78 protein-coding genes, 1 tRNA gene and 1 pseudogene (1 of these 80 running past the window's edge) are annotated in these 115,343 nt (G+C 57.8%); 50 read left to right on the top strand and 30 right to left on the bottom strand.

What is annotated here, in order from left to right; all coding sequences use genetic code 11:
- Positions 1 to 94: 94 nt before the first annotated feature.
- The 3 genes from ACIOU6_RS02715 to ACIOU6_RS02725 form a co-directional block, all read right to left on the bottom strand.
- Positions 95 to 2,716, bottom strand: coding sequence for an AAA family ATPase (locus ACIOU6_RS02715; protein WP_401133603.1), 2,622 nt, complete (start codon positions 2,714 to 2,716; stop codon positions 95 to 97).
- Positions 2,717 to 2,806: 90 nt separating this feature from the next.
- Entirely contained in the window at positions 2,807 to 3,484 is a 678-nt protein-coding gene (locus tag ACIOU6_RS02720) for a DUF5710 domain-containing protein (protein WP_401133606.1), read from the bottom strand.
- A 297-nt stretch (positions 3,485 to 3,781) separates the two neighbouring features.
- Positions 3,782 to 4,426, bottom strand: coding sequence for a DUF2026 family protein (locus ACIOU6_RS02725; protein WP_401133609.1), 645 nt, complete (start codon positions 4,424 to 4,426; stop codon positions 3,782 to 3,784).
- A gap of 709 nt (positions 4,427 to 5,135) precedes the next feature.
- On the opposite strand from ACIOU6_RS02725, the gene ACIOU6_RS02730 reads away from it, so the two are divergent.
- Both ACIOU6_RS02730 and ACIOU6_RS02735 read left to right on the top strand, forming a co-directional pair.
- Positions 5,136 to 6,428: an AAA family ATPase gene (locus ACIOU6_RS02730; RefSeq protein ID WP_072346006.1), complete on the top strand. Its 1,293-nt coding sequence runs from the start codon at positions 5,136 to 5,138 to the stop codon at positions 6,426 to 6,428.
- Complete coding sequence (locus ACIOU6_RS02735; protein WP_274318894.1) at positions 6,425 to 7,102, top strand: hypothetical protein; 678 nt, start codon at positions 6,425 to 6,427, stop codon at positions 7,100 to 7,102. Before ACIOU6_RS02730 ends, ACIOU6_RS02735 begins: the two co-directional genes overlap by 4 nt.
- A 387-nt stretch (positions 7,103 to 7,489) precedes the next feature.
- On the opposite strand, the gene ACIOU6_RS02740 is transcribed toward ACIOU6_RS02735, so the two are convergent.
- Entirely contained in the window at positions 7,490 to 8,404 is a 915-nt protein-coding gene (locus ACIOU6_RS02740) for a LysR family transcriptional regulator (RefSeq protein ID WP_260455809.1), read from the bottom strand.
- Between the two features lie 269 nt (positions 8,405 to 8,673).
- On the opposite strand from ACIOU6_RS02740, the gene ACIOU6_RS02745 reads away from it, so the two are divergent.
- The 4 genes from ACIOU6_RS02745 (at position 8,674) to pgm (ending at position 14,915) form a co-directional block, all read left to right on the top strand.
- Positions 8,674 to 9,696, top strand: coding sequence for a zinc-dependent alcohol dehydrogenase family protein (locus tag ACIOU6_RS02745; protein ID WP_221731807.1), 1,023 nt, complete (start codon positions 8,674 to 8,676; stop codon positions 9,694 to 9,696).
- A 551-nt stretch (positions 9,697 to 10,247) separates the two neighbouring features.
- Positions 10,248 to 11,714, top strand: coding sequence for a hypothetical protein (locus ACIOU6_RS02750; RefSeq protein ID WP_221731806.1), 1,467 nt, complete (start codon positions 10,248 to 10,250; stop codon positions 11,712 to 11,714).
- A gap of 49 nt (positions 11,715 to 11,763) precedes the next feature.
- On the top strand, positions 11,764 to 13,164 hold the full coding sequence (locus ACIOU6_RS02755) for a PLP-dependent aminotransferase family protein (RefSeq protein WP_401133614.1): 1,401 nt from the start codon (positions 11,764 to 11,766) through the stop codon (positions 13,162 to 13,164).
- 104 nt (positions 13,165 to 13,268) lie between these two features.
- Positions 13,269 to 14,915: a phosphoglucomutase (alpha-D-glucose-1,6-bisphosphate-dependent) gene (gene pgm, locus ACIOU6_RS02760; RefSeq protein WP_401133616.1), complete on the top strand. Its 1,647-nt coding sequence runs from the start codon at positions 13,269 to 13,271 to the stop codon at positions 14,913 to 14,915.
- A 74-nt stretch (positions 14,916 to 14,989) separates the two neighbouring features.
- Here pgm and ACIOU6_RS02765 read toward each other — a convergent pair whose 3' ends face one another.
- Positions 14,990 to 15,685, bottom strand: a complete 696-nt coding sequence (locus ACIOU6_RS02765) for a pirin family protein (RefSeq protein ID WP_401133619.1) — start codon at positions 15,683 to 15,685, stop codon at positions 14,990 to 14,992.
- A 280-nt stretch (positions 15,686 to 15,965) separates the two neighbouring features.
- Between ACIOU6_RS02765 and ACIOU6_RS02770 the strand changes: the two genes are divergently transcribed.
- Positions 15,966 to 18,440 carry a UvrD-helicase domain-containing protein gene (locus ACIOU6_RS02770; protein ID WP_401133621.1) on the top strand — a complete coding sequence of 825 codons (2,475 nt, stop codon included), beginning with the start codon at positions 15,966 to 15,968 and terminating at the stop codon, positions 18,438 to 18,440.
- A gap of 60 nt (positions 18,441 to 18,500) precedes the next feature.
- Here ACIOU6_RS02770 and ACIOU6_RS02775 read toward each other — a convergent pair whose 3' ends face one another.
- A complete protein-coding gene (locus tag ACIOU6_RS02775; protein ID WP_221731822.1) occupies positions 18,501 to 18,773 on the bottom strand; it encodes a DUF1652 domain-containing protein in 273 nt (90 codons plus the stop codon).
- Between the two features lie 263 nt (positions 18,774 to 19,036).
- Between ACIOU6_RS02775 and ACIOU6_RS02780 the strand changes: the two genes are divergently transcribed.
- The 14 genes from ACIOU6_RS02780 to ACIOU6_RS02845 all read left to right on the top strand — a co-directional run bounded on the left by ACIOU6_RS02780 (position 19,037) and on the right by ACIOU6_RS02845 (position 40,387).
- Positions 19,037 to 19,852, top strand: coding sequence for an AraC family transcriptional regulator (locus ACIOU6_RS02780; RefSeq protein ID WP_221731801.1), 816 nt, complete (start codon positions 19,037 to 19,039; stop codon positions 19,850 to 19,852).
- A 52-nt stretch (positions 19,853 to 19,904) separates the two neighbouring features.
- Positions 19,905 to 21,311 (top strand): NAD(P)/FAD-dependent oxidoreductase, encoded by a 1,407-nt coding sequence (locus ACIOU6_RS02785; protein ID WP_401133625.1) that lies wholly within the window; start codon positions 19,905 to 19,907, stop codon positions 21,309 to 21,311.
- A gap of 30 nt (positions 21,312 to 21,341) precedes the next feature.
- Entirely contained in the window at positions 21,342 to 21,686 is a 345-nt protein-coding gene (locus ACIOU6_RS02790; RefSeq protein WP_401133628.1) for a cupin domain-containing protein, read from the top strand.
- 55 nt (positions 21,687 to 21,741) lie between these two features.
- Positions 21,742 to 22,827 (top strand): polyamine ABC transporter substrate-binding protein, encoded by a 1,086-nt coding sequence (locus ACIOU6_RS02795; RefSeq protein ID WP_221731798.1) that lies wholly within the window; start codon positions 21,742 to 21,744, stop codon positions 22,825 to 22,827.
- Between the two features lie 460 nt (positions 22,828 to 23,287).
- A complete protein-coding gene (locus ACIOU6_RS02800; protein WP_401133632.1) occupies positions 23,288 to 24,754 on the top strand; it encodes a serralysin family metalloprotease in 1,467 nt (488 codons plus the stop codon).
- Positions 24,755 to 24,847: 93 nt separating this feature from the next.
- Entirely contained in the window at positions 24,848 to 25,270 is a 423-nt protein-coding gene (locus tag ACIOU6_RS02805; protein WP_401133858.1) for an AprI/Inh family metalloprotease inhibitor, read from the top strand.
- Between the two features lie 179 nt (positions 25,271 to 25,449).
- On the top strand, positions 25,450 to 27,228 hold the full coding sequence (locus tag ACIOU6_RS02810; protein ID WP_221731796.1) for a type I secretion system permease/ATPase: 1,779 nt from the start codon (positions 25,450 to 25,452) through the stop codon (positions 27,226 to 27,228).
- Positions 27,225 to 28,574, top strand: a complete 1,350-nt coding sequence (locus ACIOU6_RS02815; protein ID WP_221731795.1) for an HlyD family type I secretion periplasmic adaptor subunit — start codon at positions 27,225 to 27,227, stop codon at positions 28,572 to 28,574. Before ACIOU6_RS02810 ends, ACIOU6_RS02815 begins: the two co-directional genes overlap by 4 nt.
- A gap of 2 nt (positions 28,575 to 28,576) precedes the next feature.
- The gene (locus tag ACIOU6_RS02820) at positions 28,577 to 29,938 is read left to right on the top strand and encodes a TolC family outer membrane protein (protein WP_221731794.1); all 1,362 of its coding nucleotides are present in this window, start codon (positions 28,577 to 28,579) and stop codon (positions 29,936 to 29,938) included.
- 86 nt (positions 29,939 to 30,024) lie between these two features.
- Positions 30,025 to 32,976, top strand: coding sequence for an autotransporter domain-containing protein (locus ACIOU6_RS02825; protein ID WP_401133636.1), 2,952 nt, complete (start codon positions 30,025 to 30,027; stop codon positions 32,974 to 32,976).
- Positions 32,977 to 33,017: 41 nt separating this feature from the next.
- On the top strand, positions 33,018 to 36,104 hold the full coding sequence (locus ACIOU6_RS02830) for an autotransporter domain-containing protein (protein WP_401133639.1): 3,087 nt from the start codon (positions 33,018 to 33,020) through the stop codon (positions 36,102 to 36,104).
- Between the two features lie 20 nt (positions 36,105 to 36,124).
- Positions 36,125 to 37,813, top strand: a complete 1,689-nt coding sequence (locus ACIOU6_RS02835; protein WP_221731791.1) for a polyurethanase — start codon at positions 36,125 to 36,127, stop codon at positions 37,811 to 37,813.
- Between the two features lie 118 nt (positions 37,814 to 37,931).
- Positions 37,932 to 39,785, top strand: a complete 1,854-nt coding sequence (locus tag ACIOU6_RS02840) for a polyurethanase (RefSeq protein ID WP_221731820.1) — start codon at positions 37,932 to 37,934, stop codon at positions 39,783 to 39,785.
- Positions 39,786 to 40,024: 239 nt separating this feature from the next.
- Positions 40,025 to 40,387: a hypothetical protein gene (locus ACIOU6_RS02845; protein ID WP_221731790.1), complete on the top strand. Its 363-nt coding sequence runs from the start codon at positions 40,025 to 40,027 to the stop codon at positions 40,385 to 40,387.
- Between the two features lie 63 nt (positions 40,388 to 40,450).
- Here ACIOU6_RS02845 and ACIOU6_RS02850 read toward each other — a convergent pair whose 3' ends face one another.
- Positions 40,451 to 40,675 (bottom strand): YgdI/YgdR family lipoprotein, encoded by a 225-nt coding sequence (locus ACIOU6_RS02850; protein ID WP_221731789.1) that lies wholly within the window; start codon positions 40,673 to 40,675, stop codon positions 40,451 to 40,453.
- 192 nt (positions 40,676 to 40,867) lie between these two features.
- Here ACIOU6_RS02850 and ACIOU6_RS02855 point away from each other — a divergent pair, with 192 nt between their 5' ends.
- The 3 genes from ACIOU6_RS02855 (at position 40,868) to ACIOU6_RS02865 (ending at position 45,415) form a co-directional block, all read left to right on the top strand.
- Complete coding sequence (locus tag ACIOU6_RS02855; RefSeq protein WP_401133643.1) at positions 40,868 to 42,520, top strand: VRR-NUC domain-containing protein; 1,653 nt, start codon at positions 40,868 to 40,870, stop codon at positions 42,518 to 42,520.
- Positions 42,517 to 44,796 carry an ATP-dependent DNA helicase gene (locus ACIOU6_RS02860; protein WP_401133646.1) on the top strand — a complete coding sequence of 760 codons (2,280 nt, stop codon included), beginning with the start codon at positions 42,517 to 42,519 and terminating at the stop codon, positions 44,794 to 44,796. Before ACIOU6_RS02855 ends, ACIOU6_RS02860 begins: the two co-directional genes overlap by 4 nt.
- Positions 44,797 to 44,878: 82 nt before the next feature.
- Positions 44,879 to 45,415 carry a hypothetical protein gene (locus ACIOU6_RS02865; protein WP_221731786.1) on the top strand — a complete coding sequence of 179 codons (537 nt, stop codon included), beginning with the start codon at positions 44,879 to 44,881 and terminating at the stop codon, positions 45,413 to 45,415.
- A gap of 58 nt (positions 45,416 to 45,473) precedes the next feature.
- Here ACIOU6_RS02865 and ACIOU6_RS02870 read toward each other — a convergent pair whose 3' ends face one another.
- Both ACIOU6_RS02870 and ACIOU6_RS02875 read right to left on the bottom strand, forming a co-directional pair.
- Entirely contained in the window at positions 45,474 to 45,767 is a 294-nt protein-coding gene (locus ACIOU6_RS02870) for a hypothetical protein (protein WP_221731785.1), read from the bottom strand.
- Between the two features lie 236 nt (positions 45,768 to 46,003).
- Entirely contained in the window at positions 46,004 to 47,152 is a 1,149-nt protein-coding gene (locus ACIOU6_RS02875; protein WP_221731784.1) for a MalY/PatB family protein, read from the bottom strand.
- Positions 47,153 to 47,473: 321 nt separating this feature from the next.
- Between ACIOU6_RS02875 and fdnG the strand changes: the two genes are divergently transcribed.
- From fdnG to ACIOU6_RS02910, 7 genes are all read left to right on the top strand, one after another.
- Positions 47,474 to 50,539: a formate dehydrogenase-N subunit alpha gene (gene fdnG, locus ACIOU6_RS02880; protein ID WP_401133649.1), complete on the top strand. Its 3,066-nt coding sequence runs from the start codon at positions 47,474 to 47,476 to the stop codon at positions 50,537 to 50,539.
- Between the two features lie 14 nt (positions 50,540 to 50,553).
- Positions 50,554 to 51,489: a formate dehydrogenase subunit beta gene (gene fdxH / locus ACIOU6_RS02885; protein WP_401133653.1), complete on the top strand. Its 936-nt coding sequence runs from the start codon at positions 50,554 to 50,556 to the stop codon at positions 51,487 to 51,489.
- A complete protein-coding gene (locus tag ACIOU6_RS02890; protein WP_221731781.1) occupies positions 51,486 to 52,151 on the top strand; it encodes a formate dehydrogenase subunit gamma in 666 nt (221 codons plus the stop codon). Before fdxH ends, ACIOU6_RS02890 begins: the two co-directional genes overlap by 4 nt.
- Positions 52,152 to 52,154: 3 nt before the next feature.
- Complete coding sequence (gene fdhE, locus ACIOU6_RS02895) at positions 52,155 to 53,078, top strand: formate dehydrogenase accessory protein FdhE (RefSeq protein ID WP_401133656.1); 924 nt, start codon at positions 52,155 to 52,157, stop codon at positions 53,076 to 53,078.
- 49 nt (positions 53,079 to 53,127) lie between these two features.
- Entirely contained in the window at positions 53,128 to 54,540 is a 1,413-nt protein-coding gene (selA, locus tag ACIOU6_RS02900; protein WP_401133658.1) for an L-seryl-tRNA(Sec) selenium transferase, read from the top strand.
- Positions 54,537 to 56,453 (top strand): selenocysteine-specific translation elongation factor, encoded by a 1,917-nt coding sequence (gene selB, locus ACIOU6_RS02905; protein ID WP_401133861.1) that lies wholly within the window; start codon positions 54,537 to 54,539, stop codon positions 56,451 to 56,453. Before selA ends, selB begins: the two co-directional genes overlap by 4 nt.
- 6 nt (positions 56,454 to 56,459) lie before the next feature.
- Positions 56,460 to 56,555: transfer RNA gene (locus tag ACIOU6_RS02910), tRNA-Sec, on the top strand.
- Between the two features lie 591 nt (positions 56,556 to 57,146).
- Here the strand turns inward: ACIOU6_RS02910 and ACIOU6_RS02915 are convergent.
- From ACIOU6_RS02915 to ACIOU6_RS02945, 7 genes are all read right to left on the bottom strand, one after another.
- The gene (locus tag ACIOU6_RS02915) at positions 57,147 to 58,442 is read right to left on the bottom strand and encodes an OprD family porin (RefSeq protein ID WP_401133661.1); all 1,296 of its coding nucleotides are present in this window, start codon (positions 58,440 to 58,442) and stop codon (positions 57,147 to 57,149) included.
- A 148-nt stretch (positions 58,443 to 58,590) separates the two neighbouring features.
- On the bottom strand, positions 58,591 to 60,294 hold the full coding sequence (locus ACIOU6_RS02920; protein ID WP_401133664.1) for an amidase: 1,704 nt from the start codon (positions 60,292 to 60,294) through the stop codon (positions 58,591 to 58,593).
- 178 nt (positions 60,295 to 60,472) lie between these two features.
- Positions 60,473 to 61,579, bottom strand: coding sequence for a D-alanyl-D-alanine carboxypeptidase family protein (locus ACIOU6_RS02925; RefSeq protein WP_401133667.1), 1,107 nt, complete (start codon positions 61,577 to 61,579; stop codon positions 60,473 to 60,475).
- A gap of 217 nt (positions 61,580 to 61,796) precedes the next feature.
- Complete coding sequence (locus ACIOU6_RS02930) at positions 61,797 to 63,182, bottom strand: sensor histidine kinase (RefSeq protein WP_401133670.1); 1,386 nt, start codon at positions 63,180 to 63,182, stop codon at positions 61,797 to 61,799.
- Positions 63,160 to 63,840 (bottom strand): response regulator transcription factor, encoded by a 681-nt coding sequence (locus ACIOU6_RS02935; protein WP_221731774.1) that lies wholly within the window; start codon positions 63,838 to 63,840, stop codon positions 63,160 to 63,162. Before ACIOU6_RS02935 ends, ACIOU6_RS02930 begins: the two co-directional genes overlap by 23 nt.
- A 369-nt stretch (positions 63,841 to 64,209) precedes the next feature.
- Complete coding sequence (locus ACIOU6_RS02940; RefSeq protein ID WP_401133673.1) at positions 64,210 to 66,615, bottom strand: glucose/quinate/shikimate family membrane-bound PQQ-dependent dehydrogenase; 2,406 nt, start codon at positions 66,613 to 66,615, stop codon at positions 64,210 to 64,212.
- 142 nt (positions 66,616 to 66,757) lie between these two features.
- Positions 66,758 to 68,560, bottom strand: a complete 1,803-nt coding sequence (locus tag ACIOU6_RS02945; protein ID WP_401133676.1) for an EAL domain-containing protein — start codon at positions 68,558 to 68,560, stop codon at positions 66,758 to 66,760.
- 209 nt (positions 68,561 to 68,769) lie between these two features.
- Between ACIOU6_RS02945 and ACIOU6_RS02950 the strand changes: the two genes are divergently transcribed.
- The 7 genes from ACIOU6_RS02950 (at position 68,770) to ACIOU6_RS02980 (ending at position 74,763) form a co-directional block, all read left to right on the top strand.
- Complete coding sequence (locus ACIOU6_RS02950) at positions 68,770 to 69,378, top strand: dTMP kinase (RefSeq protein WP_401133678.1); 609 nt, start codon at positions 68,770 to 68,772, stop codon at positions 69,376 to 69,378.
- 198 nt (positions 69,379 to 69,576) lie between these two features.
- Positions 69,577 to 70,608 (top strand): phosphate ABC transporter substrate-binding protein PstS, encoded by a 1,032-nt coding sequence (gene pstS / locus ACIOU6_RS02955; protein ID WP_221731770.1) that lies wholly within the window; start codon positions 69,577 to 69,579, stop codon positions 70,606 to 70,608.
- A 74-nt stretch (positions 70,609 to 70,682) separates the two neighbouring features.
- Positions 70,683 to 71,648, top strand: coding sequence for a phosphate ABC transporter permease subunit PstC (pstC, locus tag ACIOU6_RS02960; protein WP_401133681.1), 966 nt, complete (start codon positions 70,683 to 70,685; stop codon positions 71,646 to 71,648).
- A complete protein-coding gene (gene pstA / locus ACIOU6_RS02965; protein WP_221731768.1) occupies positions 71,648 to 72,541 on the top strand; it encodes a phosphate ABC transporter permease PstA in 894 nt (297 codons plus the stop codon). Before pstC ends, pstA begins: the two co-directional genes overlap by 1 nt.
- A gap of 76 nt (positions 72,542 to 72,617) precedes the next feature.
- A complete protein-coding gene (gene pstB, locus ACIOU6_RS02970) occupies positions 72,618 to 73,379 on the top strand; it encodes a phosphate ABC transporter ATP-binding protein PstB (protein WP_017847588.1) in 762 nt (253 codons plus the stop codon).
- A gap of 53 nt (positions 73,380 to 73,432) precedes the next feature.
- Positions 73,433 to 74,131 (top strand): hypothetical protein, encoded by a 699-nt coding sequence (locus ACIOU6_RS02975; RefSeq protein WP_401133686.1) that lies wholly within the window; start codon positions 73,433 to 73,435, stop codon positions 74,129 to 74,131.
- Between the two features lie 77 nt (positions 74,132 to 74,208).
- On the top strand, positions 74,209 to 74,763 hold the full coding sequence (locus tag ACIOU6_RS02980; RefSeq protein WP_401133689.1) for a hypothetical protein: 555 nt from the start codon (positions 74,209 to 74,211) through the stop codon (positions 74,761 to 74,763).
- A gap of 89 nt (positions 74,764 to 74,852) precedes the next feature.
- On the opposite strand, the gene ACIOU6_RS02985 is transcribed toward ACIOU6_RS02980, so the two are convergent.
- The 6 genes from ACIOU6_RS02985 to ACIOU6_RS03010 all read right to left on the bottom strand — a co-directional run bounded on the left by ACIOU6_RS02985 (position 74,853) and on the right by ACIOU6_RS03010 (position 84,364).
- A complete protein-coding gene (locus ACIOU6_RS02985) occupies positions 74,853 to 76,088 on the bottom strand; it encodes a saccharopine dehydrogenase family protein (protein ID WP_221731765.1) in 1,236 nt (411 codons plus the stop codon).
- Positions 76,089 to 76,116: 28 nt separating this feature from the next.
- Positions 76,117 to 77,214 (bottom strand): carboxynorspermidine decarboxylase, encoded by a 1,098-nt coding sequence (locus ACIOU6_RS02990; protein WP_221731764.1) that lies wholly within the window; start codon positions 77,212 to 77,214, stop codon positions 76,117 to 76,119.
- 373 nt (positions 77,215 to 77,587) lie between these two features.
- Complete coding sequence (locus tag ACIOU6_RS02995) at positions 77,588 to 79,693, bottom strand: TonB-dependent receptor (RefSeq protein ID WP_221731763.1); 2,106 nt, start codon at positions 79,691 to 79,693, stop codon at positions 77,588 to 77,590.
- A 14-nt stretch (positions 79,694 to 79,707) separates the two neighbouring features.
- Positions 79,708 to 80,916, bottom strand: coding sequence for an MFS transporter (locus tag ACIOU6_RS03000; protein WP_401133694.1), 1,209 nt, complete (start codon positions 80,914 to 80,916; stop codon positions 79,708 to 79,710).
- On the bottom strand, positions 80,906 to 82,831 hold the full coding sequence (locus ACIOU6_RS03005; RefSeq protein WP_401133697.1) for an IucA/IucC family protein: 1,926 nt from the start codon (positions 82,829 to 82,831) through the stop codon (positions 80,906 to 80,908). The genes ACIOU6_RS03000 and ACIOU6_RS03005 overlap by 11 nt, the downstream gene beginning before the upstream one ends.
- A 693-nt stretch (positions 82,832 to 83,524) precedes the next feature.
- Positions 83,525 to 84,364, bottom strand: coding sequence for a hypothetical protein (locus ACIOU6_RS03010; RefSeq protein ID WP_401133699.1), 840 nt, complete (start codon positions 84,362 to 84,364; stop codon positions 83,525 to 83,527).
- Between the two features lie 322 nt (positions 84,365 to 84,686).
- On the opposite strand from ACIOU6_RS03010, the gene ACIOU6_RS03015 reads away from it, so the two are divergent.
- On the top strand, positions 84,687 to 85,562 hold the full coding sequence (locus ACIOU6_RS03015; protein WP_401133863.1) for a LysR substrate-binding domain-containing protein: 876 nt from the start codon (positions 84,687 to 84,689) through the stop codon (positions 85,560 to 85,562).
- 64 nt (positions 85,563 to 85,626) lie between these two features.
- Here the strand turns inward: ACIOU6_RS03015 and ACIOU6_RS03020 are convergent, their stop codons facing one another.
- From ACIOU6_RS03020 to ACIOU6_RS03030, 3 genes are all read right to left on the bottom strand, one after another.
- Positions 85,627 to 86,010 (bottom strand): nuclear transport factor 2 family protein, encoded by a 384-nt coding sequence (locus tag ACIOU6_RS03020; RefSeq protein WP_221731759.1) that lies wholly within the window; start codon positions 86,008 to 86,010, stop codon positions 85,627 to 85,629.
- Between the two features lie 74 nt (positions 86,011 to 86,084).
- Positions 86,085 to 86,315: a hypothetical protein gene (locus tag ACIOU6_RS03025; protein ID WP_401133702.1), complete on the bottom strand. Its 231-nt coding sequence runs from the start codon at positions 86,313 to 86,315 to the stop codon at positions 86,085 to 86,087.
- Between the two features lie 177 nt (positions 86,316 to 86,492).
- Positions 86,493 to 86,918, bottom strand: coding sequence for a VOC family protein (locus tag ACIOU6_RS03030; protein WP_221731758.1), 426 nt, complete (start codon positions 86,916 to 86,918; stop codon positions 86,493 to 86,495).
- A 321-nt stretch (positions 86,919 to 87,239) separates the two neighbouring features.
- On the opposite strand from ACIOU6_RS03030, the gene tpiA reads away from it, so the two are divergent.
- The 3 genes from tpiA to ACIOU6_RS03045 are packed head-to-tail and all read left to right on the top strand — an operon-like array spanning position 87,240 to position 91,557.
- Entirely contained in the window at positions 87,240 to 88,088 is an 849-nt protein-coding gene (gene tpiA / locus ACIOU6_RS03035) for a triose-phosphate isomerase (RefSeq protein WP_401133705.1), read from the top strand.
- A 2-nt stretch (positions 88,089 to 88,090) separates the two neighbouring features.
- Positions 88,091 to 90,517, top strand: a complete 2,427-nt coding sequence (locus tag ACIOU6_RS03040) for a phosphoketolase (RefSeq protein WP_401133708.1) — start codon at positions 88,091 to 88,093, stop codon at positions 90,515 to 90,517.
- Positions 90,514 to 91,557, top strand: coding sequence for a class I fructose-bisphosphate aldolase (locus tag ACIOU6_RS03045; protein ID WP_401133711.1), 1,044 nt, complete (start codon positions 90,514 to 90,516; stop codon positions 91,555 to 91,557). Before ACIOU6_RS03040 ends, ACIOU6_RS03045 begins: the two co-directional genes overlap by 4 nt.
- Here ACIOU6_RS03045 and ACIOU6_RS03050 read toward each other — a convergent pair.
- Complete coding sequence (locus ACIOU6_RS03050) at positions 91,544 to 92,236, bottom strand: HAD family hydrolase (protein ID WP_401133713.1); 693 nt, start codon at positions 92,234 to 92,236, stop codon at positions 91,544 to 91,546. The genes ACIOU6_RS03045 and ACIOU6_RS03050 overlap by 14 nt on opposite strands.
- A 205-nt stretch (positions 92,237 to 92,441) precedes the next feature.
- Between ACIOU6_RS03050 and ACIOU6_RS03055 the strand changes: the two genes are divergently transcribed.
- The 5 genes and pseudogenes from ACIOU6_RS03055 to ACIOU6_RS03075 all read left to right on the top strand — a co-directional run bounded on the left by ACIOU6_RS03055 (position 92,442) and on the right by ACIOU6_RS03075 (position 106,529).
- Positions 92,442 to 93,089: a BON domain-containing protein gene (locus ACIOU6_RS03055; RefSeq protein ID WP_221731754.1), complete on the top strand. Its 648-nt coding sequence runs from the start codon at positions 92,442 to 92,444 to the stop codon at positions 93,087 to 93,089.
- A 4,162-nt stretch (positions 93,090 to 97,251) separates the two neighbouring features.
- Positions 97,252 to 101,791: pseudogene (locus tag ACIOU6_RS03060) on the top strand (GH36-type glycosyl hydrolase domain-containing protein); the annotation flags it as partial.
- A gap of 195 nt (positions 101,792 to 101,986) precedes the next feature.
- Positions 101,987 to 103,657: a BCCT family transporter gene (locus ACIOU6_RS03065; RefSeq protein ID WP_401133716.1), complete on the top strand. Its 1,671-nt coding sequence runs from the start codon at positions 101,987 to 101,989 to the stop codon at positions 103,655 to 103,657.
- A gap of 101 nt (positions 103,658 to 103,758) precedes the next feature.
- Positions 103,759 to 104,880, top strand: coding sequence for a mechanosensitive ion channel family protein (locus ACIOU6_RS03070; RefSeq protein ID WP_401133718.1), 1,122 nt, complete (start codon positions 103,759 to 103,761; stop codon positions 104,878 to 104,880).
- Between the two features lie 161 nt (positions 104,881 to 105,041).
- Positions 105,042 to 106,529 carry a SulP family inorganic anion transporter gene (locus ACIOU6_RS03075; protein ID WP_221731750.1) on the top strand — a complete coding sequence of 496 codons (1,488 nt, stop codon included), beginning with the start codon at positions 105,042 to 105,044 and terminating at the stop codon, positions 106,527 to 106,529.
- A 96-nt stretch (positions 106,530 to 106,625) separates the two neighbouring features.
- Here the strand turns inward: ACIOU6_RS03075 and ACIOU6_RS03080 are convergent, their stop codons facing one another.
- From ACIOU6_RS03080 to ACIOU6_RS03090, 3 genes are all read right to left on the bottom strand, one after another.
- A complete protein-coding gene (locus ACIOU6_RS03080; RefSeq protein WP_221731749.1) occupies positions 106,626 to 107,348 on the bottom strand; it encodes a 3'-5' exonuclease in 723 nt (240 codons plus the stop codon).
- Entirely contained in the window at positions 107,348 to 109,222 is a 1,875-nt protein-coding gene (locus ACIOU6_RS03085) for a DUF294 nucleotidyltransferase-like domain-containing protein (RefSeq protein ID WP_401133722.1), read from the bottom strand. Before ACIOU6_RS03085 ends, ACIOU6_RS03080 begins: the two co-directional genes overlap by 1 nt.
- 162 nt (positions 109,223 to 109,384) lie before the next feature.
- Entirely contained in the window at positions 109,385 to 110,839 is a 1,455-nt protein-coding gene (locus tag ACIOU6_RS03090; protein WP_221731747.1) for a TrkH family potassium uptake protein, read from the bottom strand.
- A gap of 292 nt (positions 110,840 to 111,131) precedes the next feature.
- On the opposite strand from ACIOU6_RS03090, the gene ACIOU6_RS03095 reads away from it, so the two are divergent.
- Complete coding sequence (locus ACIOU6_RS03095) at positions 111,132 to 112,427, top strand: DUF2254 domain-containing protein (RefSeq protein WP_221731746.1); 1,296 nt, start codon at positions 111,132 to 111,134, stop codon at positions 112,425 to 112,427.
- On the opposite strand, the gene ACIOU6_RS03100 is transcribed toward ACIOU6_RS03095, so the two are convergent.
- Positions 112,421 to 113,743: a chloride channel protein gene (locus tag ACIOU6_RS03100; protein ID WP_401133725.1), complete on the bottom strand. Its 1,323-nt coding sequence runs from the start codon at positions 113,741 to 113,743 to the stop codon at positions 112,421 to 112,423. The two genes, ACIOU6_RS03095 and ACIOU6_RS03100, sit on opposite strands and share 7 nt — an antisense overlap.
- 233 nt (positions 113,744 to 113,976) lie before the next feature.
- On the opposite strand from ACIOU6_RS03100, the gene ACIOU6_RS03105 reads away from it, so the two are divergent.
- Together ACIOU6_RS03105 and ACIOU6_RS03110 are read left to right on the top strand one after the other, a co-directional pair.
- On the top strand, positions 113,977 to 114,930 hold the full coding sequence (locus tag ACIOU6_RS03105) for a TAXI family TRAP transporter solute-binding subunit (RefSeq protein WP_221731744.1): 954 nt from the start codon (positions 113,977 to 113,979) through the stop codon (positions 114,928 to 114,930).
- A gap of 82 nt (positions 114,931 to 115,012) precedes the next feature.
- On the top strand, positions 115,013 to 115,343 hold the 5' end (the start) of the coding sequence (locus tag ACIOU6_RS03110; protein WP_401133727.1) for a TRAP transporter permease. It continues 1,697 nt past the right edge of the window; 331 of the gene's 2,028 nt are visible here — the first part of the coding sequence; it begins with the start codon at positions 115,013 to 115,015; the stop codon falls past the right edge of the window.

The following is a 115,343-nucleotide window of genomic DNA, read 5'->3' on the forward strand; positions in this document are numbered from 1 at the left end:
GCCTTGAACTATCGCTCTCCGAGGGAGTTCAGGCGCTTAGCGGCAGCATCAATTTAACGGGGAGTTGGTGTCCGGTTTGGTAGGGGCAAGTCCACTAGCCTTGTTCTACAACGCTCTCTGGCGCTGTTTCGAGGTGATCACCTTCGCTGCCTTGGCTTTCTTCATTGATCTCGCCATCTTCACTGGCCTCGTCGTTCCCGTTGAACCTAAACCTTATTGGCACAGGCGCCTGGTCGTCCTCTACCGGGGAATAGAAGCCTTTGCTGATCTTTTTCGTGTAGCTTTTCGAGTAGAAAGTACCCATCGCGTTAGCGAAAATCTTTCTCCACTCGACTGAAGAAATTAATGTGAGTCTGTTGAACCGACCATGGATTTCATCCGCTAGGGCATTCACGTCCATGACCGCTCCGGGTTTGAAAGTAGCAATCCTTACCTGAGCGAAAATGAAAGCGATCAAATAGAATCTTCGCCCTTCGGGTAGTTGGACTTTGAGTACATTTGAGCGGATTTTGTTTCGTTCCGCACGGAATAGCGAGGCGGCGGCGGCAATGTTTAGTGACAGGTTCGGTTGCAGCTCACGAATACGATCTTTAGGCAGCTCACCGGACACCACTCCATCCATCAAGAGGACTTCATCTATGATAGATTTGTCCGGATATGGCGTTCTGTCTACCTCTGTTTCACACAGCTTACAAATAGGTTTGGCGATGTCAGTGTGTGGTGTTAAGTCGCCACACTCCTTGCATGCATAGAACATTAATCTTTGCGGAGAGTACGACTCCGGAGAGTCAGCGGAATCTGGCGATGACGGATTGATTTTGGCCAAATGGAAACTACTAGTTGAGTTTTTCGGCCAAAAAAAGATGGGCTGAGGTAGCTTGTGCGCCAGATAAGCGATCCACATTTTCACCAGTGACTGATCTTCGTCTGCCTCTATGAGCCAGGCTCGCCAAGATTCGGCCCAGGAAATGTTAAGGCTAGCGAGATTTAGCGGTGTTCTTTTTGTGGAGCGAGCTACTATGTTATCGATACGCAGTTTGTTTTTTTCATCCTGCAAGGTCGCTTGGTGGTTGGGGAGGCTTTTAAGTCTGGACCTAAATGCTTCCTTTTCTGACCAAGTACGACTAGCAGCATTGTAAATGGCTATACATTTTGACGTTGCCCGAGAGTAGGCGCTAAATAACTCAGCGGTATCGAGCAGCTCCGCGCCAAGGATCAAAATGACAGGTGCCTCCAATCCCCGGAATTTCGTAATTGTTTCGCAACGTGGACGCTCTTTTATCAAGTAGTCAATGTATTGTCTTGATATAAACCTGGCGATTAAAATTACAATGCCTTCAGGTAAAACTCCGCTGTCAATGAGTTTTTGTCTAATGTCAGAAGCTTCCTTGCATGGATTTGCGCTAATTATCTCTACGGCGGTCTCATACTCCAGTGTCCTTGGAGTCGAATGTTGAAGTTTAGGGGGCATGACCTCTTCGAGTATGCTCGTGACCGCTTTTGGCATTCGCAGGATGATGGTTAGTGGAAATGGATCTACGCCAAGCAGCTCGGTAAGGCCCTTCAGGGAGATGTTCCCGCGTTCGTACGGGAATACTTGCGTTTCGTCGCAGAAGAACGCTTTGGGTTTGTTATGGAACCAGCTGGTTAGAGTTTCGCACCAGGAAGGGGTGAGCGCTTGGGACTCGTCGACAAGCAAGGCGCTGTAATCGGCCATGCGCCCTTGATCAATGGCGTCTTTCAGATCGAGCTCGCATTGCTGCCTATACCACTCATCTTCCTTTCCCGCTTCACTGGTGCGGCCCAGGGCGTTGCGCGCCTGCCCACATAGGCCGTGCCAGGTCGCCACTTCGCAGCCTTTTGAGTCAGTAAGCTGGGTGCGGACGTACTCCGTGAGCTTGTTGTTGAACGAAACCACCAGCACCTTCTTTTGCTGCGCGGCCAGTCTCCGAGCGGTTTCGATTACGATCAGTGTTTTGCCGGTTCCAGGCCATCCGGTCACGAGCGACGTCTGGTTCTTTAGCACCCTTGTGACTACCGTGCTCTGTTCCTCGGTCAGTTGGAGCCAGAGCTTGTTGTCGAAGAAGATGCGACTGGCCCAGCCACGCCTGCCGTCGATTTCCGGGGTGAGAAATTCAACGACACGAGTGAAGCGGGCTTCGCCCAAATCGGAATTTCCCAGGGTGGTTTTCCAGTAGTCCATCAGGTCCACGACACGCTGCGTAACGTTCGGCATCTCTCGATAGTCGATGTATAGCGGCTGTGGGGGAGTGGAAGTCGTGTCGTACATTCCAGGCGTGGTCGCCTTTCCTGCAAAGTCGGAGTTGGGAAAAATAAACCCGTAGCCGATCCGGAATCGAAGTGACGGATCGGAACCCAACCACCGGGCGATTCCGTGGACGTTGTCGCGGGTCTGGCCGATGGGGTCGATGGTGTAATGCTTGTGGAGGTGGACAAACTGGTTGTTCCTAACGCCGTATTTGCCGCTCTTCACTTCAAGCACGAGCAGCCCTTTTTCCGGATGGACGATCAAGAAATCGATCTCTCCGGTCGGCTTTGCTTGAGGGTCAACCTTGTTCACAGCGGAGCAGAGCCAGGGAAGGCTGTGGATGACAACGTAGTCGTCCGGTAGCTCCGTCTTGAAGACAGTGTAGAGATCTCGTTCGCCCTTGCTCTCGGTGCCGAAAGGCCCGTTGTCTGGGAACATCCTTGCCATCGATGCAGCGCCTTCTACTGATTTAACTCATGCCGCAAGTGGGCCTGAGGTGCGTGGGGGCCTCGGGCAGTCCGGGATTGGATAGGGTAATTAGGGTTGCTGGCGAACCTGCATCCAGTCGAAAAAATCTTCGGATGCAAAGCCGACGCTACAGTTGGCGTCGAACCGCTCGTTGATTCTGATGAGAGTCATCCGCTGAGCTTCGTGTGGTGAGGTCGGAAAGAAAGCTCCACCGGGTTCGCTGCGCATGAAGAAATCGCCGAGCTTTGCGCCGCAGTTTTCGCAGTGGTTCATCAGGTAACGGCTACCTGCCGTTTTGCTGTAGGCCTGCTTGAACTTGTTGGTGAAGCGATGGAGTTGCTTCGTGACTTGGGGGGAAAGGCTGTCAACGTTGGAGACCGTCCTGCGATGCCCATGGCACTTCCATTCGCCGAGGTTGCTTGTGAGCGGGAAATCTTCGTCATCATCCTCGTAGTAATCTAACTCTTCGTGTTGCTCGGGCAGCTTGAACGAAAACACGCGGGTCAAATTGGAGCAGCCCCAGCAGTCGGACACTGACTCTATGACGTAGTAATACGATGCTCTGACGCTAAATTCAGGTCCGTGCTCCAGGTCTGCGTGCTCTGTTACGGGCAGCCATTGAGCCAAGGGGCCGATGTCGACACCCTCGGGGATGTACCAAGTCTTCAGGCTCGGGTCCCACCTGGCACCGAGTGATTTCGCTTCATCTTTTTCTGAGAAGGGGACTTTCAGATCAATCCTTGCCATTTCTGTATCCGTACGTATTGGCCATCAGTAAATGCCGGATCCCATGCTAGACCCTTCTGGTCTTGTTGGGGGCCCCGGAATTCTAGAAAACGAGCGACAAAGCAGGCTGATGGCGGGATGTGCTGCAAAAGCCCGCTGGTGTGTCTTGGTCAAAGGCTGGCCCTTAACCGCGCACAATGGTTGGGTCTTTCAATCAGGCGGTACACGTAGCCCGCTACGTGGAAAGTCGCCAGGGCGGTGTGGGAGGAGGCTCCTCTCAGGGGCAACCACCTTGTGAATAGCCCAACCCAGCTTCGCTTACCAAGAGCCGACTACTGACACATCCTTGAGCTTCACGGTGGTCATCTGGCCTTTTTCATCACCCACCGTGATTGTCGGAGGGATTGTTTTCGGGGGCCGCCTGTACCAGTCACAGCATCCATTTATCACATCACTGAGAAATCGGCTTTCCAGGACTTTCCGCACAAGTTTGTCGGTCAGCACTGGATTCGGATCGAAGAAAAAATCACCAGCCTGTTCGAGTTCCATAGGGGATGGATTCATGGTCTCGAATTTTCGCTGAAAGGACTTGGCTGGTGGGGTAAACGCGTGGTGGGAAGATTTAGCCGTCTCTGGAAAAATCGGGCTCATAAAATCGATTAGATAGCCGTCGCACGCGACCATCGCGTGGAAGGCGCTGGGGCTGCTATGGGCTTCGCCATCTTCAATTGTTGCGAAGCACATGACCTTCGAGTCTTCGACATCCGTCATCAGGCACATTGCGCCTGCGAGGGGATGAGCCTCTCTCCTGTAGTGTCGGCTTAGGATTGCAGCGCCCGCCATGCTGAAGTACCAGCAAGCGTGAGCAGTGTCTGCCTGACATGAGTCCAGCACGCTGCGAATGACACGATGAATCCGCAAATAGTCGAGGAGCGGTATTAGCTCAGGCGATTTCTTACTCATGGTTGTCCTTTTCAATAAGGGTAGCCCGGTCCCCCGGCCTCCATCGGTGCACAGAATCAGTGTCCAAGCTTGTTATTCAGGTAATGAAAAAGCGTTCTGACCGCGTTGACGTGTCGGCGCTGATACGATTTTTACCTCAGGCTGCTGATTTTGACTGACCCACATACTGCCTACGAAATCACCCACAAGGTCATCATTTTTTGAGTACTCGGGTGGGTCAATGAATTCCGGTAGTCTGGTTCAAAATCGCATCAGCGCCAACAGCATGCCCTTCCGGGTGCGAGCTTGGGCGCTTTCGACGAGTTTGCCTCGATGGATTACAATAGGCACATGTGCCTACGAGGCTTTCCATGTACTCTAAAGACAAGCTCCTGTGGCTTATAGACAAATCGGGCGTTACTCAAGCCCAAGCAGCTGAGCTCATTGCCCAAGAAACTAAGCGTCCATGTAGTGCACGTAGTGTGCGAGCGTGGCTGGCGGACTCAGAGAAAACCAGCGCAAGGACATGCCCAGCTTGGGCGGTCAACGCTTTGGAGACTCGCCTACGTTTCCTCAAAATGATTGCTTGATAATAGGTACAAGTGCCTTGTTGGCGGACAGCACCCAACGGTTTTGTGAACCTCACATTGCGCCTATGGGTCGGCGCCTGAATGCCTGAATGCCTGAATGCCTGAATGCCTGAATGCCTGAATGATTGGAGACACCGCCCATGCTTAAAAACCTGACGTTCGAAGGTGTTGGTCCTGCAGAGAGGCTCGCCATCGACTTCAAACCGCGTCTGAATTTCCTGACCGGCGACAATGGTTTGGGTAAAAGCTTTGTTTTAGACATCGCCTGGTGGTCACTAACGCGCACTTGGCCTAGAGACGGCATAGCCACTCCGCGTAAGGACGCCAGTCAGTCGAGTATTGCTTACTGCTACGAAGGTAGTACCGGCGAATTTGTCTACAAAAGTAATTTCGACCATGAGTCTCAGCAATGGTCGGTTAAGCAGAGCCGTCCGGCAATTCCAGGAGTAGTGATCTATGCCGGAGTCGACGGCAGCTTCTCTGTCTGGGACCCGGCCCGTAACTACTGGAAGGGGGACAAGGGAGAGGCAGCAGCACCGAACCGTCCACGTAGCTTTGACTTTTCACCTGATGAGGTCTGGAATGGTTTGCTTTCCAGCGACGGCAAAACCCAACTGTGCAACGGGCTGATCAGTGATTGGGTTCTGTGGCAAGAAGGTAGCAAGCCCGCTTTCGATGATCTGGTCAAAGTGCTGGATGCTCTTTCTCCTTCTGGTGTAGAAAAAATGAAGCCGGGGGAGCCGATGCGAGTGGGCGATAGTGTCCGATACATTCCCTCGTTACACATGCCTTACGGACAGGATGTGCCGTTGACCCAGGCTTCGGCAGGGATGCGTCGTATTGCAGCATTGGCCTATCTGCTGGTATGGACTTGGCGAGAGCATCAATTAGCTTATGAGCGTTACCGGGTCCAACCGGCAAGAGAGATCATCTTTCTAATTGATGAAATCGAGTGCCACCTGCATCCGCAATGGCAGCGCCGTATCGTCCCCGCGTTGCTCAATGTCATGAATGCACTCACTGGCAGTCGTGAGGTACCTGTGCAGCTATTGGCAGCGACTCATTCACCGTTGGTGCTGGCTTCGGTCGAACCTGATTTTGATAGTGCGCGTGATTGCATCTGGGATTTCGACTTGGTCGGTGCCGAAGTACAGGCATCGCTCTATCCCTATTCGCGTAAAGGGGACGTGAATGCTTGGCTCTCTTCTGAGGTTTTCAATCTGAAGGAGCCCAGCTCCGTGGTTGCCGAAGAAGCGCTGGGTCGTGCCCGAGCATTTTTGCGGCAAGTCAGCCTGCAAAAGGCGCCCTTAACAGCTGAGCAGAAGAGCACGCTTAGCGATATAGACTCGGCACTTCGGGGTAGCTTGAGTGATGTCGATTCTTTCTGGGTTCGCTGGAGCAACTTCCGCGAGCAGAGGTTGGGCAACATATGATTCGAGTCGAGCCGGCGAATGAGCCTGAGAGCTTTGATGAAATAGTCAGAAAGCCTGGTCATCGAGCTATTGCCGAGCTGGTAGGTGAGGAGGCCTTACCCGCGCGTAGAGGGCGGCCCAGGAAGGTCGTGGCGCAAACACGCGAAGATATTCCGGCTGACAAGTTTCCACCTGTGTGGACCCATGCTCTACCGGACTTGATGGAAGCGTACGGCCGTCTCTGCGCCTATATCTGTATCTATATCGAGCGAGTCACGGGCGGTGGTTCAGTGGACCATATGCTAGCTAAGTCTCATGCGTGGCAGGACGTATACGAATGGCAGAACTACCGCTTGGCCTGCACGCTAATGAATGCCCGCAAGAACAACTACCAGGATGTCCTAGACCCTTTCGAGGTCGAGGATGGATGGTTTCGTCTCGAACTGGTCAGCTACCAGGTTATTCCCGGCGAGGGTCTTGATCCCGCGATTGAGGCGCGGGTGCTCGCTACCATTACACGCCTGAAACTGAACGATCATGATTGTCTGAAGGTCCGTGAAGAGTACGCAACAGCATTTTTCGATGGCGACATCAAATTGGACTATTTGCGGCGGCGCGCGCCGTTTTTGGCAAGGGAGATTGAAGGGCAGGGTGCGGTTGACCCCATGGAAAGACAGGAGGAGTTGGGGGCTTAACCACGTCGACTGACGCTTCTTTTCGGTACCAGACGAACCGCATCCTTTTTCCCTTTGGAGTTCAGACATGCTGCTTTCTAAGGGACTTGAGGTCGACAGGCAAATTACCGGTTAGCTGCCCCAGAATACCTTCGCGATTTGGTGTTGCTTCGCCAAAGCGACCAGAGCGTTGACTGCTTTCCGGGTGCGCTGGATGCGATTCTGGTGGCGCTTAACTATGTCGAGGGGTAGGTCTTGTTGTGGCGTTAGACTGGGGGCATCCGTTTCAAACCATTCAAAGCATGCCCTCAGATGTGCCCCCAATGTAGCAATCCACTGGAAGTGAATGGAGCTCCATGGTCTGTGAAAAGGCAGAAATGATCAGCCGAACAGCCTGCCAGCCGACGCCTAAAGACTCTCAGGGTCGCCAAAAAACATCTGAATCCGCGACCGCAACCAACGCTCACCCGGATCGTTATCCTGCGACCCGCGCCAAGCCATGTGCAGTTCAAACGTACGGGTCGGCAACGGCGGATCTTCTGCGCGAACACCACCGGCCGCCGTCAGTGCCTCGGCGGTGTAGTCCGGCACGGTTGCGACGATGTCGGTGCCCGCCAGCAACGTGCTCAAGCCGTTGAACTGCGGCACGGCGAGTACGACATGGCGTTTGCGGCCGAGTTTTTCCAGTTCTTCGTCGATAAAGCCACTGAGGTCACCAGCGAACGACACCAGCGCATGCGGGCGTGCGCAGTAATCATCAAGGCTAAGTGGCCCGGGTACGGTGTCGGCACGTAACAACTTGGGCTGACTACGGCGCAAGACCTTGCGTTTGGCGTTAGCCGGCAAGTCTGTGGTGTAGCTGACGCCGATGGAGATTTCGCCTGATGCCAGCAAACCCGGCATCAGGATGTAGTTGACCCGACGCACCACCAGTACGATCCCCGGCGACTCGGCGCGTAGGCGTTTGAGCAGCATGGGCAGCAAAGCGAATTCAACGTCATCGGACAAACCGATACGAAACACCGAGGTGCTGGTCGCCGGGTCGAACTCCGCTGCGCGGCTGACCGCGGTCGAAATCGAGTCGAGGGCGGGTGAGAGCAGGGCGAAGATTTCCACCGCGCGGGCGGACGGTTCCATGCTCCGGCCGGTGCGTACGAACAGTGGGTCATCGAACAGGCTGCGCAGGCGCGAAAGCGCCGCGCTGATCGCCGGTTGCCCGAGAAACAGTTTTTCCGCCGCCCGGGTCACACTGCGTTCGTGCATCAATGTTTCGAATACGATCAACAGGTTCAGGTCGACACGACGCAGGTCATTACGATTCATCTGGAGTCCTGGCAGAGTCATCAAGCTTGACGAGAGCGGCCATATGAGAACAATGGCCGGCATGAATCTTACGGGGAAAGGCTGTTACTCTGCACCCGTAAATTCAGTTTTACTCAGACGGTGGCAGCCGTTTTTCACGGATTTCACCCATGCCACCCATGCTGCGGAATCAATGACAGGCATGTCGACTATTAATAGCCACTGATAGTCTTGGGTTAGAAGCCCAGATAGAGTTCAGGGCATTAGAGGTTACTTTGACGAGGTTTGCGATGTCCCGCACGATCCGTTTTCACAAGTTTGGTCCGGCCGAGGTGCTCAAATGCGAAGAGCATGCAGCCGCTCAGCCAGGTCCTGGCGAAGTGCAGGTGCGTGTCGAAGCGATCGGCATTAGCTGGTACGACACGCTATGGCGTCAAAACCTGGCATCGTCCCAGGCGCGCCTGCCATCGGGCCTTGGCCATGAAATGGCCGGTGTGGTCACAGCGGTCGGTGCCGATATCGAGGACCTGTCTGTCGGTGACAAGGTCGCCAGTTTCCCGGCCGAAAGCCCGAATGACTACCCCGTCTACGGCGAGTCGATTGTGCTGCCGCGTACCGCGCTGACCCGTTATCCGGATGTGCTCAGCCCAATCGAAGCCAGTGTGCATTACACACCGCTGCTGATCGCTTATTTTGCTTACGCCGATCTGGCACGGGTCAAGCCGGGGCAGTTTGCTCTGGTGACCGACGCCAGCCATTGCGCCGGTCCTTCGTTTGTCCAGTTGGGCAAGGCGATGGGCGTGCGGGTGATTGCCGCGACCAAGAAGGCGGAGGAGCGCGAATACCTGCTCTCCCTTGGTGCGGAAAAGGTTATTGTCACTGAAGAAGAAGATCTGTTGATGCGAATCAACAAGATCACCGACAACCGTGGTGTCGACGTCGTCTTCGATGGCCTTGGCGGCCCGCAGATGTCGTTGCTTGGCGATGTGCTGGCACCGCGTGGCAGCCTTGTATTGTATGGTCTGCAAGGCGGTAACCAGACGCCATTTCCAGCGTGTGCGGCGTTCCAGAAGAATATCCAGTTCTTCGTGCACTGCATCGGCAACTTCACCGGCAAACCGGAACTGGGCATCACCCAGGATCACGTCGCCCTGCAACGAGCCTTGCGTGACATTAACCAGTTGACCGCTGACCGCGTGCTGGTGCCGCTCAAGACCCGTGTATTCCCGTTCAACGAGTTCGTCGAAGCGCATCGCTATATGGACGAATGCCCATGTCGCGAACGGGTCGCTCTTCAAGTCGAACCGGCGTAAAGCCTGGTCCCGGAGTCCGTGGTCCCACGGACTCCTTTGCGTTTATTCCCCCTCTTCAGAAAAATAGACTTCCTTGGTGCTGCCCCCGGACAGTTCAGCAACTGAACTGGTTTTTGCTCCCGATCTGTATCTTCTAATCGAACTATAAGCCCTGATAATTGAAGGATTACTTTCATCTCAAGGAATGAGCCATGGCTGTGCATTCAATTTGTCCTGCATTACATAAAACGGCTAGCGCTGTTGAACGCGCCGACTCTTGTTTAATTGTTGTAGGTCTATTCGGAAACTGCTTCTCTATTTCTTGTACTCACTTGTCGTGGGACGTTGTGGGAAGTTTCCTAGGAATATTCAATATAGAAAAAAACCAAGCAAATACAGGCAGTTGAAGCTGTCCTTCGGTGATTGGTTGGCTTTTAGCAGCTCAAGTGTTTCAAATAACTACGAATTTGTAAGTGTTAGCATTTGAGCGTCTATTACTTACTTGATGAATTGTCGTACGGCTGATATCTCCGTCGTTATGGCATGAAACTTTTGATACCGGGTAAATACCGATGAGCACGATCCATGACCAGGCTATGAATTATGTCTACCAGCAAGTATTGCAGCGTTTGCTGAGCTTCTTTTCCCGTGCAGAGCGCACGGCGTTGCAGTTATTGATACAGCGACTGGCCGTGGCCGCTGGCGGCATGGAGAACATTGGCCATTTCAAGGTACTGGTGAACCAGACCGGCTCGCGCGACAGTTGTTACACGCTTGCATTGCTGCGGGCTGCGCAGTTGAGTATCGCAGGGCGTGCGCCCGCGACCTTCCAGTTGCGGGTGGCGACTTTGCGCTGGAATGGCAATAGCCAGACGGCACTGCAAAACATGCACCGCAGCTACAGCGCACTGTTTCTGTACGATGACCCACGAGTCGAGCTGTTGATGGTGGATCATCGGCAGGTCTTGCCGTTTGATCATCAGGCACCTATCTGTGACGAAGGGCGTGAGGCTAACCGTATCAACTTGCTGTTGCTCGGTCACCGCAGGACCTTCAGTGAAACGCTGGAGTTTTGGGATGACGCTTATCTGGCCACCGCCGAGTACTACGGCCAGGTCGCCCGCTGGAACAATGGTGTCGACGCGATGATCGGTAGCGAATCCCCGCGCCGTCAGAAGCAATTTCTCGATGGGTTGAACCGTGCGGTGCAGAAAGCGGCAATCGCCGGGTCGCTAGCCAGTTCGGCGGGCTTCGAAATGCTGTTCCCGCTGCTTGACGGGCTCGGTGGCGACTACTACCGCGAGTTCTATACGGACGAGGAGCGGGTCGCGTGGCGCCCTGAAGGTCAATTCGAAGCCTGTCGACGCACCAGTTTCATCGGCATCAATGACATGATCGTCGGCAAGCTTGAAGAGCGCTGGCCCTTGCTGAGTGACTTTCTTGGATTTCAGGCAGATGACCTGGCGCTCTATCAAGGTGATGATGAGTACGCAGATCCCTTGGTGGCAGCGCATTTGTGTGGATTGCAGGCGAGACTTATCGAGGGGCGAACCTACGAGGCGGGTATCAGCGATTACCTGCAAAGCTGCCTGACAACGATGCGCGCAAAACAGGTACCTGAACCGCTGTGCGAACAGCTGATTTCCAGCTTCGGCAATCTGCAGGAACCTGCACAACTGCGGTTGCAGGCAGAGTGCTGCCTGCAAACCCGTTTTGATCTGAGCGAAATCCAGCTGACGTGTCTTTTGTTCGCACCGTTCATTGATAGCGGTTCCGGGCTTGAACGGTTCCTGCGCAATTGCCATCCCGGGATGTTGGTTGCGCTGCCGGATCTGCACCGGGCGATGCAAGGCCTGCATGCACCTGAGCAAGTCCTGAAGTGGATGACGGATGTCAGCGGTTTATCGGTCGGACTGATCGTTCGTCTTTACGCCATGGGGCCGATTCAAATGCCTTCCCCCGGCGAAGTCGCCGCGCAAAACGCGAGCCTTGATGGGGTAGATTCCGGGTCGGCAGTCGATCGGTCGGCGGAAGGCTGATCGTGATCCATTTGCCAAAAGGTGAATCAAAGCCCATGAAGGCGTGCTCGTGAAAGCAACGCGGGAAAACGACTTCGTTTATCAGGCGGTTTATCGTTATCTGACGCAACTGATCGACGAAGCGGGAAGTAGTTCGGCGGTGCGCTTACCTTCACTGCGCCAACTGGCTGATCGGCTGAATGTGTCTATCTCGACCGTCCAGTACGCCTATTCGCTACTGGAAAAGGAAGGGCGAGTCTATTCGATAGCCAAGTCCGGTTATTACGCGCAAGCGTTACCCACCATGGATTTGCCCGGTAGCGGCAGGGATATGCTGGAAACTGTCTACGTCAACACCAAGCGTCCGGGAATGCGCGTGTTGAGCGACGACGATCCGGCATCACTGCAATCGCTGGACAGCCCGTTACTGATGCTCGAACGTGAACTGCTACGCCAGTATCCACGCCAGCCGCAATGGTTGGTGCAACCCAGCGGTGAACTGGAATTGCGCACGGTACTGGCCGCACGATACACCTCCTCAACGGTTAACTGCTGGCATGCGGATGATGTCTATATCGGCGCCGATCTTCGTGGGGTGCTGGAGATACTCATTTCGGTACTTGAGTTGCGCGGGGCCACCGTGGTGGTCGAATCGCCCTGTGATTGGGTGATCTTGCGTCTCCTGGAGGCCGCCGACGTGCGCGTCATCGAGTTGCCACTGCTGGACGGGGGAGTGATTGATCCACAACGACTGGAGTCGTTGCTCAAGAAAGAGTCGGTGCGGCTGATCCTTTTGTCTTCGGTATTGAGTATGCCTCAGGGGAGCCTGCTGTCTCAGGCCAATCGACAGGCCATTGCGCATCTGCTGGGGTGCCATGGCACCTGGGTACTTGAAAACGACTGTTACAGCGAGTTTGACGAGCGAATAGACTCCCAGCGCCTGCGAGACTGGCTGGATCCCGATCGCTTGCTGGTGTTTTCCTCGTTCGAAAAATTCATCGGTGCAGAGGCACCGTTCGGTTTTGTCCTTTCGCATCATTGGCGCAGTGAGTTGCAGCGCCATTTCCTGCTGCGCGCGTTCCGATTGTCACCAATACGCCAAAAGGCCATCGCCAGACTGTTGGGGGGTGGTCGGATGGATCAGCATCAGGCTGTACTGCGGCGGATGCTCAAGGAGCGCCGTACGCAATTGATCCAACTATTGCGCGAGCGCCTGGGCGACGCGCTGCAGATTGCAGAACCGCAGGGCGGGGCGACTGTGTGGGTCCGTTCGTTACGGCCGGTCGATATGGGGAACGTGTTCCACCGTCTGCTCAAGCAACAGATCATTATTGCGCCGGGGGAGCTGTTCAGTCTGCAGGGTTTGCATGCGCACCATCTGCGTTTGAGCCCGCTGGGTCTTGGCGATCACGATCTGGTCAGTGTCGTCGGGCTATTGGGCGACGCATTGCGTCTGGCGCCCGACGAATAACGTTAAAAAACATCGCAAGTGTGCCGGATAGATCCCATCGCGCTGCGGTCAAACTGCCAGTAAACTGCGCTCTATTCCTGAACCACCTATTCCAGAGGTTTTGCATGACTCTCAGTCCTTTTGCGGGCAAACCGGCACCGGCAGAATTGTTGGTCGATATCCCGCGACTGGTGACGGCTTATTACACCGGCCAGCCTGACGCTTCCATTTCCACGCAACGCGTGGCGTTTGGCACCTCTGGTCATCGGGGCAGTTCCTTCGATTTGAGTTTCAATGAATGGCATGTTCTGGCCATCAGTCAGGCGATCTGCCTTTACCGCGAGGCTCAAGGGATTACCGGTCCGCTGTTTGTCGGCATCGATACTCACGCACTCTCGACCCCGGCCGGTGCCAGCGCGCTGGAAGTGCTGGCGGCCAATGGTGTGACGGTGATGATCGCCGAAGGTGATGAATACACGCCGACGCCTGCCATCTCCCACGCCATTCTCTGCTACAACCGTGGCCGCACCTCGGGCCTGGCCGACGGCATCGTCATTACGCCGTCGCACAACCCGCCACAAAGCGGTGGCTACAAATACAACCCAACCAACGGCGGCCCGGCCGACACCCACATCACCAAGTGGATCGAAGCCAAGGCTAACGAACTGCTGGTCAATAAACTGGCAGGCGTTAAACGGATCAGCTACGAGCAGGCGCTCAAGGTCAGCACCACTCACCGTCACGACTACGTAAACAGCTACGTTGCCGATCTGATCAACGTGATCGATTTCGATGCGATTCGTGATGCCAAGCTGCATCTGGGCGTCGATCCGTTGGGCGGAGCAGGGGTGCGCTACTGGTCGGCCATCGCCGAGCACTATCGTCTGGACCTGGAGGTGGTGAACAAGGAAGTCGATCCGACGTTCCGTTTCATGACCGTTGACTGGGACGGCCAGATTCGCATGGACCCATCGTCCAGCTACGCGATGCAGGGATTGATTGGCCTCAAAGATCGTTTCGACGTGGCGTTTGCCTGCGACCCTGATCACGATCGCCATGGCATCGTGACGCCGTCCGGTGGTTTGCTCGCGCCGAACAATTATCTGGCGGTGTCCATCGATTACCTGTTCCAGAATCGTCCGCAGTGGCGTGCCGATGCCGCCGTGGGTAAAACCGTGGTCAGCAGTGGTCTGATCGATCGCGTCGCCAAGCGCCTGGGTCGACGTCTGTACGAGGTGCCGGTCGGTTTCAAATGGTTCGCTGAGGGGCTGTTCGATGGTTCGTTGGGGTTTGGTGGCGAGGAGAGCGCCGGCGCATCGTTCCTGCGCAAGGACGGTGGCGTTTGGAGCACCGACAAGGACGGCCTGATCCCGGCATTGCTTGCCGCGGAAATGACTGCTCGCAACGGTCGCGATCCAAGTCAGGCTTACAACGCGCTAACCGCCGAACTGGGTGAACCGTTCTCTGTGCGCGTTGACGCCAAGGCCAATCCCGAACAGAAAGCCCTGCTGAGCAAGCTGTCGCCTGCGCAGGTCACTTCGACCGAGTTGGCCGGCGAGAAGATCCAGAGCATCCTCAGCCACGCGCCAGGCAACGACCAAGCCATTGGCGGTCTGAAAGTCATGACCGAAAACGGCTGGTTCGCAGCGCGTCCGTCGGGCACTGAAGACATTTACAAAATCTACGCCGAAAGCTTCATTAGCGACGATCACCTCAAGCAACTGGTGGCCGAAGCGCAGACGTTGGTTGATGGTGCTATTTCCAGCCAGTAGGGCTCGATAAACGCGAAGCCTAAAAAAGGGGCAGCCGTCATGGCTGCCCCTTTTTTTGTTTTTGAATCAAGCAATCAAGCCAAATCCACCAATACGATTTCACTGTCTTCGATCGCCGTAACCGTCAGCACCTGCTCCTGTGCAATCGCTACACCGTCTCGAGCTTGTGCACGCAAGCCGTTGACTTCAATCACACCAGTGGCTGGAACCAGGTAAGCCCGGCGCCCTTCATCAAGGCGATACTCGGCGGTTTCTCCTGCCTTGATATTGGCGGCGACCAAGCGGGCATCGGCGCGAATGCGCAGGCTCTGGTCGTCACCATCCTTGCCGCTTGCCAGGGTCACGAAGCCTTCGCGCTGCCCTTTCGGGAACGGTTTTGCACCCCACGACGGCGGAGCGCCGGTTTCGGTCGGCAGAATCCAGATCTGGAAGATTTTGGTGTCCTTTGCCTCCAGGTTGTACTCACTGTGCGCGATGCCGGTGCCGGCGCTCATCACTTGCACATCGCCCGCTTCGGTACGGCCCTTGTTGCCCAGATTGTCCTGGTGGGTAATCGCACCTTCACGCACATAGGTGATGATTTCCATGTCTCGGTGCGGGTGTTGCGGGAAACCGGTGCCCGCGGCAATCACGTCGTCGTTCCAGACCCGCAAATTGCCCCAGTTCATGCGCTGTGGATCGTAGTATTCGGCGAACGAAAAATGGTGATGGGCATCCAGCCAGCCATGATGGGCGCCGCCCAGCGAGCTGAAAGGTCTGAGTTCAAGCATGATCGTCTCCTCAAAAAAGGTTCGTCACGGGGCGCGATGTCCGCACCCGGCACAAGACCGGTGGTTTATAGCGGCGATCATCTATTAGGGAAGCATCGATAAAAAGCGTAAAAAATGCGGCATAAGGATCGAATATTTTGATGAAAGACCACGTCGAAACCGTCTCCTGTCACCTTCAATTCATCTCCTAAACCAATGAGCTGTAAGCATTTCGCTAGAACTCAACGGCAAATACAGACACCATAGCCGTCAACAGCCTTACCCACTGGAGCCCTTTCGCGTGGCGCAACACACCCCCGATCTTCCTCCCGAACTTCGTCCATTGGCCGAGATGCCTTGGTTCAAACGTCTTGCCGCGCGTTTCTTCGGCCATGGATTGACCCGTCTGCGCGCCCAGCACCGGGCATCCTGGTTGCACGGCCAGGCTGACGGTTTTCGCAGTGGTCACACCGCAGGCGTGGAGTACGGCTATAAAGAGGGCAAGCTCGAGGGGCTGGAAGAAGGTCGGCAGGTCTTGTTGATTCGCGACAGTCGCAGCACCGAGCATCGCCCGCCGGGTGTCGATAATCACTTGTTCGACGACTGGCGCCTGCCGTTGACCGCCGAGCTGAAGAAACGCATGAAGGCTGACGTCGCGCGTCTGCTGTCCGAGCACGCCCAGCCGAGTGCTGCGCAGTGGAAGATGATTTTCAGCGATACGCCTTCGACCTCTGTGGTTGCCGGAGCCGGCGCGGGCAAGTCAACCACGCTGGTGCTGCGTATTGTGTTGCTGACTCATTATCTGGGTTTTGAGCTCGATTCGATGACCGTGGTGACGTTCACTCGCGAATCGCGCAAGGACTTCATCAACAAATTGATCGAAATGTTTTCGCTGTGGGGTCAGGCCTTGGGCCTGAAGCAGGCGCGGGAGTTGGTGCGAACCTTTCACTCGCGAATCCTGCCGATGGTGCGCAGCCTGCCGGGTTTCGAGCGTTTGCAGGCATTCGAGAACCTTAGCCATCGGGCTCCGGGCGCTGACGAGGAGGTCGACAGCAATCCGTTCGACCTGCGCATCAACGACGCCCAGCGCCAACAACTCAATGCCTGCTACCACCGCTTGGTCACCCGGGACGAGCGATTCCGTCAGCTAATCCAGCCGATGGCCAAGGCAGGCATGCAGCTCAAGGAGCTGGAGCGCGATCACCCGGATGTACAAAAGCGCATGGCCGTCACCGAACTGGCGGCCAAGCGGGATGAAGAGCTCTGTGATGCCATCGAAGATTTGTGGTTTCGCGCTGGCGCCTGGCCGATCAAGGGGGTCGAACCGAATCGCCAGACCTTTGAGATCAACGGTTCGACATTCCATTGCCATGGCTATATCCCCAGCCTTGATGCGTGGGTCGTTCTGGGTTTCGACCCACGGGAAGATGCGCAACTCAGCCGGCCAAACGCTAAGCTTTCCGTACGGGCAGAGTGGGCGGTAAAACGCACTCTGTTTCAAGCTTTCTGTCGTAAGCCATTGATATGGATCGATAGTTACGAGTCGTCAAAGCGTGTTCTGGCCACTCTGGCTGGCGATGCCAGCGCCGGCCCGGGCTTTGACTACAAGGTCAAAGGCGAACTGGCCTCCGCGCCATTGCTCGATTGCTTTGTTACGGCGGCTGGCTTTATCGAGAACCTGGGGCTGGATGTGCCAGACGCTGTCGCTCGCATGAGTTTTGCCAAGGATGATCCGGACCGGTTTTTCTTCGAGGCGCTAAGCCTGTTCTGGCGCGCATTCGAAGACCATCTGCTCGATCAAAAGCCACCGATCATGACCTACAACCGTATGTTTGCGCTGTTCAGCGAGCGCTCACCGGAAAACCTCAAACTACTCGGCGATGAGTTACTGCGGCCGATGTCGCACCTGATGATCGATGAATTTCAGGACGTTTCGCCGCAGATCGTTTCGTGGATTCGCGCCAGCCTCGGCGAAATCCGCAGTCGAGGTCCGGCCATGCATGTCGGACGCGGTGCGCAGCGTTCGTCGCTGCTGTGTGTGGGCGATGATTGGCAGTCGATCTACGGCTGGCGCGGCAGTTCGCCGAGTTACTTCATGGCGTTCAACAAGGAGTTCCCGTCGCCGAGCACCACCCGGGTCATGCTCAGCGACAACTATCGCAGTCATCAACACATTATCGACGCGGCTGAACACATCGTTCGTGCCGCCCCGGCCATTCCCGGGAAGAAGGCCAAGGCCAGCGGTGAGCCCAAGGCACTGCAGCCGGTCAACGTGCTGGAACGCGACGATCAGGCCTTGGGTCAGCGCCTCGCCGAACACTATCGTCAGGGGCATTCGATCTTGATGCTTTATCGAAAAAGTAGCGATAAGTCATTGATTGAAGAGCATATTCGTTCAGTAGTTAATGTTGATTCGAGTTTGCCGTACGAGGCGCGGCGCTTGAAACAACTGACGTATCACAGCGCCAAAGGCTTGCAGGCCGATGCGGTGTTTTTGCTGGGCGACTGTCAGCACTTGACCAGTTCGCCCTACAAGAATCAGGTCTACCGCATGGCTGGATTGGGCAAAAGCGGCGATAACGAGCCTTACGACAGCGCGCAGAAAGACGAAATCCTGCGCCTGGCGTACGTCGGCATCACCCGAGCGGTGAGTCATTGCTACTGGTATGTCGAACCGCAGGAAGCGCAAGCAGTGAACATGCCCCGGGCGTCCGACCGGATCGCCAAGGGCAAGCCGTTCTTCGTTGATCACCGTGCAGCAAGGCAAACCGCCTGAAAGCATCGGCAAAAAAACAGCCCGTAAAAAATACGGGCTTTTTTGTTTTAAATCATAAGCTTAAGCGTAACTCCTAAAAGACTCTGGAGGAATGAAAGCTTCCAGCTCATCCTCCACAGCCTCGATAATTCGCTCGACATCCGCCGCATTCATCACCGTGGCACAAGGAATGCCGGCGATGGCGATCATGGTTTCGCCGCTGGCACGATCAAACAGACGGGCGATCATGCTGCCCGGCGCATCCATCGTTGCCTCGAAACCCATGGGATGAAAATGCCAGCGCATCAGCTGGCATGCATTGGGGAACGTGACTTTGCTTGAACTTGTATTCATGTGTTGCCCGCCTTCTTCATCGAGCGCTTCCTTTTGCTCATGTGAGGTGGGAAGAGCCTTCATTGGCTCAACCAGTGACTGACATTAAAAGTAGCATCCTGATGTGAAACTACTGTGAGATTTTTCAGTTCATTTTGCGATTGCTTCGCATTTTTTGATGTAAGTCATGGCCTACGCAATCGTCGCCAAAATGCCACTATGGATTAATCATTGATGCGCGTGGCGATCTTGGGCAAGCTCGAATCTTTTTCGCCGAGTCTAATATGCACGCCGACGATGACGGCCCAGAACAGACCCAGGCCACGGCCAACACGGTCATGCGTTACCACTTGAGTTGGAAGCGCCGCGACCTGGACAGTGTCATGGCGCTGTACCACCCAGAGATCCAATACAACGATTTCTTCCAGAACCGCGTGCTCGGCCTCGAAGACTTGCGTGAGTACGTGCGGGTCAGCATGCCCCGAGAGTCCGACGAAGCCCTCGAGCATTGCGACCGCATTCGCGTCGATGGCAACACGGCGTTCATTCAATACGAAGTGACCCTGCGCGGCGGCGACGGCTTGGTGTCGTTCCGCTCCAGCGAAGCCATTACGGTCAAGGACGGGCTGATCTGGCGCGTCAACGAATACGCTTCACTCGTGCGTGCGCAGGCCAGCAACAAGGCCGCGCCGAATCAGCGGCCAGCCGCCAGTCGGCTGGGCCTCTCGCCGCGCCAGCTGAGTTTTATGGCCGAAGACCTGCAGCAGTACTTCGAGCGACAGCAGCCATACCTTGATCCACAACTCGACCTGCAGCGTGTGGCGAAGGAGTGCGGGTACAGCCGCAATCAGATGTCTTATTTGCTCAATCAAGTGCTAGGCCAAAGCTTCTATAGGTACGTCAATCAGGCGCGACTGCAGCATTTGCTCAAGTCTCTGGATGATGCTGCCCCACCTCTGCGCATTGACGACATGGCGTTCGCCTCCGGATTCAATTCGATATCGGCGTTTTATAGCTGTTTCCGCCAGCACACCGGTCAGTCACCCAAGGCTTACGCCAAACAAATTTCTTTGCGGGCACGCGCGCAAGACATCGGCTGAGCAAGCGCACTAGGATCGACGCCATCGAAGGTTTTCAGTGGCGGAGTCTTGCATGCCGGCGTGGCGCACTATCAGTTTGTGGTTGGATCAACTCGATGAGTCGCTGACCGCGCGGCCGAAGCTGACACAGGACCTTGATGTCGACGTGGCGATCATCGGCGCCGGTTACACCGGGCTGTGGACGGCGTACTACCTGAAGAAGCTCGCCCCCGAACTCGACATCGCAATCGTCGAGGCGCAAACCGCCGGTTTTGGTGCCTCTGGTCGTAACGGTGGCTGGCTGATGGGTAATTTGCTGGGTGAGGATCGCTTGCTCGCCGGGCTGTCACCGCAGCAGCGTCGCGCTTCGTTTGATCTGCTGCACGCCATCCCCGACGAGGTTGAAGTTGTCATCGAACGTGAAGGCATTGACTGCGATTATCGTAAAGGCGGTGTGTTGTATTGCGCTGCACGTTATCCAGAGCAGGAAGCGTCTCTGCGTGAATACCTGGCCAAGCTGCACGCACAAGGCCTGACCGACGACGATTACCGCTGGCTCAGCCCCGAGCAACTGGCGCAGCAGATCCGCGTCGCCAAACCTTATGGCGGCATTTACGCGCCGCACGTAGCGACCCTCCACCCGGCCAAACTGGTTCGGGGTCTGGCGCGCACCGTGGAAAACATGGGCGTGAAAATCTTCGAAAAAAGCCCGGTCACGCATTGGCAGTCAGGCAGCTTGCGCACCGCCAAGGCGAGCGTGCGCAGCCGCTGGATCGTGCCGGCGGTCGAAGGTTATTCGGTGACGTTGCCGCCCTTGGGTCGCTATCAGTTGCCGGTGCAGAGCCTGATCGTCGCCACCGAACCTTTGTCCGCTGCCACTTGGGACGAAATTGGCCTCAATCGCGGCCAGGCCTTCAGCGAGTTCAGCCGCCAAGTCACCTACGGCCAGCGCAGCGCCGATAACCGCTTGGTTTTCGGCGCCCGCGGCGGCTATCAGTTCGCCGGCAAGCTGCGCCACAACTTCGACCTGACCCGTGATGAAGTCGAACTGCGCCGTTATCTGTTCGGCGAGCTGTTCCCACAACTGAAAAACGTGCAGATCACCCACGCGTGGGGCGGCAATCTCGGCATGTCCCGGCACTTCAAGCCGCACATGCTTTGCGATCGGGCTAACGGTATCGCGCTGTCCGGCGGCTATGGCGGGGAGGGCGTCGGTGCCAGCCACCTCGGCGGTCGCACCCTGGCGGATCTGATTCTGGAGCGCGACAGCGAACTCACTAAACAGCCGTGGGTGTTGCCCGATGGCGGGATTCACGCGCTGCGCGCCTGGGAGCCAGAGCCATGCCGCTGGCTGGGCTACAACGCGATCATCAAGAGTTTCGTCCACGAAGACCAGACCCTGGCCAACCCGGCGACGGCGCCCTGGCGGCGCAAACTTGCCAGCCAAGTGGCGGGCTTCATGGAAGGTTTCATGCACTAAACGTTGTTTATTCACAAGACAGGTAACGCCATGAGCATCACCCAGTTTAAAAACACCGCCTCACTGAAGCTGGACGAATCCAGCCCGGTGGCCGTGCCCCTCGGCGAGCAGATCGCCATCGCTTCGACCACCAGCGTCGAACGCGACGATGGCGTTGAAACCGGCGTCTGGGAATGTACACCCGGCCGGTGGCGCCGGCAGATCACCGCTCAGGAGTTCTGCCATTTCATCTCCGGCCGCTGCACGTTCACCCCGGACGACGGTGGCGAAACCCTGCACATACAAGGTGGCGACGCACTGATGTTGCCGGCCAACACGCTCGGTATCTGGGATATCCAGGAAACCGTGCGCAAGAGCTATGTGCTGATTTTCTGATTGTTTGATCCTTTGATTGCCTGCCAACAACAATAGCCTTTACAGGAATCGACTCATGATCCAGAAAACCCTCGCCTTGGCGCCGCTGTTGCTGGTCGCCTCCATCAGTCATGCCGCCGAAACGGTCAAGGTTTACAACTGGTCCGATTACATTGCGCCGGACACCATCAGGAATTTCGAGAAAGAGACAGGCGTTGGCGTCACCTATGACGTCTACGACAGCAACGAAACCCTCGACGGCAAGTTGATGACCGGACAATCCGGTTACGACGTGGTGTTTCCTTCCAACCACTTCATGGCCCGGCAAATTCAGGGCGGCGCGCTAAAGAAGCTCGACAAGAGCCAGTTGCCAAACTGGAAGAACCTCAACCCGGTGCTGCTCAAAGCCTTGCAGACCAACGACCCGGGTAACGAGCACGGCTTCCCGTATCTGTGGGGTAGCACCGGCATCGGCTACAACGTTGCCAAGGTCAAAGCGGTGCTGGGTAACAATGCACCGGTGGATTCCTGGGACCTGATCTTCAAACCGCAGTACATGGAAAAGCTGCAAAAGTGCGGCGTGGCGATACTCGACAACGGCCCGGAGCTGCTGCCGGCGGCGCTCAATTACCTGGGCCTGCCGCCCCACAGCAAAAATCCCGAGGATTACAAGAAGGCCGAAGCTTTGCTGATGAAAGTTCGGCCCTACGTCAGTTACTTTCATTCCTCCAAGTACACCAGTGACTTGGCTAATGGCGACATTTGCGTAGCGGTTGGCTTCTCCGGCGACATTCTGCAAGCACAAAACCGTGCCAAGGAAGCGAAGAACGGCATCGATATCGGTTATGCGATTCCCAGGGAAGGCGCCGCCATCTGGTTCGACATGGTCGCCATGCCGGTCGATGCGCCCGACGAGAAGGCCGGTTACGCGTTCATGAATTACCTGCTGCGTCCGGACGTGATGGCCGGCATCAGTAATTACGTGCACTACGCCAACGGCAACGAGCAGGCCGACAGCCTGATCGATCCGGCGATCAAGAACGACACCAAGGTCTATCCGAGTCCGGAGATGATGGGGAAATTGTTTGCGCTTGAGGCTATGCCGCTGAACATCGACCGGATTCGTACGCGGGTGTGGAACAAGATCCGTACCGGTAGCTGATCCAGCAACAACCGTGGGAGCGGATTTGCTCGCGAAGGCGTCGTGTCAGGCAATGCGTTGGCTTACTGCCCCATCGCTTTCGCGAGCAAAGCCGCTGCCACATTTGTTATTCATTGTCTGTTTATTGATTGATAGCAATACACTGGCATCGCACTAATAAAGTGCATGAAAATGCGACGTGCCTAACAAAATGCAACTTACCTTTATTTAATATTTAAATAGAAAATCGTCAGACAATTAGGCTAAACCCAGCCGTTTCGAACATTCTTTTATCGCCGTGCGCATTGTTTACGGGAGTTTTCCGGAACAGTTCAATTTGATCTCAAAAAAAGGCTTTACGTTAGATTTCAAATTGTGTCAGGTTTCTTACGCCTTCATTGGGCGAGTGATAGGACGATCTCGCCAGAGATTGTCGCTATCGGACAAAAACTGTTCCATTGCTAAACAAGGAAGTGTGTTTATGTCGAAAGTTAAAGCTAATGCTATTGATACCGCCGAACAGGCTTTCCAGTTGTTCGCTGCGCCACAACCGCTGGCCGCAGCCAGTTCGGCGTATAACCAGATCAATAGCTTCAGCCATCAATATGATCGTGGCGGCAACCTCACGGTCAATGGCAAACCCTCCTTCTCCGTCGACCAGGCCGCCACTCAGTTGCTGCGCGACGGTGCTGCCTACCAGGACAAGGATGGCAGCGGCAAGATCGAACTCACCTACACGTTCCTGACATCGGCATCGTCCAGCACGATGTACAAACACGGGATCAGCGGGTTCAGCAAGTTCAGTGCTCAACAGCAAACCCAGGCCAAGCTCGCCATGCAATCCTGGGCCGATGTGGCCAATGTCACCTTCACTGAGAAAGCCTCGGGCGGCGACGGCCACATGACCTTCGGTAACTACAGTGGGGGCCAGGATGGCGCTGCGGCGTTCGCTTATCTGCCAGGCACCGGCGCCGGTTATGACGGCACGTCGTGGTACCTGATCAACAGTGGCTACACGCAAAACAAGACGCCGGATCTGAACAACTACGGTCGCCAGACCCTGACGCACGAAATCGGCCATACCCTGGGCCTGGCTCACCCTGGCGACTACAACGCCGGCAATGGCAACCCAACCTACAATGACGCGACCTACGGGCAAGACACCCGCGGCTACAGCGTCATGAGTTACTGGAGCGAGAGCAATACCAGCCAGAACTTCAGCAAGGGCGGGGTAGAAGCCTATTCCTCCGGGCCGTTGATGGACGATATCGCTGCTATCCAGAAGCTCTATGGCGCCAACATGAATACCCGTACCGGTGACACCACCTACGGCTTCAACTCCAACTCCGGTCGTGATTTCCTCAGCGCTTCGTCGTCGAGCGACAAGCTGGTGTTCTCGGTATGGGATGCGGGCGGCAAGGACACCTTTGACTTCTCGGGTTTCACCCAGAACCAGAAGATCAACCTCAATGAGGCTTCGTTCTCCGACGTTGGCGGCCTGGTGGGCAACGTGTCCATCGCCAAAGGTGTCACCATCGAGAACGCCATCGGGGGTTCGGGCAACGACCTGCTGATCGGTAACAGTGCGGCGAACGAGCTCAAAGGGGGCGCCGGCAACGACATCCTCTACGGGGCTGGTGGCGCCGACAAGCTGTGGGGCGGTGCAGGTTCGGACACCTTTGTGTTTGCGGCCAGCTCTGATTCCAGGCCAGGTGCAATCGATCAGATCCTCGATTTCGTCAGTGGTCTGGACAAAATCGACCTGACCGGTATCACCGGTGGCTCGGGCCTGCACTTCGTCAACTACTTCACGGGTTCGGCGGGTGATGCAGTGCTGACTTCGTCGGGTGGCAACAGCCTGTTGTCGGTGGACTTCTCCGGGCACGGCGTGGCGGACTTCCAGGTCAGCACCGTTGGCCAGGCAGCTTTCAGCGACATCGTGGCGTGATGTGAACCAAGAGAGCGGCGCTTGATGCGCCGCTTTCTTCGCTTGCATCGTCTAGGCTGGTACGCAAGGCTACACGCCGGAGTGAAATTTCCTATGGGCCGAAAGGTTTTTACCTACATAACGGTGGCGTGGCTGGTGGCGACGCTGATGATGATTTCAGGAGAAGCAAGCATGGCAAGCAGCCTCAGACTCGAAGACCCCTCGCAATTGTCCGGCGAATGGCAGGCGACGCTGACCGCTCGCAATGACGCTCCAGACGCGCAAAAGCTTCAGGACAAGCCATCGAATACTTGCGTCATCGACCTGCAATCGAACCAGACCGTTGGCAAGGGTGCCGACTGTTTGGCTGCCTGGATTGAAGACACGCCCATGGGATGGTTCCCCGAGCCGGACGGTATCTCGATTACCGGCAAGGAAGGCTCAAGAATCGTGTTTTTCAGCCGACAACGTGAAGGGCTCTATTCAAGTCATTTGAAGTCGGGGCTGATCATCACTTTTGAACGCGTAGTGCAATAAGCGTCGAGACGGCCAGTTGGATATAAGGTGATGCTTAATCGTTATAGGTCAGTCGACGTGAAAGCCGAAGTTGTTATTGAATTGTAATGGGCACTTGCAAGTTGTCTTGCGCCGGCAAACAGAAGACTAATTTAAACCTCGCCAAAGTGTGGCGAGATCAAACATTTCAGGAATAATCAATGAAGATGGCGAAGGCCCCAGCCACCGCGCCCTTATTCAAGGCATTGGGCGACTACAAAAGTATTCTGATCAGTGTCGGTTGCTTTACTGCGCTGATTAACGTGCTGATGCTGGTGCCCTCTATCTATATGCTCCAGGTCTATGACCGGGTGCTGTCGTCGCAGAACGAAACCACCCTGGCGATGCTGTCGCTGATGGTTGTTGGTTTCTTCGCCTTCATCGGCCTGCTGGAAGTGGTGCGCAGCTTTATCGTGATCCGCATTGGCAGCCAACTGGAGCGCCGATTCAATTTGCGGGTTTATCAGGCGGCGTTCGAACGCAACCTGTTCAAGGGCGAGGGCAACGCAGGCCAATCGCTGGGCGACTTGACCCACATTCGCCAATTCGTTACCGGGCCTGCGCTGTTCGCGTTTTTCGACGCGCCGTGGTTCCCGGTGTATCTGTTCGTGATTTACCTGTTCAACGTCTGGCTCGGCGTGCTCGCCACAGCGGGTGCGTTGTTGCTGATCGCCTTGGCGTGCCTCAACGAATACATGACCAAAAAGCCGTTGGGCGACGCCGCCGGTTTTTCGCAAAAATCCAGCCAGCTAGCCACCAGCCACCTGCACAACGCCGAAACCATTCAGGCGATGGGTATGCTCGGTTCACTGCGCAAGCGTTGGTTCCAGGTACATTCGCGCTTCCTCGGCTTGCAGAACCAGGCCAGCGACACCGGTGCGGTGATCAGCTCGCTGAGTAAAACCCTGCGCCTGTGCCTGCAATCGCTGGTGCTGGGTCTTGGTGCATTGCTGGTGATCAAGGGCGACATGACCGCCGGGATGATGATTGCCGGCTCGATTCTGATGGGCCGCGTTCTGAGCCCGATCGACCAGTTGATCGCCGTGTGGAAACAGTGGAGCGGGGCGAAGCTGGCTTACCGGCGTCTCGACGCGCTGCTGCAAGCCTTCCCGCCGAGCGACGACGCGATGGCCCTGCCGGCACCGAAAGGCCAGATCACCTTCGAGCAAGTCAGCGCCGGCCCGCCGGGGCAACGCACTGCGACCTTGCACATGGTCAATTTCAGTCTGGGGGCCGGCGAAGTGCTCGGCGTGCTGGGGGCTTCCGGTTCCGGCAAATCGACGCTGGCCCGGCTGCTGGTCGGTGTCTGGCCGACTCTGGGTGGCACCGTGCGCCTGGATGGCGCGGATATTCATCGCTGGAATCGCGACCAACTCGGCCCGTACATCGGCTATCTGCCGCAAGACATCGAACTGTTCAGCGGCAGCATCGCCGAGAACATTGCGCGTTTCAGTGACGCTGATCCGCAGAAAGTCGTGGCCGCTGCACAACAGGCCGGCGTCCACGAAATGATCCTGCGTCTGCCGCAAGGCTACGACACGCAACTGGGTGAGGACGGCAGCGGCTTGTCCGGTGGTCAGAAGCAGCGAGTGGCATTGGCGCGCGCCATGTATGGCACGCCAAGCCTGGTGGTGCTGGATGAACCTAACTCCAACCTCGACACCGTTGGCGAAGCGGCATTGGCCGGTGCCATTGCACAACTCAAGGCGCAAGGCACCACGGTGGTGCTGGTGACGCATCGTTCTTCGGTGCTGGCCCAGGCTGACAAGTTGCTGGTGCTCAACGAAGGCCGCCTGCAAGCCTTCGGCCCAAGCCAGGACGTGCTCAAGGCGCTGTCTGGCGCGGCCAATGAACAACAACGCGAGAAACCTGCGCAAGCACCGGGCGGGCTCAACATGAGTCGGCAGTACCAGCCCTCGACAAGGAATTCGGGTGTATGAGCAGTGCCAGCATGAACACAGAAAACGAAGCGAACATGGAACACGCCTACATCACCGAGCGCCCGGAGCGCGATGCGAAATTCTTCGCGCGCATGGGCTGGATTCTGGCGATTGTCGGTGCCGGCAGTTTCTTCACATGGGCCGCGTTGGCGCCGCTCGATCAAGGCATTCCGGTGCAGGGCACTGTGGTGGTCTCAGGCAAACGCAAAGCGGTGCAGTCGATGAGCAGCGGTGTGGTCAGCCGCATTCTGGTGCGCGAAGGCGAGATCGTGAAGCAAGGCCAGCCGCTGTTTCGTCTCGATCAGACGCAAGTGGCGGCTGACGTGCAATCGCTGCAAGCCCAGTACCGCATGGCGTGGGCGAGCCTGGCGCGCTGGCAGGCCGAGCGCGACAACCTCAAGCAAGTGATTTTCCCGGCTGAACTGAGCAACGACCCGGACCCGCGCCTGGCGTTGGTGCTGGAGGGGCAGCGCCAACTGTTCAGCAGCCGTCGCGAAGCGTTTTCCCGCGAACAAGCCGGATTGCGCGCCAGCATTGAAGGGGCAACCTCGCAACTGGCCGGCATGCGCCGTGCACGCACCGATCTGAATGCACAAGCCAATTCTCTGCAACAACAACTCAGTAACCTGCAACCGCTCGCGGACAACGGTTACATCCCGCGCAACCGCTTGATGGAGTACCAGCGTCAACTCTCGCAAGTGCAACAGCAACTGGCGGAAAACACCGGCGAAAGCGGTCGTGTGGAGCAGGGTATTCTCGAATCGCGCCTCAAGCTGCAACAGCACAGCGAGGAGTATCAGAAGGAAGTCCGCACGCAACTGGCCGAGGCGCAACTCAAAAGCGTGACCCTGTCCGAGCAATTGATCTCCGCCGGTTTCGACTTGCAACACAGCGAAATTCTTGCCACCGCCGATGGCGTGGCGGTCAATCTTGGCGTGCACACCGAAGGCGCTGTGGTGCGGCAGGGCGAAACGCTGCTGGAGATCGTCCCGCAAGGCACGACGCTGGAAGTGGAAGGGCATTTGCCGATCAACCTGATCGACAAGGTCGGCCCTCATTTGCCGGTGGACATTCTGTTTACCGCGTTCAACCAGAGTAAAACCCCGCGGGTGCCGGGTGAGGTCAGCCTGATTTCCGCCGACCAGATGGTCGATGAGAAAACCGGTGTGCCGTATTACGTGCTGCGCAGCAGTGTCAGCGATCAGGCCATGGAAAAACTCAACGGTCTGGTGATCAAGCCCGGCATGCCGGCAGAAATGTTCGTGCGCACGGGCGAGCGCTCACTCCTCAACTATCTGTTCAAACCGCTGCTCGACCGGGCCGGCTCCGCGTTGACCGAGGAATAAGGATGTTCGGCTGTATGAATAAGCTTTCCATGCTGACGGCCGCGTTCGCGCTGCTGGCGGGCAACAGTGCACTGGCGGCGATGGGGCCGTTCGAGGTTTACGAGCAGGCGCTGCGCAATGATCCAGTGTTCCTGGGGGCGATCAAGGAGCGCGACGCGGGCCTTGAGAACCGCGCCATTGGTCGCGCCGGGCTGTTGCCCAAAATCGGTTACAACTACAACAAGGGCCACAATACCTCGAAGGTCACGCAAATTAATGAGCGCGGCAACTATACCGAGAACCGCAACTACAACAGTTACGGCTCGAGCCTGACGCTGCAACAGCCGTTGCTGGATTACGAAGCGTATGCGGCCTATCGCAAAGGTGTTGCGCAGGCGCTGTTTGCCGACGCGAATTTTCGCGGCAGGAGCCAGGAACTGCTGGTGCGGGTGTTGGATAACTACACCAAAGCCTTGTTTGCTCAGGATCAGATCGACATTGCTCAGGCCAAGAAGAAGGCCTATGAGCAGCAATTCCAGCAAAACGAGCACATGTTCAAGCAGGGCGAGGGCACGCGCACCGACATTCTTGAAGCCGAGTCGCGCTATGAACTGGCGACCGCCGAAGAAATCGAGGCGCACAACGAGCAGGACGCCGCGTTGCGTGAGTTGGGGGCGCTGGTGGGTGTGCCGGCTGTGGACATCAGCGATCTGGCGCCGCTGGATCAGAGTTTCCAAACCTTTGCACTGCAACCCGCCAATTACGACACTTGGCACGAACTGGCAATCAGCAACAATCCGAACCTGGCCTCGCAACGTCAGGCAGTCGAAGTGGCGCGCTATGAAGTGGAACGTAATCGCGCCGGGCATCTGCCCAAGGTCAGCGCGTACGCGACGGTGCGCCAGAACGAATCGGAAAGCGGCAACACTTACAACCAGCGCTATGACACCAACACCATTGGTTTTGAAGTGAGCGTGCCTTTGTACGCGGGTGGTGGTGTGTCGGCCTCGACACGTCAGGCCAGCCGTACCATGGAACAGGCCGAGTACGAACTGGACGGCAAGACCCGTGAGACGCTGATTGAACTGCGCCGTCAGTTCAATGCCTGCCTGTCCGGGGTGAATAAATTGCGTGCTTATCAAAAGGCGCTGACGTCGGCCGAAGCGCTGGTGTTGTCGACCAAGCAGAGCATCCTCGGCGGCGAACGTACCAATCTGGATGCGTTGAATGCTGAGCAACAACTGTTTACCACCCGCCGCGATCTGGCGCAGGCGCGGTACGACTATTTGATGGCCTGGACCAAATTGCATTACTACGCCGGCACCTTGAGCGAGCAGGATCTGGCTCGGGTGGATGAGGCGTTTGTTGTTGCTCATCAGCCCTGATCCTAAGCCTCTGGGAAGCGCTGAGTGAGGGCTCTAAGCAACACCGCAGAAGAACCTGCATAGAACAATAAAAGTGAGTCGTGAACATGGACGTACACATCAAGCCGGCAGCGGTCGGCACGCTGTTGCTCGCTGTTTCTATCGCTCAGGCCCAGGCGCAATACCTGGAACCTGGTAAACCCGGCGACCCCGCCAGTTGGCGTAGTACCGAATTTCTGCGTGATTGGGGCCTAGATCGCATGCAGGCCGATCAAGCCTACGCCGCCGGCATCACCGGCAAGGGCGTCAAGATTGGCGCGCTCGACTCTGGTTTCGATGCTGCCCATCCCGAGTTTGCCCCTGACCGTTATCACCCGGTGCAGGCCAGCGGCAGCTACATCGACGGCGCACTGTTCAGCATCGACGGCAACGTCAACCCCAACAACGACGCCCATGGCACCCACGTCGTCGGCACGATGGGGGCGGCCCGTGATGGCACGGGCATGCACGGCGTGGCGTACAACGCGCAGATCTACGTCGGCAACACCAACAAGAACGACCGATTCCTGTTCGGCCCCAATCCCGATCCACGCTATTTCAAAGCGGTTTATGACGCTCTGGCCGATGCGGGTGTGCGGGCGATCAACAACAGTTGGGGCAGCCAGCCGCCGGATGTCAGTTACCGCACACTCGCCGATTTGCAGGCGGCCTATGCCCAGCACTTCAACAAAGGCACTTGGCTCGACGCGGCTGCCGACGTCTCGCGACGCGGTGTGATCAACGTGTTCAGTGCCGGCAACAGTGGCTATCCGAACGCAAGCGTGCGCTCGACGCTGCCGTACTTTCAGCCGGATCTTGAAGGTCATTGGCTGGCGGTGTCGGGCCTGGATCAAAGCAATCAGCAGAAGTACAACCAGTGCGGCGTCGCCAAATACTGGTGCATCACCACGCCGGGGGCGAAGATCGACAGCACCGTTCCCGGCAGTGGTTACGCGATCAAGTCCGGCACTTCGATGTCGGCGCCGCACGCGACCGGGGCTCTGGCGCTGGTCATGGAACGTTACCCGTACATGAACAATCAGCAGGCGCTCGAGACGCTGCTGACCACCGCCACGCAACTCGATGGTTCGGTGACCGATGCGCCCAGCGAGCGAGTCGGTTGGGGGGTGGCCAACCTGAACCGGGCGATGCACGGGCCGGGGCAGTTACTCGGCACGTTCGACGCCAGTCTGGCGGGCGGACAGAGCGATGTCTGGAGCAACGACATCTCCGACAAGGCATTGATTCAGCGCCAAAGCGAAGACCTTGCCGAACACAGTGCCTGGCAGCAAACCTTGCGGGATAAGGGCTGGCAGAACGGTGTCGGGGCGAATGCCAGTCAACAGGATCAAACCGATTACGCGGTGGGCACTGCTCGCGACGCGGCAGCAGCGGGGCGCGTGTACCAGGGTAGCCTGATCAAGTCCGGCGCCGGGCGTTTGATCCTCACCGGGGAAAACACCTATCGCGGCGCCACCACAATCAACGGCGGCTTGCTGACGGTCAACGGTTCGCTGACTTCAGCCGTCACCGTGAACGACAGCGGCACGCTTGGCGGTTCCGGCCGGGTCGCGTCATTGACCGCCAACAGCGGTGGCCGGGTGGCGCCTGGCAATTCCATCGGCACCTTGAACGTGGCCGGCGATGTCAGTTTCGCACCGGGTTCGACGTATGCCGTTGAACTGTCGCCCACCAGCAGCGACCGTATCGTTGCCGGCGGTACCGCGACCGTCAGCGGCGCAACCGTCAGCCTGTCACTGGAAAACAGCCCAACCTTGCTCCGTACCGCCGAGGCGCAAAGCCTGCTCGGGCGCCAGTACACCATCCTGCAAGCGGCCGGTGGCATTGAGGGCCAGTTCGGCGCTGTGCTGCCGAACTATCTGTTTATCGGCGCCAGCCTCGACTACGCCGCCAGTGGTATTGAACTCAACGTTGAACGCAACGCGAACACGTTTGCCAGCGCAGGCCAAACGCCGAATCAACGTGCGGTGGCCGCTGCGATCGAAGGCTTGGGCGCTGGCAACTCGGTTTACGAAAGTGTGCTGCTGTCGACAGACGCGGCTTTCGCGCAACAAGCCTTCCAGCAACTGAGCGGCGAAATCTACCCGGCCCTCGGTTCGGCGCTGATCAACGACAGCCGCCCAATGCGCGATGCGGTGGCCGAGCGTTTGCGTGATCCCCGCGCTGCGCAAAGCAATGGCTGGATCAAAGGCCTCGGTGCATGGGGCAGCACCGACTCGAGTCATGACACGGCGGGTTACCGCACGTCGATTGGCGGTGTTCTGGCCGGTGTCGACGGCGTGCTGGACGAGCAGACCCGCATCGGTCTGGTCACCGGTTACAGCGACAGTTCGCTTGGCATGGGGTCGGGCACGCATTCGTCGGCCAAGGTCGACAGCTACCACCTGGGTGCCTACGCCGGACATGACATTGGTGCGTGGCGCTTGAGCACCGGCGCGGCCTACAGCTGGCATCGCGCCGATGTGAAGCGTGATTTGCAGTACGGCAACGTCAGCGCCAAACAGAAAGCCAAGGTGGAGGCGAGCACCGCCCAAGTGTTTGGCGAGGCAGCTTATCGATTGGCCCTGCAGCCACTCGCGCTGGAGCCGTTTGCCAATCTGGCCTACGTGCATCTGGACAGCGAGGGCTTTACCGAGAAGGGCGCTGGCGCCGCGCTGAAAAGCTCGGGCGATCAGCGTGACGCGGTGCTGAGCACGCTCGGCGTGCGGGCGATCAAGACCTTCAATCTGTCGACTCAGCAGACACTGGATGTGAGCGGCCACCTCGGCTGGCAACACAGCCTGAGCGACATCGAATCCGAGCAACACCTGCGCTTTGCCAGCGGGGGCACGCCTTACTCGGTGGAGAGTTCGGCGCTGGTACGTGATGCCGCGCTCGTCGGCGTGCAAGCGAGCCTGGCGCTGAGCCGCGATGTACGGGTGAATTTTGATTACAACGCACAACTGGCCAATCGCGAGAAGAGCCACGGCGTCGGCGTGAGTCTGAACTGGCAGTTCTGAACAAACGGATTTTTCGCAACATCACTAAGGAAGGTCGCTGGATGAATAACAACAATACCTGCGCGCAAACGGGTGGTCGCTTCGCCCTTAAAACCCTGAATTTCGCGGTGTTGTGCGCACTGACCACCTGGGGCACAGCGCAGGCTGCACCCTATGTGGAAAACGGTCGCACGGGCGATGCCAGCAGTTGGCGCAGCGCCGAATTCCAGGCCGATTGGGGGCTGGGCGCTATCGGGGCCGATTACGCCTACGCCGCGGGTTACACCGGCAAAGGCGTCAAGTTGGGGATCTTTGACCAACCGGTGTACGCCGCGCACCCGGAGTTTTCCGGCAGCAACAAAGTCATCACGCTGGTCACCCGGGGTATTCGCCAATACACCGACCCGTACATCCCGGTCAAAGCCGGGGATACGTTCCTTTATGACGGTTCGCCCTCGGTCGGCTCCAACGGCAAGCTCGGCGCACACGGCACCCACGTCGGCGGCATCGCGGCGGGCAGTCGCGATGGCGGCCCGATGCACGGCGTGGCGTTCGGCGCACAAATCATCAGTGCCGACAACGGCGACCCCGGCCCGGAAGACGGCATTGTTCGCGGCAACGACGGCGCGGTGTACAAGGCCGGTTGGGATGCGCTGATCGCCAGCGGTGCGCGGATCATCAACAACAGTTGGGGCATCGGCATCACCGACCGTTTCGACCTCGGCGGCCGCGACCCGGCGTACCCGCACTTCACGGTCAACGACGCACAATTGCAGTTCAACGAGATCCGCACGCTGCTCGGCACCAAGCCCGGCGGTGCCTATGACGGTGCGATTGCTGCCGCACGCAGCGGCATCGTCACGATCTTCGCCGCCGGCAACGACTACAACCTCAACAACCCGGACGCCATCGCTGGCCTCGGCTATTTCGTCCCGGACATTGCGCCGAACTGGATCACCGTCGCGGCGTTGCAACAGAACCCGAATCTGGCCAGTTCCGACCCGTACATCATCAGTACGTTTTCTTCGCGTTGCGGTTACACCGCGAGTTTCTGCGTCTCGGCACCGGGTACGCGGATCTACAGTTCGATCATCAGTGGCACCAACGCTGACAACCTCACCACTGGCTACGCCAACTACAACGGCACCTCAATGGCCGCGCCGCATGTGGCCGGCTCCATGGCCGTGTTGATGGAGCGCTTCCCGTACATGTCCGGCGATCAGGTCGCCAGCGTTTTGCGAACCACGGCCACCGACCTCGGCGCACCGGGCATCGACGCCTTGTACGGCTGGGGCATGATCAACCTGCGCAAAGGCATTGATGGCCCGGCGATGTTCGTCACCGAGCAGGACATTCCGGCTGAATTCCGTATCGAAGGCGCCTATGGCTCCGGCCAGTTTGTCGCGGATTTGCCCGGCATCGGCGCGATCATCGACCAAGGCAAACCCACCGAACGCGTGTGCACCGACATCACTTGCGGTCTCGATACCTGGCGCAACGACATTTCCGGGCACGGCGGTTTGACCAAGCAAGGCATCGGCACGCTGGTGCTGACCGGCAACAACACCTACAGCGGCCCGACCCTGGTCAATCAGGGGCGCCTGGCAATTAACGGGTCGCTGCAATCGGCGGTCACCGTGAATGACGGTGGCATCCTCGGCGGTAACGGCCACATCGGCGCGCTGTCGGTGAAAAGCGGCGGTACGGTCGCACCGGGCAACTCCATCGGCACCCTGAACGTGGCGGGGGATGTGACCTTCGCGCCGGGCTCGACCTACGCGGTGGAGTTGTCGCCAACCAGCAGTGACCAGATCATTGCGACCGGCAAGGCTGTGATCGAAGGGGCGACGGTGAGCATGTCGCTGGAAAACAGCCCGACACTGCTGACCACCGGCCAAGTGAAAAGCCTGCTTGGCACCCAATACAACATCCTGCAAGCGGCGGGCGGCATTGAAGGACGCTTCGGGCAAGTGCTGCCGGATTACGTGTTCCTCGGTGGCACCCTCGATTACTCGGCAGGTGGCATTCAACTGGCGGTGGGGCGTAACGACGCATCGTTCGCCAGCGTGGGGCTGACGCCTAACCAGCGCGCCGTCGGTGCCGCTGCCGAGCGTTTGGGGGCGGGCAATGCCCTGTTCGAAACGCTGTTGTTGTCGCCAAACGCGGCAGCGGCGCAGCAAGCGTTCCAGCAGTTGTCCGGTGAAATTCACCCGGCCATTGGCACCCTGTTGATCAACGACAGCCGTTACCTGCGCGATGCCGTGGGTGAACGTCTGCGCGAACGTGATCTGTTCAATGCCAATGCACCGACCGACGATCGCAGCAACGCTTGGGTCAAGGTGCTGGGGTCTTGGGGGAGCAGTGACGGCGGGTACAAAAATGCCGACAGCACCACCTCCATCGGCGGTTTACTGGCCGGCGTTGACGGTTTGATAACTGACGATACCCGTCTGGGCTTCGTGACCGGTTATAGCGACAGCTCGTTGAACATGGGCAGTGGCACGCACTCCTCGGCGTCGGTCGACAGCTATCACTTGGGTGCCTATCTGGGCCATGAAATCGATGCGCTGCGCCTGACCGTTGGCGGTGCGTATAGCTGGCATCGCATCGATGTGAAACGTGACCTGCAATTGGGCGATGTCAGCGGCAAGCAGAAGGTCAAACGCGATGCGAGCACTGCGCAATTGTTCACGGAAGCGGCTTACGATCTGCGTCTGCAACCGATGAACCTGGAGCCGTTCGCCAATCTGGCTTACGTGCACCTGAACAGCGACAGCTTCACCGAGAAGGGTGACGCCACCGCATTGAAGGGCGGCGAAGACAATCGTGATGTGGTGCTGTCGACCCTCGGTGTACGGGCCAAACGCACGTTTGCCTTGTCGGACAAGCACCAACTGGAATTGGGCGCGAGCCTGGGCTGGCAGCACAACCTGAGCAGCGTTGATGCCGAGAGTCACCTGGCCTTCGCCAACGGCAACAGTGCGTTCAACGTGCAGAGCGTGTCGATGGACCGTGATGCTGCCGTGGTCGGCGTGCGTGCCGGTCTGGCGCTCAATCGCGATGTGCGGGTCAACCTGGATTACAACGGGCTGATCGGTTCCAATGAGAAAGACCACGGTGTTGGCCTGACTCTGGACTGGCAGTTCTGATTTGAAAGAGGGAGCACAACATGGGACTGTTTGATTACAAAAATGCCGATGGCAAAGCGTTGTACAGCGATGCCATCGCACTGACGCTATACGCCTACACGCCGACTGGTCAGCCATTGCCGGCGACCGGTTGGAAGCCGCTCACGGCGACGGCACTGGGTTATCAGGGCAACGTTGGCGCGCAGGGAACGTTCTTCGGCGAGAAGGACGGCTTCACCAGCGCCGAGGCCGAAGTACTCGGCAAATACGACGCCGCCGGCCAGTTGATTGGTATCGGCATTGCCTTTCGTGGCACCGGTGGGCTGGGTTACAGCGACACCTTCGGCGACTTGAAAAACAACCTGCTGGCCGCCGTCGGGCCGTCGGATTACGCGAGCAACTACGCCAAAAACGCTTTCGACAACCTGCTCAAGGCTGTCGCAACGTTTGCCATTGCTCACGGCATCGCCGCTAAAGACGTGCTGATCAGCGGCCACAGCCTTGGCGGTCTCGGCGTCAACAGCGTCGCGGATTTGAGCGCCAGTCACTGGGGCGGTTTTTTCAAGGATGCCAACTACATCGCCTTCGCTTCGCCCACCCAGAGCAGCACCGGTACCCACGTGCTGAACATCGGCTACGAGAACGATCCGGTGTTCCGCGTGCTCGACGGCACCACGTTCAGCAGCGCATCGATGGGCAAACACGACAAGCCGCATGATTCGACCACCGACAATATCGTCAACTTCAACGACAACTACGCGTCGACCGCACAGAATCTGGTGCCGTTCAGCATCATCAATCCGCTGAGCTGGTCGGCGCATGGTTCGCTGGGGTATGCCGATGGTTTGAATCGGGTCATTGGCTCAACGTTCTACAACCTGACCAGCAAGGACTCGACCATCATCGTCTCCAACCTGGAGGCGTCATCCCGGGGTAAAACCTGGGTCGAAGACTTGGGGCGCAGCGGCGAACCGCACACCGGCAGCACCTTCATCATCGGCACAAACAGCAATGACTGGCTCAAGGGCGGGGCGGGCAACGACTTCCTCGAAGGCTTGGGCGGTGATGACCGTTTTCGTGATGATGGCGGCTTCAACATCCTGCTCGGCGGCCAGGGCCACAACACCTTTGAGCTGCACAAACCGTTGCAGAACTTCAGCTTCGCCAACGACGGTGACGGCACGCTTTACGTGCGCGACGCCTACGGCGGCATCAGCATGACTCGCGACATTGGCGCGCTGGTGAGCAAGGAGGCGGGGTCATGGTGGGGCAGCAAGGAAATCACCTGGGGCGTCACCGCCAAGGGGCTGACTCATGGCAGCGAACTCACTCAGTACAACCATTCGCTCAACGGCGATGCGTACGGCAATGCGCTGCACGCGACGGCCGACGGTGACTGGCTGTTCGGTCTGGGAGGCAACGACCAACTGATCAGCGACAAGGGCCATGTGACGTTCGTGGGCGGCGCCGGTAACGACGTGATGACCGCGGTGGGTGGCAACAACACCTTCCTGTTCAGCGGCGCGTTCGGTTTTGATGCTATCAACGGGTATCAGGGCAACGACAAACTGGTGTTCATGGGCGTCGAAGGTGCGGGCCAGGGCTACGACTACAAGCAACATGTCGCGCAGACTGGCAACGATACCGTGCTGAAGATTGGCGACTATGCCGTGACCCTGATCGGGGTTGGAGTGGCTAACCTGTCGGACTCGGCGTTCGTATTCGCTTAGATCCTGCTCGCATAGAGCGATGTGCACGATGTGTTGAAATGCTCCGGGGCGTCCCGCGAGGGGCGCCCTGGCTGTGAGCTATCTCTGAACAATTCCAACAAAAAGAGAGGCAATGGCAATGGGTGTGTATGACTACAAAAACTTCGGTACAGCCGATTCCAAGGCGTTGTTCAGTGACGCCATGGCCATCACGCTGTATTCCTACCACAACCTCGATAACGGCTTTGCCGCCGGGTACCAGCACAACGGCTTCGGTCTCGGCCTGCCGGCCACGCTGGTTACCGCGCTGATTGGTGGCACCGATTCACAAGGGGTGATCCCCGGTGTTCCGTGGAATCCCGACTCGGAAAAACTCGCGCTTGATGCGGTGAAGAAGGCAGGCTGGACGCCGATCACCGCCTCGCAATTGGGCTACGACGGCAAGACTGATGCGCGCGGAACCTTCTTTGGCGAGAAGGCCGGTTACACCAGCGCTCAAGTCGAAATCCTCGGCAAATACGACGCACAAGGTCATCTCACCGAACTGGGCATTGCTTTTCGCGGCACCAGCGGCCCGCGGGAAATCCTCATCGGTGACTCGATCGGCGACGTGATCAATGACCTGCTCGCGGCATTCGGCCCCAAGGACTACGCCAAGAACTACGTCGGCGAAGCCTTCGGCAATCTGCTCAATGACGTGGTGGCGTTCGCCAAGGCCAACGGCCTCAGCGGCAAGGATGTGCTGGTCAGCGGCCACAGCCTCGGTGGCCTCGCGGTCAACAGCATGGCGGACTTGAGCAGCGGCAAGTGGGGCGGGTTCTTCGCCGATTCCAACTACATCGCCTACGCCTCGCCGACCCAAAGCAGCACTGACAAGGTGCTCAACGTCGGCTACGAGAACGACCCGGTATTCCGCGCGCTCGACGGCTCCACGTTCACCGGCGCTTCTGTCGGCGTGCACGATGCGCCCAAGGAATCGGCCACCGACAACATCGTCAGCTTCAACGACCACTACGCTTCGAACGCGTGGAATGTGCTGCCGTACTCGATCCTCAACATCCCAACCTGGATCTCGCACCTGCCCACCGCCTATGGCGACGGGATGAATCGGGTCATCGAGTCGAAGTTCTACGACCTGACCAGCAAGGACTCGACGATTATCGTCGCCAACCTGTCGGACCCGGCGCGGGCCAATACCTGGGTGCAGGATCTCAATCGCAACGCCGAAACCCACAAGGGCAGCACGTTCATCATCGGCAGCGACAGCAACGATCTGATCCAGGGCGGCAGTGGCAATGACTATCTGGAGGGCCGCGCCGGCAACGACACCTTCCGCGACAGCGGCGGCTACAACATCATCCTTGGCGGGCAGGGCAGCAATACCCTGGATCTGCAGCAATCGGTGAACAAGTTCGACTTCGCCAATGATGGCGCGGGCAATCTGTACATTCGCGATGCCAATGGCGGGATCAGCCTGACCCGCGACATCGGCAGCATCGTCACCAAGGAGCCAGGTTTCCTCTGGGGCCTGTTCAAGGATGATGTCACCCACAGCGTCACGGCCAGCGGACTGAAGGTCGGCAACAATGTCACGGCGTACGAATCCAGTGTGAAGGGCACATATGGTGCTGACACGCTTAAAGCACATGCCGGTGGTGACTGGTTGTTTGGCCTGGATGGCAACGACCATTTGATCGGCGGCGCGGGCAATGACGTATTTGTCGGCGGCGCCGGTAATGACCTGATGGAATCGGGGGGCGGAGCCGATACGTTCGTGTTCAACGGTGCGTTCGGTCAGGATCGGGTGGTGGGTTTTACGTCCAACGACAAACTGGTGTTCTTCGGCGTACAGGGTGTTTTGCCCAACGAAGACTTCCGCGCTCATGCCTCATCGGTGGGGCAGGACACGCTGCTGACGTTTGGCAGTGATTCGGTGACGTTGGTCGGGGTGTCGCTCAATAGCTTGAGTGGCGATGGGATTGTGATCGCTTGATGTTTTTGAGGGGCCTGTAAGGGCCCCTTCGCGAGCACGCCGCTCCCACACTGGATCTGTGTCGCTCACAAGTTCCCTGTGGGGGCGGGCTTGCTTGCGAAGTCCAATAGCGCGGCGGTAAAAAGTGACTCATTGGCCACTACCTGACTCTCAATCCTGCAATAACAGGAATCGGCACTAAAGCCTGGACGTGCGCACACGTCATGTACAGGCAGCCATTGAGTACAGGAGATTCAAACGTGAAAGGTTTCAAGAGGTATGTCGGGTTTGTGGGGCTGGCGCTGAGTTCGGCCAATGCCTGGGCCGATCTGCCTCAAAGCTCGATTCTCAGCCGTTATGGAATGACCGACGATCAACTGCCAAGCCCGGCTAAAACCGAGGTGGTGGAACCCGTCGAAGAGAAAAGCCGCTTTCAGATCCAGCCCGAACAGCCGTTGGTGACGATAAAAACAGGTCCACAAAGCAGCGGCAATCGCATCATGGACCGTATGGCGCTGCAGGATCTGGAGCGTTGCCGTCGCTTGCAGAACGAACTCGCCCGGCGTGGCGGGCAATACGTCAGTTGCGAAAACACCATCCCGGGCGTGACCCTCGAACAATAATCGCCTCGAATTCCCGCAGGCGCTGTCGAGTGGAGCGAGGCTGCGTCTGCAGGGTATATATCGTCAGTCTTCCTTGCGCACCGTGGCCACGTCATCGGCGCGTACTTTGACTTTCGCACCGGAAATATCTTCAAACTCGTAGAAGCCATCGTTGGTTTCGGTTTTCGGCATGTCCTTGGTCAGGTACTGAGTGCCGTTTTGCAGGGTGACCACGGTCTGGGTCGAGCAACCGCCCAAGGCCAGCAGGGCCGCTACCGCCAGGGGGATGCCCAGTGTCTTGATTTTCATATCCACCTCAAATTCCTCATTTCGCGTGATACCGAGCATTGTCGGTGTCCTAGGCGGTTGGTGCCATCGCGCCGGGAAAAGTTCTATTTACCGGTTAAAAATGCCATTTATCTTTTTCCGTTTGCGCCGGGTGGGGCAGAGCTGTTATCTGTACGCATAACCAGTATTCGTCCGCCGTGGCCCTGAATTCCCGTGACTGCCAATCCCCTTGATGATCCGTTCTATTACCTCAACAACTTCCGGCAAGTGCTTGATTGGCTTGAGCTTCGCTATGCCGATGTGATGAGCGAAACGGAGCACGCGTTCATCGGCGACTTCAAATCGTTGCCTCGCGCATCACAGGGCTTGCTGGTGCGGATGGTGATGCGCAAGGGCGTGCATTTTCGTGCCGGCAAGCTCAGTTACGCGGAAATCGGCGACATCGCCTGCGCGGCACAACCGTTGCTGGCTTGCGGCTGGCTCGACGAACACGCGCCATTGGCGATGGCTGAGCTGTTCGATGTGTTGCTCAAGGCCGAGATTTTGCAAGCGTTCGGCGCTTTTATCGAGCAACCCAAGGGCCGCAAGGACGACTGGCTGCCGCTGCTCGCCGAGCAGTTCACCGAAGCCAGAAGCCTGCGCGACTGGGCGCCTCTGCTGGCTGAGCGCTTGTTCAGCCTGACCATCATGGACCTGTGCGATCGCTTGCGACTGATGTTTTTCGGCAACCTGTATCAGGACTGGTCCGAATTCGTGTTGGCTGACCTCGGCATCTTTACCTACGAAAAAGTCGAGTTCTGCGCCGATTCCCGTGGTCTGCGCAGCCGTGAGGACGTCGACGCGTGTCTGTTTCTGCACCAATGCCAATTGCGCTTCGAGGCCGGTGAGCCACTGGAAACCATTGTCGGGCAGGTCAGCGCCTTGCACTTCGACAACCCCTGGCTGCAACGGCGACGCGGCAAGGTGTTGTTCCAGATCGCCCAATACTGCGAACGCATCAGCGAGTTTGCTTTGGCCCTGACTGTCTATCGCGATTGCGCCTATCCCGGCGCTCGCTTGCGGATGATCCGCGTACTGGAACGCTGCAGCGAATACGGCCGGGCGCTGGAACTCGCCACGCTCGCCGAACAAACACCCGAAAGCGCTGCCGAGCAGCAAGGCCTGCAACGGATTTTGCCGCGGTTGCGACGCAAACTCGGTGGCCCGCCGCTCAAACGTGCGGTGGCGAAACCAGTGGAGCGCCTGGATCTGCAGTTGCCGCGCAGCGATCCCGCGCTGTCGGTGGAGTATTACGTGCAGGCGCACTTGCATGACGAAGAAGGCCCGGTGCATTACGTTGAAAACAGCCTGATCAACTCATTGTTCGGGCTGCTCTGCTGGCCGGCGATATTCGCGCCGTTGCCGGGGGCGTTCTTTCACCCGTTTCAGCGCGGGCCGGTGGACCTGCTCAATGAAGACTTCCAGCAACGCCGCGCCGACGTGTTTCAAGCCTGCCTCGCGGAGTTGGAGGACGGCCGTTATGCCGTAACCATCCGCGAGCGCTTTGTCGCCAAGTGGGGCATACAGTCGCCGTTCGTGTTCTGGGGCGCATTGAATGAAGAATTACTGGAGCAGGCGCTGGCCTGCCTGCCCGCCGAACACCTCAAACACTGGTTCCAGCGTTTGCTGCTCGACATCAAAGCCAACCGTACCGGCATGCCGGACCTGATCCAGTTCTGGCCGCAGCACAAAACCTATCGAATGATCGAAGTCAAAGGTCCTGGCGACCGCTTGCAGGACAACCAACTGCGCTGGCTGGAGTTTTGCCACCAACACCAGATGCCGGTTGCCGTGTGTTACGTGCAATGGGCGGAGCAGAGCGCTTGAGCTACAGCGTTGCGGTGCGCGCGCTGTGTGAGTTCACCGCCAAGACCGGCGACCTCGACCTGCGCTTCACGCCGTCACCGACGGCACTCGAAGGCATGGCCGGCCATCGCACCGTCGCGTCCAGGCGCAGCGACACCTATCAAAGCGAAGTGGCACTGGAAGGTGAGTTCCGCCAGTTGAAGGTCAAGGGCAGGGCGGATGGCTACGACCCGGCGCAAAACTGCCTCGAAGAAGTCAAAACCTACCGCGGCGATTTGAGCAAACAACCGGCCAATCACCGCCAGTTGCACTGGGCGCAGGCGAAGGTCTACGGCTGGCTGATGTGCTGCAAACTGCAACTTGAGCAGATCAATCTGGCGCTGGTGTATTTCGACATCGTCAGCGAGAAGGAAACCTGCCTGCTGGAAGCGTTCAGCGCCCAGGCCTTGCAGGTTTTTTTTGAGCAGCAATGCGCTTTGTTCCTGCGTTGGGCCGAACAGGAAGTGGCGCATCGCGAGGCGCGTAATCTGGCCGCGCAGCAATTGGCGTTTCCCCATGCGGATTTTCGTCCGGGGCAACGCCATCTGGCGGAATCGGTCTTCAAGGCTATCAGCACAGGCCGTTGTCTGATGGCGCAAGCGCCCACAGGGATCGGTAAAACCCTCGGCACGCTGTTCCCGGTGCTCAAGGCGTTGGCACCGCAGCAACTGGACAAAGTGTTCTTTCTGACCGCCAAGACACCGGGGCGCAAACTGGCGCTGGACGCCAGTCAGGTGTTGTTCGATCAATCGGCCACCTTGCCCTTGCGCGTGCTGGAGATGGTTGCTCGGGACAAGGCCTGCGAACACCCAGACAAGGCCTGTCACGGCGAGTCCTGTCCGTTGGCCCAGGGCTTTTATGATCGCTTGCCGGCCGCCCGTGAAGCCGCCAGTCGAATCCGCCGGCTCGATCAAGCGGCGATGCGTGAAGTCGCTGCACAGCATTCGGTGTGTCCGTATTACCTGAGTCAGGAAATGGCCCGCTGGGCGGACGTGGTGATCGCCGACTACAACTATTACTTCGATTTCAGCGCGTTGCTGTTCGGCCTCGCTCAGCTCAATCAGTGGAAGGTGGCGGTCCTGGCCGACGAAGCACACAACCTCGTTGAGCGCGGGCGGCAGATGTACAGCGCCAGTCTCGATCAAGCCACGCTGGGCAGCGTTCGCAAAACGGCCCCCCAAGCACTGAAAAGATCCCTGCAACGGGTCAACCGTGAGTGGAATGCGTTGCAGGCGCCGCAACTGGCGCCGTATCAGGCCTATGACAAGGCCCCGGAAAAACTCCTGCAGGCAATCGCCCTGTGTAGCGCAGCCATTGGCGACTACCTCAATGATCATCCGCAAGGGCTCGACAGTGGATTGCAGAACTTCTACTTCGATTTGCTGCAATTTGCCCGGGTGGCGGAACTGTATGACGCGCATTACCTGTTCGACATCAGTAAGCGCGACCTCGATCGTAAACGCCCGCTATCGCAACTGTGCCTGCGCAACGTGGTGCCGGCGGCGTTCATTGGCCCGCGCCTGAAAGCGGCGCGAAGCTGCGTGCTGTTTTCCGCCACGCTGAGCCCGCGCCACTATTACGCCGATTTGCTCGGCACGCCGGCCGACACCGTATGGATTGACGTCGAGTCGCCGTTCAGCGCCGAGCAGTTGCAGGTGCAGGTCATCAGCCGGATTTCGACCCGCTTCAATCATCGTCAGGCATCGCTGGAGCCCATTGTCGAACTGATCGCCCAGCAGTTCAGAGAGCGCCCGGGCAACTATCTGGCGTTCTTCAGCAGTTTCGATTACCTGCAACAGGTGGCAATGTTACTGGCCGAACGGCACCCAACTATCACCCTTTGGCAGCAGTCGCGAGGCATGGTCGAAGGGGCGCGGCAGGCCTTTCTCGATCAATTCACCGCCGAGAGTCAGGGCGTTGGCTTTGCGGTCTTGGGCGGAGCCTTCGGCGAGGGTATCGACTTGCCGGGCGCTCGGCTGATCGGCGCGTTCATCGCCACGCTGGGACTGGCGCAACTCAATCCGGTCAATGAACAGTTGAAACGACGCATGGCGGCGATTTTCGGTGCCGGTTACGACTACACCTACCTGTTCCCTGGCGTGCAGAAAGTCGTCCAGGCGGCCGGGCGCGTGATCCGCACCCGCGAGGATCGCGGCGTGGTGATGCTGATCGACGACCGCTTTGCCGAGAGTCGGATCAAACAGTTGTTGCCACGCTGGTGGGCCATCCATAACGAAGCGCCTGCGCAACCGGATTGAATGACGCCCCGGTAAATCCGGCTGAACTAGTGCGTAACGCGATGCTTCTAAACGGTTCCCCCCGCTCCGGAGCGTACGTCCCTTGTCTCGCATATTGACCCAGCCGACCGCTGAAGAAACCCTGACCGAACATGACGCCAAGATGTTCGGTTCGCCCAAGGAACGGCTGGATTTCTATCGCCGGGAGATCCAGTACGAAACCAGCATTCTCGCCAATCGCACTGACGCTTATCTGGCCGCACAGTCGTTTCTGGTGATTGCCTTTGCTTCGTGCATGTCCAACCTCAATCCGGAGTGGGGCAAGTTGTTTACCCTGGTGGTGCCGGCGTTTCTGGCGCTACTCGGGCTGCTCAGTTCGCTCAACGCCTGGCCGGGGATTCGTGCGGCATACGAGATCATCGATCACTGGCACTTCAAGCAAAGCCATTTATTGCTCAGCGAGCCGCTGATGGGCTTGGCCTATGACGAGTCACCGCTGTTCAGTGAAACGGAATCCAGTCATAAGGGCTATCGCAAGTCGTTGCTGTTTTCTCTGCGCACGCCGTGGATCTTTGCGACGTTTTGGGTGCTGCTGGGCAGTTATTCGGTGTACATACAGTTCACGAATCCGGGGAGCTGATCAAACGACATAGAAAAGCCCGGCGACGAAGGCCGGGCTTTTCTTTGTCGTTTGATCATCAACTGGTCTCAAGCTGGCGACGCAACCCCTGCGAGTTCTGTACCGACATCGGAATCGGCGGGAAATCTTCATTCAATACGCACAGGTGCTCAATGGCATCGGCGAACTTCACATCGGCTTTTCGGCGCAAGGCCCTGTAGTGCTCAAACTGTTCGAGATCCAGTTGCCCGGCTTCGAGTAATTCATGCGACGCTCGATTCAGCGCCTGCGCTTCTTCGAACAATTGACGATTGCGTTCCAGGGCCAAAGCCCTGCATGCCTTGATTTGCGCAGGAGTCGAGCATTCTTTCATGACCATAACCTTAATCTTCGGGGTTCCTTTTCATAGGCCTTTTGCCAAACGGGAACCGAACCTGCCGGGCCCCGCCGGTGACACCCGGCGAGGGGTTATGGTTGTGACCACTGAGAATCCGCGAGAGATCCATTTTTTTGCTGAAGACTTTCGGTTTTTGGTTTTTGCGTTGTTCAGGGCCGGCAAGGATCGGTTGTGCGCTGATGCCGTGCAGCAGGTTCGCGATGCTTTCAGATTCAGCGGTTGGCCAGTGCCCGCTCCATGCGCGCAATACCTTCTTCGAGCATTGATCGCGGGCATCCAAAGTTCAGGCGTACGAACTGTTGGCTGTGGTCGCCAAAATCCAGACCGGCGCTCAACCCTACCTTGGCCTGCTCAAGGAAAAACTGCTGCGGGTTGGCCAGATCCAGCGCCGAGCAATCGAGCCAGGCCAGATAAGTGCCCTGCGGCACATTCATGGTCACGCCCGGCAAGCGGCTGCGCACGGCTTCAACCAGATAATCCCGGTTGGCCTGCAGGTAGGTTTTCATCTCGGCGAGCCATGGGCCGGCTTCGCTGTAGGCCACGCGAGTCGCTTCCATGCCCAGCGGATTGACGCTGTCGACCATGCCGCAACGGGCATGGTTGACGCGTTCACGCAGCGCGGCGTCCTGAATGATCATGAACGAGGTTTTGAGGCCGGCGATGTTGTAAGCCTTGCTCGCTGACATCAGGGTGATGGTGCGCTGAGCGATTTCCGGGCTCAGGGACGCGGTCGGAATGTGTACGCGACCGTCGAAGCACAGTTCGGCGTGGATTTCATCGGAGATGATCCAGGCGTCCTGCGCAACACAGATGTCCGCCACCGCTTGCAACTCTTCGCGGCCGAACACTTTGCCGATCGGGTTGTGCGGGTTGCTCAACAGCAGGGCGCCGCCGCCGTTCAGCGAATCACGCAGGCTATCCAGTGGTGTGGCGTAGGTGCCGTCGGCCTGCGGCGTGAATTCCAGCTCAACCTTGTTCAAGCCCCAATGGCCCGGCGCGTGACGCAGCGGCGGATAGTTCGGCACTTGTACCACGACGTTCTGCTGAGACTGAACCAAGGCTTTGAGCGCCATGTTGAAGCCCGACTCAACGCCCGGCAGGAAGATCAGCTCTTGCGGTTTGACCTGCCAGGCGAATTTGTTCCAGAGGTCGGCAACGATGGCTTCGCGCAGGTTGTCCTGGGCCACACTGTAACCCACCAACGGATGCAGCAAGCGCTGCTGCAGGGCCTCGATGACAACCGGTGGCGCGGCGAAATCCATATCAGCGACCCACATTGGCAACACGTCGGCTGCATAGCGGCTCCACTTGGTGCTGCCGGTGTTGTGGCGGTCGAATACCTGATCAAAGTCAAAAGTCATGCGCGGTCTCGTGAAGGCGGGGTTAATTCTGTCGGCCATTCTAAGCCCAACACGATCCCGGTGGGAGTTGGCTTGCCCGCGATGGCGTCGGCACAGTCAATATTGAGGGGGCATGACAAACCGCTATCGCTGGCAAACCAGCGCCCGTGAGGTTTTGGATGAAGCCATGAGGTCGCTCGACAACCGGCCGACGGTCGGTTTTCACACAGGTGGCAGGGTCTTTGTCTACAGTGAAAAAGCCGGCAGTCATTCTGCCGCAACCGTGATTGTCCAGATACAACCCGGCACCATTACCGGGTTTCACCTGATCAGGAGTGCACGATGGATCTCAGCCGTCGTCAGTTCTTCAAGGTCGCCGGTATCGGCCTTGCAGGCTCAAGCCTAGGCGCGTTGGGCATGGCCCCGACGCTTGCCTTCGCCGAGCAGGTGCGCCACTTCAAGCTTGCCCACACCCATGAAACCCGCAACACCTGCCCGTATTGCTCGGTCGGTTGCGGTTTGATCATGTACAGCCAGGGCGATGCTGCGAAGAACGTCGCGCAAAATATCATCCATATCGAGGGCGACGCCGACCACCCGGTCAACCGTGGCACCCTCTGTCCAAAAGGCGCGGGCCTGCTGGACTTCATTCACAGCCCGGGCCGCTTGTTGTATCCGCAAACGCGAAAGCCAGGCAGTAGCGAGTGGACGCGGATCAGTTGGGATCAAGCGCTGGATCGCATCGCCGACTTGATGAAAGCCGACCGCGACGCCAATTTCGTCGAGCAGAACGAAAAAGGCGAAACGGTCAATCGCTGGCTCACCACCGGGTTTCTTGCGGCTTCCGCTTCGTCCAACGAGGCGGGGTACATGACGCACAAGGTCATCCGCAGTCTCGGCATGTTGGGGTTCGATAACCAGGCGCGTGTCTGACACGGCCCGACGGTGGCAAGTCTTGCCCCGACGTACGGCCGTGGTGCTATGACCAATACCTGGACCGATATCGCCAACGCGAATCTGGTTCTGGTGATGGGCGGCAACACAGCAGAAGCCCATCCGTGCGGCTTCAAATGGGTGACCGAAGCCAAAGCGCATAACGCTGCGCGGCTGATCGTGGTCGATCCGCGTTTTACCCGCACGGCGTCGGTGGCCGATTATTACGCCCCGATCCGCACTGGCACCGACATTGCTTTCATGGGCGGGTTGATCAATTACCTGCTGACCGAGGACAAGATCCAGCACGAATACGTGCGCAACTACACCGACGTGTCGTTCATTGTCAAAGCCGGGTACGGCTTCGAAGATGGCATTTTCAGTGGCTACGATGCGGCCAAGCGCAGTTACACCGACAAGTCCGGGTGGGGCTATGAAATCGGTGAGGACGGTTTCGTCAAAATCGACCCAACGCTGCAGGACCCGCGCTGCGTCTATCAATTGATGAAGCAGCATTACATCCGCTACAACATCGAACTGGCGAGCCAGATTTGCGGCATGCCGGTCGATGCGATGCAGAAAATCTGGGGCGAAATTGCTACGTGCGCCCAGCCGGGCAAGACCATGACGATTCTCTACGCCCTGGGCTGGACACAGCACTCGACCGGTTCGCAGATCATTCGCAGTGCGGCGATGGTGCAGCTTCTGTTAGGCAACGTGGGTATGCCGGGCGGTGGCGTCAATGCCTTGCGCGGACACTCCAATATTCAGGGCCTGACGGATCTGGGCTTGCTCTCCAACTTGCTGCCGGGTTACTTGACGCTGCCGCAAGACGCCGAGCAGGACTACAACGCCTACATCACCAAACGCACGCAAAAACCGCTGCGCCCCGGGCAGTTGTCCTACTGGCAGAACTACAGCAAGTTTCACGTCAGCCTGATGAAGGCCTGGTACGGCGCCAATGCCACCGTCGAGAACCAGTGGTGTTACGACTACCTGCCGAAACTCGACATCCCCAATTACGACATCCTCAAGATGTTCGACCTGATGAGTCTGGGCAAAGTCAACGGCTACATGTGCCAGGGGTTCAACCCGATTGCCGCGCTGCCGGACAAGAACCGGGTGATGGCGGCACTGGCCAAGTTGAAATGGTTGGTGGTGATGGACCCGCTGGCCACCGAAACCTCGCAGTTCTGGGAAAACGTCGGCCCTTACAACGATGTGAAAAGCGCCGACATCCAGACCGAAGTGATCCGCCTGCCAACCACCTGCTTTGCCGAAGAAGATGGCTCGCTGGTCAACAGCAGTCGTTGGTTGCAATGGCACTGGAAGGGGGCGGATGGACCCGGCGAAGCGCGCACGGACATCCAGATCATGAGCGAGTTGTTCCTGCGTCTGCGCCAGCGCTATGCGGCAAACGGTGGCACTTTCGCCGATCCGCTGTTGAAACTGTCCTGGCCCTACAAAATTGCCACTGAACCTTCCCCCGAGGAAATCGCCAAGGAGATAAACGGCTACGCCACGACAGACTTCAACGATGCCAGCGGCGCGACGATCAAGGGCAATACGCAACTGGCCGGGTTCGCCCAGCTCAAGGACGATGGCAGCACCGCGTCCGGCTGCTGGATTTTCGCCGGCAGTTGGACCGAGGCCGGCAACCAGATGGCCCGGCGTGACAATGCCGACCCCTATGGCATGCACCAGCATCTGGGCTGGGCGTGGGCCTGGCCGGCCAACCGGCGGATTCTCTACAACCGCGCGTCGGCGGACGTTGCTGGCAAGCCGTGGGATCCGAAAAAGCGCTTGGTGTGGTGGAACGGCAAAACCTGGGGCGGCACCGATGTGCCGGACTACAAGGCTGACATACCGCCAGAAGCCGGGATGAACCCGTTCATCATGAACCCCGAGGGCGTGGCGCGGTTCTTTGCCGTCGACAAGATGACCGAAGGGCCATTCCCCGAGCATTACGAACCGTTCGAAACGCCGATTGGCATCAATCCGCTGCACCCGCAGAACAAGAACGCTACCAGCAACCCGGCGGCGCGGATCTTTGATTCGGTCTGGGACAGCCTCGGCGAGGCCAAGGATTTCCCCTACGCGGGCACCAGCTACCGGCTCACCGAGCATTTCCACTTCTGGAGCAAGCACTGCAAGTTGAACGCGATTACCCAGCCCGAGCAGTTTGTCGAGATCGGCGAAGTGCTGGCGAAAGAGAAGGGCATCGCTGCCGGTGATCGGGTACGGGTCAGTTGCAAGCGCGGCTTCATTGAAGCGGTGGCTGTGGTGACCAAAAGAATCCGTCCGTTGCAGGTCAATGGCCAGGTGGTGCACCAGATCGGCATCCCGCTTCACTGGGGGTTCACCGGGCTGACGCGTCACGGATACCTGACCAACACCCTGGTGCCGTTCCTCGGCGATGGCAACACCCAGACCCCGGAATCCAAGTCATTCCTGGTCAACGTGGAGAAGCTATAGTGGAGAATCTATAAATGGCCAGCCAAGACATCATTGCCCGCTCGGCCACGACCACACAGCCGCCGTCGGTGAGGAATCAGCAGGAGGTGGCGAAGCTGATCGACACCACCAAATGCATCGGCTGCAAGGCCTGTCAGGTCGCGTGCTCGGAATGGAACGAGCTGCGCGACGATATTGGCCACAACTACGGTACCTACGACAATCCGCAGGACTTGAGCGCAGAAACCTGGACATTGATGCGTTTCACCGAGCACGAAACCGACGCCGGCAACCTCGAATGGCTGATCCGCAAGGACGGCTGCATGCACTGCGCCGAGCCCGGTTGCCTGGCGGCGTGCCCCAGCCCAGGTGCGATCATCAAGCACGCCAACGGCATCGTCGATTTCGATCAGGATCACTGCATCGGTTGTGGTTATTGCATCACTGGTTGCCCGTTCGACGTTCCGCGAATCTCGCAGAAAGATCACAAGGCTTACAAATGCACCTTGTGCTCGGATCGGGTCGCGGTCGGGCTGGAGCCGGCCTGCGTGAAAACCTGCCCGACCGGCGCTATCGTTTTCGGCACCAAGGAAGACATGAAAGAGCACGCCGCCGAGCGCATCGTCGATCTCAAGAGTCGTGGCTTTGAAAACGCTGGCCTGTATGACCCGTTAGGGGTTGGTGGCACCCACGTCATGTACGTGCTGCACCATGCCGACACGCCGAAAATCTATGCGGGGCTGCCGGAAAACCCGGCCATCAGTCCCTTGGTGGGCCTGTGGAAAGGCATCAGCAAACCCCTTGGCTTGCTGGCCATGGGCGCGGCGGTGCTGGCGGGGTTCTTCCACTATGTGCGAATCGGGCCGAACCGCGTCGAAGAAGACGAGCATTCGGCACCTCCCGATGCTTCGGTGCATGTCGTTGATCCTGCGGTACACACCTTCGATCCACGCGGGGAGGACCGGCCATGAGCAACAAGACGATCCTGCGTTACACCGCCAACCAGCGCACCAATCACTGGTTGGTGGCGATCCTGTTCTTCATGGCCGGGCTGTCCGGGCTGGCGCTGTTTCATCCCTCGATGTTCTGGCTGAGCAACCTGTTCGGCGGCGGGCCGTGGACGCGGATTCTGCACCCGTTCATGGGCGTGCTGATGTTTCTGTTGTTCCTTGGGCTGGTGTTTCGTTTCTGGCGCGCGAACGTCTTTATCTCCAATGACGGGAAGTGGCTGCGTCGTATTGATCGGGTGCTGGTCAACGACGAGCAAAGCGTGCCGCCGGTGGGCAAGTACAACGCCGGGCAGAAGCTGCTGTTCTGGACTTTACTGCTGTGCATGCTGGGGCTGTTGTTCACCGGGCTGGTGATCTGGCGCGCGTATTTCAGCGCATTTTTCGGCATCACCGTGATCCGCTGGGCGATGCTGTTGCATGCGCTGGCCGGGTTTGTGTTGATCCTGAGCATCATCATTCACATCTACGCCGGGCTGTGGATCAAGGGCTCGATCGACGCGATGATGCATGGCTGGGTCAGCCGCGCCTGGGCGAAGAAACACCATGAGCTCTGGTATCGCGACATCACCCGCGATGATCTTCATAAAGAGACGCCGGAACGACCGGCCACGAAAAAGGGCTGACTTTTGCCAACCATTCTCGAACCCGGAGAAATCGAAGCGGCGGCCAGTTCGCCGCCGTTTCTGTACTTGCCACCGCATAACCTGTTTTCCCTGCGCGCCCAACGTCTGGAGCAACTGGCCGAGGGGCATCCATTGGCCGATTATCTGCGCCTGATCGCCGGGTTGTGCCAGGTACAGCAACAAGTCATGGACGATCCGCCACTGGCGGCGCCATTCGATGCGCAGCGCATAGAAGCGTGTCAGCAACACGGTTTGCCGCCGTTCGCTGCCGACACGTTGATCCGCGAAGACGCTTGGCACAGTTTTCTCGAGGCCTTGCTGCAACGTTATGTGCCGTCACAACTCGCTGTGGTCGATGCCGTCAACACGTTGCGCGCTGCCAACCCTGGCCAGTTGCGCAGTTGGGCCGTTGCCTTGATCAGTGGCCAGTATTCGATGGTGCCGGCGCAACTGGTGCCGTTTCTCGGCGCGGCGTTGCAGGTGGCGTGGAGTCACTGGTTACTCAGTGCGCCGAGCCTGAAACTCAAACCTGGCGACAGCCTCAGCCAATGCCCGGCCTGCGGGTCGCCGGCAATGGCCGGTGTCATCCGCCATCGCGGCAAGCACAACGGTTTACGCTATCTGGCGTGTTCCCTGTGCGCCTGCGAATGGCATGTGGTGCGGGTCAAGTGTGTGTACTGCGAGCAAAGCAAAGGCCTCGACTACCTGAGCCTTGAGGACGATCGCCACGCCGCCAATCAAGCACCGTTGCGCGCCGAAGTCTGCCCCAGCTGCAACACCTATCTGAAACTGCTTTATCTGGAGAACGATGCCGACGCCGAAGCGTTGTCGGGGGATCTCGCCAGCCTGTTGCTCGACATGCGTCTGGCCCAGGATGGCTTTCAGCGTTTGGCACCCAATCTGTTGTTGGCGCCAGGAGACGAATGACCACAGCGTCTACACTCGCCGAACAGTCTTTTGTTTTCGGGAGTGGCTGATGCCTGCCAGCGGTGCCCTGCGTTTACCTTCCGTTGATGGTGTGTTGCGTCACCCGGCGTGCCTGCCGCTGGCCCAACGTTATGGGCGTGAGGCGTTGTTGACCTGTTTGCGGCAGTTGCTCGATGAGCTGCGTTCGAGCGTGCTGAACGGGCAGTTGTCTGCGATTGAAATCAGCCCCGAAGTGCTTGCCGGTCGCGTGGGTGAACGCTTGGCCCAGCAACAGCGCAGCCAGGTTCGACGGGTGTTCAACCTCACCGGCACGGTGTTGCACACCAATCTGGGGCGGGCGCTGTTGCCGGAGGAAGCCATTGACGCCGTACAAATGGCCGCGCGATACCCGCTCAATCTGGAATTCGATCTGGCCAGCGGCAAACGCGGCGACCGTGACGATCTGATCGAAGGCCTGATCCGCGAACTGACCGGTGCCGAAGCCGTCACCGTGGTCAACAACAATGCCGCTGCGGTGCTGCTGACCCTCAACAGCCTCGGCGCGCGCAAGGAAGGCATCATTTCCCGTGGCGAGCTGATCGAAATCGGCGGCGCCTTCCGCATCCCCGACATCATGGCCCGCGCCGGCGTGCGTCTGCACGAAGTCGGCACGACCAATCGCACCCATGCCCGCGACTATGAAGCGGCGATCAACCCGCGCAGCGGTTTGATCATGCGTGTGCACGCGAGCAATTACAGCATCGAAGGATTTACCGCGCGCGTACCGACCGCTGAATTGGCTGAGTTGGCCCATCGGCATGGTTTGCCGCTGCTGGAGGATCTGGGCAGCGGCAGTCTGCTGAACCTGACGCGGTGGGGCTTGCCGGCCGAACCGACGGTGCGCCAGGCGCTGCTGGACGGCGCGGATATTGTCACCTTCAGCGGCGACAAATTGCTTGGCGGCCCGCAGGCCGGGTTGATCGTTGGGCGCAAAGAACTGATCGCGAAGATCAAGAAGAACCCGCTCAAACGCGCATTGCGGGTGGACAAATTGACCTTGGCGGCGCTGGAAGCGGTGCTGGGTTTGTATCGCGATCCGGATCGATTGCCCGAACGCCTGCCGAGTTTGCGCCTGCTGACTCGGCCGCAAGCGGAGATTTTCGCTCAGGCTGAACGTTTGCAACCGATGATGGCTGAGGTCTTGGGCGAACCGTGGCAGGTCAGCGCCGTGCAGGCCTTGGGCATGATCGGCAGCGGCAGCCAACCGGTGGCGCGTTTGCCGAGCGCGGCGCTGTGTTGTCGCCCGCAAGTGTCGAAGCGTTTGCGCGGGCGTTGCCTGTTGAATCTGGAAGCGGCGCTGCGCGCGTTGCCGATCCCGGTGCTCGGTCGCATCGACGACGACGCGCTGTGGCTGGATCTACGGCAACTCGACGACGAACCGGCGTGGCTTACGCAATTGCCGCACCTGCAGGTCGACCCGTGATCGTCGGCACGGCGGGGCACATCGACCACGGCAAGACCTCGCTGCTGCAAGCGCTGACCGGGCAAACCGGCGACCGCCGCCCGCAGGAACGCGAACGCGGGATGACCATCGACCTGGGCTATCTCTACGCCGAACTCGAACCCGGCGCGGGGCTGACCGGGTTTATCGATGTGCCCGGCCATGAGAAATTCACCCACAACATGCTCGCCGGCGCCCAAGGTATCGATCTGGTGTTGTTGGTGGTCGCGGCGGACGACGGCGTGATGCCGCAGACCCGCGAGCATCTGGCGATAGTCGAATTGCTCGGCATCCCGCGCGCGCTGGTAGCGATCACCAAATGCGACCGGGTCGAAGCGGGCAGGGTGGAGGAGGTTCAGCGGCAGGTGCTGGATCTGCTCGCCCCGGGGCCGTTTGCCGAGGCGCCGATCCTGACCGTGTCGAGTCAGAGTGGGCAGGGCATTGATGGATTGCGCGAGGTTTTGCTGCAGACGCAGAGCGAAGTGCATGAACGCAGCCGTGAGGGTGGTTTTCGCTTGGCCATCGACCGCGCCTTCAGCGTGGCGGGTGCGGGGATTGTGGTGACCGGGACGGCATTGTCGGGCGCGGTGGCTGTCGGCGACAAACTCAGCCTCGGGCCTTTGGGCAAATCGGTGCGAGTGCGCGGCCTGCATGCGCAGAATCAACCTGCCGAACAGGCCTTTGCCGGCCAGCGAGTGGCGTTGAACCTCACCGGCGAACGCCTCGAACTGGCGCAGATCCATCGCGGCCAGTGGCTGCTGAGCGAATGGCTGCACGCGCCGACGCAACGGCTCGACATCGACTTTCAACTGCTGCCCGGGGAACGCACTTTCGAACACTTTCACCCGGTGCACGTGCACCTCGGCACGCAGGATGTCATCGCCCGGGTGGCCTTGCTCGAAGGCCCACGCTTGAGTCCCGGTGAGCGCATGTTCGCGCAACTGCTGATCAATGCGCCGGTGCACGCGGTGAAAGGTGATCGACTGATTCTGCGTGACCAGAGCGCGCAACGTACCCTCGGTGGCGGCCAGGTCCTCGACCCGTTCGCCCCGGCGCGACAACGTCGTAGCCCCGAACGTCTGGCGCAACTGCGCGCCTTGGTCTCGTGGGACGAGTTCGAACAGGTCTTGCCTGTGCTGCTCAACTACAGCGCTGGCGGCCTCGACCCGCTGCGGCTGGAGCGCCAATTCAATCGCCCGCGCTCAACCTGGGCATTAGCAGAAAACGTACGCCTGATCGACACCCGCCAAGGCTCGGTACTGTTCAACGTGCAGCGCTGGGCGCAACTGGAATTCACCCTGCTGGAACAACTCGCGCAGTTCCATGAGCTGGAACCCGATCAGATGGGCCCCGATCGCGATCGCTTGCGGCGCTTCAGTGGTCTGGCGCTGGAGCGTTCGACGTTTGTCAGTTTGCTGGATGAGTTGCTGACCGCCGGCTCGATTCAGGCGAGCGGGCCATGGCTGCACCTGCCGGATCATCAGGTGCGCTTGAATGCCGATGACGAAAGGCACTGGCTAGGGTTGCAGCCGTTGTTCGAACAGGCCGGTTTCGATCCGCCGTGGGTGCGTGACGTGGCGAAAGCGCTGGGGCAGGACGACGCCGTGGTACGCCTGCTGCTGCGCAAACTGGCGCGGCTCGGGCTGATGCATCAAGTCGTGCGCGACCTGTTTTTGAGTGACGTGAAACTGCGCCAAATGGTCGACGTGCTACTCAAACTCGCCAAGGAAAATCCGCAGATCCAGGTGACAAGCTTCCGCGATGCGCTAGGCTTGGGACGCAAACGCTGTATTCAGTACCTCGAATATTTCGACCGCGTCGGCCTGACCCGACGCCTCGGCGAATCCCGCCAGATCCGCCCCGACAACGCGCTGGCCCACGCCGACGCACAGTGAGTTCAAGGAAGGCAATCGCGCCCGGTGGCGCGGCCGGGCTTCAAACCCGGTTGGGGACGGCATCCGTTCCCGGGCAGGTTCGACTCCGGCTGCCTTCCGCCAGTTTGCCAAAAGCAAAAGATCGCAGCCTGCGACATCCGAGACGTTGCCAGAGATTGCGCTGCGCTTCCATCCGATCAGGCAGCACTCTGACGATCGCGATGCCTTACGCTGAGCGACCACTGCGTCGCGAGCGTTCTGGTCGCTCCAGCGGAACGCGCAGAACCCGGCAGTCAGGCAGAACGAGCGAAATTCACCGATGTAATAGGCCTTGCCGGGTTCAAGGCTCATCGGCAGATTGAATTTCTCTCGTGCCTCGGCGGAGGTGAAAACGGTGCCGAGCCCAGCCGAGTTTGAATAACTGGAACATGCACATCCCTGAATCTGCGAATTGAATGACGGCAGACAGGGAGGTCAATCAATGCCTTCCTGGCTTGGCGTTTTTTGCGGGTGCGCAGGATAAGGGAGGTAGTGGCATTTGGCTGGCGGTGATGGCCGTGCTGCGTGCACAGACCCATGACTCAAACTCGTGGGTGCCAGTCTGCTGCCGATAACGGTGGCTCAGTCAATGAAAGAGTTGGCGGTGCTGGCCAAATCGCTGGCAGGCTGGCTCCCGCAGGTTGATTGCATTTCAGGCAGGATGGTCGTGTTGTGTCAGTAGCCGAGCGGGTACTGGATCACCACATAAATCCGATCAATATCATCCCCGGCCTGGGCCTCATTGGCCCGGTGCGAAACATGCGATACCTGCACCGACAAATCCTTCGCGGCGCCCGACTGGACGATGTACTTCAGATCAATATCGCGCTCCCAATGCTTGCCCCCGTCACCTTGCTGCGGCTGGTATTCACCGCTGTCGGCATCGAACGGGTTATACGCGCCGCCCTTGGGCGCACGGGTGCCGTCGATGTGGCTGCCGGTCACGTAGCGCGTCATGAACTTCAGGCCTGGAATCCCGAAGGCGCCGAGGTCGAGGTCGTAGCGCGCTTGCCAGGAACGTTCGCCGGCACCATTGAAATCGGCGTATTTGATTGAGTTGGCGAGGTAGATCGAGTCGCCGCCGACGAAATCGAAGGGTGTATTGCCATTGATCTGTTGCCAGCCGAGCATCACTGCGTGTGGGCCCAAGGCGTATTTGCCCGACAAGCTGAACGCCGTGTTGTCGATTGCCCCGGCCAGTGCCCGGCCTGTGTCGCGGGTGTGATAAAGATTGGCGTCGAGCAGCACGCCTGATTGCTTGAAGTGCAGGTTGGCGTAGTACTGATGCCAGGTGTCCGTCAGTTCAGACGCGTACAGCGCGCCTCCGACAGGACTGTCGCTGAAAAGGTCGGCGCCGAGAAAGCTGATCCCGCCAGCCTCGGTGTTGGCGCCGTAGCCGTAAAAATCGCCCTTGCCGGAAGAACTGTCCTGATTCTTGAACGCCGTGAAATGCCCGGCCTGGAAGTTAACGTTGTCGATTTCCCGGCTGTTGAGCAGAAAACCCGTGGCGTATTCCGGTTGCAGACGTTTGTCGGAGGTATCGAACACTGGGGTTTGCACGGTCATTTCGCCGAATGCGAGCGTGGTGCGTGAGGCTTTCAACTTGAGGGCGGCGCCGGCGCTGGAATAGTTGCTTTCGCTGCGGCCGTCGCTATCGACCGGCAACAACCCAGTACCGGAATGGCCTTTACCACCGTCCAGTTTCAGGCCGGTAAAGGCATGCGCATCGATACCAAACCCGACGGTCCCGGCTGTGAAACCGGATGAGAAGGTGCCGATAAACCCTTGTGCCCATTCCTGTTTGTAATTTTTTCCGGTGGGCGAGGGTGAGCGGTAGTCGTTGCTCAGGTAGACGTTGCGGCTGAGCACTTCGGATTTGGCATCGTCGATAAAACCGCTCGCGACAGCCGTTTCGGTCAGCCCGCACAGCAGCAATAACAAGGTAAGACGCGAGCATGTGGGATTGATCATGATCGGTGGCCCGCATTAAAGAATGTGGCACTGATGATCAAGGGAATATTAGCGGGGGGATTGAGTCAATGTGCTGTGTTGATGAAAGTTGCCAGCGCGCCAATCCACTGTGGGAGCGAACAAGCCCGCTCCCACAGTTTCGATCGCGTTACGACAACGGTGGCGTGCGTGGCGGGATCATCCGTTTGCTGCCTGTCGACTCAAACGCAGCCGCGAGATGCAGCAGGCTCGAATCGTCGTAGGCACGGCCGGCGAAGGTCAGCCCGACCGGCATGCCGATATCCGCCATCACGCCCATGGGCACGGTGACTGTCGGCACGCCCAGGTGACGGATCGCGAGGTTGCCGTTGGCGACCCAGACGCCATTGCTCCAGGCGATGTCGGCCGATTCTGGATTGATGTCCGAGTCCGCCGGACCGACGTCAGCAACGGTCGGAAACAACACGGCGTCGAGGCCCAGTTTATCCATCCAGTCTTCAAGGTCGATGCGCCGGGTCTGTTCGAGGCCGCGCAGGCCATCGGGCACGGTCGGGATTTCGTTCCACGATGTGATGCCGCGTTCGGCCATGCGCACGTATTCGTCCATGCCAGCGGCCAGGTCGCCCTCACGGTTGGGCAGGGTGCCCGGGTCGTGAGGGAAGATTTTCGGCCCATCAACGTCGACCAGACGATTGAGTTTCGGGTCGCCGTTGGCTTGCAGAAAATCGTCGAACGCCCAGGCGCTCAGATCCCACAGTTCATGATGAAGAAACTCTTTCGACACCAGACCACGGGTGAACACGGTCGGCGCACCGGGACGGTCACCTTCGCAGTTGGAAACCAGCGGGAAATCGGTTTCGATGACTTCGGCACCGGCCGCTTCGAGGGCCTGCCGCGCCTGTTTCCACAGGTCGATCACTGAAGCACGGGTGTTGATGCGCTGGCCGGTCGGGCCACCGATGCCCGGCGCTTCGCTGGTGCCTGCATCAGGGTCGGCGTTGATGAACATACGCGGTACGGCGAAACGCTTGCCGGCCAGCGCGGCGCTGTCGGCAGCCAGTTCGGCGTAAGCGGCGGGGCGCACGGAACTGACGCTCGGGATCGGCACCCACGGTTGCAGGCGCCACAGATCGCCACGGGTGTCGGGGTCTTCGGCGACGATGATGTCGAGCACTTCCAGCAGATCAGCCATGGTGCGGGCGTACGGCACAACGACGTCCATGGTCGGGGTCAACGGCCAATTGCCGCGCACCGAGATCACTCCGCGCGACGGCGTATAGGCACACAAGCCATTGTTCGACGCTGGGCCGCGACCGCTCGACCAGGTTTCTTCGGCCAGACCGAACGCGGCGAAACTCGCGGCCGTGGCGGTGCCGGCACCATTGGACGAACCCGAGGCGAACGGCGCAGTCAGGTAGTCAGCGTTATAAGGGCTTTCGGCACGGCCGTAGACACCACGTTGCATCCCGCCATTGGCCATCGGCGGCATGTTGGTCTTGCCCAGGCAAATCGCTCCGGCACCGCGCAGGCGCTCAATGGTGAACGCATCGCGATAAGCGACCAGATCGGCAAACGCCGGGCTGCCAGACGCTGCAGTCAGGCCTTTGACCAGATAACTGTCCTTGGCGGTGTAAGGAATACCGTCGAGCGGGCTCAGCGTTTCGCCCTTGGCGCGGCGGGCGTCGCTGGCCTGCGCTTCGTTGAGGGCTTCGCGATTGCGCACGACAACGGCGTTCAGCGCTGTCGGGGTGTCGGCGCCGTCGTAGGCATCGATGCGGGCGAGATAGGCCTGCACCAGTTCAACCGATGTGGTCTGGCCGGATTCCAGCGCAGCACGCAGTTGGGCAATGGAAACTTCGGTGACTTCGATCATGCGGTCACCGCCATTTGCAGTTGAGCGTCATTTATCTTGGAAGGGGCATTCATATCGGTTCTCGCTGCACGGCTTTACGCGACAAGGTTAAGACTGGCGCCTATTTAACACCAATCCTTCATCCAAACGACAGAACACCCACGTCACGGGCCGTACGGTCCGCTGGAATCCGCGCCCCTCAGGCCGTTTGAGTGTCATCGAACCAGCCGCGAATCATCTGGGTAAAGAACAGGTGCGTCGTATCCCACCAGCGTTTCCACCAACTGCCTGCTTCAGCGTCCTCAAGTGCGATCAACGGACGACTCCCCAGTAGTTGCCCGGCATCGTACAGCTCCAGTTTCCCGACGACGGTGCCCAGGGCGATAGGCGCTTGTAGCGCCCCATCAATCTCGATGCGTGTCTCTATTTTTCGATGTCTGTTCTTGGGCAGGGTGAGGGTCATGTCGTCGAGTAAGCCCAGAGCGATCGATCGTTTCTCGCCTTTCCAGAGCGCAGCCGTTTTGAGTACTTCCCCGGCTTTTTTGTAGGTTTGGGTGTCATAGAAACGAAAGGCGTAACCCATGAGTTTTTCAGTTTCTGCCGTTCGTTTCTGCGTGCTGGTTGCGCCAAAGATCACGCTGATCAAACGCCGCCCGTCTCGACGCGACGAGGCCACCATGCAATAGCCAGCCGCTTCGGTATGGCCAGTCTTCAGTCCGTCGAAGCTGTCGTCTCGCCACAATAGAAGGTTGCGGTTGGCTTGCCGGATGCCATTCCAGGTGAAATGTTTTTTGGCGTACAGAGCATAGGTGTCAGCCCCTTCGTTGATGATCGCCCGCGCCAATATCGCCATGTCCCGGGCCGATGAGTAATGGTCTGGCTGAGGCAGGCCGGTGGAGTTCATGAAGTGTGTGTTGCGCATCCCCAAGGCCGTAGCCGTTGAGTTCATCATGCCGACGAAAACGCCTTCGCTTCCGGCGACATGTTCGGCGAGCGCCACGCTGGCGTCGTTACCCGAATCGATGATCACGCCGCTGAGCAAATCGTGAACCGAAACGGAACTGCCTGGGTCAAGAAACATGCGCGAACCGCCGGTACGCCAGGCATTTTCGCTGACAGTGACCATGCCATCCGCTTTGATACGCCCGGCCTTGATTTCGCGCGTGGTGACAAATGCTGTCATCATTTTGGTCAGGCTGGCCGGCGGCAGGCGCATATCGCTGTTGTGACTGGTGATAACGGCACCCGTTGCTCCGTCGATGAGTATCCAGGCTTTGGCACCGAGCTTCGGTGCAGCAGGGATCATGGCGCCTCGGGTGTTGTTGTCAGCCAGAGCAGGGTGGGCCAACACAACAAGCGATGTTGCGCAGAGCAGGGTGAACACACATCGGAACAACAGGCATTTCACAAGCAAGAAGCCTTGGGTCAGCAGAAAGTGCCGCCACGCTAGCCCCCGAGCATGGGGCGCTCAAATTAAGCCGGGTTAAGTTTAATTTAATGTTCCGGTGCGGATAGCCTGACATTCAGGCGGGGGCCATCGGGCAATGAATCAGTACGCGGGTGCCACGCCCCATCGCAGCAGGCTGAATATCCAGCGAATAGCCGTGCAATTTGACGATGGCCGCGACCAACGATAAACCGAGGCCATGTCCGGGCTGCATTCTGCTTGCCTCCCCTCGATAGAGCCTGCGAATGACGTGCGAACGGTCCGCCTGGGGTATCCCGGCCCCGTCGTCGGCCACTTCAATGACAACCGTTGAATCCTCGATGCTGCCGCGCAACGTGATATGCCCGCCCTGCGGCGTAAACTTGATGGCGTTATCCAGCAAGTTGACCAGCGCCTCAAACAGCAGCGATGAGTCCCCATACAATTTGGGCAAGTCACTGGTGATCTGCAGGGACAGTGTCTGCGAACGGTCCAGCGCCATAGGCTCATAAAACTCATGTGCCTGTTGCAACAGCGCCATGATCGGAAACGGCGCAAATGCCGAGCGTCGGCGGATATCGTCGAGTTCGGCGACCCGAAGCAACCCCTGAAAGCGCACCATGATCGATTCACTCTCTTCAAGGGCCTGGTTCAATGTCTGCTGGTGATCAAGATCGAGTGGCAGTTGCTGGAGCTGATAAAGCCTGGCGCGCAGACGTGTCAGTGGCGTGCGCAAATCATGGGCAACCCCGTCGCAGACACTTTTGACTTCATGCATCAATTGCTCGATATGGTCGAGCATTGTATTGACGGCATTGGCCAGCATGTCCAGTTCATCACGGCGAGCGGAGAGGGGTAAGCGCTCTGCCAAGTTGCCTGAAACGATACTTTCCGTACACAACTGAAGGCGTTTGACACGCCGCAATGGCCGGCGCCGCAATAAGCGCCAGCCGATTAATCCGGGAATCAGCGTCAACGAAAAACCCCACATCAAGGCCTGTTCGATAATCCCGCCCACGGCAGAAATCGAACCACCGTCACGCGCCAGGATAAGCATGTGCCCGTCGGGGCGTCGTGCTAACAGGGCATAACTGCTGCGGGTTTCTTTATTGGGTAGCGCAATGCTCAGCCCACGTTCCAGATAATGAACCTTGCCATCATCGGGCAGACTGGAACGCAGTTTGAGCAGGTCTCCGGCAACGTGCTGCCCATCGGCGGTGAACAATCCGTAGGCATCGATTCCGGGGGTTGAAAAGGCTTCACTGGCCGCCAGTTCATTCACCAGTTTTTCGTCATCGATCTTTTGATAGTAGTGGGCGCGCTGCAGTAATGTTCGCTCTGCAACGGTTCCCAGGTAGTGGGAGATTTCCCAGTACAACACGCCGGTAAAGAGCGCACCCCAGGCCACGAAAAACAGGGCATAGAACCCGATCAAACGACTACCTGACGAGCGCCATTCCTCAGTTTTTGGCAGCAAGGACATAACCCGCACCGCGTATCGTATGAATGACGGGCGTCCCTTCATCGCCTTCAAGCTTTTTGCGCAGCCGACCAATGTGCACATCGATAATGTTGGTGCCCGGGTCGAATCGATACCCCCAAACCTCTTCGAACAACATCGTGCGGGTGACCAACTGGCCGGCGCTGCGCATCAGGTAGTTGAGCAGTTTGAACTCGGTGGGCAGCAGCACGATGGGTTCGCCATTTCGAGTCAGTTTGTGCTCGACCAGGTCCAGTCGCAGGTTTCCACAACTGAGTTGCGGATGGCTGGCGTCGGCATGGGTGCGCCGAAGCAATGCGTCAAGTCGCGCAACCATCTCGGTAGCGGAAAAGGGTTTGGTCAGATAATCGTCGCCGCCCGCTCGCAGACCCTGAACGCGCTCATCGACGTCGGAAAGTGCGCTGATCATCAGCACCGGCGTCTGAATCCCAAGGCTGCGCAATGTGCTGACAATCGTCAGTCCATCGAAGTCGGGAAGCATACGATCCAGGGTAATGGCGTCAAAACCACCGGCAATCGCCGAGGCCAGTCCGTCGCGTCCGGTAGCGGCCCATTTTGAACTGAACCCGTGGCGTTGGAGTTCAGCGATGATGACTTCCGCCGTCACCTTGTCGTCCTCTATGACCAACGCGCAACTCATATTTTCCTCCATTGGAATCTGTTTTCGGCCATTGCGACGTAATGTCGACACCCAGTGCAGGCATACCCTAGTGATCTGCGATCAAGCCGAACATTAAAATTATTTAACCCACCTTAACGCCGTCGTCTGCCGTGCGGGTGCCCATTTAAGTTCAAGTGCACGGCCTGTGTCAGCTTTGCGGGGGAGGGCAGGCGAATTGGCCAGACGGATATGGCCTTTGATCAGATCGCAACAAGTGAAACGAGCAGCCCGCAATCGCTGGATTTTCCTGCTGTAGCCTTGATCAATATAGAAATGCAGCGCGGTGCCCTTGAGCACCGCGCGTGACAGTCAGCCCGGCTCTGCAAGAGCGCGGGTGAGTGCAGTGCCTTACGGCAACGCGTAAGCCATTACGTAGTCGCCACGATCGGTCGACTGACGAGCGCCACCTGCGGTGATGACGATGTACTGTTTGCCGGTTTTTGGCGACACATAAGTCATCGGGCCGCCCTGGCTGCCGACCGGCAGGCGGGATTTCCAGATTTCCTCACCGTTGGCGCTGTTGAAGGCACGCAGGTAGAAGTCCTGAGTGCCGGCAATAAAGATCAAGCCTCCTTGAGTCGACAGGGTGCCGCCGAGCGTCGGCAGACCGACCTTGATTGGCAAGTGCATGCGAATACCCAAAGGTCCGGTGTCTTCAACGGTACCCACGGGTACTTGCCAGGCGATTTTTTGGGTCTTCATGTCGATGGCTGTCAGCGTGCCGAACGGCGGCGCCTGGCAAGGAATGCCGGCGACCGACAGGAGGCGGTTCTTGTTCACCGCGTAAGGCGTGCCCTTGAGCGGTACGGCGCCCATGCCGGTATTCAGCGCTTCGCCACCGGAAGTGGCCTGCCCCTTGTTCTGTGAAGGGATCATCTGAATCCACAGACCCAGGCGCATGTCGTTCACGAAGATGAAACCATGTACCGGGTCAGTGGAGATGCTGCCCCAGTTCATGCCACCCAGCGAGCCCGGGAAGCTCAGGGATTTGTCGGTGCCTGGCGCGGTGTACAAACCGTCGTAACGCATCGATTTGAAATCGATACGGCACAACAGTTGGTCGTAAGGCGTGGCCCCCCACATGTCCGACTCGGTCAGGTGCTGGGCACCAATCTGCGGCATGCCGACCGATTTTGGCTGGGTAGGCGAGTAAGGCTCGTTAGGGATGTTCGCTGCCTTGACCGGCACTTCCTCAACGTTGGTCAGCGGCTTGCCAGTGGCGCGATCCAGGACGTAGATCTGCCCGGCCTTGGTACCGATGACCAGCGCCGGTACGGTTTTGCCGTCCTTGGTGAAGTCGATCAGGCTCGGCTGCATCGGCAAATCGAAATCCCAGAGGTCGTTGTGGACCGTCTGGAAGACCCACTTTTCCTCGCCATTGTTGGCGTCCAGGGCCAGGATCGAAGCGCCGTAGGTGTGATCCAGCTTGCTGCGTTCGACACCATAGATGTCGGTGGAGGAACTGCCCATGGGCAGGAAGACCGTGTTGGTCGCCGCGTCGTAAGACATTGGCGCCCAACTGTTCGGCGTGCTGCGCACATAGGTGTTGCCGTCTTCCGGCGCCGTTTTATCCTGCGGGTTGCCCGGGTCGAAAGCCCAACGCATGGCGCCGGTGATCACATCAAAACCACGAATCACGCCGCCCGGCATGTCGGCTTGCACGTTGTCAGCCACGCGACCGCCAACCACCACGGTAGTGCCTGCCATCAACGGTGCGGAGGACAACTGATAGTAGCTGTCCGGGACATCGCCCAGACCGGCCTTGAGATCCACTTGACCATTGTTGCCAAAACCCTGGCAGAACTCGCCGGTGTCGGCATCCACCGCGATCAGGCGAGCGTCGATGGTGTTGGTCAGCAAGCGGCGCTGGCAGTTGGCAACTGGCGCTGGCTGGCCCACAGCAACGGGTGAGCTACCCGACTTGGCAACTGCTGCAGTCGCGTCGAAATAGGCCATGCCACGGCAACGTTGCCAGACTTTTGACTGGGCGTTGATGGCGTTCTTCCAGAGTTCCTTGCCGGTGTCGGCATCCAGCGCAATCAGATTGTTGTGCGGGGTGCAGATAAACACCTTGTTGCCGATTTGCAGTGGAGTGAGCTGGTCTTCGGCGCCGTTACCGTCGCTTTCGGCGACGTCTGCGGTGTGATAGGTCCACGCCACTTGCAACTTGTCGACGTTGTTGCGGTTGATCTGATCCAGTGCAGCAAAGCGGCTGCCGCCTTCAGTATTGCCGTAGTGAGCCCAGTCTTTCTGGGCTTTTTGTGGATCAACCGGCGTGATGCCCGGGCCGGTGCCCGTAGCCGCAACCGTCGGGTGCGCGACGAACATGTTGCCGGCGGCCAAGGCCAGACCGACCGCCAGTACCCCAGCAACGGCATAAGCACCGCGCCCCGGAATGCTGCCATTGGCACGTTTCAATACTGGATAGACCAGCGTGACGACCAGGCCCACTGCGCTGAACATGAACAGGCGCGAGAACACTGGCCAGAACACCAGGCCGGCATCGTTTACTGCCCAGATCGCTGTCCCCACCAGAAACGCTGCGAACAACCAGGCACCGGCCGGTTTGAAGCGAGCAATCAGCAGACCGGAGGCCGCCATCACCAGTCCACCCACCAGGAAGTACCAGGAACCTCCCAGACTGACCAATTTCACGCCGCCAACAGCGAGTGCCAGACCGAGGAGGGCAATGATCACGCCCAGCCCGACCAGAATGAATGTTGATACGCCCGAGAGGCGTTGACTCTGCTTCACGTTGAATGTCCCGTCGAAATGAGGCGGGCAGTATATAGATAGGTAACTATCTGGTTAAAACATAATTTCGAAGTGAGGCGCCGCACGCAGAGCAATCAACCGCTCAAGGGAAGGGTGGACGTGCGTGCCCTCACGACGCCCATCACCGTTCATCGATTGCCGGACGGGTACCTGCTCCATAGCCTCCTTGTCCTATCCAGGCTTCCAAAGCCTTCGCACTCATAGGTTTGGCTATAAAGTAGCCTTGTGCATCCGAACATCCCCACTGCATTAAAAGGTCGAGGATTTCTCCGTTTTCTACACCTTCCGCAACCACCCGGTAGCCAAGTCCCTTCGCCAGCCCTATGAGGGTTTTAACGAGTTTTTTATCATTTTGATTGCTACCCAGCCCGCTGATCAGCGATTGATCAAGTTTGACGGTGTTGGCTGGAAGTTCCTTCAAGTACGCCCAGTTACTGTATCCGGAGCCAAAGTCGTCAACGGCCACTTCTACGCCAAATTGACGAACACGCTCCAGTTGCCGTATGACTTCTTCAGGGTTTGTCATCAGCATACTTTCGGTGAACTCAAGTTCAATGCTGGCAGGGGCCAAATCGTGCTGTTGAACTTCATGAATCATCGCGTCCACGAACTCTGCGCTTTCCAGATCGCTGACGGTTATATTCATCGCTATCCGCAGGCTCAAACCTTGTGCTTTCCAAACAACGGCTTGTTGCACAATCGCGTTGAGCACCCATATTCCTATGGAGGGTATTAGTGCGGTCTTCTCAGCCAAAGGTATGAATTCAGCTGGGCTGATGTTCCCGAGCGTCGGATGAGTCCAACGGAGCAATGCTTCGACTGAATCACAGTTTCCTGAAGATAGATTTATTTTGGGCTGATACACGAGGCTGAACTGTTTGTCCGCGTTGACCGCTTCAGGTAACGAACTGAGTAACCTGAAGGCGCGTTGTTGCGCTGCATCAAATTGCGGCTCATAAAGAGACCATCCCAACTGGCGGTCACGGGCTTCATCTGCAGCGCTGACGACCAGGCGCAGCCAGTCCTGCTGGGGATCTTCCGATTCCAGAATAGGCAGAACACCTATCCCCACCTGCATCAAAATGGGGATGGCGTGGCATTCAACCGGTTTTTTGAAGTTATGCAGGATGCTTTCGCAAATAGGCTCAGCCGTTTGATCACCCTTGAGAATGAAGCCAAACCGCGTCGGGCTGATTTTATAAAGCAAGCAGTCTTGAGGTAACAGTTTCTGTAGTCGGGACTTGATAGCCAGGATCAGGTCTCCTGAAAAACTATAACCCAGTGCTTTCACTATATCGTTGAGGAACTTCGGCGAAATGACGTCGATCGCATAAATCTGGCAGGTGTCTTTGATCTTTATCGTTTGACGTATATTTTCCTCAAACCTCACTCGATTGAACAGGCCGGTGGGTTGATCTACGAAGTTGCGAGATCGCACGCCACGTATGCGCATCATGACTAATTCAGCGAAGGCATTGAGCATCGTCACGTCACGATCACTCATGGGAGAGCGTGCAACGGTATCAATGATGCAAAGACTTCCCAGTGTAAAACCATCCTCCGTAATGAGTGGCGCGCCCGCGTAATAACGAATATGCGGATGCCCCGTGACCAACGGATTGTTCTTGAAACGGGTATCAAGTGTTGCGTCCAACACCTCCAGCCGGGTGTTGTCCAGCGTAGAGTAGGCGCAAAAGGAAGTCTCTCTGGGTGTCTGAGTCTCTTCAAGCCCCACGCGTGCCTTGAACCATTGCTGGTGTTTATCGACGATTGAAATCAGTGCTATTGGTGCGTTGTAGTACGCAGAGGCCATCGCGACGATCTTGTCGAAGACATCGTCGTCTTCGCAGTCGGTTGGACAAAATTTTTCGACCTCTTTTAGCCGTTCAATTTCATTCGGCGGAATGGGAGCGCCTTCGCCCATGATATCCCTCGCAGTGGCTGAGTTCTTTCGACAAAGTATCAGACATGGCCATCATTATGATGTTGTTTTTCAATTCACCTGACCTCCAACAGGATAGAGTGTCCGCCAATGTCTGCTCATAAGACCCCTCACTCGATTCGTGCAGTCGCGCCAAGCGGTTCCAGCGAACGGTCGGGCAAAAAAACCGTACATCAATCGTTATGTGAAGAATGAATCGTCCGCTGTTTGTTTCTCTGGATGGGCCCAAGGGGACCGGCAAAACCACGCTGTTGGAAGCCATTGCGACAGCACTGAGGGCTGACAATAAAAAGGTGATCCGACTCTGCGAGAAAAAAAGCGATCCCTACAGGGGTGAAACAATGGCTCTCGTCAACCAGCTCGTCCGGCATCCCTCTCGGGATTTGGAATTGCGGGTTTGTGAGCGCTTTGCCGATAGCCGTGCCTGGATTTCCCGACACGTGCTGGATAAACAACCCCCAGACAGCATCATCCTGATCGATCGCTGGTATCCGTCTGAGGCCGCGTTTCGGCGGATAGTCCCGTTTGCAGAGATTCTACAGTTGAACATTGATCGCGCCGTGCGAGTGCCAGACGTGCATGTCGGGGTTGTCACCGCTCCTGATATTTCATGGGCGAGGGCAGCGACACGACGGCGTGGACTGAGCAGTACGGTGATCCATAAGCTGGAAGAACAGATCGCTTGTACCAAGGCGTTCGAGCAAGCGATTGCAGATAACGGCTGGGTGCTATGCCGCAACGAAGGAACGATCAAAGACGCGACGATGCAGGTGGTTTCTGAAATTCACAGAGTCCTTTGATGATTTTGAGATATTCCAAAAGAAAACGGACGACGTTGCTGGGGCATCTGACACCTCGCTCTGGCGAGCATGCTCGCTCAAATGAGTGTCCGGTTTCATAGACCACTCCAAGTCGAGACGAGATTCTGCAATCCAACGTTCATGAAAGCTTCACGAAGTTGCTGCAGTGTTCGGGAACCCTTATAAGGAGTTTCCTCGATGATACGTTTGATGAAGTCTGCTGCGCTTGCCGTTACCGCATCTCTTTTGGCTACCTCAATGTCCTTCGCAGCGGAAAGCGTCCGACTCACGGGCTCGGGAGCCAGTTTCCCGGCACCGATCTACCTCACCTGGTTCAAGGATTTCAGCAAGAAAACCGAAGGTGTCACTGTGGATTACCAATCCAAGGGCAGCGGGGCGGGTGTGCAGGACTTCCTGAATAAAACCGTTGATTTCGCCGCCAGTGACTCGGCGATGAAAGACGAAGACATCGCCAAGGTTGCCGAAGGTGCGCAGTTGCTGCCGATGACCGCGGGTGAAATCGTGTTGGCATTTAACCTGCCGGGCAATCCTAAAGAGCTTAAATTGCCACGCGATGTTTACTCCAACATCTTTCTGGGCAAGATCACCCAGTGGAACGACCCGCAGATCGTTGCAGCAAACCCGGGCGTGAAACTGCCTGATATGCCGATCACGGTTGTCGTGCGCGCAGACTCCAGCGGTACCACAGCGGTATTCACCAAGCACTTGTCGGCGATCAACCCGCAGTTTCAGAAGGACTTGGGTGAAGGCAACACCGTCAACTGGCCGGCCAGTGACAAATTCATCAAATCGCCGAAAAACGATGGTGTGACGGCGACGGTGCGCCAGACTCCGGGCGCTATCGGCTACATCGAATACGGTTTCGCCAAGTTGGCCAAGGTCAACTTTGCCCAACTGCAGAACAAGGCCGGCAATTACGTTGTACCTAACGCGCAAAGCGGTGCAGAGGCCCTGGCAGCGGTGAAAATGCCCGACAGCCTGGTGGCCTGGCTGCCGGATCCGGACGGCGCCAAGTCGTACCCGATCACGTCCTACACCTGGATGATCTTCCGCAAGCACAACGAGAGCCCGGCCAAAGCCAAGGCCATGCGCGAAATGGTCGAATACAGCCTGACTGAAGGGCAGAAAATCGCCGACTCGATGGGCTACATCCCCCTGCCGCCATCGATCGTCGATCAGGTTCGCAAAGCGTCCGCCAATATTCAGTAACGCTCGTGAGGCCTCTCTCGGTATGCGCGGCAAGCCATGCCGGGGGAGTTCCTACTCTGATCCGGAACTCGCCAATGAACACACCTTTTGTCGTACCGGTTAACCCGGCTTCTGCCTGCCAGCCGCCCTCTGCAAAGGACTTCCTGGTTGATCGCATCTTTCGTGCGCTAGCGCGAATAGGGGTGGTTCTGATTCTGGCGTTGGTCTTTGCGCTCATATTTGAAGTGGGACGCAAGGCCATTCCAGGCATGGAAAAGCACGGCCTGGATGTGATTTTTGGATCCGTCTGGGACGTTAACCAAGGCAAATACGGCATTCTGCCGGCCATTTGGGGCACGCTCTACAGTGCCCTGATCGCGTTGCTGATTGCAGGCTTTTTCGGTGTGAGCATGGCGATTTTCCTGACCCAGGATTTCCTGCCGGCGAAGCTGGCAGCCGTGTTTCGCACCATCGTCGAATTACTGGCAGCCATTCCCAGCGTCGTTTATGGCCTCTGGGGGATTTACGTGGTAATCCCGGCGATTCGCCCGCTCACGGCGTGGCTGAACAGCGAACTGGGCTGGATACCTTTTTTTGGCACGTCCTTGAGCGGGCCAGGACTGCTACCTGCGGCACTGGTACTGGCCATCATGATTCTGCCGACCATTGCTGCCGTTTCGCAGGACGCCCTGACCGGGGTCCCGATGAAAACCAAGCAAGCCGCCTACGGCATGGGGACCACCCATTGGGAAGCGATTCTCAAGGTGATGGTGCCATCCGCGGCCACTGGTATTTTCGGCTCGCTGGTTCTCGGCCTGGGCCGCGCGCTGGGTGAAACCATGGCGCTGGCCATGCTGGTGGGCAACGCTAACAACATTTCGCTTTCTCTGTTTGCACCGGCCAATACGTTGGCGGCCTTGCTGGCGCTGAATTTCCCCGAAGCCGGGCCGAACGAGATCGAAGTGTTGATGTACGCCGCACTGGTGCTGATGTTCATCACGCTACTGGTGAACATTATCGGTTCGCTGATCATGGTCTACGCCCAGCGGGGTACCAAATAATGACGGATCTCTCATCTCCTATCACCGCGATGCCGAGCCTACAGCGCCGGTTCGAAGGCCGTGCCCTGCGCAGCCTGGTGCTGACGACACTGGTCTGGGCTGGCGCTCTACTGGCCAGCGTGCCGCTGATCTCGGTGCTCTACATGCTGATCACGCGCGGAGGGGCACGTCTGAGCCTGGAGGTGTTCACCGAACTGCCGCCAACCGGGTTCGAGACCGGTGGTGGCTTCGGCAACGCGATGGCAGGCACCTTCGTCATGGTCGGTATCGCGGCGGCAATCGCGGTTCCGGTCGGCATCATGGCGGCTATCTTTCTGGCTGAACTGGGGCCGGACAGCAAGCTGGCAAACGCCTCGCGCTTTGCCGCCAAGATGCTCACGGGCCTGCCATCCATTCTCGCCGGGGTGTTTGCCTATGCGCTGGTGGTGATGACCACCGGTACTTACTCGGCACCGGCGGGCGGCGTGGCGCTGGCGGTACTGATGTTGCCCATCGTCGTACTCACGGCTGAAGAGTCGATGAGGATGGTGCCCAAGATCATGAAGGATGCCGCCTACGGCATGGGCTGCACCCGCTCGCAGGTCATCTGGAAAATCGTATTGCCTACCGGTATGCCGGCGATCCTGACGGGTGTCATGCTGGCCGTGGCTCGCGCGGCGGGCGAAACCGCGCCGTTGTTGTTTACCGCGTTGTTCAGCAACTACTGGATCTTCCACGACGGCAGCCTGGCGGTCATGAATCCGACAGCATCGCTCGCGGTACTGATTTACAACTTCTCCGGCATGCCATTCGACAATCAACTCGAACTCGCCTGGGCAGCTTCGCTGGTGCTGGTGATGATCGTGCTGGTCGTGAACATTCTGAGCCGCATTTTCGGCAAGCCCAAGTATTGAAAACGGGAGCATCTGAATTTTGAACGTATCAACTGCGCCAATAGCCGCTCCTTTTGTCACCCAGACACCTGTGGTCATGGACTGTAAGCTCGACAAGATTTTCTACGGCAACTTCATGGCGGTGCGTGACAGCCATGTACCCATCGAAAAAAACAAAATCACCGGTTTCATCGGTCCGTCTGGCTGCGGCAAAAGCACGGTGCTGCGCAGCCTCAATCGGATGAACGATCTGGTGAAAGGTTTTCGGTTTGAAGGGCACGTGCATTTCCTTGGGCAAGACGTCTATGGCAAGGGCGTTGATCCGGTGGTCGTGCGGCGCTACATCGGGATGGTGTTTCAACAACCGAATCCATTCTCGATGAGCATTTTCGACAACGTTGCGTTTGGCCTGCGCCTCAACCGCTACAAGGGCGACCTGGGTGACCGCGTCAAGCACGCCTTGCAGGGCGCCGCGTTGTGGGATGAAGTCAAGGACAAGCTCAAGGTCAGCGGCCTGTCACTCTCCGGAGGCCAGCAGCAACGGCTTTGTATCGCTCGGGCCATCGCGACCGAACCGGAAGTCCTGTTGCTGGACGAGCCCTGCTCGGCACTCGACCCAATCGCTACCCGACGGGTCGAGGAGTTGATGGTTGAGTTGAAGAAGGATTACACCATCGCACTGGTCACCCACAATATGCAGCAGGCCATCCGTGTTGCTGATACGACGGCCTTTTTCTCGGTTGATATTTCTCAGGGCACGCGCACCGGCTATCTGGTTGAGATGGGCCCAACGGCGCAGATTTTCGATAACCCGCGCGAACAAATGACGGGGGATTACATCAGCGGCAAGTTCAGCTAAACAACTAACGTCCGGTTGTTTACCTTCTTATCCACCGTTTCTCAGGATTGCCAATGTCTGTAACGCGTCGTCTGGATTTGTCTGCCATTGAACGCGCCCTGCGAGAGGTGCAGGGTCGCTTTTGCGAGCTCAGCAGGCACTTCACCGAGCAGCGCGATCCCTTGACTGACGAAGTGCTGCACAATGTGCTTGAAGGTTATGCGTTGATTGACGGCTATGTCGCCAGCGGCGTCGACCTGTTCGACCTTCAGCAACTGAACCTGATGCTTGAGATCAATGCCACTGTACTCTGTGGCACAGACCCGGTCCGCCGACAGGAGTACGCTCAACATCTGGCCGCCACCGAGGAACACTTCTTCAACAACGTTGAGGGAGGAATAAAGGACTTGTTCAATTGGTACTGCGCGTATCGCAGCGAATCAGTCTGGAAGCGTGCGGCCGGTGTCTATGTGCGAATCCTCAGCAAGCCGCAGTTGTTTATTGAAGGCAATAACCGCACTGGGTCGCTCCTCGTCAGCTATTTGCTCATGCGCGCCGGTTTGCCTCCGTTCGTACTGACGCTGGAAAACGCCGAGGGCTACTTCAACCCATCATCGGTCATGCGCAACTCTGCAAAGCATGGAGTCAAGGCGTTGTACGAATTACCCAAGATCAAGAAAAAATATGCAGCCTTCCTGGAAAATCAGGCGCCTGAATCGATGAGTTTTTTTCTCAGCGACAGGGCCTTGCACGTCTTCCAAGGGGGAAATTGATGAACGGGTTTCCAATACCTGCCAAGTATCGATCCTCCGGTAGCCGGGCATGGCAAGCCTTGCGGTGTGCTATCCCGATGCACGTATTCAGACGTCAGCGCATCCGGGTTTCGTTCGATATCGATGACACGCTGGCCTGCCAACTCCACCACTGCGCAGTCGAGCAGAGCTGGTTGCCGGCCTGTGTTCATCGTTGGCTGGGGGAACCACTGCGAATCGGAACTCGCGCTCTGACCCGAGAGTTGCGTCGCCAAGGCTGCAGCATCTGGGTCTATACGTCGTCCGGCCGGACACCGTCCTACATCAGACGTTGGTTGTTGCTATATGGCATCCGTGTCGACGGGGTGGTCAACAGTGTGTTGCATAACCGTGCGCTGACGATCAATGGGTTGTCAAAAGGCCCGTCGAAATTCCCGCCGGCCTTCGATATCGACTTGCATGTCGATGACTCCGAGGGCGTACGCACGGAAGGGCATGATCACGGCTTTCGCGTTGTTGTCGTGCATCCGGAGGATGAGAACTGGGCGCAGAGAGTCCTGGATGCCGTCGCCCAAGTCCAGGCGCAGCTCGCTTGGCAGCAGCTCAGGAGCAACATGCCCGCGCCACAACGCTCAGAAGTCGCGTCCTCCTGATTTTTAGTGCATACAAAAACGCCGCTCAGTGAGCGGCGTTTTTGGAGCAGGCAATGAAGCTCAGCTATAGGTTGTGAGCCTCAGTCGCTTCAGCTCCAGGGACGGTCTCCATTCTCGTCCTTGATGCGGGTCGGCAGGCCCATCACATCCAGCGCCTTGAGGAATGGCTCGGCCGGCAGTTCCTCGACATTGGCCATTCGCTGCACATCCCACTCGCCACGGGCGACCAGCAACGCTGCGGCTACCGGTGGTACGCCAGCGGTATAGGAAATGCCCTGGCTATCGGTTTCGGCGTAGGCTTCCTCGTGGTCGGCCACGTTGTAGATAAACACCTCGCGCGGTTGACCATCCTTGGTGCCCTTGACCAGATCGCCGATGCAGGTCTTGCCGGTGTAGCCGGGCGCCAGCGAACTCGGATCAGGCAGCACGGCCTTCACCACTTTCAGCGGCACAACTTCCAGGCCTTCGGCGGTCATGACCGGTTGCTCGGAGAGCAGACCGAGGTTTTTCAGTACCGTAAACACATTGATGTAGTGTTCGCCGAAGCTCATCCAGAAACGCACATTGGGCACGTTGAGATTCTTGGACAACGAGTGCACTTCATCATGGCCGGTCAGATACAGATTCTGCGAGCCGACTACCGGCAGGTCGTCGGTACGCTTGACTTCGAACATGGTGTTGCTGGTCCACTGGCTGTTCTGCCAGCTCCACACCTGTCCGGTGAACTCACGGAAGTTGATCTCCGGGTCGAAATTGGTGGCGAAATATTTGCCATGGGAGCCAGCGTTGACGTCGAGAATGTCGATCGAGTCAATGCTGTCGAAATACTGTTGTTGCGCCAGCGCTGCATAAGCGTTGACGACACCTGGGTCGAAGCCCACGCCGAGGATGGCCGTGATGTTCTTCTGTTTGCACTCATCCAGGTGGTTCCACTCGTAGTTGCCGTACCACGGCGGAGTCTCGCAGACCTTGCCCGGCTCTTCGTGAATGGCGGTGTCCAGGTAGGCCACCCCGGTATCGATGCAGGCACGCAGCACCGACATGTTAAGGAACGCGGAACCGACGTTGATCACGATCTGTGATTCGGTTTCCAGGATCAGCGCCTTGGTTGCTTCAACATCCAGTGCATTGAGCGAAAAGGCGCAGATGTCGGCGGGTACCTTGAGGCTACCCTTGGCTTTGACGCTGTCGATGATGGCCTGGCACTTGGAGATGTTGCGCGACGCGATAGCAATACGACCGAGTTCGTCGTTGTGCTGCGCGCACTTGTGGGCCACCACCTTAGCGACACCTCCTGCACCAATGATAAGAACGTTCTTTTTCAATTGCTTTCTCTCTCCTGTATCTGTCCGTTTACGAAAGGCTGGACAGGTAGTCTTCATAACCAAATTCGCGAACCACTTCGACTGTACCGTCGAGTTGTTTCACAACGATGGATGGCATTTTCAGGCCGTTGAACCAGTTCTTCTTGACCATGGTGTAACCCGCGGTGTCGACGAATGACAGCCGATCACCGATGGCCAGCGGACGGTCAAATTGATACTCACCGAAGATGTCCCCGGCCAGGCACGACTTACCGCACACCATGTAGGTGTGATCACCCTCGCTCGGCGCCAGTTTAGCGTTGAGGCGATAAATCAGCAGGTCAAGCAGATGGGCTTCGATGGAGCTGTCCACCACCGCCAGGTGCTTACCGTTGTAGAGGGTGTCGAGCACCGTGACTTCCAGTGAGGCACTGTTGGTGATCGCCGCTTCGCCAGGCTCCAGGTAGACCTGAACGTCGTACTTTTGCGAGAACGCCTTGAGCCGTGCGCAGAACGCGTCCAGCGCATAGCCTTCGCCGGTAAAGTGAATACCACCGCCCAAGCTGACCCAACTGACCTTGTGCAGCAGCTCACCGAAGCGTTCTTCAATGGTGCAGAGCATTTGGTCGAACAGGCTGAAGTCGCCGTTCTCGCAGTTGTTGTGGAACATGAAGCCGGAGATCTGGTCAATGACGCCTTCGATCTTCACCGGGTCCCACTCGCCCAGACGGCTGAACGGGCGCGCCGGGTCGGCCAGCAGATAATCAGAGCTGCTGACTTGCGGGTTGACGCGCAGGCCACGGGTTTTGCCTTCAGAGCGCTTGGCAAAGCGTTGCAGTTGGCTGATGGAGTTGAAGATGATCTTGTCGCAATTGTCGAGCATCTCCTCGATCTCGTCGTCGGCCCAGGCCACGCTGTAGGCATGGGTTTCGCCTTCGAACTTCTGACGACCTAACTTGAGTTCGTAAAGCGACGACGATGTGGTGCCGTCCATGTATTGCTGCATCAAATCGAACACCGACCATGTAGCGAAGCACTTGAGCGCCAGCAGGGCCTTTGCCCCGGACTGTTCGCGCACATAGGCAATCTTCTGCATGTTCGTCAGCAGTTTCTGTTTGTCGATGAGGTAGTACGGCGTTTTGATCATTTCGAGGCCTCCGGCAAGGCCAGCCAAAAAAAGGATGCGCATTGTGCCCGGACTGACGGCATATCGAAAGAGCAGAAGCTAGCGAGTCGGATGGGGCAGGGCGCGCAGTGAGGCCTGGGTGCTGTTGTTTGGACGACTCATCAGCTGAGCCGAAGATGGAAGATCAGGTCGTCAAATCATGTGTCGTGTGTAACGCCAGCATCCAATGCTCCTTGCACGATCGATGAGGGACAGACTTTTTTACGCGGGGCGTCGGCAAAGAGCAACGCAGTCTGACCGAAAGAAAGCCCGGATATGTTCGGTCAGTGCGAGCGCCTGTAATCTGTCATCGTTCAAAAAACGATGACAGTTCACACGTTATGTACCCCTTGAGTTACCAGTCGACCGAGTAGCTGACGCTCAGCGTACGCCCTTCGGCATTGGCAAAAGGCGCACGGGCGTTGGCCTGGGCGAAGAGGTTTTGGTAGGTGCGGTTGGTGAGGTTGTAGACCCCGCCTTCAAGTCGGCCGACCGGCAGTTCCACCGAACCGAGCATGTCCACCAGGGTATAGCCCTGGATTTCGCGGCCGTTGTTGTCTTTGGCAGCCTCGTCGTAGCTGGACAGATGCATACCCTGCAGACGCAGGCTGTAGTCGTCCTCAGTGAAACCGACGAACAACGTAGTTTTGGCCGGTGAAATGCGGGTGGCCGGCAGGTCGATCCATTTGCCGTTCTGTTGGGTTTCACCTTTGGCCCATGCGTAAGTGCCGCCCACCGACCAGTGCTCGGTCGGGCGATACGTCAGGCTGTTCTCGATGCCGCGCACGCGTTCCTTCTGGTTGATCAGGCGTAACACACGGTCGTTGGCGTCAAAGAACTGGGTGACGTCAGAGGTGTTTTCATACACGGTGACGTCGGCTTGCCATTTGTCCCAATTGCCGCGCCAGCCCAGCTCGTAGCTGTCGACCTTGATCGCTTGGGCGTTGAGGGTCTGAATATCGAAGCGACTGTTGACGTCCCGCAGGAAGCGTTGGATGTCGGGCAGCGAGAAGCCCTGACTGTAATTGGCGAAGATGTCCTGGTTTGCGCTCAGGTGATAGACAGCACCCAGGTTGTAGAGGGTCGCATCATATTTGAGAGTGTCGCCGGGCAAGGTCGCGCGTTTGCCAGTCTGGACGATTTCACCGTAGGCGATGCTGTCGGAGACTTCGCTTTCGATCCACTCGCGCCGTATGCCACCGCGCAGGGTCCAGTCGCCGATGTCCCAGGACATTTGCCCGAACAGCGCTTTGGTGGTGGTTTCGGTGTCCGGGCCCAGTTCATAGGTGGTGCCGGTCTTGGTGTAGTTCAGACCGTTGACCCGGTACTGGTCGCCGCGCTGACGAGAGCGCTCGTGGTCGTAATCGGCGCCCCAGACCAGATTGCCGGTAGCATCGCCGATCGACGGCAGCGGGGTGTCGATGGCCGCACGCAGGCCATACACGTCTTGCACGCTGTTGTTGTCCGAAACGCCGGCTTTACCCCGTGACAGGTCGGGGAAGAACAGCGCATCGGCACGACGCCAATAGCTTTCGACTTGCAGACCCTGGCCGTAGAAATCCTTGTCGGCGTAGTTGAGATTGACTGCCTGGTTATGGGTGTAGGGCTGGTCGTCGAGCTTCAAGCCCTGGACCGCGACGGCCTCACCATTGCGCGAGGCTTTGGTGTAACCGGTATCCTGCTGGTCCTTGTAGTCTTGTAGCGACAAGCTGAGTTTTTTGTCGGCATCCAGTTCATAACCGAACCGACCTTGCAGGTCATAGGTTTCGGTGTCCATGTTGCTGCCTTGGGACGTGTCCTGAGGAATGCGGTTGCCGTTGCCGTCGAACTGGTCGTTGCGTTGCGTCATGTCTGCCGAAACATACCAGTCCAGTGCGTCCTGACGGCCTGTCGCACTTTGGAACGCCTCGTAGACGAAGCCTTTACGGTTGAGGTTGTTACCGCTGCTCATGCCCAGTTTGCTGCTGAACGCGATGTCCTGGCCCTGATTGCGCTTGGTGATGATGTTAATGATGCCGCCCGAAGCACCGGCACCGTAGATGCTGCTCGCGCCGGACACCACCTCGATGCGCTCGATGCTGGCGGGCGAGATGCTGTTCAACTGGCGGAAGTTGTCTCGGGTAGCGTTTTGCGACACGCCATCAACCAATACCAGAATGTTGCGCCCGCGCAGGGTCTGACCGAAGTTGCTCATACCGCCAGTGGGTGGGGCAATCCCTGGCACCAGTTGCCCAAGGATGTCGGACACTCGACGACCGGCGCCGCTTTGTTCTCGGATCTGTTGCTCGTCGATAACTTGTACCGAGCCGGGAATCGAGGCAATGCTCGCTTCGCTGCGGGTGGCTGAGACGACGGTAGCTTGCATGTTCAGGGTACCTGGCTTCTCGGATTCCACGGCCCAGGTCCGGGCACTGAAGGTGCTGAGCAGCGCAATCAACAGGGATAGCTTGGTTCGGGTCATGATGTAGTCTTTTTTTAGTTGTGATGAGTGTTGGTAGAGAAAACAGTGGGCTGCATCGCGGTTGAGGCTCGTACCCAGCGGACACCCAAAGCGGCCAAGGCGTAGGTCAGGGCCACCAGCCAGAAGCTATGGTCCAGCCCGACCAGCCCCATGCCGATGCCGCCCAGGACGGCTCCCAGCAGAGCGCCGGCTTTCGCCGCGCTGTTGCCCAGGCCCAGAGCAAAACCCTGCTTGGTGGGGCAAACAGTATTGGCGATCAGGGCATAGGCCACTGGTAGCAGGGCGCCTTGCCAAAGGCCCCACAGCAGTCGGGTGGCGAGAAAGCCGATCCATTCGTTGGCCAGTGCGGTCGCGGCAAGGGTCAATGCACACAACCACGCCACGCCTTCGATGACGCGCAGGGTATAGGCCGGTTGCCAGCGATCGAACAGCCGCCCCCACAGCGGCGCGGAAATGGCCAGGGTTGCGGCGCTGGCGGCGTAGGTAGCGCCAATCAGCCAGCCGGGCGCTTGCAGTACATTGGCGACGTACAGCGCATAGAAGGGCTGAGGCATCATCTTGGCGGCCTGGATCAGTACGATCACCAACAAAATTCCGCCCATCCAGCCTTTCGGCAAGGTCGCGCTGGCAGATGTTTTTTTCTGTGCTGGCCGGGCCGTATCGGCCGGCAGAAAGAAACTACCCAACGCACACAGCAGGCAAATCAGCGTAGCGCCATAGCAGAGCAGGGCAAACCCTGAGACGTCCATCAACCAACCGCCCAGCACCGGCCCCACCAACGAGCCGACTGCGGTTGCCGATTGCAATCGCGCCAGGGTTCGCCCGCGATCCGAGCTGTCGCAACAGGCCAGGGCGTACGCCTGAGCGGCGGCTAGAAAGCCGGCCAGTGCGCCTTGAATTACCCGGATCGCGACCAACAACCAGGGATCGAGCGTAATGGCCGCCAGCCCCTGGCACAGCGCCAATGCCAGCAATGCCCGAACGATCATCGGCTTGTGCCCGGTACGGTCACCCAGACGGCCCCACAACGGCGTCAAGAGCATGGCCGCAAGCATGGGGCCGGCATAGACCATGGCGGATAGCAGTGCAGTGTAACGGGCCTGTTCGGGCCCGAGCAGATGTTGAATTTGCAAGGGCCAGAACGGGCCGCTCATCTCCATGGCACCCATGGAAATGAACTGGATCAGCACCAACAGCCTTAAAGCGCTGCCGTTAGCCACCATGGGCGTTGACTTTCAGTGGGTTGCTGAGACGGCCGACAATGTCGGCATGGCTGTCGAGCAAGCGCATGCGCATAAATGACTTGGCCGGCCAGTCCTGCACAAGCAAGGCTTGACGTTCGGTTTCCCAGCGTTGCGGTTCGACGCGCTCGCGCAATGCGTCAAAGCAATCACTGACCTGCGCCGCCAATTCATCCCACAGGAGTTTCTCTGGCACGTTCCAATGACGAGCGCAGAGCAAGGCCAGTTCACCCAAATGGCACATGAATGTGGTGTGCAGAAGTTTGTCTCGGACAAAACTTGATTCGTCGTAGAGCGTCATCTTCGGGTCGTGCAGCTCAATATCGAGGCCATGGGCATGCAGGGTCTTGCGATCAATGCGAATGTCACCGAAGTCGCGCAGCAACAGGCGACTCAATTGCCCATCGGCGCCCATCACCATAAAGCTGTTTTGCTGGTGGGCTTCGAAGGCCACGCCATACATCAGATAGATACCGAGCAGACTCGGTACGGCAATCGACAGGTAGTCGCGAAAGAATGCCTGCATGGCTTCGCCGTCATCACGCCCCTGGGCCAGGCGCACCCACTGACGAAGTAACGGCTGCTGATGCTCATCCATCGCGAACAGGCTGCCGACCGGGACAGCCATTTCACCGGTTTGCAACAGGCTCAGCGGGTTGTCCCGGTAAAGCACGGCGGCATGTCGTGAGCGTTCATCGTCCACCGGTTGTGGCGCGTAATGCACGCCGATACGTTCCGGCACGATGTTCAGCAAGCGCTGGATCTGCTGCTCCTGATCGAGAATTCTCAGCAACAAATGACTGATACGCGGTCCCATCCGCGCCGAGCGCGGCGAGACGGTGCGCTGCACGCTGGTCAGACGCAGTGCCACCGGGAGTTTGACCATCGGCGCGGTGCGGCTGGCACCCGGCACAACAGTGCGAAACGACATGGTGGGATGAGCGGTGAACGCGACGATATCAGTCAGGATCAGTAGGTTGTCGGCGATCTCATTGGCAAATGAGCGTGGTAACTCTTCATGGGCCTGCCAAGGGTGCGCGGGGAGTGGGAGGTAATCCGCTGCATCCAGTCCTCTGCTTTGCAAATGAGCGTGCAGGTGTTTGGCGGCCTGTGGAAAATTGCCTTGCCACCAGTCCCAATAATCCGGCGTACCTGTCAGTGATTCGACGTGGGTGTATTGGCGGTGCAGAGCGCACAGCATAATCGGAAACCTCGCCTCGAATTCCGGCAAAAAGGCGATCACCTGAGAGGCACTGAGGCCGAGTTTGGTCTTGTAGTTCGGATGCCACGGATGGCCCAGCGTGCCCCATTGTTCCAACAGCGAGGTGGGGTTCTCCAACGCGCTGCTGTCTTTGAGCCAGGCCAACAAGTTGTCGTCGTAGCTCGGGTCGATCCGGTTCTTGAGCTGGAGAGTCCAGTTGTGATGGAAGGCCAGGCACAGCGTGTCATTGCTGAAGCTGTCATCGAGCTCCAAGGCCAGACGCTCCAGTACTTCCTTAGAAGCAGCAGGGTTGAGCTGGGGGCTGAGATGGGCCAGCAATTCAGAGGGCAGCAGGATTTTTTGCGGCAGGCTTGCGGGGCGGTGAAGCGTAATGCTGCCACGGACGTCCCAGCTGTTCATTCGCCCGGCAGACAAGTGTTCGAAACAAAGACGCGCGCCATTCTCAAGCGGCAACCAACAGTGGTTGTATTCGTCGTATTCACAGTCGTCGGGCTTGATCAGATCTTCGCGAAACAGCGCCTGGATCAGACGTTGGAAGCTACGCTGCGACGCAGACTCCAGCGCATTGCTCAAATGGTCGAGCGTGATGCGATGGGATCTAAAGGCCGGGGTATCGAGTGCCTCACTCCAGCGCGAGAGCAATAGCTGTTGTTTTTCCGGATTAGTGTGCGTCAAGCCCGACTCCTTATGGACATGATTCAGATACAAAGCGTGCAGATAATACGCTTCGAAAACACTAATACCAATGATAATTGTTGTTATTCACGCGACAAGGATGCGCCGTCATCGCTTAGCGAGTAATGCTTATTGGCGGAGTGCTGGATTATCTCGGCCTGCCAGGCACAAGGTCCGTCGCAAGAACAGGCGGGTGGGCATAGCGCTGTTCCAGCGCCCGAGTGACACGCTCACCGGCATGGTGCAAACGCCAGTGGATCAGCTTATGGAGGAGGCCCGGGAAGTGATCTCCCATAACGCCGGCTTGAGCAGATCTCAGCTCGATTTGAATAGGTAAAGGCACTTCACAGGCCCTTGCTGTAGCCGATCTGCGTGAGCAAGAAACCGTGGCGTTGGTAGCGTCGGTTCAAAAAGAGAATGAGCAACCGCGGCAGGCTGAAAAGGTGCCACGGGCCTGCGAAGTTTTGAACATCAAGAATTCGAGCTTTAGAGGCGTCAGCCGCGAAAACGCAGTTTCGTGACAGAGCAGCGTAATGGCAGTTGTAAGAATGGGGCGGCAAGGGGTTGAGATATCTAGGTAAGTGGAAACAGACAGCTTATGAACATCTATGACATCACCTGTCGTTTAACATAATATACATTATGCGAATTATCCTATAGAGGTCTGGGGGGCTCTGTGGTCAGATTTCAGGCTCATCTCAACAGGTCCTGGTCTGAGCAGATGCATTGCAGGTGCAAGCCTACAAAAACCAGAAACGAAAACGCTTTCAAGCTATTCACTTCAGTTCCGTAGTCGGAACATTCCCCGTGCATCACCTGGTGACGATTCAGTGCAGTAAAGACCCCGCTGGAGCTGGATGATTGGCTTCGGGCCGCAAAGCTTTTTAGAAAATCAGAATCATGAAGCGTGAAAAATGGATGAAGAAGATCAAGCGACTCCTGATCAGATTCAAACCTTTCTTTTAAGTGCAGACCTGCCTTTGTGGAGCGATTTTGGCCTTTACCATCCCGATTCAGCGGAGATTCAACTCCCAGGGTTTCGGACAACAGCCCATCAGCCTGCGCAATAAAAACCGGTGTTGAGAGGAAAAACCCATCAGCACCAAACTCTCTATGAGCCCTTGCCGCAGCACCAATCGCTGTTGACCTGGAAGGATTATTGGCCAACAAACGATCAACAAAGTCCTGAAAATTGTCGCGATAGTAATCAACCATGCACTGATCAATTTCACCATCTGGGAGGCTTGTAATGCGCTCGATCAACGGCATCAAGTCCTCTAAAGTTGTCGACCAGCCGAAGAACCATCCTTTATCAGCAGCAACGCTCATGGCTAATTTCGACTGCGCAGGACGCGCGTCCAACTTTGCTAAATATTCCGACAGATCACCACGGATTTCGTAGACAAACTGAGGAATCACCTTCGCCATAGCATCAATGATAGGTGCCGTTATACTTGCTATTTCGGCAAACTTTTCGGCGAAAGCGTGCGCTAAGGTAACGAAATCAATCTGCTCTTTAGGCGTTTCAGACACGTTGAGCTCTCAAATGCAGTGAAATTCTGACAATTCTAACCCTGACGATAGGCTAGAGACTCAAGTTTGCAGTACCCTCCCCGCCGTTATTCTCTAATTTTATAACTAAACTAAATAACCATTTAGTTTAGTTATAAATTGCTGCGACTGGTGTCTTGCACAACATTGAACGTTGCGCCTGGCGACATCAAAAACGCTCATGCGTCAGGCGCCCGGCAGAGCGTCTGACTTTTGTTTACCTGCGTTCGAAGCGATTTTACGCAGTGATTTAGCGAAAAAAATACAGATATATTTCCCAGCGAAACATAATTATTATTTGCGAATGATCAAAGAACTTAAAACACTAATCGCTGTGGCGAGAGAAGGTACTTTTGCGGCGGCTGGCAGCAAAATCGGCCTCACCCAGGCCGCCGTCAGCGCCCAGATGCAACGACTTGAGGCAGAGCTTGGGGTCGAGTTGTTCGACCGAAAAGGACGCTCCGCGCAGCTCAACCGAATGGGCCACCAGGTTTTGTCGCAAGGCCAGGAACTGGTTCGCCAGTTCAAAGATCTGGGCACGATGTCGGTGGGTCTTCCCGCCAATGTTTTGGTCACCATTGGGGCGATTGCCTCGGTTCAGCGCTCCTTCTTGCCGGAAGCCTTGGCTGAGTTTCATCAACGATCCTCACAGTGCAGAACACGCGTCCTGCCTGGCCTGTCGATGGAATTGGTAAATCAGGTCGATTCAGGTGAAATCGATATGGCGGCGATCATCCGTCCACCCTTCTCTCTTCACAGCGATCTGCGCTGGACAACATTGGCACGCGAACCTTACCGATTGATTGTCCCGGCTGATATGCCTGGCGAGGATTGGGCTGAGTTGGTATCGAGCCAGCCCTTTATCCGCTATGACCGTTCATCTTTTGGCGGACGCCAGGTTGATCGGTTCTTGCGACAAACCCATTTTTCATTACACGAAGTCTGCGAACTCGATGAGTTGGATGCGATTATCAAACTGGTTGCAAACGGCGTCGGAGTGGCCTTGGTGCCAGAAACGGCCACCCATAAGGAATGGCCAACTGAAGTGCGTGTAATGGACCTGAAACAACGTACATTCCATCGCGATATTGGTTTAGTGCATCGTGCACGCCGCAGCCTAATCGAGCCCGTGAAATTACTGGCTCAATTGATTACAGAGCACGCCGTGAAGAAGCATTAAACGAGTAATGACGTCCAGCTTTCCATTTTACTCGCACTCGAATATCAGCACCGTCCTGAGCTAATCAAGGCGCTGCATGCGCTTGGAAAATCTTGCTGACTACCGTCCACTTGCCTTCTACTTTCAGCAGATGGAAGAAGTCGGTGAAAGAGAGGCCTGACATGCCGTTGGCGTCAATGCGAGCACTAGCGGCATTACCGACGATTTCAATGCGAGTAATAGCCGCCTGTGCGTCAGGAGAGGGGCGGAAATCCTTGTCGATCCCCTCGAACAGGATTGGAATTGCGCCGCCGGCCAGTTGACCGTCGCCATCGACGCTAAACATCGTTGCTTGATCATTGAAAGCAGGCTTCATGATGCTGCTTTTGGCCTGTTTACAGCCCTCAATGTACTTGTTCAGCACCTCGGTGATGGCTTGGTATTCGTGTACGTAAGTAGGGTTGCTCATGGTTTTATTCCTGCTTCATTGGATTGGATTGAGGATCAGAACCGTCCAGCCGTCCGCTTAGGACGTGGACTCATTCACGCTTTGGTATCAAGCCATACAGAACCGTAACGAGTGTCGGCGGCTGGAGTCTCAATGATTTCTTTCAAGTCATCTGCTGCAGTGCGCACCCAGAATGGATCACGCAGCATTTGCCGTCCGAAAAAAACCAGGTCAGCTCGACCGTTCTGCAGGATTTCTTGGGCTTGACGACCACTCTGGATGACACCCACGGCCCCTGTCGCAATATGCAGTTCCTTACGCAGCAACTCAGCGGCGGGTACTTGGTAACAACCCGGCAACTAATTGCCAAACTAAGGGGAAACGTTTCATGTCTAGCCTTTTTGTTGGAATGAAAGGACTGCTTGAGGGCAGTAGGCAGATTCATGAGTTTCCAGCTCATTTAAGTGTTCTTGGCGCGCGCTTGATGGCGCGCCAGCTTTTTATCATTTGGCGAAGAGCTGGCTCATATCCTTGAACGCTTTGAACTCAAGTGCGTTGCCGCACGGGTCGAACAGGAACATGGTGGCCTGCTCACCAACCTGGCCTTTGAAGCGAATGTAGGGTTCGATCACAAACTGGGTTTCGCGCGCCTTTAAGCGCTCGGCCAGGGCTTCCCATTGAGCCCATTCCAGAATAATGCCGAAGTGCGGAACCGGTACGTCGTGACCGTCTACCGGGTTGCTGTGCACGCTTTCCTGCGAAGCAGTTTTAGGATGTTCGTGGATGACCAGTTGGTGGCCGTAGAAATCGAAGTCTACCCACTGGTCGCTTGAGCGACCTTCGCAAAGGCCGAACACCTCTCCGTAGAAGTGCCGTGTGGCGGCCAGGTCATAAACAGGGATTGCGAGGTGGAAAGGAGAAAGACTCATCAGGACTCCGATAACAATTTTTTATGGGTTTGTGGTGCCGGCCACCGAACTCGCTGCCCAGCGGGTTTTTTGAAGCTGGATTTATGCTAAAGCGGTACCAGGCTGAAAAAAATCAATATAAATTTTTCACACATACAATTTTATTTTGTTAATCGATTACCTCTGTTTACTGCTGCACACCTGCCTGAACCGAACGCGGGTTACCTGTCGTTAAACTTGAGCGATCACACGCGTCGACCGCAGCGTGCGCTGGCGCACAGAACAAAGCTCTGCTCAAGCGCATCGTCGAGCCTTATTGATGAACCTCGCGGGATGGTTTTCATGACGATGCTTGACCCAGCACAAGCGTTTCATCCGCCTGATGTCGATCCTGTGTCGCTCCAGAAGTACCGGCAGCCGCTGATCGCCGGCAACTGGAAGATGAACGGCATGGCGGCCCAGCTCAGTGAAATCGAAGCGGTGGCGGCCACGGTGCAAGCGAAGCAGCCACCGGTCGAGGTTTTGATGTGCCTGCCCGCGACGCTGATTGCGCAAGCGGCGTTGACGGCCGCTGGCCGCATCGCCATTGGCGGGGAGGATTGCAGTGGCGATATTTCGGGGGCTTTTACCGGCGACCTCAGCGCAGAGATGCTTAAGGATGCCGGTGCCTGCGCGGTCATCGTTGGGCATTCGGAACGCCGCCAACATCACGCGGAGACCGATGCAATCGTGGCGAGGAAGGCAAAAGCGGCGCGACGCACGGGTCTTTTGGCAATTATCTGCATCGGTGAAACGAATGAGCAGCGGCTGGCAGGAAACGCCTTGTCCGTCTGTGGTGATCAGATCGCCGGGAGTGTGCCTGAAGGCATGACGGCGTCCAACACGGTGATCGCCTACGAGCCTCTCTGGGCGATCGGATCGGGCCACATGCCAACGTGCGAACAAATCATTGAAATGCATGCGCACATCCGGGCCTGCCTGACCTTGCGTCTGGGGGCTGAGGGTAAAAACCTGCGAATCCTGTACGGCGGGTCGGTCAAACCGGCCAGTGCCCACTCGATCCTCACGCTGCCGGAAGTCGGTGGTGTCCTCGTCGGCGGCGCCAGCCAGAAGTCTGCGGATTTTCTTGCGATCTGCCAGGCAGCCACGGCCACGTCTGCTCATTCCGCCAATTTCCCAAAGGAACACTGACCATGAATGATGCGATCACGTTGACGCAAGAGAGTGAAAACGTAGAAATCCCCGGCCTTTCAGCCGCTGATGTCCCAACATTGGGTGCAGATGAATTGCAGCGGATGAACGCCTACTGGCGCGCTGCCAATTACATCTCGGTCGGCCAGATGTACCTCTACGACAACCCGCTGTTGCGTGAGCCGTTGACAATGGCGCACGTCAAGCCGCTTGTTGTCAGTCACTGGGGCACGACACCGGGACAAAACTTCATCTACGTCCATTTGAACCGAGTCATCAAGAACCACGATCTGGACATGATCTACGTTGCCGGTCCTGGCCACGGCGGCCCGGCAATCGTCGGCAACGTTTACCTCGAAGGCACCTGGAGCGAGGTCTATCCGAATGTGGGTGAGGATGAAGCCGGGCTGAAGAAGTTGTTCAAGCAGTTCTCTTTTCCGGGTGGTATTTCCAGTCATGTCGCACCGACGACGCCAGGCTCGATTCATGAGGGTGGTGAGCTTGGCTATTCGCTCAGCCACGCCTTCGGTGCCGCATTCGATAACCCTAATCTGATAGTCGCCTGTGTCATCGGCGATGGCGAGGCCGAAACCGGCCCCTTGGCTACGGCGTGGCAGTCCAACAAGTTTCTCGATCCGGTCACCGACGGTGCGGTGCTGCCGATCCTGCATCTGAACGGCTACAAGATCAGTAATCCGACGGTACTTGCGCGCATGGGTCATGACGATCTGGAGCAGTTCCTTCGAGGCTCTGGCTGGGAACCGTACTTTGTCGAAGGCGACGATCCAATGACGATGCACGAGTTGATGGCCCGTGCCACTGACAAAGCCATCGCGCAAATCCAACAATTGCAGAAGCACGCCCGAACGACCGATACGCCCACACTCCCCCTCTGGCCGATGATTGTTCTCAGATCGCCCAAGGGCTGGACCGGGCCGAAAGTTGTCGACGGGCTGCCTGTCGAAGGGACCTTCCGCTCGCACCAGGTGCCGTTGCTGGTCGATGCCAATCACCCTGAGCACTTGGCGCAACTTGAGCGCTGGATGAAGAGTTACAAGGCCGAAGAACTGTTCGATACCAACGGCCGATTGATCGAAGAACTGGCTGAAATGGCGCCCAAAGGCCTGCGGCGCATGGGCGCCAATCCAAATGCTAACGGCGGCCTGTTGCTACGCGATCTGCACATGCCCGACTTCCGTGTGCATGCCGTGCGTGTCCCCTCGCCCGGCGCCGTCTTCGCCCAGGACACGCTGGTGCTCGGTGAGTTCTTCAAGGACATCATCCAACTGAACCCCGACAACTTTCGTGTCTTCGGCCCGGACGAGACCATGTCGAACCTGCTTGGCGCCGTCTTCAAGGTCACCAACCGTCAATGGGATGCGGCGACCGTTGCGAACGACGAGTTTCTTGCGCCCGCCGGCCGCGTGCTCGATTCGATGCTCAGCGAGCATCAGTGCGAAGGTTGGCTGGAGGGCTACCTGCTGACCGGTCGGCATGGGCTTTTCAATAGCTACGAAGCCTTTATCCGCATCATCGACTCGATGTTCAGCCAGCATGCCAAGTGGCTCAAGGTCACCAAAGAGCTGGCGTGGCGGCGGCCGGTCGCCTCACTGAACTACCTCCTCGCCTCGCACGTCTGGCAGCAGGACCATAATGGCTTCACGCACCAGGATCCCGGCTTCCTAGACCATGTGATCAACAAAAAAGCCGACATCGTTCGCGTCTATCTGCCGCCCGATGCGAACTGCCTGTTGTCGACATTCGATCACTGCCTGCGCAGCCGCAATTACGTCAATGTCGTCGTCGCTGGCAAGCATGCGCTGCCGCAATGGCTGACCATGGATGAGGCGATCGTGCATTGCACTCAGGGCGTTGGGATCTGGCAGTGGGCGAGCAACGATCAGGACAGCGAACCGGACGTCGTCATGACTTGCTGCGGCGATACGCCAACACTGGAGATTCTGGCGGCGGTGTCCATCCTGCGCGAGCATTTGCCCGAACTGAAGATCCGCGTCGTCAATGTTGTCGATCTGATGAAGTTGCAGTCCGCCAGCGAACATCCGCACGGGTTGAGTGATGGGGACTACGACTCACTGTTCACCAAGGACAAGCACATCATCTTCGGCTTCCACGGCTACCCCTGCCTGGTGCATCGACTTACCTATCGCCGAAACAACCGCAACCTCCATGTGCGGGGCTATAAGGAGGAAGGAACGATTACCACGGCTTTTGACATGCGGGTTCAGAACGACCTGGACCGGTTCCATTTGGTACAGGACGTTGTCGACCGTCTGCCTCATCTCGGCAGCCGGGGTGCTTATCTGAAGCAGATGGCTCGCGACAAGCTGGTCGAACACAAGCTCTACATCAACGAGCACGGCGAGGATCTGCCGCAGATTCGTAACTGGAAATGGGGGGCCCCCGCATGAACTCAGTGCAACTTGTCGACACGGCGCGCCAGATGCTGGCTAGCGGCAAGGGCCTGCTGGCGATGGACGAGAGTTCACCGACTTGCAACGACCGCTTCGCCGCACTCGGCATTACGCCGTCTGAAGCGTCGCGCCGGGCGTGGCGTGAGCTGCTCATCACGGCGCCGGGGCTGGCCGAGAGTATCGGCGGTGCCATTCTCTACGACGAGACAATCCACCAGCAGTGCACCGATGGCACGCCGTTCGTGAAGGCGCTGACTGACGTCGGCATCCTGGTCGGGATTAAGGTCGATGCCGGTGCGAAAGCACTGGCTGGGCGTCCCGGCGAAAAGATTACCGAAGGGTTGGACGGTTTGCGTGAACGGTTGCAAGGCTATGCGGCCATCGGTGCGCGCTTCGCCAAGTGGCGCGCAGTGATCACGATGGACGCCGGTCTTCCCAGTGCGGCGTGCATCGCGGCCAACGCCCATGCACTGGCGCGCTACGCGGCCCTTTGTCAGGAGGTCGGGCTTGTGCCCGTGGTCGAACCTGAAGTGCTGATGACGGGTGATCACTCGCTACAACGTTGTGTCGACGTCAGCGCAAAAGTGCTGCACGAGGTCTTCGAGCAGCTACATGTACAGGGCGTGCTGCTCGAAGGCATGGTGTTGAAGCCGAACATGCTCCTGTCGGGCCTGAGCTGCCGCCATCAGGACAGTGTCGACGAGGTCGCCGACGCCACCGTGACGACCCTGCTACGCGCCGTGCCAGCCGCCGTGGCGGGCATTGCGTTCCTGTCTGGTGGGCAGAGTCCCGAGTTGGCTTCTGCGCGGTTGAACGCGATGAACCGACGCTTCAAGTCGCGACTGCCTTGGGCGTTGACGTTTTCTTTCGCGCGCGCAATCCAGCAGCCAGCCCTCGAGATCTGGGGCGGCGACCCCGGTAAAGTCGCGCAAGCTCAACGTGCGTTACTGCACCGCGCCGCCTGCAACCGGGCGGCGCGGCAAGGTGATTATTCGGTCGACATGGAAAACCCGGTAAACCTGATCATCGGCGCATAGCCGGCGGACACAGGTGTGAGAGATCAAGCGTGACGAGATCGCCGATGCACTCAATCGTTAAATCGGCTTGCGGTTGAGCGGCGATGATTCGCGGATCCATCGCGTAATGGCCCTGTCGCACAAAAACGCTGGTTAACCGTTCACCCCATATGCCCTTCATGGCCGCCAGAATCGCGAGCTTGTCGTCGACCATCACGTAGTGACGGGCGGGGTAGTGACGTTCTACGGCCTGTAGCATCTTTTCCTTGTGAACATAGACCAGTGCGCGGCCCTCCAGGGCCTGCCACAGACCTGAGCGCTGTAACTTGCGCGGCTGTAAAACCACATCGCCATCGGACAGGATTACGGTCAGGCCGTACAGGCCCAAATGCGTGATGACGTCCATTGCCTGGGGATAGAGTCGATCGGCAAACGGGTAGTCGATGAGGAAGGAGGACATCAACAACAGTCTTTGTTCATCCGCACTGCCCTGCCCAATCTCCAGCCGATAGCGCTGCAAGGCGCCCAGGTAATCGACATAGCCGAGCTCTTTGCGCAACGCGTTGAAGACTGCCCAATAACGCTGTGCTTGGGCGTCACCCAATTGCTCCTTCAAGTGCCGGTGAAAATCGGCGACAACGCGGTCGCCGTCCAGCAACGTGTTGTCGACGTCCAGCAGAAACACCACTTCAGCCATCATCGGCAGGCTCGTTGGGCTTGACCGACCTGTAGCAGTGCATGTGGGGCAGTGCCGTGAGGATTCAAGGCGCGACGCTCCTTTGTGGTGTTGGCAGACGATCAGGCAGCGTGCGCGAGGTCGTTGCAGCACGTCTGTGTGCTGACGCACAGACGGCTGTTTTTCTTGAGGTCACTGTGGCATCGGGCAAGCGCCAAAAGGATTGATGATGAATGACCTGACGTTACGCAGAACCATTCTGGACGAGCTGGAATTTTTGCCGCACATCGATGCTGCGGCTATCGGTGTCACCATCGAAAACGGCGTTGTTGTGCTCAGCGGGCATGTGCGGACCTACGCTGAAAAAATCGCCGCTGAGCGCGCCGTCCAGAGCGTTAAAGGCGTCGTCGCCGTGGCCGAGGAACTCGAAGTGCGGGTGTCCGGTGCTCACACTGTTGATGATGGCGTGATCGCCTCGCGTTGCCTGGATCTGATCCACTGGGACACGGCGGTTTCCAAGGAACCCATTCACATCAAGGTGCAGCACGGGTGGGTAACGATTGAGGGCCACGTGGAGTGGCAATACCAGAAAGACGCCGTGAAAGCGCTCATACAACAATTGCAAGGGATTGTGGGTATCGACAATCGTTTAGCGATAAAGCCTAAAGACAGCATTCAAGATATCAAAACACTTATCGAAGAAGCCTTGGCACGAAGTGCCGAACTGGATGCCGGCAAGATTCACGTCACGGTCCATGGCAATCAAGTAACGCTCGAAGGCACTGTTAACAGATGGCTCGAACGTAAAGCGGTCGAACACACAGCCTGGGCAGTACCCGGTGTCTATCGTGTAGAAAATCACCTTCTCATCAGTTGACCCAGCACCGCGCGCGGTTATCCGGGTGTGCGAGCACACGTCTCAGATCAGGAGAAATATGACAAGCATAGGGACACGCATCAGGCTGTTGTTACCTCGTTTGGCTGCCGTTTGTCGAACCGGTAAGTTCCCCGGTCGCAAGTTCGCCTATGAGCCGATTCTGCGCGCCGAACTGTTCAACGCAGACCAAATGGCCAATCACGGCATCGCGCTGGCCAACCAGCATCAGGTCAGTGCCGTGTCCTCCCGCGATGCTCTACTGGGCAGGCTGGATGACAATGAGGTTGTGCTCAATCGCAGTTGCACCGCGCTGACACAGGCGCAGTCTTCCAGTCGCCCCGTCACCCCGGCCGCCGAGTGGTTACTGGACAACTACTTCCTTGTTGAAGATCACATTCGTACCGCCAGAAAGCATCTGCCCAAAGGCTATAGCCGAGAGTTGCCACGCTTGACCAACGGCCCTTCCGCAGGCCTTCCACGGGTCTACGACATTGCGCTGGAAACGATCTCCCATGGCGACGGCCGATTCGATGAGTTAAGCCTCAGGCGCTTCATCGTTGCTTATCAGACCGTCATGCCACTGGCGCTGGGCGAGCTTTGGGCGATCCCGATCATGGTGCGCCTTGCATTGATCGAAAACCTGCGCCGAGTGGCGTCACGGGTAATGGCAAATTCGGACGACCGAAACAGGGCGGACGACTGGGCCGAACGTCTGATAGAGGTCTCCGGTCGCGATGTAAAAAACGTCGTACTGACCGTCGCCGACATGGCCCATTCGGGACCCCGTTTGAGCGCTGCGTTCGTCGCCGAGTTTGCCCGCCGCTTGCAGGGCCAGAGTGTGGCTCTCGCCCTGCCCCTCAATTGGATCGAACAAATACTGGGTGAAACGGGCTCCAGCACAGAGCGTCAGGTGCACCTCGACGCGCAGCAACAGTCTGCCGACCAAGTGTCTATCAGCAATAGCATCGCAAGCCTGCGTCTGCTAACGGCCACCAATTGGCGCGAGTTTGTCGAATCGATGAGTCATGTCGAACAGACCCTGAAGAACGATCCCGCCGCCGTTTACCCATTCATGGATTTCGCCACCCGCGACAGTTATCGACACATGATCGAACGGCTCGCCAGGCGCAGCCATCGCTCAGAGATCCAGGTGGCTCAGATCGTCGTGGATCTGTCGGGACAGCAGCACGCCGCGGCACTCGACAGTGCGCTGCACAACCACATCGGGTATTACCTGATCGGTGCAGGCATCGGTGCTCTTGAGCGAAGGCTGGTCGCCAAGGTGCCTCTGCATGAGCGCTGGAAACGCCTTCTGCAGTTTTCTCCATTGATGTTTTACCTGACACCGGTTGGCGTTCTCACGCTGATTTTTGCCTTGCCATTGCTCGCGTCTGCAAGTCGCGACGGACTGCCCGACGTTGCCTTGCTGGCGCTGGCAGTGCCCTGCCTGATCATGACCAGTCGCTTGGCAATCAGCCTGATCAACTGGCTGGTGACCTTCAGCCTGTTGCCCACGATATTGCCGAAGATGGACTACGCCGGCGGTATTCCTGAGGAAGCTCGCACGCTGGTAGCCATTCCTTCACTCATCGCCACGCGTGCCGATGTCGAGGAGTTGGTGGAAGGCCTTGAGGTCAGGTACCTGGCCAATCGTGACGGCAATCTGTTTTTCGCCTTGCTCACTGATTTTCTCGATGCGCCAGAAGAGGTCGAGGTTCACGACGCACAATTGCTGGCACTCGCCGCTCAGGCGATCAACCAGCTCAATCGTAAATATGCTGAAGGCACGGTCGACCGGTTTTTCCTGTTTCATCGATCGCGTTGCTGGAACCCCGGCCAACAGGTGTGGATGGGGCATGAACGCAAGCGAGGCAAACTCAATGACCTCAATGCGTTGCTGCGTGGCATGGGCGAGACGCGTTTCACGACGATTGTCGGTGACATACGCCCCCTTCTGTCCGTGCGTTACGTGCTGACCCTGGATACCGACACATTGCTGCCGCAGGATGTTGCTCGCCAATGCGTGGCAGCCATGATGCACCCACTCAGCCGGCCCTTGTTCGACACTCGCAAGGAAAAAATCGTATCCGGTTACGCGTTGTTGCAGCCGCGTGTCGGCATCAGCCTGGCGAGCACTCCGCGCACCCTGTACTCCCGGCTGTTTGGTTGTGACGGGGGTGTCGACCCCTACACCCGTGCGGTGTCGGACATCTATCAGGATCTGTTCCAGCAAGGGTCTTTCATTGGCAAGGGCATCTATGACGTGGATGCCTTTACCTGTGCGCTGGAAGGCTGCCTGCCCGATAACCAGATACTCAGCCACGACTTGATCGAGGGCTGCTACGCACGCTCGGGTTTGCTCAGCGATGTGCAGTTGTATGAGCAATACCCCTCGCGTTACAGCGCTGACATTAAACGCAGGCATCGCTGGATCCGTGGTGACTGGCAGTTAGTCCCATGGCTGCTCCCTTGGGCGCGCAATACTCGAGGTGAATGGACGCGCAACCGCTTGGACGTCATGGCGCGCTGGAAGATTCTCGACAATCTACGGCGCAGCCTGGAGCCACTGGCATTGCTGTCAATGCTGGTCTGGGGCGGGTTTGCCAGCAGTGAACCCTTGGCCTGGACACTGGCGGTGGTCGGTTTGCTCGTCATCCAGCCGTTGCTCAGAACCTTTACCGATGTCCTGCAACCGCCACTGAACGTGCCTTATCGGGAGTACCTCAGAGCCCTTCTTGATGGGCTGGCACAAGACCTCGCACAGGTCTGCGCCACCATCGCCTGGCTACCGTTCGAGATGTACTACAGCGCTGGTGCCATTGCGCGGTCGCTGTGGCGGATGTTTTTCAGCCGGCGTTTGCTGTTGCAATGGCAGCCGTCCCGCGAGGTGGAGCGCAGTTCGGCGAATCGGCTGTCCGGACTCTACCGCGAGATGTGGTTTGGACCAGTGCTGGCGCTGATCGCGCTGGTCGGGTTATCGACTGATCCGCTCAGGCTGGCCATTGCCGCCCCACTGCTGCTGGCGTGGTTGGCTGGCCCATGGATCGCCTGGCGCCTGAGCGCCAAACCGGAGCACGCGACATTCACCCCCTCGCCCGAGTCGTTGCACTTTTTGCGGGTGCTGGCCCGTCGAACCTGGGCGTTTTTCGATGAGTACGTAGGCCCGCAGGACAACTGGTTACCGCCGGACAATATTCAAGAAGAACCTAAAGCGGCGATTGCACACCGCACCTCCCCCACCAATATGGGCATGGCGCTGCTCGCCCACTTGGCCGGCCACGACTTCGGTTATTTGAGTACCGATCGCCTGTTGCAACGCTTGGCCGCCTCACTGGACAGCATGAACGCGCTGGAGCGTCACCGGCAGCATTTCTACAACTGGTACGACACGCAGACCTGCCAGCCACTGAGGCCGCAATACATCTCGACGGTGGACAGCGGCAACCTGGCGGGCTTGTTACTCACTTTGCGGGCGGGCCTGGTGCAACTGCCGGATCAACCACTCTTCGGCCTTTGCGTCATTAAGGGCCTGCGTGACACGTTGAACACACTGGCTGAAACCCAAGGCACGAAAGAACTGTGTGATCAGCTAAGCCCGGTCCTTGAGCGCGCCGCGCAAACCATCGAACCCCATGCCTTGCTGGATCACTTGCAAACGGCTAGGGCCATCGCCGCCGCGCAGGCAAACGCCGATGACGAAAGCGCCTACTGGCAGCGTGTGTTCATCGCTCAATGCGACGACTGGATTGCGACACTTGTTCGCTATCAACTGCCTGCGCCACTCAGCAACCACGAACCGTTCAGCCAAACGCTAAGGCAACTGGCCCGGCTCAACCGTGACGACTGGTGCGCCGAACACCATGATTGTATTGAGGCGGTACGTAAACGCGCCGGCGAGGCCATCAGCGTCCTGAACCGGTTGATCGAGCTGAGCGGCGACCTTGCGCAGATGGATTTCTCGTTGCTCTTCGACAGCAAACGCGATTTGTTCTTCATCGGCTACAACGCTGAAGAACGTCGCCTGGACACCGGCTACTACGACCTGCTGGCCTCCGAGGTGCGCCTGACCAATTTCGTGGTGATTGCTCAGAGTCAAATACCCCAACGGGCCTGGTTTACCCTGGGCCGATTGTTAGGCGTCTATGCCGGCGTACCGACCTTGATGTCCTGGTCCGGATCGATGTTCGAATACCTGATGCCGTTGCTGGTCATGCCCAACTATGACGGCAGTCTGCTCGACCAGACTTGTCGTGCCGCCGTAACTCTACAGATCGAACAAGGCAAAGGCCTGGGCATCCCTTGGGGCGTATCGGAGTCGGGCTACTACATGCTCGATACCCACTTCAATTACCAATACCGAGCGTTTGGCGTGCAGGCGCTGGGCCTAAAGCGCGGCTTGAGCGAAGACGTGGTGATAGCGCCCTACGCCAGTGCCCTGGCGCTGATGGTAAATCCCGAGGCGGCCTGCAAAAACCTGCAACGCCTGGCTAATCAGGGGGCGGCGGGACGTTTCGGACTTTACGAAGCCGTTGACTACACAGAAGCACGATTGCCTCGAGGCCAGCGGTTCGCCTTGGTGCAATCGTTCATGGCTCACCATCAAGGCATGAGCCTGCTCGCTTTGACGAGCGTGCTGCTCAACCAGCCGATGCAACGTCGTTTCGAGTCCGACCCGGCATTGCGATCTGCCCTGCTGTTATTGCAAGAGCGCGTCCCCAAGACCGCAGAGCCTTATCTGCAAACCGAACAACCGACAGCCGTGGGTGACAAAGGTCTAAACCAGGACAACAAACTGCGGTTTTTTGCCCATCCAGGGCATAAACGCACCGCCGTTCAATTGCTCTCGAACGGCAACTATCATGTGATGCTCAGCAGTGCCGGCGGCGGCTATAGTCGCCGCAGCGACATGGCCGTGACGCGTTGGCGCGAGGACATCACGCAAGATAATTGGGGCACGTTCTGTTATTTGCGGGACATCGCCAGCGGCGAATTCTGGTCGGCAGCGTTTCAACCCACCCTGCGTCGAACAGAGAGTCAGGAGGCCATTTTCAGCGACGCTCGTGCGGAATATCGCGCGTTGGAAATGGATTACGACTCCCATATGGAAATCGTCGTTTCGCCAGAGGACGACATCGAGCTACGACGGCTGCGCATCACCAACCGGGGTACTTCTGCCAGGAAATTCGAGATCACCACCTACGCTGAAGTGGTACTGGCCGCGCCTGATACCGATGCCATGCATCCGGCGTTCAGCAAGTTGTTCGTACAAACCGAGTTGCTGTTGCCGTTGCAAGCCATCCTTTGCAGTCGCCGGCCTCGGTCCAGCGTTGAGCCCACGCCGTGGATGTGCCATCTGTTGGCGGCGCACGGGGTTCATATCGACACGATCTCCTACGAAACGGACCGCGCCCGCTTCATCGGTCGAGGGCTTGACCTGAGTGCGCCTGCCGCGTTGGCGCATGAATGTGAGCAACTATCGGGCAGTCACGGCGCGGTGCTTGATCCGATCGTGGCGATCCGCTGCCGCATCACACTGCAACCAGGCCAACAGGCCACCATCGACCTTGTAACGGGCGTGGCTGACAACCGAGACGACTGCATCGCGCTGATCAACAAATATCGCGATCGGCACCTGGCCGACAGGGTCTTCGATTTGTCATGGACCCACAGTCAGGTTCTATTGCGCCAACTCAACGCCTCACCCGCAGACGCCCGGTTGTTTGAGCAGATGGCCGCGTCGCTGCTCTACGCCAACGCCGCATTGCGCGCAGACAGCGCCATATTGATGAGCAACCGACGCAACCAGCAGGGACTGTGGGGGCAGTCGATTTCCGGCGATCTGCCCATCGTGCTCTTGCGCGTCAAAAGCCTGGATAACTTCGAGTTGGTCCAGAAGATGATTCAGGCTCATGCGTACTGGCGTCAGAAAGGCCTGGTGGTTGACCTGTTGATCTGGAATGAAGACCAGAGCGGTTACCGCCAGCAACTGCAGGACGCCATCATGGGGCTTGTCAGCTCCGGCAGCGAAGCCACGCTGATGGACCGTCCCGGTGGGATTTTCGTGCGTAGCGCCCAACAGATGTCGAATGAGGATCGCGTACTGTTCCTGTCTGTCGCGCGGTTGGTGCTCAGCGAAGGGCTGGGGTCAATTGGCGAACAAATCAACCGCCGACGCGTAGCACCGGTCTATGCTCCATTCGTGGCGACACGTCAGTACCGCCCCACCGCAGCGGCAAAGCGGCTTGCGCCAATCCCTCCTCCGCTAATACTGGACAACGCCTATGGCGGTTTCAGTGAGGATGGCTGCGAATACGTGATCAACTCGACGGCCACCACCCCCACACCGGCGCCTTGGGCCAACGTCATCGCGAACGCGCAACTCGGCACTGTGATATCCGAGTCCGGCAGTGCCTACACTTGGGCGCAAAACGCGCATGAATACCGGCTCACACCCTGGCACAACGACCCGGTTACCGATCCCAGCGGCGAAGTCATCTATTTGCGCGATGAGGAGACCGGGCATTTCTGGTCAGCCACTCCCCAACCCTGCCCTGGCGCCGGGTCACTATCAAACGCGCCACGGCTTCGGCTACAGCGTTTTCGAGCGTGAAGGCGACGGAGTCAAAACAGAGTTGTGGGTGTACGTCGCACTCGATGCACCGATCAAATTCTCACGGCTGGTGGTGCGCAACATGTCCGCACGCACCCGAACACTCACGGTAACGGGGTACGTCGAATGGGTGCTAGGCGATTTGCGCAGCAAGTCAGCGATGCATGTGGTGACACAATCCGATCCGGTCAGCGGTGCGTTATTCGCTCGAAACGCTTACTCGGTCGAATTCGGTGAGCGTGTGGCGTTCTTTGACACCGACACAATCGACCACACCATCACTGGTGATCGCAGCGAGTTCATTTGCCGCAGCGGCACTCTGCAATCCCCCGCAGCCATGCGGCATGCAGGACTGTCCGGGCGCATCGGCGGAGGCCTGGATCCTTGTGCGGCGATTCAAATAGCCGTGACACTCGCGCCTGGGGAAAGCACAGAAGTGATTCTGCGCATGGGCGCAGAGAAGAACGCTCAAGCGGCGACTCAATTGGTGCAGAGCTATCGGGGCGCCCAGGCTGCCGCCACACAGTTAAAGAAAGTTCGAGAGCACTGGCGTTCGCTGCTTTCGGTGATCCAAGTGAAGACACCGTTAGCCGGGCTGAATGTGATGCTCAATGGCTGGCTGATGTACCAGGTCATTGCCTGCCGCTTCCTGGCCCGCAGTGGCTATTACCAATCGGGTGGTGCGATCGGATTCCGCGATCAGTTGCAAGACAGCATGGCCATGATTCATGCAGACCCTGCAACGGTACGCGCACATTTATTGCTGTGCGCCAATCACCAGTATCAGGAGGGTGATGTTCAGCATTGGTGGCATCCACCGCTCAATCGCGGCGTGCGCACGGCCTGCTCGGACGATTTCCTGTGGCTGGTGGCGGCCACCAACCGCTATGTGGAGGTAACCGGTGATCTGTCTGTGCTGGACGAGTCTGCCGGATTTCTGGAAGGCCGCGAATTGAACAGTGGCGAGGAGTCCTATTACGACTTGCCGGGCGTGTCGGACTTGCGCGAGCCACTTTATCGCCATTGTGTTCGCGCGATCGAGCACAGTCTGTGCCGTGGCAAGCACGGATTGCCGTTGATGGGGAGTGGCGACTGGAACGACGGAATGAACCGTGTCGGTTATCTCGGCGAAGGCGAAAGTGTGTGGCTAGGGTTCTTTTCTTGCGACGTGCTCAAGCGTTTCGCCGCTGTCGCCCAGCGCTACGGTGATGATGACTTTGCACAACGCTGTAACGAAAATGCAGGGCTGCTCAGTGACCATCTGGAGAAAGCGGCGTGGGACGGCGCCTGGTATCGCCGTGCATGGTTTGATGACGGCCAGCCATTGGGTTCGTCGATCAATGATGATTGCCGCATCGACTCCATAGCCCAGAGCTGGTCAGTCCTGTCGGGTGTGGGGTCGGCAAACCGTCAGCGCCTGGCCATGCGTGCGATGGATCAGCACTTGGTAAAACCCGAAATTCGCGCCGTGTTACTGCTTGATCCACCGTTTGACAAAGGCGAACAAGACCCCGGTTATATCAAGGGCTATGTGCCAGGTGTGCGAGAGAACGGCGGACAATACACCCACGCCGCAATCTGGGCGGCGATGGCGTTTGCTCAGTTGGGCGATACCGACAAAGCCTGGGAATTGCTGAACCTGATCAACCCCGCCGACCCGCTCAACAACGCCAGGATCGAGACCTACAAAGTCGAGCCCTACGTGATGGCCGCCGATGTTTACGCCAAAGACCCCCACGCCGGACGGGGCGGCTGGACGTGGTATACCGGCTCGGCGGGCTGGATGTACCGCTTGGGGGTGGAGTCACTGCTCGGCCTGCAACGCAGCGGCAACACGCTCAAGATTGAGCCGTTGATCCCGCAGGATTGGCCCGGGTTTACGCTGACCTACCGCTTTGGTGCAACCCAGTACCATTTCGAAGTCAGCCAGGGCACGACAGACACCACCTCAATGACGCTCGACGACCAGCGCGTTGAAGAAGATGCACTGTTGTTGATCGATGATGGCATCGAACACCGGGTTCACATCGAGTGCCGCGTTCGCTCGCCTGGCCGGCAGCAGCGCGAATATGCGAAAGCGAACGATGAGTAGATATATCTGTCGACGTATAGGTGTCTGGATAAATCTATTCATTTCTACGTCGATATTGATTGGAGATTTCGATGGATTCTCGGGATTTGTTTCAAAACTTGTTAGGATAGACCGGCAAATTTCTCGTTTAAACATAGGAACAGCGGGGCTACAGACCATCGCACGCACAAGCGTGCCACTACCAAGGAGGCTCTCATGGGGAAAAACCCTATGGATGATCTACCAGCTAATTCTCAATCTGCCAGTGAGGATGGCATCCCGGCTCCAAGCGGAGCAGCCAATCTGATCGATACCGACTACGTCATCGGTCAAGACAATATCAAAGGTGAGTTTTCGTTCTCGCTCGATATCCACGGCAAAGTTTTCATCATCTCGGCAGCCACGATCGTGCTCTTCGTCATCTTGACGCTGGCACTGCAAAACGAAGTAGAGCCACTCTTCAGTTCGATCCGTAACTGGTTGACCAGCCATTTGGCCTGGTTCTTCATGAGCGTCGCCAACATCTTTGTAGTGCTGTGTCTGGCGTTGATCGTTTCGCCACTGGGAAAGGTTCGATTGGGCGGCCGCGATGCCAAGCCTGATCACACGTATCTTGGCTGGTTTTCAATGCTCTTCGCCGCCGGCATGGGCATCGGTCTGATGTTCTACGGCGTTGCCGAACCCATGTCGCACTACGCGGCCTCGATGGGGGGCGTCACACTCGACGCCAACGGGGTTCGTACTGACTGGGCGCCTCTGAGTGGCGCAGCAGGCGATATGAAAGGCTCAGCCGAACTGGCCATGGCCACGACGATCTTCCACTGGGGCCTGCACCCTTGGGCGATCTACGCGATTGTTGCTCTGTCGCTCGCGCTGTTCTCCTATAACAAAGGCTTGCCACTGTCGATTCGTTCGATCTTTTACCCATTGCTGGGTGAGCGGGTCTGGGGCTGGCCGGGGCATATCATCGATATCCTCGCGGTATTCGCAACACTGTTCGGGTTGGCGACGTCCCTGGGCATCGGCGCGGAACAGGCCGCAGCGGGGATCGAATATCTCTTTGGCATCAAGTCGACAAATCTCAGCAAAGTACTGCTGATCATCGGCATCACCATGGTCGCGTTGTGGTCGGTGCTTGCCGGCCTGGACAAGGGCGTCAAGGTGCTGTCCCAGATCAACATGGGCCTGGCCTTGCTTCTGCTCGGGTTCATCATTGTCGTGGGCCCTACCCTGGCCATCTTCACGGGTTTTTTCAAAAACCTGGTGAGTTATGCCGAGTATCTGCCCGCCCTTTCCAATCCTTTTGGACGAACCGACACTGAGTTCACCGAGGGCTGGACGGCGTTCTACTGGGCGTGGTGGATCAGTTGGTCGCCTTTTGTCGGGATGTTTATTGCCCGAGTGAGTCGCGGTCGTACCGTGCGAGAGTTCCTGGTCTCCGTTCTGCTGGTGCCTACTGTGGTTTCGGTACTGTGGATGACGACGTTCGGCGGAACGGCGATTGATCAAGCGACCGTTCAAGGCTTTGTGGGCGTTAAAGATGCCGTCCTGGAACTGAAGCTGTTCGCCATGCTGGGGCATTTGCCGCTCAAGGAAATCACCTCATTCCTGGGCATTATTCTTGTCATCGTGTTTTTCATCACGTCCTCGGACTCCGGCTCGCTGGTGATCGACACCATTACCGCGGGTGGCAAGGTCGACGCACCTGTTCCGCAGCGTGTTTTCTGGGCAGTGATCGAAGGTGTGATTGCTATCGCGCTGCTGCTCGGCGGTGGTTTGGTCGCACTACAGGCAATGGCGGTCTCCACCGGTCTGCCTTTCGCTATTGTGCTGATGGTGGGATGTGTCTCTCTGGTCAAAGGACTGCTGTCTGAACCCCGATCCTGATGCGTCATTGCTTTTAAATGGATAGGTGAGTTCGATTTACCTGCGAGACTGTGATTTCGTTATTCGATTACATGTCTCGCAGGGCTTTACTGGAGACCTGCATGCTACAAAACACGATTGACCTCTTTGTAAATTACAGTTTTCTGGGGATCGCTTTAGGGCATTGGCTACTGGCACTCCTCGCAACAATCCTCAGCTTCATTCTGGCCAGAACGGCCATTCGATTTGCCCTCAAGAAAATCCGAAAGAGATCCTCGCTACCCGACGCAGACTTCAGCCACATCGCGCTCGAAGTGCTTTCGGTTACCAGCAACACCCTTTTGTTTTTAGCCTCGGTCCTTATCGGCATCGGCTTTCTTGATTTGCCTGAGCGCTGGATGGGGCGTGTCAGCAGTCTGTGGTTCGTAGTAGCGGCCTTGCAAGCGGGCCTTTGGGCGAACCGTGCGATTGCATTGGCGCTAGCACGCTACTTTCGACGTCATGGCACTGCCGAGACATTCCAGGCCAGCGCCCTGGCGACGCTTAGCCTATGGGGTGCGAAAGTATTTCTGTGGGTCGTCGTGGTCATGGCAATGCTGTCAAACGTCGGGGTGAACATCACCGCCTTCGTTGCCAGCCTTGGCGTAGGCGGTATTGCGATTGCGTTAGCGGTGCAGAACATCCTTGGAGACGTATTCGCCTCCCTCTCCATCGCGGTCGACAAGCCTTTTGAAGTGGGCGATTTTATTGTCGTCGGCTCGCTGTCCGGTACGGTCGAACATGTCGGTCTGAAAACCACACGGATCCGCAGCCTCGGTGGCGAGCAGATCGTGATGGCGAATGCGCAAATGATCGGCAGCACCATACAAAACTATAAACGCCTGCAAGAGCGCCGCATTGTGTTTGAGGTCGGCCTGACCTACGACTGCTCTGCCCAACAGGTCAAGGAAGTACCGCAACGGATTGAGAAGATCATCAAAGGACAAAAGCTGGCGCGGTTCGACCGCTCGCACTTCCGCAGTTTCGGCGATAGCGCCCTGGAGTTCGAAACGGTGTATATCGTGCTCGATCCCAGCTACAACGTTTACATGGATGTTCAGCAAGCAATAAACCTGGGGATGATGGACGCTTTTGCCGAACTGGGCGTCAGTTTTGCGTTCCCTTCGCGCACTGTTTATGTCGCTTCATTACCGGATGCCAAGGCTCCCAAGACGGCCAACCTGGCCGCTGAACAGCACCGTTGATGCAGTGATCGAGCAAAAACCGGCCCGCCTCCCTGCTGCGGTCCAACTCTGCTGCGCGCAATTTTTGCCGTAGCGAACCCACAACCAACTGGATACAGACACGCCTGCATGGCTCAGCGCTCTGAGCTGCGCGTCATGACGTGCCTGCAATGGGTGAATCAATGCTTGAACATATCAAAACCGCTTGGCTATCAAACATCCGGGCGGATGTACTCGCGGGTCTCGTCGTTGCGTTAGCGCTCATTCCTGAAGCTATCGCCTTCTCCATCATTGCCGGAGTCGACCCCAAGGTTGGCCTCTACGCCTCTTTCTGTATCTGTACCGTCATCGCCTTTGTCGGCGGTCGCCCGGCGATGATCTCTGCGGCCACCGGCGCCATGGCATTGCTGATGGTGAACCTGGTCAAGGATCACGGTCTGCAATATTTGCTGGTTGCCACACTCCTCTGCGGCGTCTTGCAGGTCATTGCCGGTTACCTGCGACTAGGCGAGCTGATGCGCTTCGTTTCGCGCTCGGTCGTGACCGGATTCGTCAATGCACTGGCGATCCTCATTTTCATGGCGCAACTGCCGGAACTCACCGGCGTCACCTGGCCTGTTTATGCAATGACGGCCGCAGGTTTGGCGATCATTTACCTGTTCCCACTATTACCGGTCGTGGGTAAGGTGCTGCCCTCGCCTTTGGTGTGCATCCTGGTGCTTACCGCGATTTCCGTGTCGATGGGGCTCAATATCCACACGGTCGGTGATATGGGATCGCTGCCGGACAGCCTGCCGATCTTCATGTGGCCTGAGGTGCCGCTGAATCTGAACACCCTACTCATCGTGCTGCCTTATTCCGCCGCGCTGGCGGTGGTGGGCCTGCTGGAATCGATGATGACCGCCACGATCGTCGATGATCTGACCGATACGTCCAGCGACAAGAGCCGCGAATGCAAAGGCCAGGGCGTTGCCAATATCGTGAGCGGGCTGATTGGCGGTATGGCCGGTTGCGCGATGATCGGCCAGTCGATGATCAACGTGAAGTCGGGCGGCCGCACTCGCCTGTCGACGCTGAGCGCGGGCGTGTTGTTGCTGATCATGATGATCTTCCTCGGGGACTGGCTGGCGCGCATACCGATGGCCGCACTGGTGGCGGTGATGATCATGGTATCGATCAGCACGTTCAGTTGGGGCTCGATTCGCAACCTCAAGCAATACCCGTTGTCCACGAACGTTGTAATGGTCGTGACCGTGATTGTCGTCGTTGCCACCCACAACCTGGCGTTTGGTGTGATCGCCGGGACATTGCTGGCCGCCATGTTCTTCGCCAACAAGATTGCCCACTACCTGGACATCACCTCCAGCCGTGATCCCGAGCATCGCCACCGTACGTACTATGTGACCGGGCAAGTTTTCTTCGGCTCGGCAGATCGCTTTGCCAGCGCGTTCGACCTCAATGAACAGCTCGAAACGCTCACCATCGATCTGCGCGAAGCGCATTTGTGGGACATCACCGCCGTCGCGGCCTTGGACAAAGTGGTGCTCAAGCTTCGTCGTGAAGGCATTCAGGTCGATGTGATTGGCATGAACCGGGCAACAGCCACGCTCGTGGATCGATTCGGCGTGCACGACAAGCCCGATGGCATTGACACGCTGATAGGCCATTAATCGACAGGCCCTGCCCCTTCTGCGCTTGCGCAACTTGACGGGTGCAGGGTGATCGATGGCCCCTGAGTTCGACAGCTCAGTGATTGAGAGGCGACCTCAATTCCACAGTGCCTCAATCGGCGTCGACGGTGAATAGTGGTTGGCGATCTGTGCCTGTAACAGTTCGGCAGCCGCCAGGGCATCGGTCAAGGCATGATGCGCGTGGTAAGCCGGCAGGTTGTAGCGCGCGCGACTGTCGGCCAGCCTTATTGAAAGCCTGGGCCGGCGCAGCAGTCGGTCGAGCCAGGTTCGCTTTTGTCGATGCATGCGTGCTTCCAGTTGCATTGTGTCGATAACCGGAAATTGCACGCCCTCCCCCAACAGAAGGCGAAGCGCCTGATCGAGGAAGCCCCGCTCTATGTTTCGGTAATGCACGACCATGACTTTACCGGCCATGGCTTCCAGCAGCTCCCCGACTATCTCGGAAAGCCGCGGGGCGTCCAGAATGTCGGCGTGGGTGATGTGGTGGAACGTGACCGATTGGTCATTGAGCTCGGACGGCGGTTGTATGACCCAATACAAGGCCTGACCACAATGTATCCGCTGCAGCGTGAACGGGATCAGGCCAATGCTGACAATGCTGTGGGCTTGGGCATCAAGACCGGTCGTTTCAATGTCCATCGCCAGCAGTTGCACCTGCTCTATTGAGGTCTGTGGCGGCACAGACCCGGCCTGATAAAACTTCTTCAGATGGGGATGGCTCACTGCCTCTGCCAATACCTGAAACCTTGCAGCCCAGTCTATTTTCTCGAACTGTCGATCGACCTTCACAGCGCTCATTACGATTGACGCCCCTTGAGTGGGTAGCGGAATCGCAAGAAATTCTGCGCGTTGCTCAAGACCTGAAACGCATCCTTGAGGTTATGCCGTTCGCTGGTGGAAAACCGCTCCGGCTCGATGTAGTTGTCGGGTAGGGTTCCTTGCTCCAGCGCATCAGCCTGGTGCCGGATCCGGACCATGGACAGGAACTCCAGAGCGTAACGCAGGTGCATCAATGCGTCCGGTGGCATGAGCTGGGTATTGCTGATGGCATCAAGGCGATCAAAGGAGTTTTGCGCCGTGCTTGCGCAAGCAAGGGCGTGGATGCGAATAAGGTCAGTCAGCGGCGCAGTGCCTCGGCCCTTGAGGTTGATGATGCCTTTCTGCCGGCCGTCTGTTTCCACCACGAACGTGCGGAAAAAGCCCAGCGGCGGCGTCCGATTAAGTGCGATCCGGGCCAGGGCATGGAGAAACCCTGGGTTGGTACTGGATTTACTGGCGCACAAATTCTTGAGCTCCTGCACTAACTCCAGTTGACCGTAGACCCCGTCCAGATCGAAAAAAATACAGCTGTTAAGCAAGGTGGCCGGATTGGGCTTTTCGATCCATTGCTCAAAGTACGCGCGCCAGACGCGTAACGGTTGCCGCCATTGATCGTTGGTGGCCATGATTCCACCCTTGCAGTAGCTATAACCGCAGGCGGCCAGGCCATCGCTGACAAATGTGGCCAGGCGCTTGAAGTATTCATCATGCTGAACGGGGTCGAATCGATCATCGAGTACTAGGGCATTGTCCTGGTCGGTCACCAGCAACTGCTCGTCTCGGGCCATCGAACCCAGCGCCATGAAGCAATACGGCACGGGGGGTGGCCCTAGCTGTTTTTCCGCCAACTCGATCAAACGCTGAGTGAAGGCACGGCCAACACCTGCAATCGCGCTGCCAATCATGTGCGCTGTAGCGCCGTCACGCACCATGCGGATGTAGGTCGCGCGCAGATCACGCAACAGTGACCGCAGGCCCTCGACTGAGGTTTGATTGGAGATCCGGTTGACCAGGTACAAGCTGCTTTGGGATTCGTACCGGATGATGTCCGACAGGTTGATCAGACCCAAGGTCTTGCCTTTAGAGGCGACCGGAAGGTGATGGATATTGCGTCGCAACATGACCAGCATGGCCTCGAATACCGAGTCATCTGCCTGAATTGCCGCCGGATCGGTCGACATGATTTCGCTGATGCAGGTAGCGCTGTCACTTCGTCCCTCTGCCACCACCCGAGTGCGCAGATCGCGGTCGGTGACAATGCCGACCATTTGCGCTTGCGGCCCCTCAGGCCCCATGACCACGACGCAAGAAACGCTTTGCTCGGTCATCACTTTCGCGGCTTCATGAACTGAAGTGTCGCTGCTCACCCACACCAGTTCACGCGATATCAAGGCGCGGCATTTCAACTGGATGAGCTCACTCGCGCGGCCCTGTGCCTCGACGGCGGTCTGTAGCCTTGAGTGACCTTCAGCCTCGACGAAGTCAGCGAACGCGTCATGCTGCGCGCACAAGTCTGCAAACATATCGGCGGGAATAAAGTAGATCAGGCTGTCTTCCAGAGCTCTTGCGGGAAAACGAACTTTGTTGCTGCGTAATAAACCCGCCTGCCCGAAGATATCGCCCTCGACGAGGCGGTTATAGAGATCGCCGTTGCGCCGATAAATCTCCACGGCGCCGCTGCGCACGTAGTGCAAATCCTGAATGACGGCGCCGGCCACAAGAATTTCGCTGCCGGCCTTGAAATAGCTGACGTCGATACGCCGGGCGATTGCGTCCAGCGACTCCTGAGGCAACTGATCAAAGGGAGGGAAACGATGAAGGTGGTCGCGAATCTCCTGTAACTCGATTTGCATGGAACCTCGGAGATGATCAAGAAAAAGATGACTGAGCCTGGCACCTGCCTATGGGATCTGGCGCGCTGAAGACAGCGCTTACCAGACCATATCCAGTCACGTTGTTCAACCTTTGGCAGTGATCAAGTCACTCCCCACCAGCGTGTTCCATGAAGGTGGCGGTCAATATCTCCAGAACACCGGTGTTATGAGCACCAACACCGTCAGGATTTCCAGCCGTCCGAGGAGCATTCCGATGGTCAATAGCCATTTGGCAGCGTCAGGCAATGATTCGAAATTACCGGCCGGCCCAATGATCGTGCCAAGCCCGGGCCCGACGTTACACACTGCCGTCGCGGCGCCGCTCAGGGCTGTTGTCCAGTCAAGCCCGATAAGGGCCAGGCCCAAAGCGATGGCGGCAATGGTAATGGTGAAAAAAAACGAGAAGGTCAAAAGCGAGCGCAAGATCTCCTCATCGATGGGGTGACCGTTGTACTTCTTTTGAATCACCGCACGAGGGTGAATCAGTTGTTTCAAGCTGCTGACCAGCAACGTGGCAGCCACTTGAAAACGGAAAATCTTGAGCCCGCCAGCCGTGGAACCTGAACATCCGCCGACGAAGGTCAGGTAGAAAAAGAGCAGCACGGCGAAGCTGCCCCATAGGGTGTAATCACCCAATGCAACACCCGTGGTGGTGACGACCGACGTCACATTGACAGCCACGATACGCAGCGCATCCCACCATCCGTATTCGCTGTTAAAGCACAGCCAGGTCCCCACCGCCAGCCAGGTAACGATCAAGAATCCGATAAAACCGCGTACCTGATGATCCTTGAGCAGCGCACGTCGATGACCACGCAATGTCGCGACATACAAGGTAAAGGGCAGGCTGCCCAGAATCATGATTACCACCGCCACCCAGTGAATCGCGGGCTGCGTCCAGTGCCCAAGTGAGGCGTCCGAGGTTGAGAATCCCCCGGTGGAGATCATCGACATGGCGTGGTTGATCGCTTCAAACGGCGTCATCCCGGCGATCCAGAGTGCAAGTGCGCCGGCCCCGGTAAGCCCCAGATAAAGGAAAAGGATGTACTTGGCAGCCACATGAGAGCGCGGGGTAACCTTTTCCGACCAATCCGAGGATTCTGTCTGGAAAAGACGCATGCCCCCCACTCGCAGCAGCGGAAGGATCGCCACGGCCATACCGATAAAGCCGATGCCGCCCAGCCACTGCAGCATCGAGCGCCAGATCAGCAACCCGGGAGAGGCCGTGTCCAACCCACTCAGAACGGTTGAACCGGTGGTTGTGATACCGGACATGGTTTCAAAAAAAGCGTCGGTGTAACTGATGTGGCTGATAAAGACCATTGGCAACGCGGCGAAGGTACACACCACCACCCAACTGCCGGTCGTGAGCAAGTACATATCCCGGGGACGAAGTTGTGCCGTCTCCGGGCGCCCACGCACGATCAGCAAAAGACCGCAGATAAAGGTAATCAGACTGGACCAGAGAAAGGCTGACAGATCGTCGCTGCGGTCATAGAGCACTAACGTAAGCATGGGGATGGCCATACTGACAGCCAGCGTGATAAGGAAAATACCCAAGATGAAGCCAATAAGTCGTATTGCCGCTATGGACATAGAACTAACCTGAAAAATGAGTGCCGCGCGGTATTGGAGGCTCAGCCTCCAGGACCCGCCATTTTAAGTGCGATCAGCAGGATCACAATGCGTTGGCGTGATTCTCGCCGATTAAGGGGGGCGTCCACCTCAAAACTTTGTTATCTCCCCGGTTTTATCCCAAAATTGCGCACAGGGCGCCTGCTGGATGAACCATTCGTACCCATGGGAACTCAATCATGGGGAGTGATCTTCCAGCCTTTGCTGACCGGAACCTGAAGACTGATCACACCACTATTCAAAGGTATGAAAAATGATCGCTCGCTGGCGCTGGCTGTTACAACAACTGACCAAACGGCTGTGGTTCAGAGCTAGCCTGTTTTCCTTACTGGGCGTGGCGACGGCGTTACTCGCCGTTGTGTTCAAGGACTACATTCCCGCTTCACTGCCTGCACGTATTGGCGCCGACGCCGTCGACAAGATTCTGGGCATCATCGCCTCAAGCATGCTGGCAGTGACCACCTTTTCCCTAAGCACGATGGTCACCGCCTACGGTGCGGCCAGCAGCGGCGTCACACCCCGCGCCACGACGCTGGTGATGGAAGACACCACAACACAAAATGCCCTCGCGACCTTCATCGGCTCATTTCTGTTCAGCCTCGTAGGGATCATCGCCTTGAGTACAGGGGCTTACGGCAGGCAAGGAAGGGTCTTGCTATTTGCAGTGACGATTGCCGTCGTGATTCTGATTGTCTACACCCTGCTGCGCTGGATCGATCATCTTTCCAAGCTTGGGCGGGTGGGCGAAACCATCGATCGTGTCGAACAGGCGACTATCGACGCAATAGACAATCGCGTGCAATGGCCTCACTTGGGCGGAGCGCCCTACCCTGACGTATCGAGCATTCCCTCCAGTGCCTATGCGCTGCAAAGTCAGCAAACCGGGTATGTGCAGCACATCGATGTGAACGCGTTGGGCGCCGTCGCCAAGGCTTGCGAGATACAGCTTTTTCTGGAGGTGCTTCCGGGGAGTTTCGTTCACCTGGGCATGCCGCTGGCCCGGATCGTGAGTTTGAACACTGAGCGCGTCGATGAGCAGCATGCTAGTAACGAGAAGATCCTCGCGGCCCTTACCATAGGCGTGCGGCGCACCTTTGAACACGACCCACGGTTTGGGCTGTCGGTGCTGTCAGAGATTGCCTCACGGGCCCTGTCGCCAGCGGTCAACGATCCCGGGACTGCGATTGACGTGATTGGCCGCGGACTCAGAAGCCTCACCTGCTGGGGCACACCACAAGACCCCGTCGCCAAGGTCCATTCAGATTGCGACCAGGTTTACCTGCGTGGTCTGGTGGTCGACGATCTGTTCGATGATTTTTTCGCGCCGATTGCCCGGGACGGGGCGGCCCTGCTCGAAGTCGATCTTCGGATGATGAAGACCCTTGTCAGCCTCGCGCAGATCAACCCGGTGTTATTCAAAAGCGCCTGTACCCGGCACGCGATCCTTTTACTCCAGCGTGCAGACCATGCACTCACACTGAAAGAGGACAAAGAACGGCTGCGAGCATCGGCCGGGGAGCTTTTGCACGAGAACGCTCCTGACTACTGATTGGCTTTGTCGATCGGCGGCTTTACCGTTGATGACTGCAGAAACCCCCGTGCCAACTGCTGATACAACTCGGGCCCCATCCGTGTACTGACCGCTTTGGCAATCAGCGCGACCGCCATGAGACTGATCACCATCCCATGGCTGTCGATCATCTCCATAACGATGATGGCGGACGTGATGGGTGATTGCGTGACCGCCGCCAGGAAACCGACCATACACAGCGCAATGATCGGCTGCGCAGCCAAGTGGAAGAGTTCGGCAGCATTGGCCCCCACCGCTGCCCCTACCGCCAGGGATGGAGCAAAGATACCGCCCGGGATCCCGGAAAAATATGTCACCACGGTCGCAAGAAAACGCGTGATCGGCGCGTGCCATGGCAGGCCGACATCCGACGCAATGATCTGCGACGTCACCCCGTAACCACTGCCAAATGACATCCCGCCGCTGAGCCAGCCCAGTATTGCCACGATCAATCCACACGCACCGGCGAACCAGACCGGATGCATACGGCGCCACTCCCAGACCACAAATCGATGATGCCGTTGCGGCCACAAGAGCATCCGGCTGAACAGTCCACCCAGAAGACCGCAGCCGATTCCGCTCGCCAGCACCGGCACCACAATATCGAGATTGATGCCCTGCACGTCGAAATGGCCGAAGTAGTTGTAATTGCCCTGCAAGGCGATAGCGACCATCCCTGACAGGATGATCGTGCTGAGCAATACCCCGCTGGTACGGGTTTCCAGCTTGCGCCCCAACTCCTCCACCGCAAAGGCGACACCGGCCAGAGGCGTATTGAACGCGGCCGCGATGCCTGCTGCGCCACCGGCCAGGATGAGATCCTCGGGGCGGATGATTCGTGCATTGGGCAGGTAACGGTGAAAGAAGTGCATGATCGAGGCGGCAACCTGAACCGAAGGCCCCTCGCGCCCGGCAGAAAAACCACCGGTCAGTGCCAGGGTGCCGAGGCCTATCTTGGCGAACGCAATACGCAGCGATACCAGCTTGCCAAGGGGTTTGCCTTGATGAGCAAGACGTGTGGCCGCGATGACCTGGGGAATGCCGCTGCCTTGGGCGCCTTCAAAGAACCGCGTGGTCATCCATACCACGAGCATGCCGACCAGAGGCGTGTAAATGAACGGCAGCCAAGGTCGTTCGGCGGTCTGTTGGGCAAATTGCGTCAATGCCAGGTCGGCCAGCCGAGCGAACATCACCACCAGCAGGCCCGCGAGGGTGGCGGCAGCCCAGAGCGTCACTCGAGTGCGCCAACGGATCGAGGTAAAACGACGTCGTATCAGCAATAGCGGTTTGATCACCCGAGCGGATTCCCGTGGAAGTTCAAGAATGTGAAGCCACCAAGATTAACCGGTTAGGGGGTGACCTCCAACCGCGGCGGCCCTGATCCATCAAAAAACCGCCGAACACGGCTAAGTCACGCCTCTCGCTCGTCAGGCGATTGCGATATTGGCGATCAGTTGCCACTTCTGCGGCGCGATCAACTACAGTTGAGTCACTCTGCATAAAGCCATAACAAGACGGAGAGTTTCCCATGCCAGTAAAAAACCGCCTCACCCTCCTGGTCGCCGCTGCAACCTTGGCAGTCACCACCGCGACGCAAGCTGCGCCGGTGTTCATCAACATACTGACGGGGGGAACCAGCGGGGTGTATTACCCGATTGGTGTCGGTCTGTCGCAGATCTACAGTGACGGCATTCCAGACGTAAAGACGTCGGTGCAGGCCACCAAGGCGTCAGTGGAGAACTTGAACTTGCTGCAGGCCGGTCGAGGCGAATTGGCCTTGGCACTGGGTGACTCCGTGGCCGATGCAAAAAACGGCGTTGAAGATGCAGGCTTCAAAGCGCCGCTGAGCAAATTGCGCGCAATTGCGGGGGCATACCCCAACTACATTCAAATCGTGGCCAGCAAAGAGTCCGGAATCAAGACGCTTGCAGACCTCAAAGGCAAGTCCATCTCGGTCGGAGCGCCGAAGTCGGGCACCGAACTCAACGCCCGAGCGATCTTCAAGGCGGCGGGTTTGACCTACGAAGACATGGGCAAGGTGCAATACCTGCCTTTTGCCGAATCGGTCGAACTGATCAAGAACCGGCAACTGGACGCCACGTTGCAGTCCTCCGGTTTGGGCATGGCGGCCATTCGCGACCTGTCCTCGGTAATGCCATTGAACTATGTTGCGATCCCTACTGACGTCGTCGCCAAAATCGGCAATCCGGCGTATCAGAGTGCAATGATCCCGGCCAATACCTATGACGGGCAGCCTGAGGCGGTGCCCACTGTTGCGATCACCAATATCCTCGTCACCCGCGCGGACGTACCCGACGAACTGGCCTATCAGATGACAAAGTTGCTGTTCGAAAACCTCACCCGTCTGGGTAACTCTCATTCGGCGGCCAAGGACATCACGCTTGAAAGCGCCGCCAAGAACCTGCCCATTGCCCTGCATCCAGGCGCCGAGCGCTACTACAAGGAAAAAGGCGCGCTGTAACGGCTTAGAGGCGCAGCGCCCGCCAATTGTCGCTGCGCCCATTGTTCGCCCTTGTTCAATGCAGTCATGAGGCAGGCAACTAATGAGTGATGATCATCACGGCATCTCTGCGAATCCGCGAGAGTGGCCGAAAACCCTGTTTTACGTAGCCTTGTTGTTCTCGATTTTTCAGATCGTCACCGCCGCATTCGCACCGATCTCAAGCCAGGTCTTGCGTGCCGTACACGTAGGTTTCCTGCTATGGGTGGTTTTTCTGAGCTACCCCGCTTATGGCAAGGACCGTCCCTGGCAGCCGCTGGCCTGGATACTCAGCCTGGCCGCCATTGCTACCGCCGTCTATCAGTGGGTGTTTGAGGCTGACCTGATTCAGCGCTCCGGAGACCTGACGTTCACTGACACGGTGACGGGCATTG

This window comes from Pseudomonas sp. NPDC087615 (assembly GCF_044743445.1).
GTDB classification, from domain to species: domain Bacteria; phylum Pseudomonadota; class Gammaproteobacteria; order Pseudomonadales; family Pseudomonadaceae; genus Aquipseudomonas; species Aquipseudomonas baetica_A.

Excerpts from the sequence above, each read along its gene's own strand:
- ACIOU6_RS02715 (WP_401133603.1), bottom strand. The coding sequence starts at position 2,716 with ATGGCAAGGATGTTCCCAGACAACGGGCCTTTCGGCACCGAGAGCAAG.
- ACIOU6_RS02720 (WP_401133606.1), bottom strand. The coding sequence starts at position 3,484 with ATGGCAAGGATTGATCTGAAAGTCCCCTTCTCAGAAAAAGATGAAGCG.
- ACIOU6_RS02725 (WP_401133609.1), bottom strand. The coding sequence starts at position 4,426 with ATGAGTAAGAAATCGCCTGAGCTAATACCGCTCCTCGACTATTTGCGG.
- ACIOU6_RS02730 (WP_072346006.1), top strand. The coding sequence starts at position 5,136 with ATGCTTAAAAACCTGACGTTCGAAGGTGTTGGTCCTGCAGAGAGGCTC.
- ACIOU6_RS02735 (WP_274318894.1), top strand. The coding sequence starts at position 6,425 with ATGATTCGAGTCGAGCCGGCGAATGAGCCTGAGAGCTTTGATGAAATA.
- ACIOU6_RS02740 (WP_260455809.1), bottom strand. The coding sequence starts at position 8,404 with ATGAATCGTAATGACCTGCGTCGTGTCGACCTGAACCTGTTGATCGTA.
- ACIOU6_RS02745 (WP_221731807.1), top strand. The coding sequence starts at position 8,674 with ATGTCCCGCACGATCCGTTTTCACAAGTTTGGTCCGGCCGAGGTGCTC.
- ACIOU6_RS02750 (WP_221731806.1), top strand. The coding sequence starts at position 10,248 with ATGAGCACGATCCATGACCAGGCTATGAATTATGTCTACCAGCAAGTA.
- pgm (WP_401133616.1), top strand. The coding sequence starts at position 13,269 with ATGACTCTCAGTCCTTTTGCGGGCAAACCGGCACCGGCAGAATTGTTG.
- ACIOU6_RS02765 (WP_401133619.1), bottom strand. The coding sequence starts at position 15,685 with ATGCTTGAACTCAGACCTTTCAGCTCGCTGGGCGGCGCCCATCATGGC.
- ACIOU6_RS02775 (WP_221731822.1), bottom strand. The coding sequence starts at position 18,773 with ATGAATACAAGTTCAAGCAAAGTCACGTTCCCCAATGCATGCCAGCTG.
- ACIOU6_RS02780 (WP_221731801.1), top strand. The coding sequence starts at position 19,037 with ATGCACGCCGACGATGACGGCCCAGAACAGACCCAGGCCACGGCCAAC.
- ACIOU6_RS02785 (WP_401133625.1), top strand. The coding sequence starts at position 19,905 with ATGCCGGCGTGGCGCACTATCAGTTTGTGGTTGGATCAACTCGATGAG.
- ACIOU6_RS02790 (WP_401133628.1), top strand. The coding sequence starts at position 21,342 with ATGAGCATCACCCAGTTTAAAAACACCGCCTCACTGAAGCTGGACGAA.
- ACIOU6_RS02795 (WP_221731798.1), top strand. The coding sequence starts at position 21,742 with ATGATCCAGAAAACCCTCGCCTTGGCGCCGCTGTTGCTGGTCGCCTCC.
- ACIOU6_RS02800 (WP_401133632.1), top strand. The coding sequence starts at position 23,288 with ATGTCGAAAGTTAAAGCTAATGCTATTGATACCGCCGAACAGGCTTTC.
- ACIOU6_RS02805 (WP_401133858.1), top strand. The coding sequence starts at position 24,848 with ATGGGCCGAAAGGTTTTTACCTACATAACGGTGGCGTGGCTGGTGGCG.
- ACIOU6_RS02810 (WP_221731796.1), top strand. The coding sequence starts at position 25,450 with ATGAAGATGGCGAAGGCCCCAGCCACCGCGCCCTTATTCAAGGCATTG.
- ACIOU6_RS02815 (WP_221731795.1), top strand. The coding sequence starts at position 27,225 with ATGAGCAGTGCCAGCATGAACACAGAAAACGAAGCGAACATGGAACAC.
- ACIOU6_RS02820 (WP_221731794.1), top strand. The coding sequence starts at position 28,577 with ATGTTCGGCTGTATGAATAAGCTTTCCATGCTGACGGCCGCGTTCGCG.
- ACIOU6_RS02825 (WP_401133636.1), top strand. The coding sequence starts at position 30,025 with ATGGACGTACACATCAAGCCGGCAGCGGTCGGCACGCTGTTGCTCGCT.
- ACIOU6_RS02830 (WP_401133639.1), top strand. The coding sequence starts at position 33,018 with ATGAATAACAACAATACCTGCGCGCAAACGGGTGGTCGCTTCGCCCTT.
- ACIOU6_RS02835 (WP_221731791.1), top strand. The coding sequence starts at position 36,125 with ATGGGACTGTTTGATTACAAAAATGCCGATGGCAAAGCGTTGTACAGC.
- ACIOU6_RS02840 (WP_221731820.1), top strand. The coding sequence starts at position 37,932 with ATGGGTGTGTATGACTACAAAAACTTCGGTACAGCCGATTCCAAGGCG.
- ACIOU6_RS02850 (WP_221731789.1), bottom strand. The coding sequence starts at position 40,675 with ATGAAAATCAAGACACTGGGCATCCCCCTGGCGGTAGCGGCCCTGCTG.
- ACIOU6_RS02870 (WP_221731785.1), bottom strand. The coding sequence starts at position 45,767 with ATGAAAGAATGCTCGACTCCTGCGCAAATCAAGGCATGCAGGGCTTTG.
- ACIOU6_RS02875 (WP_221731784.1), bottom strand. The coding sequence starts at position 47,152 with ATGACTTTTGACTTTGATCAGGTATTCGACCGCCACAACACCGGCAGC.
- fdxH (WP_401133653.1), top strand. The coding sequence starts at position 50,554 with ATGGCCAGCCAAGACATCATTGCCCGCTCGGCCACGACCACACAGCCG.
- ACIOU6_RS02890 (WP_221731781.1), top strand. The coding sequence starts at position 51,486 with ATGAGCAACAAGACGATCCTGCGTTACACCGCCAACCAGCGCACCAAT.
- selA (WP_401133658.1), top strand. The coding sequence starts at position 53,128 with ATGCCTGCCAGCGGTGCCCTGCGTTTACCTTCCGTTGATGGTGTGTTG.
- ACIOU6_RS02915 (WP_401133661.1), bottom strand. The coding sequence starts at position 58,442 with ATGATCAATCCCACATGCTCGCGTCTTACCTTGTTATTGCTGCTGTGC.
- ACIOU6_RS02920 (WP_401133664.1), bottom strand. The coding sequence starts at position 60,294 with ATGATCGAAGTCACCGAAGTTTCCATTGCCCAACTGCGTGCTGCGCTG.
- ACIOU6_RS02925 (WP_401133667.1), bottom strand. The coding sequence starts at position 61,579 with ATGATCCCTGCTGCACCGAAGCTCGGTGCCAAAGCCTGGATACTCATC.
- ACIOU6_RS02930 (WP_401133670.1), bottom strand. The coding sequence starts at position 63,182 with ATGTCCTTGCTGCCAAAAACTGAGGAATGGCGCTCGTCAGGTAGTCGT.
- ACIOU6_RS02935 (WP_221731774.1), bottom strand. The coding sequence starts at position 63,840 with ATGAGTTGCGCGTTGGTCATAGAGGACGACAAGGTGACGGCGGAAGTC.
- ACIOU6_RS02945 (WP_401133676.1), bottom strand. The coding sequence starts at position 68,560 with ATGGGCGAAGGCGCTCCCATTCCGCCGAATGAAATTGAACGGCTAAAA.
- ACIOU6_RS02950 (WP_401133678.1), top strand. The coding sequence starts at position 68,770 with ATGAATCGTCCGCTGTTTGTTTCTCTGGATGGGCCCAAGGGGACCGGC.
- pstS (WP_221731770.1), top strand. The coding sequence starts at position 69,577 with ATGATACGTTTGATGAAGTCTGCTGCGCTTGCCGTTACCGCATCTCTT.
- pstC (WP_401133681.1), top strand. The coding sequence starts at position 70,683 with ATGAACACACCTTTTGTCGTACCGGTTAACCCGGCTTCTGCCTGCCAG.
- pstA (WP_221731768.1), top strand. The coding sequence starts at position 71,648 with ATGACGGATCTCTCATCTCCTATCACCGCGATGCCGAGCCTACAGCGC.
- pstB (WP_017847588.1), top strand. The coding sequence starts at position 72,618 with ATGGACTGTAAGCTCGACAAGATTTTCTACGGCAACTTCATGGCGGTG.
- ACIOU6_RS02975 (WP_401133686.1), top strand. The coding sequence starts at position 73,433 with ATGTCTGTAACGCGTCGTCTGGATTTGTCTGCCATTGAACGCGCCCTG.
- ACIOU6_RS02980 (WP_401133689.1), top strand. The coding sequence starts at position 74,209 with ATGCACGTATTCAGACGTCAGCGCATCCGGGTTTCGTTCGATATCGAT.
- ACIOU6_RS02990 (WP_221731764.1), bottom strand. The coding sequence starts at position 77,214 with ATGATCAAAACGCCGTACTACCTCATCGACAAACAGAAACTGCTGACG.
- ACIOU6_RS02995 (WP_221731763.1), bottom strand. The coding sequence starts at position 79,693 with ATGACCCGAACCAAGCTATCCCTGTTGATTGCGCTGCTCAGCACCTTC.
- ACIOU6_RS03000 (WP_401133694.1), bottom strand. The coding sequence starts at position 80,916 with ATGGTGGCTAACGGCAGCGCTTTAAGGCTGTTGGTGCTGATCCAGTTC.
- ACIOU6_RS03015 (WP_401133863.1), top strand. The coding sequence starts at position 84,687 with ATGATCAAAGAACTTAAAACACTAATCGCTGTGGCGAGAGAAGGTACT.
- ACIOU6_RS03020 (WP_221731759.1), bottom strand. The coding sequence starts at position 86,010 with ATGAGCAACCCTACTTACGTACACGAATACCAAGCCATCACCGAGGTG.
- ACIOU6_RS03030 (WP_221731758.1), bottom strand. The coding sequence starts at position 86,918 with ATGAGTCTTTCTCCTTTCCACCTCGCAATCCCTGTTTATGACCTGGCC.
- tpiA (WP_401133705.1), top strand. The coding sequence starts at position 87,240 with ATGACGATGCTTGACCCAGCACAAGCGTTTCATCCGCCTGATGTCGAT.
- ACIOU6_RS03040 (WP_401133708.1), top strand. The coding sequence starts at position 88,091 with ATGAATGATGCGATCACGTTGACGCAAGAGAGTGAAAACGTAGAAATC.
- ACIOU6_RS03045 (WP_401133711.1), top strand. The coding sequence starts at position 90,514 with ATGAACTCAGTGCAACTTGTCGACACGGCGCGCCAGATGCTGGCTAGC.
- ACIOU6_RS03050 (WP_401133713.1), bottom strand. The coding sequence starts at position 92,236 with ATGATGGCTGAAGTGGTGTTTCTGCTGGACGTCGACAACACGTTGCTG.
- ACIOU6_RS03055 (WP_221731754.1), top strand. The coding sequence starts at position 92,442 with ATGAATGACCTGACGTTACGCAGAACCATTCTGGACGAGCTGGAATTT.
- ACIOU6_RS03065 (WP_401133716.1), top strand. The coding sequence starts at position 101,987 with ATGGGGAAAAACCCTATGGATGATCTACCAGCTAATTCTCAATCTGCC.
- ACIOU6_RS03070 (WP_401133718.1), top strand. The coding sequence starts at position 103,759 with ATGCTACAAAACACGATTGACCTCTTTGTAAATTACAGTTTTCTGGGG.
- ACIOU6_RS03075 (WP_221731750.1), top strand. The coding sequence starts at position 105,042 with ATGCTTGAACATATCAAAACCGCTTGGCTATCAAACATCCGGGCGGAT.
- ACIOU6_RS03080 (WP_221731749.1), bottom strand. The coding sequence starts at position 107,348 with ATGAGCGCTGTGAAGGTCGATCGACAGTTCGAGAAAATAGACTGGGCT.
- ACIOU6_RS03085 (WP_401133722.1), bottom strand. The coding sequence starts at position 109,222 with ATGCAAATCGAGTTACAGGAGATTCGCGACCACCTTCATCGTTTCCCT.
- ACIOU6_RS03090 (WP_221731747.1), bottom strand. The coding sequence starts at position 110,839 with ATGTCCATAGCGGCAATACGACTTATTGGCTTCATCTTGGGTATTTTC.
- ACIOU6_RS03095 (WP_221731746.1), top strand. The coding sequence starts at position 111,132 with ATGATCGCTCGCTGGCGCTGGCTGTTACAACAACTGACCAAACGGCTG.
- ACIOU6_RS03105 (WP_221731744.1), top strand. The coding sequence starts at position 113,977 with ATGCCAGTAAAAAACCGCCTCACCCTCCTGGTCGCCGCTGCAACCTTG.